This window comes from Ferrovibrio sp. GW821-FHT12E11 (assembly GCF_058806975.1).
In genome coordinates this window covers 2,888,303-3,003,645 of the sequence record NZ_JBXAQG010000001.1, presented here as the reverse complement: position 1 = coordinate 3,003,645, position 115,343 = coordinate 2,888,303, and the positions used below count along the sequence as shown (strand labels likewise).

The following is a 115,343-nucleotide window of genomic DNA, read 5'->3' as shown; positions in this document are numbered from 1 at the left end:
ACCAACATCACCGATCATGTGATGGCGGGCGGCCCGCTGCAGTTCGACGCCAAGGGCCAGAACGTCAACATCAAGTCGGTCACGCTGCAGAATCTGGATCAGCGCCCGAAGGTGGTGCTGCCGCTGGATATCGCGGAAGACAACCTGACCCTGCCGATGCCGAGCTGGACCAAGCGGTAATCATGACAACAACCACGCGTACCTGCCGGATATCCGATGCCTGCTGAACTGGTTTTCACTGTTGCCATTCAGGGCATTCTGACCGGACTGGTCTATGGGCTCATGGCTCTCGGCCTTTCCGTGATCTTCGGCGTGGTGCGCGTGGTCAATTTCGCCCATGGCGAAATGATGACGATCGCCTCCTACGCGGCCATCGTTGCCTTCGCCGCCTGGGGCATCGACCCGCTGGTGGCGATGGTGCCAATCGCCGTGGCGCTGTTCGCCATCGGCTACATGATGCAGGCCGTGCTGATCAACCCCTTCATCAACCGGCCTGAACACAGTCAGTTCATGCTGCTGGCCGCCGTGGCACTGATCATGGTGAACGGCCTGCTGATGATCTTCGGTCCGGATGCGCGCAACGTGATGGTGGATTACGCGCTCGACTCCATCGAAATCGGTCCGCTGCTGGTCGACAAGGTGCGCGTGATTACCGCTGCCTTTGCCATGGCCATCACCGCCGGGCTGTTCGCCTTCTTCAAACTCAGCCGAACCGGCAAGGCGATCCGCGCCTGTGCCGACAACCACATGGGCGCCCTGGTGGTCGGCCTGAACGTCAAGCGGCTCTATGCGCTGACCTTCGGCATCGGCTCGGCCTGCGTTGGTGCCGCCGGCGCCATGATGACGCTGCTGATCGACACCACGCCCAATATCGGGCCCGCCTTTACGCTGCAGGCCTTTGTCATCGTCATCATCGGCGGCCTGGGCTCGATGCCCGGTGCGCTGCTCGGCGGCGTGCTGATCGGCCTGTCCGAAGCGATGTCGGGCCTGCTGTTCGCGCCTTCGGCCAAAAGCATGTTCGCCATCGCCATCCTGATCCTGGTCCTGCTGTTCCGGCCCCAGGGCCTGCTGGGGCGCAAAGCATGATGTCCCGTCTCATCGACGGCGTGCCGCCGCGCGCGCTGATCCTGCTTGCCCTGCTGCTCGGCGTGCTGCTGCTGGCCCCGCTGTTCATCGGCAGCTACGGCCTGTCGATCCTGATCCTGGTGCTGTATTTCGCCTATACCGGCCAGGCCTGGAACGTGATGATGGGCTTTGCCGGACAGCTCAGCCTGGGCCACTCGCTCTATGTCGGCGTCTCGGCCTATACCGCCGCCGCGCTCTATGTGCATTTCGGCATCGGGCCCTGGGCTGGCGTCTGGGTCGCCATCCTGGTCAGCATGGCGTGTGGTTTGGTGATCGGTTTCCTGGCCTTCCGCTTCGGCATCGGCGGCGTCTATTTCGCGCTGCTGACCATCGCGTTTTCCGAATTCACCCGCGTCGGCTTCGACCACTTCACCTGGGTGAATGGATCAGGCGGTTTCTTCCTGCCGGTAGCGCAGTACAGCGCGAACGATCCCCTGAACCTGCGCGGTTCGCCGGTGATGTTCTATTACATCCTGCTGGCGATCACGACGCTGGCCTTCATCTTCTGCCGCTGGCTGCTGACCGGCCGCATCGGTTATTACTGGCTGGCGATCCGCGAGGAGCCTGAAGCCGCACAGACGCTGGGCATCAACATCTTCCGCTACAAGATGATCGCCGTCGCCATCTCGTCGGGCATGACCGCACTGAGCGGCGTATTCTTCGCCTTCTATTACAACAACCTGTTCCCTGAGCAGATCTTCAGCATGAACCGCTCGATCGAACTGATCCTGGGGCCCATCATCGGCGGCATCGGCTCGCTGTTCGGCCCCATCCTCGGCGCCTTCGTGCTGACCGCCCTGGCCGATGGCCTGAACGAGATCATGGCGCATTTCGGCTATGAAATGCCGGGCGTGAAGCTGCTGTTTTATGGTTTCTGCCTGCTGGCCGTCATCATGTGGCTGCCGAACGGCATCTGGCCCCCCCTGCGCAAGAAGCTGGGCCTGGGAGAACGGCTGTGACCGATCTTCTGGTTGTCGAGGGCATCTCGAAAAGCTTCCGCGGCCTGCGCGCCCTGCATCAGGCCTCGCTGACCGTGCCGCAAGGCGGCATCGTCAGCCTGATCGGGCCGAACGGTGCGGGCAAGACCACCTGCTTCAACATGATCGCCGGCGTCTTCCCGCCGGATCAAGGCCGTATCACCTTTGCCGGCCGCGAACTGGGCGGCCTGCGTCCCGACCAGATCTGCCACGCCGGCGTCGGCCGCACCTTCCAGATCGTCAAACCATTCAAGGAACTGACGGCGCTGGAAAACGTCATCGTCGGCGCACTGCTGCGCGAGACCAGCACCCGCGTCGCCCGCAGGAAGGCGGAAGCCGTGCTCGACCAGCTCGGCATGCTGGACAAGCGCGACCAGCCGGCCGCGCAACTGACCCTGCCCGAACGCAAGCGGCTGGAAGTGGCGCGCGCACTCGCCACCGACCCGAAGCTGCTGCTGCTGGATGAAGTGATGGCCGGCCTGCGCCCGACCGAGACCGACCAGATGGTTGCCGTCTTCCGCGACCTCAATGCCAGGCACGGCATGACCATTCTGCTGATCGAGCATGTGATGCGCGCGGTGATGGCGCTGTCGCAGCAGGTGGTGGTGCTGCACCATGGCGAAGTGATCGCCCGCGGCAAGCCCGAGGACGTGGTGCGCGACCCCGCCGTGCTGGAATGCTATCTGGGCGAGGAGGCTGCGGTATGAGCCTGGTCCTCGACAAGCTGGATGTTTTCTACGGCGATGCCCAGGCTCTGGACGCCGTATCGCTGTCGGTGCCGCAAGGCAGCATCGTCGCCATCATCGGCGCCAATGGCGCCGGCAAATCGACCCTGATCCGCACCATTGCCGGCATCGAGAAGCCGCGCGGCGGTTCGATCCGCTACAACGACACCGAAATCGGCGGCCTGCCCAGTTTCAAGGTCTGCAACATGGGGATTGGCCAGGTGGCCGAGGGCCGGCAGATTTTCCCGAGCCTGAGCGTGCTGGAAAACCTGGAGATGGGCGCGCTGCTGCCGCGTGCCCGTGGAAAAGAAAAATCCACCATGGAAGAGGTCTTCACCCTCTTCCCGCGCCTGGCCGAGCGCCGCGACCAGCTGGCCGGCACCATGTCGGGCGGCGAACAGCAGATGCTGGCCATCGGCCGCTGCCTGATGGGCCAACCCGAACTGATCATGTTCGACGAACCGTCGCTGGGCTTGGCGCCAGCCGTGGTGCAGGAAGTCTTCCGCATCATCAAGCTGCTGCATGAGCGCGACCTGACCGTGGTGCTGGTGGAGCAGAATGTCGCCGTGTCGCTGAAACTGGCAGATCATGCCTACGTGCTGGAGAACGGTCGTATCGCCATGCAAGGCAGCGGCGAGCAGTTGCTGCACGATGATCGCGTGCGGCAAGCCTATATGGGCCTCTGAGCAGAAAAGGCCGCCAGTTTCGCTGGCGGCCTTTTTCATGCCTGAAAACAGCTGGCGCTTACTTGATCGTGGCGAAGAAGTCGTTGCCCTTGTCGTCCACTATGATGAAGGCCGGGAAGTCTTCCACCTGGATGCGCCAGACGGCTTCCATGCCGAGCTCCGGGTATTCCAGGGTCTCGATATGCTTGATCGAGTTCTTGGCCAGGATCGCGGCCGGACCGCCGATCGAGCCGAGATAGAAGCCGCCATATTCCTTGCAGGCATCGGTCACCTGCTTGGAGCGGTTGCCCTTGGCCAGGCTGATGAAACCGCCGCCGTTTTTCATCAGCTCGCCCACGTATGAATCCATGCGGCCGGCCGTGGTCGGGCCGAACGAACCCGAGGCATAGCCTTCCGGTGTCTTGGCCGGACCGGCGTAATAGATCATGTGGTTCTTCACATACTCAGGCAGCCCCTCGCCGCGTTCGATGCGCTCGGCGAATTTGGCATGGGCGAGATCGCGGGCGACGATCAGCGTGCCGCTCAGCGACAGGCGGGTCTTCACCGGATACTGCGACAGCTGCTTGCGGATATCGGCCATCGGCTGATTGAGATCGACCTTCACGACCTCAGCCGAAATCTTGTCCTCATGATCGGGAAGATATTTGGCCGGGTCGGTTTCCAGCTGCTCTAGGAACACGCCGTCGCGGGTGATCTTGCCCAGAATCTGGCGGTCGGCCGAGCAGGATACGGCGATGCCGATCGGCACGCTGGCGCCGTGACGCGGCATGCGGATGACGCGCACGTCATGACAGAAGTACTTGCCGCCGAACTGGGCGCCGATACCGTTGACGCGAGTCAGCTCGAGAATCTTCTGCTCGAACTCCACGTCGCGATAGGCATGGCCGGTCGGACTGCCCTTGGTCGGCAGGGTGTCGAGATAGCGCGCCGAGGCGAGCTTGGCCGTCTTCAGGTTCAGCTCCGCCGACAGGCCGCCGATCACGATGGCCAGGTGATAGGGCGGGCAGGCCGCGGTACCGAGCGTCTTGATCTGGGTATCGAGGAACTTCAGCAGGTTGTCGCCACGCAATACGGCGGGCGTCTGCTGGTAAAGAAAGGTCTTGTTGGCCGAACCGCCGCCCTTGGCCATGAACAGGAATTTGTAGGCATCGCCCTGGGTGGCATAAAGCTCGATCTGGGCCGGCAGGTTGGTGCCGGTATTCACTTCCTTGAACATATCGAGCGGGGCAAGCTGCGAATAGCGCAGGCTGGTTTCCGTATAGGTGCGGTAGATGCCGCGGCTGAGCGCCTCTTCGTCACTGCCCGAGGTCCAGACATACTGGCCCTTCTTGCCGATCACGATGGCTGTGCCGGTATCCTGGCAGCTCGGCAACACCATGCCAGCCGAGATATTGGCGTTTTTCAAAAGCTCCAGCGCCACGAAATGATCGTTCGGCGAAGCATCCTTGTCGTCGAGGATGGCGCGCAACTGCGCCAGATGGCCGGGACGGAACAGATGCGCAATATCACGCATGGCATTGAAGGTCAGATCGCTGAGTGCCTTGTCGCTGACCTGCAGCACTTCGCGGTCACCGACCTTGACCACCTTCACCTCATCCGTATCGAGCTTGCGATACGGCGTGGTGGTGTCGGGGCCAAGCGGAAGCAGGTCCTCGTAGCGGAACTCGGGCATTGTGGTCTCCGGGGCTTATGCTGGCAGACCTGCGCGAGGCAGGCCCGATCGGAAATCAGGTCTTCTTTTTGCGGAAGGCGTCCAGGGCGACAACATCGCCAGTCTTGCGTTCGGCCGCGTCATCCGCGCCGCCCTCTTCGCCGGCCGGCGCATCGCCATCGAGGTTGCCGGCCGGCGCCTGGGTGATCATGCCGGTGCGGGCCTCGGCATTGGGCGTCACGCGGAACTGCAGGCCGAACTGGACGCTGGGATCGGCAAAGGCGGTGATCGCCGCATAGGCGATGACCAGACGCTCGGGCACCTTGTTGAAGCTGAGAGTCACCTGGAAGGCATCTTCGCCCGGCTCCAGACCCCAATACTGGTGCTGCAGCACGATCGTCATCTCTTCGGGATAGCGCTCATGCAGATAGTCGGGCAGCTCCACGCCGGGCTGGTCGGTGCGGAAGGTGATGTAGAAATGATGGTTGCCGGGCAAACCGAATTCCGAGGCGCGCTTGATCGCCTCGCGGACCGCGCCGCGCAGGGCGTTCTCCACCATCTGGTTATAATCGAGCAGCTTACCGGCCATGACTGATCTTCTCGGGGCTTAGGAAACCCATTTTACCCTTCCGCTGCGGACCATTCAATTCCAAGCCGGCCCGTCCGGACCGGCCGTCCACAGATAAAGCAGGCCATTCTGCAGATAGTGGGGGGCTTCTGTTGCCCGGCGCCCCCCGTGCCGCGCTTACCTATTAGGCAGCGAGTGCAACGCTATTGTCGTTGGCACTTAGAGATTGACCCGATAACGGCGGTATCATGCCGGGCAAAAACTGCACCTTTACCACGCACGTCAAGCCTGATTCGCCCCCATCATCAACCCAGCGGCCCCGTCGGACAAAGCACGCCCGGGGAGCCGAAAGGCCGTTTCCAGCCCTTTTCGGGGGCTGGGCTCATGGTGGAGGCGCCGGGTACTGCCCCCGGGTCCGTTACGTTTATTCCGAGCAGCGTTTATCACCATAGTCGGTTACCCGACGGACCTAATGTAGGGCGTCCGGGGGGCTTTTTGAAGCCCCACAGCCGGCCCGTCCGAGGCTTGGGAAGACTCGGCCTGCCGGTCTATAACCTCCTGCCTTTCGCCCGGTGGCCCGAGTCGCCGGAATTTGCCGGAGATTGCCCTTATGACCATGACGCCGGAGCAGGCCGCCGAAATCGCCGCCCTGCGCAGCCAGAACCAGCAGACCCGCCGCGCCACCGTGCCGGCGCTGGAAGAGATTCTCTACGACGCGATCCCGCTGCTCGACCACGGCTTCGTCCGCGTCATCGACTATATGGGCGACGATGCCGCCGTGGTGCAGGCCGCGCGCGTCTCCTATGGTCGCGGCACCAAGAAGGTCAGCGAAGACCGTGGCCTGATCAACTACCTGATGCGCCACCGGCACAGCACGCCGTTCGAGATGTGCGAGATCAAGTATCATGTGAAGCTGCCGATCTTCGTGGCGCGCCAATGGATCCGCCATCGCACCGCCAATGTGAACGAGTATTCGGCACGCTATTCGATCCTCGACAACGAATTCTATATTCCCGCCCCCGACCAGCTGGCCTCGCAATCGAGTTCGAACCGCCAGGGCCGCGGCGATGTGCTGACCGGCCCCGAGGCCGCCCGCGTGCTGGAGCTGCTGAAGCGCGACGCCAGCCAGAGCTACGCGTCCTACGAGGAAATGCTCAATGAGCGCCCCGATGGCAGCAAGCGCGACGAGGACCGCGAAGGCCTGGCGCGCGAGCTGGCACGGATGAACCTGACGGTGAACTTCTATACCCAGTGGTACTGGAAGACCGATCTGCTGAACCTGCTGCACTTCCTCAGCCTGCGTGCCGACAGCCATGCGCAATACGAAATCCGCGTCTATGCCGAGGCCATGCTGGACACGGTGAAACGCTGGGTGCCGGCCTGCTACGACGCCTTCATGGAATACCGCATCGGCGGCGCCAGCCTCTCGGCCACCGGCCTGAAGGTGGTTCGTCGCATGCTGGCCGGCGAAACCATCGAACAGGCCAATTCCGGCCTGAGTGCGCGCGAGTGGCGCGAACTGATGGCGGTGCTGAAGCCCGAAAGCTGAAGACCGAAAGACGGGAAATCGGACGGGGCTCAGCTGCCCATCGTTTTCGCCGCCACCGCGCGATTCATCCACCATACCGCCGCGCCGAAAGCGGCCGTCACGGCGAAAGCCGTGGCGAGCCAGAAGGCGTCGCCTGCCGGGAACAGCGTGTTGAGCGCCGAGCCCCCGCCGCCGCCCACGGTCTGCAGGAAGCCGGACAACGCCGCGCCGGCGCCGATGGTGGCCGGATTGACGCCGATGGCCGAAACCGCCGAATTGGGCAGGGCCAACCCCATCCCCACCGCCCACAGCACGCGCAGCGCGATGATCACGGCGATGTTCGGCCCGAACAGCTCGACCGAGACGGCCATCAGGCCCGCGCCGGCCAGCATGCAGATCACACCGGCATCCACCAGCGGCGCCATACCGATGCGGCCGCCGAGCCAGGAGGACAGCAGCGCGCCGATGAAAAAGCCCGCACTGCCCAGCGCAACCAGAATGCCGTAGGAGACCGGCGTCACCCCCATGCTGCCGATCAGCACCGCCGGCGCGCCGGCATTGAAGCCGTGCAGCCCGGCGAAGATCGAGAAATTGAGCAGGCCGAAGGTGACGAAGGCGCGGCTGCGGAGCAGGAAGGCATAGGCGCGGAGGATGCCCAGCAGAAGCGGACCGGTCTCGCCGGTGGGCGGATGGGTTTCCGGCAGCCGCCGCATCACCACCAGCAACACGGCCAGCGTGACGCCGCCGCTGAGCCAGAAATTTGCCCGCCAGCCCAGATAATGCTCGACCAGGCCGCCCAGCACGGGCGCGACCACCGGCGCCACCGCCAGCGAGGCGCTGACCACCGAGGTGGCGCGCGCGGCCTGCGGCCGGTCGTAGACGTCGTTGATCACGGTGCGGGCCGCCGCCATGGCGCTGGCCGCACCCAGGCCCTGCAGCGCGCGGGCCCAGAGCAGCCCCATGAGGGTGTCAGACAGAGCACAGGCCACCGATCCAGCCGCCATGACGGCCAGTCCGCCCAGCAGCAGCGGCCGGCGGCCATACCGGTCGCTCAAGGGGCCGAAGACCAGTTGCCCGCCCGCAAAAGTAGCGAAATAGACCGCCAGGGTTAAAGGCAGGGCATCGGCAGATGCGTTAAGCTGGACGCCGATGGCCGGCAGCGACGGCAGATACATGGTTGCCGCCAGAATCCCGTTCGAGAACAGGATGGTCAGGAGCAACAGCAGACCGGCAGGCGGCGGCGGTTTTGGCATCGGAATGGCGGAAGGGGCTGAGCCAATGGTAGAATGACAGGCTATCCAATCCTATTTAGAGTGTTGCGGATTGGTTGGCTTCGTTCCACCGTCAGTATATATATGATCCCCAAAGTATTTCTATGATTCTCGCGGTTGTGGCGCCGGAGGGCCGGCGGCGGGAATAGCGCAGAACGATCTGTGGAAAACTGCCGATAGCGGCAAGGGACAGCCGGAACAGGGATGTCGGAAAAAATCGATTTCAACCACGTCCGCTTCCTTGTCGTGGACAGCAACAAACTGATGTGCCAGCTCATCAAGGATATCCTGATGATGCTGGGCGCTACGCAGGTGGCGACCGCGCGCGACAGCGAAAAGGCGATCGTCAGCCTGCGCTCGGGCGGCATCGACGTGCTGATCAGCGAATGGAACCTGAAGCCGCGCTCCGGTCTGGAGCTGCTGGACTGGGTGCGCACCGATGGCACCTCGCCCGATCGCATGATGCCGGTGATCATGCTGACCGCGAATTCGGAAGTCGAATACGTGATGGAGTCGCGCGACAAGGGCGTGACCGAATTTCTGGCCAAGCCGTTTACGGCTGACGGCGTCTATCGCCGCCTGGTTTCGGTGATCGCCCGCCCCCGTGATTTTGTCAGTATCAAGGGCTATTTCGGACCGGACCGCCGGCGCCAGCAATTGCCCTTCGAAGGACCGGACCGCCGTCAGCAGAAGCCGGAATAGGCTGATCCATGCGCCGGACGACCATCCCAAATCGTGGCGAACTGAAGCGCAAAGCGGTCAATTACAAGACCGGCCTGAGCCTGAAGCTCGACGACGAGATGCTCAAGAAGATGGAGCAGCTGGTCGAGAATTCATCCGCGCAGTTCCTGGATGCCACGGTTGACAGCCTCAAGACACTGCGCGAACAGCTGGGCCGTGCCGCCGCCGATCCCTCGGCCCGCGCCGAAGTGCTGGAGCATATCCGCGAGGAAGCATTCCAGATCAAGGGCATGGGGGGTGTCTTCGGTTACCCCCTGCTCACCGAGTTCGCCAAGTCGCTGCATGACTTCCTGAAAGAGCTGACCGATCTGGACGAGTTGCAGCAGGAAATTGTCAGCATCCATGTCGATACGCTGTATGTGGTGGTTTCCCACCGCATCAAGGGCTCGGGCGGTCCCCTGGAGGCCCAGCTGCGCGGCTCGCTGAAAGCTGCCATCGACAAGGCCAAACCGGGCACCCCCAAATCCTGATCCGGGCCGGATTTCCGCCCCCGCTGCCAGCTCCACCGGCTTCTCTGGACACTCCCCGCCCCCCGCCCTATAACCCCCCGCATGCACCCGGCAACCGCGCTTCCCTTCGTTAAAATGCATGGCCTCGGCAACGATTTTGTCGTGCTGGATGCGCGCACGCACAGCCTACCGCTCGACCTGGCGGCGGTGAAGCTGCTGGCCGACCGCAAGCGCGGCGTGGGCTTCGATCAGATGATTACGCTGGAGCGTTCGCCCAAGGCTGATGTCCTGATGCGCATCCACAATGCCGATGGCGGCGAGGTGGAATCCTGCGGTAACGCCGCGCGCTGCGTCGCCACCCTGCTGATGCGCGAGAATGGCCGCGATGCCGTCACCATCGACACTGCCGGCGGCTGGCTCAATGCCAGGAGCGGCGCCAGCGGACTTATCACGGTGGATATGGGCGAGCCGCGGTTCGACTGGCAGGCGATCCCGCTGGCCCGCGAAATGAACACCATGAGCATGGCCTACAGCTTCGCCGGTTATGACAAGCCCGGCGCAGTCAATGTCGGCAATCCGCATGTGGTGTTCTTTGTAAACGATGCGGAAGCCGTGCCGCTGGCCGAGATCGGCCCCAAGATCGAACATGACCCGCTGTTTCCCCAGCGCATCAATGCCGAATTCGCCCAGGTGATCGACCGCCAGCAGATCCGCATGCGGGTCTGGGAGCGCGGCGCTGGCATCACCCGCGCCTGCGGCACTGGCGCCTGCGCCACCCTGGTGGCTGCCGCCCGCCGCGATCTGGCCGAGCGCAAGGCCGATATCGTGCTGGATGGCGGCGTGCTGACCATCGAGTGGGGCGCCGATAATCATATCTACATGACCGGCCCCGCCACCGAGGCCTTCCGGGGTGAAGTGCCGGCGAGTTTCTGGACCGCGCTGACCGACGCGGCGTGATCCGATGCCGGATACCGTTGCCGCCGCCCTGCCCGATGTCCTGAATTTCGGCTGCCGCCTCAATGCCTATGAAGGCGAGGCGATCCGCGCCACCCTGGCCAAGCATGGCCGCGATGATGTGGTGGTGGTCAACACCTGCGCCGTGACGGCGGAAGCCGAGAAACAGGCGCGCCAGGCGATCCGTCGTCTGCGCCGCGACCGGCCCGATGCCCGCATCGTCGTCACCGGTTGCGCTGCCCAGATCAATCCACAGGGCTTCGCCGCCATGGCAGAGGTCGATCATGTGATCGGCAATCGCGAAAAGCTGAACGAAAGCCTGTGGGCCGGCATTGCCGCCGCCTCGCCCCGCATCACTGTGGGCGACATCCTGACCGATACTCCGGCGGCGCTCCCCGCGGTGACCCACTTTCCCGGCCGGCCGCGCGCCTATCTGGAAATCCAGCAGGGCTGCGACCATCGCTGCACCTTCTGCATCATCCCCTATGGGCGCGGCCCCAGCCGCTCGCTGCCGCTGGGCGCGGTTGTCGAGCAGGCCCGTGCTCTCGCCGACCGTGGCTACCGCGAATTCGTCCTCACCGGCGTCGACATCACCTCCTACGGCCATGACCTGCCAGGCCGACCCACGCTGGGCCAGGCGACCCGACGGCTGCTCGACCTGGCACCACAGATCGAGCGCCTGCGGTTCTCCTCGCTGGATCCGGCCGAGATGGATGAAGACCTCTTCCGCCTGTATGCCGAGGAACCGCGCGTGATGCCGCATGCGCATCTGAGCCTGCAAGCTGGCGATGACCTGATCCTCAAACGCATGAAGCGCCGGCACAGCCGGGCTCAGGCCCTGGAGGTTGCCGCACGCCTGCACGACCTGCGCCCCGGTATCGCGCTGGGCGCCGATCTGATCGCCGGCTTCCCCACCGAAAGCGATGCAGCCTTTGAACAAAGCCGCAGCCTGATCGTCGAAGCCGGCCTGGCTTTCGTGCATGTCTTCCCCTACTCGCCGCGCCCAGGCACGCCAGCAGCGCGCATGCCGCAGCTACCGGTCGAACAGCGTCGCGCCCGCGCCGCTCTGTTGCGTACTGCAGCAGGCCTGGCGATGGATCGTTTCCTTGAGACCCGCATCGGCCGCGACGCCAGTATCCTGGTCGAGCAGGAAGGCGTGGGCCGTGACGAGACCTATGCCCCGGTGGCCTTGCCTGTCCATCTGGCGAAAGGCGACATCATCGCCGCCCGTATTGCTGCCGCGCGCGATGGCAAACTCTGGCTGGAGGCCGCATGAGCGATGGCGAGAAGAAGGCAGGCTGGTTCGGCCGCCTGAAAGCCGGGCTGTCGCGCTCTGCCGGCCAACTGGGCGAGCAGATCGGTGCCCTGTTCACCAAGCGCAAGCTGGATCAGGCAGCGCTGGACGAACTGGAAGAAACGCTGATCGGCGCCGATCTCGGCGTAACCACGGCCGCGAAGATCGTGAAGGCCATCGCGAAGGACCGGTTCGACAAGGACATCACCTCGGAAGAAATCCGTCTTGCGCTCGCCGATTCTGTCGCCGGCCTGCTGCAGCCGGTGGAAAAGCCGCTCGACCTGTCGGGTGAAACACCGCAGGTGATTCTGGTCGTCGGCGTCAACGGCGTGGGCAAGACCACGACGATCGGCAAGATCGCCACACGGCTGCGCGACGACGGCAGGAGCGTGATGCTGGTTGCCGGCGATACCTTCCGTGCCGCTGCCGTCGAGCAGCTGAAAATCTGGGGCCAGCGCGCCGGTGTGCCGGTGCTGGCCGGCGAACCCGGCGGCGATGCCGCCAGCCTGGCTTTCGACGCCCTCACTCAGGCCCGCGAGCAGCGCCGCGATGTTCTGATGATCGATACGGCCGGCCGTCTGCAGAATAAAGCCGACCTGATGGCCGAGCTGGCCAAGATCGCACGCGTGTTGAAGAAACAGGCGCCGGATGCCCCGCATCATGTGCTGCTGGTGCTGGACGCCACCACCGGCCAGAACGCCGTGAACCAGGTGGCGACATTCAAGGAGATCTGCGCCGTAAGCGGCCTGATCGTCACCAAGCTGGATGGCACGGCGCGTGGCGGCGTGCTGGTGGCCATCGCCGATAAATTCGGCCTGCCCGTGCACTTCATCGGCGTCGGCGAACAGGCCGCCGATCTGCAGCCCTTCTCGGCGACCGCCTTTGCCCGTGCGCTGGCTGGCCTGGACCAGTAAATTTACGGCTCAGTAATTACCCAGCTCGCCGGGCGGGTTGGTAAAGGTGGGAAAATGCTCTTTCCCCTCCACTTCGCGATGCTGCATCAGCGCCCAGTGCACCGAGGGAAACGCCAGGTCGGCCCAGGGAATCTCGTCCCAGCCGAACAGCTTCACTTCCAGGGACTCCGGACCGGCGGCGAAATCGGGCCCGGCCAGCGTCGCGCGATAGATCAACTGCACCTGGCTGATGCGCGGAATGTTGTAGACGGCAAGCAGACTGTCGATGGCGATATCCGCACAGGCTTCCTCTCGCGCTTCCCGCATCGCTCCGGCTTCGGAGGTTTCGCGCTCTTCCATGTAACCGGCCGGTATCGTCCAGAAGCCGTGCCGCGGTTCAATCGCCCGTCGACATAACAGGATACCGCCCTGATGGGCGATCACCGCACCGACGACAATCTTTGGATTGACGTAGTGAATCCAGCCGCAATCGCCGCAGACCAGTCGCTCACGATTATCGTCTTCAGGTATTTTCTTCGCGAAACGAAAGTCTTTCGGGTTCTGCTGCATGCCGGGACCGATGTTTGCAATGTCAAAGATCGATGGTATCGCGATTTATGCACAGCACGGAATTTATTGCCGCTTTCTCTGGACGAACAGCCATCGAATAGCGTTTTATCAGTGGACTGAGAAGCGGGGAAAATGCCCGCCCAGTTACAGGTAGGCTTGAACAAAAAACATAAGAAAGGGGAGGTTCCATGTCGGGGGACAAGACCGCCCAAAGCAACGCCGGGGATACTCTCGGTGTTTTCAGTCTGCATGATGCGCCGGGGCATCTGTTGCGACGCTGCCAGCAACTCGCCGTCGATCTCTATACGGCGGAAGTCGGCAGCAACGGGCTAACGCCGCGGCAATTCGCTCTTCTGCTTGCGATCTACCAGAAAGCCGGCATCAGCCAGGTCGATCTGGTGCGGCAGACCGGCATCGACCGCTCCACCGTTGCCGAAATGGTGGCGCGACTGATCAAGCGTGGCCTGCTGGTGCGACAACGCACCGAGACCGACCGGCGCACCAACGCGCTGGCGGTCACGCCGGAAGGCGAGCGGCAGTTACGAGCGGCGCAGCCGGGCGTGGCGCGGGCCCAGGATAAAATCCTGGATCCGATCCCGACCGCGAAACGCGCCGAATTCGTCGCCATGCTGCGCCAGCTGGTCGACAATCTGGAAGCGCGCGGCTGAAATCAGGGTTTCTCACTGCGCTGCAGGTTGTCGTGTAAACGCGCCTGCAGCGCAGCGATATCGATCTGACGCACTGAACCGGCGCCGGCGAGATCAAGCGCCTGGGCTGCGGCTGCTCCCATGGCCACGCAGGGCCCCATCACGCGCACCGAACTGAGCGCCGCCGGATCGCCGTCGATGCAGCGCCCGGCCGCCACCAGGTTGTCGGCACCGTCCGGCACCATGGCGCGGAACGGCACGTAATGCAGATGGTCGTCGCCGAACTCTTCCCAATGCACATCTTCAGGCCGGTCATGCAGCTCGACCGGCCAGGAGCAGCGCAGGATGGCATCGGCCGGCTTCACGCCCTGCCGCACCTCCTCCACCGTCAGGCTGTGCTGGCCGACGATCCAGCGGGTCTGACGAATGCCGAGGAAACCGTATTGCCGCACCCGCGCCGCCGAGAAAACAGCCAGGTATTCGCCACGCAGGAAATTCACCACACGATCGGCCTGGGCACGGCCTTCCGCCTGTGCCGCCGCATAGCCTTCGGCATCCAGCGGTGTTTCCACATGGGTCATGTTCACGGTCGCATGCCCCTTGCCAGGGAAGGCAAAGACAAAACCGTCACGCCGCACCAGACCGTATTGCTTCCCGGTTTCGGCCAGATGCTTCTGGACGGCCCAACGGTCGAGCTTCAATGCCGCCGCTTCATCGAAGCCTTCCAGCGTGAACATCAGCGTGCCCATGATCGGGCTCACCGGCTCGCGACAGGCGAAACCGGCGAGGTAACTCAAGGCCGCATCGCCCGAGGCATCGACAAAGCCCTGGCCGCGCAGCTCGACCTGGCCGAAACGGGTGGCGAGATCAAGCGCAGTAATGCGCCCATCATCGCGCCGGGCCTGGAGCAGCGTCGCGCCAAGCAGCACCCGAATGCCCGCCGCATGCACAGCCTGCTCGATCCAGCGCACCAGTGCCTGTTCCTGATAGAGCGGGATGTAGCTGTTGCGGCCACGGCGCAGGTGGAAAGCGTCGGCTTTCTGCAGATGCGCGAACATCGCGTCGACCATGCCGTAGACGACGCGATAGGGCTCCGGGCCGTTGGAATAGAATCCGCAGAAGGTGCCCAGCATCGAACCGGTCGACTGGCCGCCCAACTGCTGTCCCGCATCGACCAGCGCCACGCTGCGGCCGGTCTTTGCCGCTTCCAGTGCCGCCGATATGCCGCTAATGCCGGCGCCGACCACGACGATCTCGGCTTCGATCACGCGTGGACCGGTGGCCCTGTGGTGAACGGTACGGGTCGGCGGGATCGGATAATCGCTCACAAGCAGCTCCCTAGCGCCAGCGCAGCACAATCTTCTCGGTCAGGCTGAGCAGGGCGCTGACCGCCAGGCCAAGCAACGACAGCAGAACCACGCCGGCAATCAGCTGATCGATCTGCATTAGATTTCCCGCTGCCAGCACGAAGGCGCCAATGCCGATCTGGGCGCCAATCATCTCGGCCGCCACCACCAGCATCAGCGCGATCGATGAGGTGATGCGAAAACCGGCCAGGATGCCCGGCATGGCGCCTGGCAGGATCACCTTGAACACGATCATGCGGGTCGACAGGCCAAAACTCTGCGCCATGCGGATCAGGTTGCGCGGCACATTGTCGACGGCCGAAAAGGCGCTGACCACGGTGGGGAAAAACACACCCAGGCCGATGGTGGCGATCTTGGAGGGCTCGCCGATGCCAAACCACAGAATGAACAGCGGCAGCAATGCGATTTTCGGGATCGGGAACAGCGCGGAAACGATCGGCAGGCCGACCGAACGCGCCGATACAAAGATGCCCATCAGGAAGCCGACGGCGACGCCGCCAATGCTGCCCAGGATCCAGCCCGAAACGATGCGCTTCAGCGAGGCGCTGATATGGGCCAGCAGCTTGCCGTCGACCAGCAGGGTGTGCAGGGCATCCACCACTTCGCTGGGTGCTGGCATGAACAGCGACGGCAGCCAGCCCAGCCGCGAGGCGGCTTCCCAGCATCCGAGAATGAGAGCGAAAGCCAGCCAGGGCGCCCAGCGCCGGGTACCCGGCACAAAGCCGGCACCACGAAAGGCCACAATGCTGCCGCGGGTGGCCTCAGGCATCCTGCATCTCCCGCTCGGCCACCTGGGCCTCGGTTTTGATCAGGCTCCAGAGTTCGTCCTGCAGGTTCTGCAGCAACGCTACATGCTCCGGCTTCTGCCGGTCCGCCACCGGCACCGGCACAGAAACAATGCGCTTGATCCGGCCCGGACGGCGCGACAGCACCACCACCTTGTCGGCCAGCCGCACGGCTTCGTTGAGATTATGGGTGACGTAGAGCGTGGTGGTGCGTTCACGCGCCCAGATCGCGATCAGGTCTTCCATCAGTAGTTCGCGGGTCTGCGCATCCAGCGCCGAAAGCGGTTCATCCATCAGCATCACGGCCGGCTTGACGGCAATCGCACGGGCGATGCCGACACGCTGGCGCATGCCACCCGATAGCTGTTTGGGCAGTGCATTGGCAAAATCGGTAAGGCCGCAAAGCTTAAGAACGGTGGCGATCCGCGCCTCGCGCTCGGCTTTGCTCAAGGCATGATGCTCCAGCGCCAGCGCCACATTCCCGGCCACCGTGCGCCAGGGCAGCAATGCAAAATCCTGGAACACAAACGTGAGCGGATTGAGGCAGCCGGCTGGTGCATCACCTCCGGTGGCGATGCGACCTTTCTGTTGCGACAACAAGCCGCCGACCAGATTAAGCAGGGTGGATTTGCCGCAGCCGGACGGGCCGATCAGGGCCGCTGTCTCCCCTTCATTGACGGTGAAACTCACACCGTCGAGGACCGGCAGGTCGCCATAGGCGTAGCCGACATCCTCAAGGACTACCTGCATGACCGAATCCCGCTGACCTGCCGTTACTTCGGCAGGTCGAGATGGCCCTTGACAAAGCTCAGATCGATGAAGTCCACCGCCTTGACCGTCTTGTCGACCAGCCCCTGAGCCTGACCCCAGGCGACCTGGTCGTAGATGTTTTTCACCAGCAGACGGCCCTGCGGATCCATGTAATTGGCAGCCACCTTCACCGTATCGATGCTCGGCTTCGGCTCGACCCATTTCTCCAGGATCGGCATCACGGCCAGGGCTTTCTCGCCAATCATGCGGTTGCCCTGGGCATCCCTGGCCAGGAAGGCGGCCGCATAATCGGCCAGACCCTTCTGGTAGGCGCGCACGAAGCGTTCGACCAGCGGACGCTTCTCCCTGACGATTTTGGAGGAGGCAAAGAGAGCGCCAAGCTGCCAGAGCGTATGTTCATGCACCCAGCCGATGATCTGGCCGGCGCCATCGTCCTGCAGCTTGATCGCGTTATTGGCCGGCAGGATGGTGGCGTCGACCTGACCGCCAGCCAATGCTGCCATCATGTTGGGGATCGACTGCACCGGCTTCATCTGCACCGAATCGAGCTTGAAGCCGTATTTGTCGGCCAGCATGCCGAGATTGTAGTGGAAGCTGGAGCCGACTGTGGTGATCGCCACGCTCTTGCCGGCGAAATCCTTCGGCGAGCGGAAGCCGGCGTCATAGGCCTTCTTCGAGGCGACATAGGCAACGAAATTGTAGCCCGGTTCTTCGCGGCTCTGGGCGGCGATGACCTTCAGCACACCCTTGCCGGCCAGATTGAAAAAGCCACCGGTAAAGGCGGTGATGCCGAAATCAGCGTCATTCGAGGCCACCGCCACGGCCACGGCCTGGGCGGCATTGAAAATCTTGATATCGAGGTCGATGCCCTCGGCATCGAAATAGCCACGCTCTTTGGCAATGAAGATCGGCGCGGTGGAAATGAAAGGCAGGGCCGAGATCGAGACCTTGTCTTTTGCCTGCGCCAGGGCGGCGCCTGGCAACAGCAGGATAGCGGCCGCAGCAATAGCGGTACGACGCGTAAAGCGCTTCAGCATGACGTTTCCCCAGATCGTTCGTATGCGACGTTGGGCGCCAAGCTAGACGCCGGGTCAAACGGCGTCAATCAGACCGGTCGTGATAAGGAAAATCGTCCGGGATCAGACGAGGATATTGACGTGCTGGCCGAGGTAGCCGCCGCGGGTGGGGATCGGGCGCTGGTTCTGAACCGGTGTCGAGAAGGCCTGGGCCGATGCAGCCTGGGCCGGCGGCGCGGTACGGATCGCGTTATCGGTGCTGACCAGCTGGGCAGCAAAGCTGTTCTGGACCGGCGCGCTGGCGCCCGAGGGCTGCTGCTGGACCGGACGGGCCGGTGCGACCGGACGAGCGCCGCCCTGCAGCTGCGAAAGCGCCGACAGAAGATTACTGCTTGGTGCGATAGCCATGTCACCCAACCTGCGGACCGGAATTGGTCCCTCGAACCCGGCCCGATTACGCGCAGGACTCCCTTAAACAGGAGTTAACAGGGCAGGGCGTTATCGGGATTTAACGGGTCAGGCTGGCAATCCGCTCAGACAGCTCCCTGGCCTCGGCCGAGTCGGGCGGCAGCAGGGCAAGCAGCCGGTTCCAGCGGGTGCTGGCCGTTGCCTTGTCGCCGGCTTCGTAAGCGCCCCGACCGGTAAACCAAAGGGCCTGGGGGTGGTCGGGGACGCGTTCCAGCACAGCGCCGAATTCGGCCACGGCGGCTGCCGGCAGGGGATCGCGGCTGGTCACGGCGGCGCCGGCCAGGCTGAAGGCCAGTGCCAGCCGGGCATCCACCCGGTTCGGATCGGCCGTCACCGCACGCTGCAGCGCGGTCCGCACCGCCTCGCCTTCGCCCAACACCTCCCGCGCGCGGGCCAGACGCAGCCAGCCGTCCACATCTCCCGGATTCTGCTCCAGCCGCGCCGCCAGACCTTCGACCATGCCGCGGATCATGGCGGCGCGATCCTCGGCCGACATCTGCCCGGCAGCCTCGGCCTGTTCGCGGGTCGGGCCGGGGGCTGGGTCAACCTGCTTCGGCACCGGCACGGCCTGGGCCAGCGGTATGCCCAGACGCGGCGCGAGTTCGCGCAGGCGCGCCTGCACGGTTTCCAGCCAGGGGGCATCAACCGGCGCATCGGCCGCCAGCCCATACCAGTCGTCATAGGCCCCGCGCGCGTCACCCGCCTGCAGGCGGGCCAGACCCAGATAATAACGCGCGCCGGGATGTTGCGGATCGCGCTCGAGCACAGCACGGAAATCACGCTGGGCTTCCGCCGTGACCGAGCCGTCAGCGGCCAGTGTCAACGCTTCGGCGCGGAAGGCATAAGGTTCCGGATCGTCCGGGACCAGGGCGATGGCGCGGGAAAAGGCCTCGGCGGCTTCATCGGGCCGATCCGTCATCAGCAGGCTGCGCCCCAGCAGCAACCAGCCATCGACGCGCTGCGGTTCGGCCGCCAGACGCTCGCGCAACTGGCCGATCATGCGTTCGCTTTCCTGGCGCATCTGTTCGCTGCGCACCGCCTGGGCCTTCGCCTCTTCCTGGCTGACCAATGCCGCTTCCGGCCGGCCGAGGGCCAGATAGAGACCGCCACCCAGTATTGGCACCAGCAGCAGCACCGCCAGCAGGCCGGCCATGCTGCCGCCAGACTCTGCAATATCGCCATCGGCCGCCGCATCGGCCCGCAACAAACGGCGCTGTATTTCAAGGCGCGCGGCGCTGGCTTCTGACTCGCCGAGCGCCCCACGCGCCAGCTCCTCGGCCACCTCGGCCAGTTGCGCCTTGTAGACGGCAACATCATGAGCCTTACGCCCAGCCGTGCCCGCCTGGCGCCGTTTCAGCAGTGGCCAGAGCAGAATAGCGAGCGCGAAAAACGCCAGCGCTGAAAAACCGAGCCAGAGCAGCATCAGCGACGCTCCTCCGGTTCCAGCAGTGTCGCGAGCCGTTTCTGCTCGGCGGCATCCAGCGGTGCAAGAGCGGGGGCAGAGGCCCGACGCTGGCGGCGATACAACAGAACGAGGATGATCGCTCCGACGGCGAGGAACAGCGCCGGCCCCAGCCAGAGCAGAAGCGTCTGGCCATTGAAGCGCGGCTTCAGCAGAACCCATTCGCCATAGCGCGCCACAAGATAGTTGAGAATCGTGCGATCATCTTCTCCCAGCGCCACGCGCTCGCGCACGATGCGGCGCAGATCGCGCGCCAGCGGCGCATTGGAATCCTCGATCGACTGGTTCTGGCAGACCAGGCAGCGCAACTCGCGCGACAGATCGCGGGCCCGCAATTCCTGCATCGGATCGGACAAGCGGTCATCTAGATGCTGCGCGGCTGCGGGCAGGGCCGCGAACAGCATCAGAGCAAGCCCCAGGCGCTTCAGCATTTGACTTTACTCGTGCGGCCCGCCTTCAGATCGCGCAGGAGCGGCCGGATTTTATTATCCAGATCCCACTCCATCAGTGGACCAACATGCTTGCAGACGATCTGGCCGGCGCCATCGACGACAAAAGTTTCCGGCACGCCATAAACACCCCAGTCGATGCCGACACGGCCATTGCGATCGGCACCGGTGCGCGTGAAGGGGTCGCCCAGCTGATCCAGCCATTTCGCCACGTCGGCCGGATCGTCCTTGTAATTCAGGCCATGGATGGCCGCGAGCTCGTCACGCTTCAGCGCCATCAGCAGCGGGTGCTCGACCCGACAGGGTACGCACCAGGAGGCAAAGACATTCACCACCTGCGGCTGACCGGTTTTCAGATCTGCCGTCGCCAGGCCCTGGCTGCGGCCCTGCACCGGCGGCAGTGCGAAGTCCGGCACCGGCTTGCCAATCAGCGCCGAGGGAATATCGCGTGGATTCAAGGTCAGACCGACGGCGAGACCGAGGCCGATCAACGCAAACACGACCAGAGGAACGACATGGGACAGGCGCATGACGGTCTACTCCGCGGCAACGGCTGTGGAGGTCCGGCGGCGCACCGGCGCGCCAACCCGCAAACGGCGGTCGCTGAGCGAGAGGAAACCGCCCAACGCCATGACCAGCGCGCCGAGCCAGATCCAGGATACCAGTGGCTTCCAGTACAGCCGCACGGCCCAGCCGCGCTCGGCATCGCCCTCACCCACGACGGCATAGAGATCGGCCAGCGGCGAGGAGTGAATGGCAGCCTCGGTGGTTTCCATCGGCGGCTGCTGATAGCGGCGCTGCGCCGGCAGCATCTCGCGCATCACCACTCCACCCGAAAGCACGATGAAACGCCCCTGCATCGCCGTATAGTTAGGGCCCTTCACCGGCACGACGCCTTCGAAGCGGTACTGCACCGGGCCCACGGTGGCGATTTCGCCGGGCTTCATCACCTGCTGCACTTCGACCTGCCAGGCCTCGGATACCGTGATGCCGAGCACCAGAAGCGCAACACCCAGATGCGCCACCGTCATGCCCCAGGCAGCACGCGGCAGGCCCCGGGCGCGCCGCAGACTCTCAGCAAAGGGCGTGGAAAAAAGCTTGATGCGTAAAGCCATCTCGCAAAACACCCCGATACCGAGCCAGGCCACCAGGCTCAAACCCAGCAAAGCCATAAAGCTGCGGCCGTCTTTCAGGTAAAACCCGATACCCAGCGCAACCAGAACGGCTATGGCAGCCGGCAACAGACGGGACAGTGCTGCCGCCAGATCGCCGCGCTTCCAGGCTAGCAGCGGACCAATAGCAATGGCCGCCACCAGCGGCGCGGTGAGCGGTACAAAAACTGCGTTGAAATATTGCGGACCGACCGAAACCTTGGCGCCGCTGATGGCATCGAGCGCCAGCGGATAGAGCGTGCCGAGCAGCACGGCGGCGCACGCGACAGCGAGCAGCAGGTTGTTCAGCAGCAACGCGCCTTCGCGGCTCAAAGGGGCAAAGACCCCGGTTGCCTGCAGCGCCGGACCGCGCCACGCATACAGCACCAGGCTACCGCCAACCACGATGGCCAGAAAGATCAGGATGAAAACGCCGCGCGTAGGGTCAGTGGCGAAGGCGTGCACCGAGTTGATCACGCCGGACCGGACCAGAAAGGTGCCGAGCAGGCTGAGCGAGAACGTGAGGATGGCCAGCAGCACCGTCCAGCTTTTCAGGGTGTCGCGCTTTTCCACCACCACGGCGGAATGCAGCAAGGCCGTACCGGCGAGCCAGGGCATGAAGGAGGCGTTTTCCACCGGGTCCCAGAACCACCAGCCGCCCCAGCCCAGCTCGTAATAGGCCCACCATGATCCAAGCGCGATGCCGATGGTGAGGAAGCACCAGGCCGCCAGCGTCCAGGGCCGCACCCAGCGCGCCCAGGCTGGATCAACGCGACCCTCGATCAAGGCCGCAACGGCAAAAGAGAACGCCACCGAGAAACCGACATATCCGAGATAGAGAAACGGCGGATGAAACGCGAGACCCGGATCCTGCAGCAGCGGATTGAGGCCGCGGCCTTCCAGCGGCGCCGGCAGCAGACGCGCGAACGGATTGGAGGTGAAGAGAATGAAGCTCAGGAACCCAACACCGATCAGCCCCTGAATGCTGAGGACACGAGCCTTCAGTGTGGCCGGCAGATTGCGGCCGAACAGCGCAACGGCGGCGCCAAAGATCACCAAGATCAGAATCCAGAGCAGCAGTGAGCCTTCATGATTGCCCCAGACGCCGCTGACTTTGTAGAGCATCGGCTTCAGCGTGTGCGAATTCTCGGCAACGTTCAGGACCGAGAAATCGGAGGTGACGTAGGCATAGGTCAGGCAGCCGAAAGCAAAAGCGACCAGCGCCGCCTGCCCCATCGCCGCCTGCGACGCCATGGCAATCCAGCCCGGAATGGCGCGCGCAGCACCGATCAAGGGGAGCAGGCCCTGCACCAGCGCCAGACAGAGCGCCAGGATCAGCGCGATATGACCCAGTTCAGGAATCATGAGCCGGGCTTGCGCTCGGGCGCATGGCCTTGGCCGTCATTCCACTGGCCTGACTTCTTCAGCGCATCGGCCACTTCAGGCGGCATGTATTTTTCATCGTGCTTGGCCAGCACTTCGGAGGCGATAAAGCGGCCCTGCCCGTCGAGTCTGCCATTCGCCACCACACCCTGCCCCTCGCGGAACAAGTCGGGCAGGATGCCGGTGTAGCGGACGCTCACACTGTGACGGAGGTCGGTCACGACAAAATCGGTCACCAGGCCATCCTTCTTCACGCTGTCCTGCAGGACCAACCCGCCGATGCGGAACCGTTTGTCAGCCGGCAGCTGCTTTTCCACCACATCGGACGGCGAATGGAAAAACACCAGATTGTCGTTGAAGGCGGTCAGCACCAGGGCGGTGGCAACGCCGAGACCGCCGACCAGACCGAGCACCGCCATCAGGCGCTTCTGTTTACGGGTCACGGCCGGCTTCCTGACGGGCCTCGGCATGCTCGCGCTCGGCAGCCTTCATGGCGACAAAACTCTGCAGTGCCAGCGCGAGCAGCAGGAGCAGCGCCACGGCAAAGGCGGGCCAGATAAAGGCGGCATGACCACCCATGGCCAGAAAATCGCCCAGCGAAGCCCAATACACGATGTAACCCTTTGTTTCCCTTGGCCCCTGCGGCCAGACCAGCGGAAAATACCGCTTAACGCCCCCGGCTGCTAGCCGGCGCGGCGATCGGTCGCGGTCGCAAAGCGCAGGATACGCGCCTGACGGCTGAGGATTTCCGCCCTGACCCGCAGGCTGAGCAGCCAGACGTAATAGCCTTTCGCCCCCAACGCGGTCAGCACCAGCGGCCAGAGGATGTCGGGGTGGATTTTCGGCCCTGCCAGGGTAAGCACGCTGGCGGGCTGGTGCAGGGTGTTCCACCAGTCGACGGAAAACTTGATGATCGGCAGGTTTATGGCGCCCACCAGCGCCAGAATGGCGGCGGCGCGGCCGGCCCGCGCGGGGTCGTCGAAGGCTTCCCAGAGGGCGATGTAGCCCAGGTAGAGGAAGAACAGGATCAGCATGGAGGTGAGCCGCGCATCCCAGACCCACCAGGTGCCCCACATCGGCTTGCCCCAGAGCGAGCCGGTGATCAGACAAATAATCGTGAAGGCCGCGCCAACCGGCGCGGAAGCCTTGGCCACCAGTTCGGCGACCGGATGGCGCCAGATCAGCGTGACAGCCGAGGCCACGGCCATGGCGGCATAAATGAACATCGCCATCCAGGCGGCGGGGACATGGATATACATGATCCGCACCGTTTCGCCCTGCTGGTAATCCGGCGGCGAATAGAGCAGGCCCCAGCCCAGGCCACTGGCCAGCCCGGCGACAGCAATCGCTGCCACCCAGGGGCGGATCGCGGCCATCAGGCGCAGGAAGCGGGCGGGGTTGGCGAGCACGTGCAGCATGGGCTGAGTTTATAGGGCGAGGGTCATTCCAAGGCCAGCTTGATCGCGCCGGCGATGGCGAAGGGACTGAGCGCCAGCGCTCCAGCCAGGAAGGCGCCCAGCAGCAGCAGATGCGGCGTGGCCGACAGACCATAAGCGCTGGCCTCCACGGCGCCGACACCGAAGATCAGCACGGGTATCACCAACGGCAGGGTCAGCAGTGGCACCAGCACGGCCCCCCGCCGCGCGCCCAGGGTCAGGGCCGCGCCAATGGCGCCGATCAGGCTGAGGGATGGCGTGCCAAGCAACAGTCCCAGCAACAGGACCGGAATGGCTGCAGGCTCCATCTGCAGAAGCAGGGCCAGCACCGGCGCCATGAGGCTCAATGGCAGTCCGGTGGTGAGCCAATGCGCCAGTGTCTTGGCCAGGACCATCAGGCCGAGCGGCAATGGCACCTGCGCCAGCAGATCGAGGGTGCCGTCTTCCTGATCGGTCTGGAACAGGCGATCGAGCGACAGCATAGCCGCCAGCAGCGCCGCCACCCAGATCACGCCAGCTGCGATCCGCGCCAGAATCTGCGGTTCCGGACCGACACCGAGCGGAAACAGGCTCACGGCCAGGACGAAGAACAGCAGGGTGGTCAGCATCGCGCCCTGAGCACCGAAACCCAGTCGCAGGTCGCGCATCACGATGGCGAGGAAGGCGGTCATGCCAGGATGCCTTCCGGCAGATCGAGCTGCCTGGCATCGGGCAGTGGCACGGCAACATGACTGGCCAGCAGAACCAGACCGCCACGCTCGCGGTGCGCCGCCAGCACAGCGCCAAGCCAGCCGACGGCCTTGCTGTCGAGTGCATTGGTCGGCTCGTCGAGCAACCACAGAGGCGCCGGCGTGAGCAGCAGGCGCGCCAGCGCCAGGCGGCGCTTCTGTCCTGCCGAAAGATAACGGCCCGGCAGGCGACGCTGACGTCCCAGATCCGCAACCTCCAGAGCCTTATCCGCCTGCTCCACCGCCGCCTCGCCCCGCACACCCTGCAGGCGTGCGAAGAAGACAAGGTTCTCCAAGACCGTCAGCTGCGGTTTCACCGCATCCTGGTGGCCGAGATAAAACAGGCGCGCACGATGGGCCTCTCCATCCTCGGCAACGGACCGGCCATCCCACAGGATGCTGCCGGCGGCGGGCTCAAGGAAGCCGGAGAGCAGTCGGAGCAGACTCGATTTGCCGCTGCCATTCGGGCCATGCAACAGCAGCGCCTCGCCAGCCGCGAGGCGGAAATTCAGATTCTGAAAAAGCTGACGCTCGCCGCGGATGCAGGCGAGCCCTTCGACCGCCAACGCCATGATGGGCGGAGTTTAGCCGTTTCCCGCGCTTACTGGTAGGTACGCAGATCGGCAATCACCTTGCCGTCGTTGGGCAGACTGCCAATGGCAACCACTTCAACCTGGCCTCGCAGCTTGCAGATCGTCTGCAGCGTCTCTGCGACAGCACCCGCCAGGACCTCCTTGCCGCCGGTGACCTCCACCTTCAGCACCATGACATCCTGGTTATTCTGCGAACTGACTTCCAGCCGCAGCCTGGCGATGCCGGGATGCCGCACCATCACCTGGGCGATCTGCCCCGGCGTGACGAACATGCCCTTCACCTTGGTGGTCTGGTCGGCACGACCCATCCATCCCTTGATCCGCGTATTGGTACGGCCACACGGGCTGATGCCCGGCAGGACGGCAGAAAGGTCGCCAGTGGCAAAACGGATCAGCGGATAAACCATATTCCCGAGGACCGTGACCACCACCTCGCCTACCTCACCCGGTGCCACCGGATCACCGGTGCCGGGACGCACGATCTCGACGATCACATCCTCGTCCAGGATCATGCCTTCCATAGCGAACGACTCATAAGCAACAAGGCCAAGTTCAGCCGTGCCATAGGATTGCAGGACATCGACACCAAGCGCCTTCAGTTCAGCGCGCAGGCTCGGCGGCAGGGCTTCGCCACCGACCAGGCCTTTTTTCAAAGCGGTCGCCGGTTTGCCAAGCTCCCGGCTTTTTTCCAGCAGGATTTTCAGGAAAGACGGTGTGCCGGTATAGACGCGCGGCTGAAGCTGCGCGATGGCATCGAGTTGCAGTTCGGTATTGCCCACGCCGGCCGGGAAGACCGGACAGCCCATGGATGCCGCCGAACTTTCGGTCAGCCGGCCGGCCGGCGTCAGGTGATAGGAAAAGGTATTGTGCACCAGATTGCCAGGGCGGCAGCCTGCGGCCCAGAGCGCGCGCGCAAAGCGGAACGGGTCCTTCACCTTGGCCGTCGGATGCGGATAAGCCTCGTAGAGCGGGCCAGGCGACTGGAAGTAATTGGCGATCTCGCCCGGTTTACCCGCCTCAAGGCCACCCAGTGGCGGCCTGGACTTCTGGCGCGGCGCCAGATCGGATTTGCGGGTGACGGGCAGCTTGGCCAGCGCCTCAAGCGACGTCAGCTTGGCCGGCTTCGCGTCTTTCAGAATCTCACGGTAGTAGAGGCTGTTCTTTTTGGCATGGGCCACCAGAACCTGCAGAGCCGCCAGTTGCGCCTTCAGGCGCGCGGCCGGCTTACGGGTCTCGCGCTTGTCGAAATACTCATCGGCCCGGACCCTGGGTCTCGCGGCCTTTTTGACAGCCTTCTTCGCTATACGCGCCACACATGTCTCCTGCGTGTATGAGGATCAGGCCAGCCAGCGCTTGCGGCGGCGATAATGCTTGGTATCGCGGAAGCTCATGCGGCCACCGACGCCGAGACCAAGATAGAATTCCTTCACATCGGAATTTTCGCGCAGTTTCTCGGCCGGGCCATCCATGACGATGCGGCCATTTTCCAGAATATAGCCGTAATCGGCATAGCGCAGAGCCATATTGGTGTTCTGCTCGGCCACCAGGAAGCTGACCCCGGTTTCCTTGTTCAGCTTGTGGACGATCTCGAAAATCTCTTCCACCAACTGCGGCGCCAGACCCATCGAGGGTTCATCGAGCAGGATGGTATCGGGCTTGCTCATCAGCGCGCGGCCGATGGCCGTCATCTGCTGTTCGCCACCGGAGGTGTAACCGGCAACCGACTTGCGGCGCACCTTCAGGCGCGGGAAATACGAATAGACCATCTCCAGGTCACGATCGATCGCCTTGGTGCCGTCGCCACGGGTATAGGCGCCAGTCAGCAGGTTTTCCTCAATGGTCAGGTGGGCAAAGCAATGGCGGCCCTCCATCACCTGGATCAGGCCCTTCTTGACGAGCGTAGACGGATTGAGCTGGTCGATCCGCTCGCCGTGATAATCGATCTGGCCCTTGGTGATATCGCCGCGCTCGGCGCGCAACAGATTGGAAATCGCTTTCAGTGTGGTGGTCTTGCCGGCGCCATTGGCACCCAGCAAGGCAACAATGCCGCCCTTGGGCAGCTGCAGCGACACGCCCTTCAGCACCAGAATAACGTGATTGTAAATGACTTCTATGTTGCTGACGGTCAGCAACGGCGCAGCAGGGATCTGAACGGTCATCTGGCTGTCTCTTGCGAAAGGGATGAAGTAATCCCCGCCGGCAAAGCCGGCGGGGATCAGCGTCAGACGATCAGGACTTAGCGCAGGAGCGCGACGGGATGTTCTTCTCGCGCTGATACTGTTCGGCACCAGCGAGATAAAGCGGCATCAGCTTCTGGTTCTCAGGCGCGAGCCAGTCACTGACGGTCTTCCATTTGTCGCCCTCCCACTGGACGATCAGCATCTTGCCGTCACCCTGGTGATTGTCGCAGGAGATCTTGATCGGCTGGATCAGGCCTTTCAGGCCCAGTTTCGCCAGTTTGTCATCGGTGAGGTTGATATTCTCAAAACCCCAACGCGACTGTTCGCCATCCATCACCTTGTTGCCATACTGCGCCTGCGCTGCACGCAGGGCCTCAGTGGTGAACATGGCATTCAGGATGCCGCGCACATAGCCGATCTCGCCCAGATGCTTGCCGCCCTGGCTGGCAAGGCCTTTGTCAACCAGACGGGTCTTGATCTGCTTGAGCACTTCCAGATCGCGATCCGCACTGTGGAAAGTCAGACCGCGGAAGCCCTTGGCCGCCGGACCGGCCGCCTGCACGTCACTGTCCTGCGAGGTGTACCAGCCGCCGAGAATCTTCTCGCGCGGGAAGTTCACTGCCGCCGCTTCCTTCAGCGACACGGCATTCATCGCACCCCAGCCGGTCAGGAACACGAAATCCGGACGCATCTGGCGAACCTGCAGCCAGATCGACTTCTGCTCCAGACCTGGCGCCGGTACCGGCACCAGTTCAAGCTGGAAGCCCAGCTCCTGGGCATAATTCTGCAGAACCGGGTTCGGCTCCTTGCCATAGGGAATGTCGATAAAGACATGGGCAATCTTCTTGCCCTTCAGCTTGTCCTTGCCGCCGGCTTCCTTGGCGAAGAACTGAATGGCAGCCGACGCACCCGACCAGTAGGTGACCGGGGCGTTGAATACCCAGGGGAAGATATTGCCGACCATGGCCGAGGCGCGACCGTAGGCCATCGAGAAGATCACCGACTTGTCGGTCGGCGCGCGGTCGATCAGGGCGTAGGTGATGCCGGTCGAATACGGGCTGAAAATGGTGCCGCCCTGCGCCTTGAGACGCTCGTAGCATTCGACGCCGCGCTCGGTGTTATACTGGGTCTCACATTCCTCGACCTTCAACTTGACGCCGTTGAGGCCACCATCACGGTTGTTCAGCAACGCGATGTAATCAGCGAAGCCGTCTGCCGTGGGCGTACCGCTCGGCGCGAAGGGGCCGGTCCGGTACACCATCGAAGGGATCAATTGCTCCTGCGCCGAAGCCGCATAGCTGGCCCCGAGCAGAGTTGCGCCCGCCAGAATGGCGAGGCCCCAATGTTTCGCACGCATCGTTATTCCTCCCGTTTGTCCCATCCCATTCCGGGTGGGTTGGTTGAAGCCTAACACGCAGTAACGACCCGACAAAGCCGGGTTTTGACGCACACTCAATACGGAAACGGCCAAGCGCGCAGCTTTTCCTTGGCGATCTGCCACAGCCTGGCCAGGCCATGCGGCTCGACGATCAGGAAGAACACGATCATGGCGCCGAAGACCATGAACTCGGTATGCGCAATGGCCGCCGTCGACATGTCCAGGCCAATCAGCGGCAGGCCGCGCGTCAGGAAGATCGGCACCAGAAGAATGAAGAAAGCCCCAAGGAAACTGCCCAGGATAGACCCCAGGCCACCGATGATGATCATAAACAGCGCCTGGAAAGACAGATTGATATTGAAACCGTCCGGCTCGGCAGAACCGAGATAGACGAACAGGTACAGCGCCCCGGCAATGCCAATATAGAAGGACGACACGGCGAAGGCCGTGAGCTTGGCGACAATCGGACGAATGCCGATGATCTCAGCGGCAATATCCATGTCGCGGATCGCCATCCATTGTCGTCCCGGGTTGCTACGCACCAGATTCTTGGCGCCCAGGGCCAGTATCGACACAATGCTGAGGGCCAGCAGGTATTTCTCCACCGGCTTGTCGATCACCCAGCCAAACAGGGTCAGGGCTGGCACGGTGATGACGCCGGAGGCATTGTTATTGGTGAACCAGCCAATCTTCACGAACAGCCAGGGCAGGAAGAACTGCGCGGCGAGCGTCGCCACAGCCAGATAAAAGCCTTTGATGCGCAGGCTCGGCAGGCCGAAAATCACGCCAACCAAAGCTGCGATCAGCCCTGCGATCACGAAAACCACCAGCAGGTTCAACTCGGGAACCCGGAAGGCAAGATTCCAAGCCGCCACGGCGCCGACCCCCATGAAGGCGCCGGTGCCCAGCGACACCTGGCCGCAATAGCCGGTGAGAATATTGAGGCCGAGTGCTGCCAGCGCCATGCACAGGAAGGGAATGATCAGCGCCGTATAGAGATAATCGGTGGCGACCAGCGGCACACCCACAAAAGCCGCCAGCATCAGCAGAGCGAAGAAGACGCGATCCTGCGGAATGGTGAAGATCGCCTGATCGGCGGGGTAGCTGGTCTTGAACTGACCGGACTCGCGATACAGCATCTGCTTCCGCCCTTCCTACACGCGCTCGATGATTTTTTCGCCGAACAGGCCCTGCGGACGGATCAGCAGGAAACCCAGCGCGACTACATAGGCAAACCAGTTTTCGATACCGCCGCCGAAGAACGGTCCGATATAGACCTCGGCAAGCTTCTCACCTGCACCGACAATCAGGCCGCCGATAATGGCACCCGGCACCGAGGTGAAGCCGCCCAGGATCAGCACCGGCAGCGCCTTCAGGGCCAGGCCAACGATGGCGGGCTGCATGCCGAGCTTGGAGCCCCACATCACGCCGGCGACCAGGGCGACCATGCCGGCGATGGCCCAGACAATGATCCAGATCACGTTAAGCGGAATCCCGACCGACTGCGCCGCCTGATGATCGTCGGCGACGGCACGCAGGGCGCGACCAATCCGGGTCTTCTGGAACACCACCAGGCTGGCGAGCAGCGTGCCCGCCACCAGTGCGGCCCAGAGATCAAAGGACTGAATGAGGATATCGCCATCCATCAGCAGGATCGGATCGGTGGGAATTCCGATATCCAGCGCCTGCACCCCGGAACCCCAGATCGACTGCCCCAGGCCATCGATAAAGAAGGATACGCCGATGGTGGCCATGAACAGGATGATGCCTTCCTGGTTGACCAGGTGGCGTAACACGATGCGTTCGATCGCAATGGCCAGCAGCAGCATTACACCGAGCGTCAGAATGATGGACAGCCAGATCGGCACGCCCTTCTGCAGGAATCCGACAAAGAACAGACCTGCGAACAGCACCATGGCGCCCTGGGCAAAATTGAAGACCCCCGACGCCTTGAAGATCAGCACAAAGCCAAGAGCCACCAGGGAATACATCACCCCTGCCATCAAGCCGCCGATCAGCACTTCCAGGAAAAAAGCCATGACTCTGCCCGCCCCTAATGCTGCACGCCGAGATAGGCGTCGATGACTTCCTTGTTGTTCTTGATCTCTTCGGGCGTGCCATCGCCGATCTTGCGGCCGTAATCCAGCACCACCACGCGATCCGAGATATCCATCACCACGCCCATGTCGTGCTCGATCAGGCAGATCGTGGTGCCGAATTCATCGTTCACATCCAGAATGAATCGGCACATATCCTGCTTTTCTTCCAGATTCATACCGGCCATCGGCTCATCCAGCAGCAACAGGGTCGGCTCAGCCGCCAGCGCGCGGCCAAGCTCGACGCGCTTCTGCAGGCCATAAGGCAGACGCCCCACCGGCACCTTGCGGATTGCCTCGATTTCCAGGAAATCGATGATCTTCTCGCAGAAGGCGCGATGCTCCACCTGCTCGCGCTCGGCCGGACCCTTGTAGAAGGCCGATGCGAGCAGGCCGGACTTCATCTTCAGGATGCGGCCCGTCATGATGTTGTCCAGCGTCGACATGCCCTTGAACAGCGCGATATTCTGGAAGGTGCGGGCGATACCCTGGCTGGCCGCCTCATACGGACGCATCTGCTTGCGCGGCTGGCCCTTAAAGGTGATGAGACCCTGCTGAGGGTGATAAAAACCGTTGATGCAGTTCAGCATCGACGACTTGCCGGCACCGTTGGGGCCGATGATGGCCAGAACTTCGCGCTCGCGAATCTCGAAGCTGATATTGGTCAGCGCCTTAACACCACCGAAACTGAGAGAAATATTCTCCACCTTCAACATGATATCGCCGATGGTTTTTCCTGCTGCGGTCATGCCGGTCAACCTGCCTTCCGCATCGTGCTGTGGGTCTGCACGTCTTCGATTTTCAGCTTGGCCTTGAAGCTGCCGGTGCGGCCATCCTCGAAGGTGATTTTCGCATCCACCGCAACATCGGGCTGGTCGGAATACAACGCCTCGATCAACGCGCCATACCGTTCAGTGATGGTGCGCCGCCGCACCTTCCGGGTGCGCGTCAGCTCGCCATCATCGGCATCCAGCTCCTTATGCAGGATCAGAAAGCGATGTACCTGGCTGTCGGTCATCGAACTGTCGGAGGCCAGGTCGCGATTGACTTGTTCGATACAGCCCTTCACCAGCGCATAGACCTCCGGCCGGCCGGCCAGATCGGTATATGAAGTATACGGAATAGCCTTACGTTCGGCCCAGGAACCGACCGCCGCCAGATCGATGTTGATGAAGGCGGTGGCATGGTCGCGCTGGTTGCCGAACACCACCGCCTCCTTGATGGCGGGGAAGAATTTCAGCTTGTTCTCGATGAATTTTGGCGCGAACAGTGCGCCGCCGTTGAACCGGCCGACATCCTTGGCGCGATCGATGATGCGCAGATGACCGTTGTCGGTGAATACCCCGGCATCGCCGGTATGGACCCAGCCATCCGCGGTCTTGGTTTCTGCCGTCGCCTCCGGATTCTTGTAATAGCCAACAAAAACACCGGGGCTGCGATACATCACCTCGCCGGTCTTGTCGTCGATATACAGCTCAATGCCCGGCCCCGGCGGACCGACCGTGTCGGCCTTCACATCGGTATCGGTATGCAGGCAAAGGTAAACCGTGCTTTCGGTCTGGCCGTAGAGCTGCTTGAGATTGATGCCAAGCGCGCGGAAAAAATCGAAGATATCCGGCCCTATCGCCTCACCGGCCGTATAGGCCAGCCGTAGACGGCTCAACCCCAGTACGTTCTTGAGCGGGCCATAGACCAGCAGATCGCCAAGCCCGTAAAGAAGCCGGTCGACAAGGCCCGCCGGCCTTTTCTCCAGGATGCCCCGGCCGACCCGTTTGGCGACGGCAATAAAATACCTGAACATCGCCCGCTTGATGGCACCTGCATCCTCCATGCGGATCATCACGGTGGCCAGCAAACCCTCGAAGATGCGCGGCGGAGCGAAGAAATAGGTCGGTCCGATCTCGCGCAGGTCGGTCAACACCGTCTCACCCGATTCCGGACAGTTGACGCAGAATCCGGCGATGAACGCCTCGGCATAGGAAATGAAATTGTCGCCAACCCAGGCCAGCGGCAGGTAGGCCAGAATTTCGTCCGCCTCGTTGATCTTATCGAATCCGATCGCCAGGTTGGCCGAACGCACGACATTGTCGTGGCTCAGCATCACGCCCTTGGGCCGTCCGGTCGTGCCCGAGGTGTAGCAGATCAGCGACAGGTCCTCGCCTTTGCCCTGTTCGATTTCAGCATGCAGGAAGCCCGGATTCTGCTGGCTATAGGCCCGGCCGGACGCAATCACCTTCTCCAGATCATGCAGGAAGGGCTGGTGGTAATGCCGCAGGCCGCGCGGATCGGAAAACAGGATCAGTTCCAGGCGGGGCAGCCGCTCGCGGACAGACAACAGCTTGTCGACCTGCTCCTGGTTTTCGGCCAAGGCAAAACGAACTTCGGCATGCTCGACGACGTATTGCACCTCTTCGGCAACACTGTCCTGGTAAATCGGAACCGGCACGCCACCGAGCGCCTGGATCGCCGCCAGCGTCCAGTACAGCTGCGGGCGGTTATCGCCAATGATCGCCATCTTGTCGCCACGGCGAAAGCCCAAAGCCTTCAGACCGCCGGCAATGGCCTCCACCTGGACAGCCACCTGACCCCAGGTCCAGCTTTGCCAGATACCCAGGTCCTTTTCGCGCATGGCCGGGCGATCGCGGCGATGCTGCGCGTTGTAGGCGAGGAATTTCGGGACAGTGTCACGGCCCAACGGGTCGCGCCCGTCGGGGATTACCGACGTCTCGGACATGTTCGCCTCCTCATACGCGGCGCAGCCGTAGCCATTCACCGTCATTATTCTTCGTTGATAAGGGCACGGACCTTTGCCCGTCAAGGGGTCATGCAGGTTGCCCCCGTGCCACGCCGCCACCCCCTCGGCATTGCCTAAATTTCGACCCCCGTTGAACTTTCTTCCAGCCGAAAGAGCTTGGCAAAGCCATGGTTTTACGGCACCTATTTGCCCATCCAGGGTGGGACCAGCCCGCCCAGACCAGCCTTTCATTTTTGACGTTTCCGCTACGAAAGGATTGCCCCGTGAAAGCCGCGAAGAAGACCAAGCGCAAAGCCGCGAAGGCGAAAGCCCCGGCGAAAGCCAAGGGCAGCAAAAAGGCCGTAAAGGCCAAGAAGGTCGCCAAGTCCGTCAAGAAGCCGGCCAAAAAGGCAATCAAGACGGCCAAGAAGGCCGTTAAGGCCGCGAAAAAGGCGGTGAAGGTCAAGAAAGCGGTGAAGGCGGCCAAGAAGGCTGTTGTTCGCAAGGCTGTTAAGAAAGCCACCAGGAAGCAGGCGCTGCGCAGCGCACCCAAGAAGGTCGTCGCCAGGAAGGCTCCGGTCGCCAAGAAGTCCATCGGCGCCGCCCGTTCCGTGCCGATCGTGGTCGGCCATGACACCATGAAGACGCGCCGCACCCTGAAGGTCGGCAACAAGAGTTACGCCTATTACAGCATCAAGGCCGCTGAAAAGGCCGGCCTGGGCGATCTGACCCGGCTGCCCTATTCGCTGAAGGTGCTGCTGGAAAACCTGCTGCGCTATGAAGACGGCCGCAGCGTCACTGTGGACGACCTCAAGGCCGTGGCCCAGTGGCTGAAGGACAAGCGTTCAGACCGCGAGATCGCTTATCGCCCGGCCCGCGTGCTGATGCAGGACTTCACCGGCGTGCCGGCGGTGGTCGACCTGGCCGCCATGCGCGATGCCATGACCCATCTGGGCGGCGATACCAAGAAGATTAACCCGCTGTCGCCAGTTGATCTGGTGATCGATCACTCGGTGATGGTGGACCACTCCGCGGCCAAGAGCGCGTTCCAGAAGAACGTGGACCTGGAATACGAGCGTAACGGCGAACGCTACGCCTTCCTGCGCTGGGGCCAGACCGCCTTTGACAACTTCCGCGTCGTGCCGCCGGGCACCGGCATCTGCCATCAGGTGAATGTCGAATACCTGGCACAGACGGTGTGGACCGGCCTGGACGGCAAGAACGAGGTTGCCTACCCGGATACTCTGGTCGGCACCGACAGTCACACCACCATGGTGAACGGCCTGGCTGTGCTGGGCTGGGGCGTGGGCGGCATCGAAGCCGAAGCCGCCATGCTGGGCCAGCCGATCTCCATGCTGCTGCCGGAAGTCGTCGGCTTCCGCCTCTCGGGCAAGCCGAAGGAAGGCACCACGGCCACCGACCTGGTGCTGACCGTGACGCAGATGCTGCGCAAGAAGGGTGTCGTCAACAAGTTCGTCGAATTCTACGGCCCCGGCCTGGACGAGCTGTCGCTGGCCGACCGCTGCACCATCGCCAACATGGCGCCGGAATACGGCGCCACCTGCGGCTTCTTCCCGGTCGACGAAGAGACCATTGCCTATCTGAAGGCCAGTGGCCGCGACACCGATCGCGTCAAGCTGGTGGAAGCCTATGCCAAGGCACAGGGTCTGTGGCGTACCTCCAAGTCGCCGGATCCGGTCTTCACCGATACGCTGGAGCTGGATCTCTCCACGGTCGAGCCCTCGCTGGCCGGCCCGACCCGTCCCGAAGGCCGCGTGCCGCTGAGCCGGGCCGCGGTCGAGTTCAAGGACGCCATGGGGAATTTCTACGGCAAAAAGACCGCCGTCGACTTCCGCGCCAAGGTTGAAGGTTCAAACTTCGACCTCGGCCATGGCGACGTGGTGATCGCCGCCATCACCTCCTGCACCAACACCTCGAACCCGAGCGTGCTGCTGGGTGCCGGCCTGCTGGCGCGCAATGCCCTCAAAAAGGGCCTGACCACCAAACCGTGGGTCAAGACCTCGCTGGCACCGGGCAGCCAGGTGGTTACGGACTATCTGGCCAAGTCGGGTCTGCAGAAGGACCTTGATACCCTGGGCTTCCAGGTTATCGGCTATGGCTGCACCACCTGCATCGGCAACTCTGGTCCGCTGCCAGACAACATCTCGAAGGCCATCACCGATAACGACTTCGTCGTCGGCGCCGTGCTGTCGGGCAACCGCAACTTCGAAGGCCGCGTCCACCCGCTGACCAAGGCGAACTACCTCGCCTCGCCCATGCTGGTGGTGGCCTATGCGCTGGCCGGCAACCTCAATATGGACGTCGCCAACGAGCCGCTCGGCTATGACAAGAAGAACAAGCCGGTCTACCTGAAGGACATCTGGCCCTCGAACAAGGAAATCGCCGCCAACGTGCGCAAGTACGTGACCCCGGCGATGTTCAAGAAGCGCTATGCCGACGTGTTCAAGGGCGATCCGAACTGGCGCAAGATCAAGGTCGAGGGTGGCCAGACCTACGGCTGGGACAACAAGTCCACCTATGTGCAGCATCCCCCGTATTTCGAGGGTATGAGCGCGACACCGTCGGCGATCACCGACGTCAAGGGTGCCCGCCTGCTGGCGATCCTGGGCGACAAGATCACCACCGACCACATCTCGCCCGCCGGTTCGATCAAGAAGGATGGTCCGGCCGGCAAGTACCTGACCGACCATGCCGTGCCCTATGCCGACTTCAACTCCTACGGTGCCCGTCGCGGCAACCACGAGATCATGATGCGCGGTACCTTTGCCAATATCCGTCTCAAGAACGAGATGGTGCCCGGCACCGAAGGCGGCATCACCAAGCACATGCCGGCCGGCGAGGTCATGTCGATCTACGACGCCGCCATGAAGTACAAGGCCAGCGCCACGCCGCTGGTGATCGTGGCCGGTAAGGAATACGGCAACGGCTCGTCGCGCGACTGGGCGGCCAAGGGCACCATCCTGCTGGGGGTGAAGGCCGTGATTGCCGAAAGCTACGAACGTATCCATCGTTCGAACCTGGTGGGCATGGGCGTGCTGCCGCTGCAGTTCCTCAACAACACCACGCGCTTCGATCTCAAGCTCGACGGTTCGGAGAAGTTCGACATCTCCGGCATCGCCGTGGGCCTGAAGCCGCGCATGAAGACGCCGGTGACCATCACCCGCGCCGACGGCTCGACCCAGACCATTGAGGTGCTCTGCCGCATCGATACCCTGGATGAGATCGACTACTACAAGAACGGCGGCATCCTGCATTACGTGCTGCGCAACCTGGCCAAGGCCGCGTAAGCGCAATACTGCAAACTGCAGATACGAAAACGGCCGGGGAAACCCGGCCGTTTTTTATTGTCCTGTTCCCGACAAGATCATTTCAGGTCGATCAGCTCAACATCGAAGATCAGCGTGGCATTGGGCGGGATCACGCCGCCGCCGGCGCCCTGGGCACCATAGGCGAGGCCCGGCGGAATGATGAGCGTGCGTTGGCCGCCGGTCTTCATGCCGACGACGCCTTCGTCCCAGCCCTTGATCACGCGACCGCCACCGAGCGGGAAGGCAAAGGGCTGGCCGCGCGTGCGCGAGGAATCGAACTGGCGGCCCTTCTCGCCGGCGATGTAGAGCCAACCGGTATAATGCACGGAGGCCGTCTGGCCAGGCCGGGCCGTTTCGCCATTCCCGACTTTGACATCGACATAGCGCAGGCCGCTGGGCGTGGTCACTTCCTGCTGGGCCGCAGCCGGCAGGGCGGCCAGCAGACCGGAAACAACAGCAGCGACAGCAAAAACGCGACGAGACAGAGACATTACCGGTAGCTCCTCAGGGATTATGATGCGGAAAAATTGCCGTCGGAATGCGGCGACAGCGTGGCAGGTCACCCGCATCAGCGGACGCTGACCAGCTCGATCTCGAAAAACAGCGTGGCGTTCGGCGGGATGATGCGGCCGTTGCCGCGAGCGCCATAAGCGAGATAAGGCGGAATGATCAGGGCGCGTTTGCCGCCGATCTTCATATAGGTAACGCCCTCATCCCAACCCTTGATCACCTTGCCCTGGCCGAGGGCGAATTCGAACGGCTGGCCGCGCTTGTAGGAACTGTCGAACATCCGGGTCGGCTTATTATTTTCCCATATCCACCCGGCATAGTGCACGGACACCATCTTGCCCGGTTCGGCCTTGGTGCCGGTTCCGACCACGACATCGCCGATGCGCATTCCAGACGCAGTCTGGCGCAGGTTTACGGCCTCTTGCTTACCGCCAAGGCCGATCGCCCCCAGCAATGATGAAAGCACTCCCATATCTTGATGATACCAAGCAAATTTACCGCTGCCCAGAGTTGTCACAGCCTGTCGCCCCTAGCGACTCGCGGGAGCCGACGAGTCGACTACAGCGGCTCAATCCACCGTTGCGGGCAGGTCGCATTCATCGAGTCGTCAATTAATCCGTATCAAGATTAATATTTGCCGTGGCCGATATGGCCAGATCGATGCCCTCGGCCGCCAGGAAGCCGCCCATATGCTCGCGCAGCTCGGCCCAGCGCAGGATTTCCAGCCGGCCATCGGCATGCTCGACCAGGGCTGTACAGCTTTCAACCCAATCGCCATCGTTGCAATAGAGGATGCCGTCGATCTCGCGGATTTCGGCATGGTGGATGTGCCCGCAGACCACGCCGTCCACGCGACGGCGCCGCGCCTCTTCGGCAATGGCCTGCTCGTAGTCGGAAATGAACTCCACCGCATTCTTGACCTTGTGCTTCAGATAGGCCGACAGCGACCAGTAAGGCAGGCCCATGCGGCGGCGGATGTGGTTGAACCAGGTGTTGAGATCAAGCGCAAAGCCGTAGGCGGCATCGCCAAGCAGCGCCAGCCATTTGGCGCAGGTCACAATGCCGTCGAAATGATCGCCATGGGTAACCAGAAGCTGCCGCCCGTCCGCCGTCTGGTGAATCGCTTCCATCTGGACAGTAATGCCGCCGAACTGCAGCCCCACCCCCTCGATAAAATCGCGCAGGGCCTCATCATGATTGCCCGGCACATAAATGACCTCGGTGCCTTTGCGCGCCTTGCGCAGCAGCTTCTGCACCACGTCGTTATGGCTCTGATTCCAGTACCAGGAGCGTTTGAGCCGCCAGCCGTCGACGATGTCGCCGACCAGATACAGCGTGTCGGACTCGGTATGTTTCAGGAATTCCAGCAGCAGATCGGCCTTGCAGCCGCGCGTGCCCAGATGGATATCAGAAATCCATATGGTGCGGTAACGGGCGGGAAAGAGCGCCATGTTCATCGGTCACCTGCTGGTGAATCGCCATGTTCGGCAATGCGTTGGCGGGGAAGATGAATCCTGCCTCTTATGAAGTCCCGTGAATTTTCAATGACCGATGTGACGGTTTGGCGACACTCCCCGATCGGTCAAAAAAGCCAAAGAAAAAGGGCCTGCCACATGTGGCAGGCCCTGAATCCTCAATCCTGTCAGAACAGGATCAGACGGCTTCCTTCAGCACCTTCGAAGCGCGGAAGGCAACCTTCTTGGAGGCCTTAATCTTGATCGGCTCGCCGGTCTGCGGGTTGCGGCCGATACGGGCGGCGCGCTTGCGGACCTGCAGAATACCGATATCGCCCATGCGGACGCGCTCGCCCTTCTTCAGCGACTTGGTGATGGCGGCGAAGAAGTCCTCGAACAGGGCGAGGGTCAGCTTCTTCTGCAGCTCATGCTTCTCGGCCAGCGTGGAAGCGATCTGCTTCGCGGTGACGGTAACCGTCTTGGTGGCGGCGGCTGCCTTAGCCATGATTTCTCTCCTCAGAGTTGATGCGTCAGATGTTGTTTTTCAACGAATCGGGGGTTGATTCCCGAATCCTGCATAGCACCGCCCTCGGGTTTTGCCCATCGGGGAATGCATAAAAATCCGCTAGACATGCGGTTTTCTGACCACTCGGGCGAATCGGAACCGCCAAACACGCGGGTTTATGGCACCCGGCACCGGCCCGACATGCAATTCAGCCCCGGCTGGCGCGAAATTTTGACGCGACCAGAAAGCTCAAAACCGACAGGATACCGCAACCGACCATGGTCCAGATCATCGGATACTCGCTCGGGTCGTGATCCTGGCCATACCCGACCAGCAGGGCAGCAGCGGCTCCGACAAGCATCTGCAGGGCCCCGGAGAGGCCGGCCGCAGCCCCTGCGGCACGCGGGTTGACCGAGACCGCCCCGGCGGTGCCATTGGGCAGGGTGAGGCCATTGGACACCGCCACGACCATCATCGGCAAGAAGATGCCGGGAAGACTGAGGGCACCCAGCCAACTGGTCAGGGACAGGGCCGCAATGCCAAGCACCCCGGTCAGTGCGCCAGCCGCGAGCATGCGGTTGATACCCACCCGTGCCGCAAAGCGGCCGGTGAAGAAATTGCCGATCACATAACCAACCGAAACCACCACAAACCACAGACCGTAATCCGAGGCCGGATGGCCCATGACGGTCACCACCACGAAGGGAGCACCGGCAATGAAGGCGAAAAACACCCCGGAGGTGAAGCAGGTCTGTAACGCATAACTGCAGAACAGCGGCGAGCGCAGCAGCATGGCATAGCCACGCAAGAGCGAGGCAGCCCCCTCGCCTTCGCCCCGCTGCGCCAGGGTTTCAGGCAAGGTTAGGATCACCCAGACAAAGACGCCCAGGCCAACCAGGCTGCAAAACCCGAAACTGGTACGCCAACCCGCCATGGTGTCGAGATAGCCGCCAAGCGCCGGAGAGAGCATCGGCGCCAGACTCATCGCCATCGCCACATAGCCGATCATGGCAGCCGACCGATCACGATCATAGAGATCGCGGATGATCGCTCTTGCCAGCACCAGTCCGGCACAGCCGCCAATGGCCTGCAGGGCACGTCCGAGCATCAGAAGAGTAATCGATGGTGCCGCCACGCAGGCCAAGCTGCCGACACAATAGATGCCCAGCCCCCAGAGCAGTACCGGCCGCCGCCCGTACCGGTCGCTGAGCGGTCCATAGACCAACTGGGCAGCGCCCATCCCGACCAGATAGAAGGTGAGCGTCATCTGGACCAGGCCGTAATCAACGGCGAAATACTTCGCCAGGCCGGGCATGGATGGCATGAAAATGTTGAGCGCCATCGGCCCAAGCGCCGACATGGCGACAAGTATAGCAACAGAAGGCTGGTGGCGGGCCGGGGGAGCGGACATCGGGACGCGATACAGGAGCAACGGAATGAGACGCACCATATAACGCCGATCATGGCGCGAACCAAGCCGCGGGTCAGCGCGATATCCGATATAAGTCAGCTCATACAGCCTTGCGCCATCATCTGGCGGCGCAAGTCCGCCCGGAGTCCGCCATTAGAAGACGGGAGGCCGCAAACGAGGCGGCCTCCCGCGATCCGAACGATTACTGGCCAGACCAGCTATTTAGAACTTCCCGCTTGCCCTTGCGCTGATCTTCTGGCGACAGCTTGTAGTTATGCCCGAAGGGTGCAGATTCGAATGAGCCATAACTGGGATTGGCGATCATGATCCATTCACGGCCCCAGCGCTCCTTGTTGTCCGTGAATATCTTCAGCCTTTCCGCCTCGCTGCCGCGGAAGCCGTCGTGAAAATCCCCGAAATTATCGCCGATATTGAGCAGCACGCGATATTCAGCCGTAACAACCGCTCGCCGCGTGCCTTTGACCGAACCCCACTCGGGTTTCTTGCGCGCGGACAGGAAAGTGTCGACATTGCCACCCATGGGGAAGCCATATTTTTCCATGACCTTGCGGGTTGCCGGCTCTTCCTCGAAGGTGCGGTTGCTGATGTAGAAGACCTTCACGCCTTTGGAGTCAGCGTATTTCGCGAAATCGACAGCGCCATCAATCGGCGTCGAAGTCTGCGAATTCACGAAGGTCGTCCAGGTTTTCGGATCGAACGTCTTGTCGTTCAGCACCATCCAGGCCTGATAACCGGAATTGTCGAGGAGCGTCTCGTCGATGTCGAGGATGACCGCCGGCGGCAATGCCTGGAAATTGCCAGTCTGCTCGGCCGGGGCTGCCGTCCAGGATTTATCGGCCAGGGCCTGATCCAGTCGAATTCTGGCCAAGGTGAAAGCCGTCAGCGCGTTGGCTTTATATTCAACAGACCGCTGCATCCACAACGTGGCATTCAGGTTGTCATGCGGCGCCGGACCATCGGCCGCGAAAGCAGACGTCGCAGCAAGCACCAAAGCCGCTGCCGCCATCAGGGATCGTATGTGATGTGTTTTACCCATAACCTTGCCCTCCTGTTTTCCCAATGAATGTTACAATCTCTGCGCTTTCGATGCGCGGACTCGCTGTTTCAGGCCGTCCCGCAGATCGGCATTGGCGAATGCCGCGTCCAGGGCTGTTTCGGTAATCGCCGTCAGCGCGGCGGCATCGAGGCCGAAATCAATCAACGCCGCAGCATATTCCCGCCCGATCGAAGTCTTGAAGAAGGGCGGATCATCGGAATTGAGGGTAACCCGCACACCGGCATCGAGCAGGCGGCGCAGCGGATGCGTGGTGACATCCGGGTAAAGGCCCAGTGCCAAATTGCTGCCGGGACAAACCTCCAGCGTGATGCCACGACGTACCAGATCCCGGACCAGGGCCGGGTCTTCGCTGGCCCGCACGCCATGGCCGATGCGGGCAACCGGCAGGCAGCGGATCGCATCGCGCACGCTCTCCGGGCCGCCCACTTCCCCAGCATGCACTGTGCAGGGATAACCCGCGTCGGCCGCCATCCGGAAAGCCGGCGCAAAATCCTCACACCGGTATTGCAGTTCATCGCCGCCCATGCCGAAACCGACAACATAGGGATGCGGTTCTGCAATCATGCTCCGCACCACAGCGCCCGCACGATCCGGTCCCAGATGGCGCACGCAAGTCACGATGATTCGCCCGACGATATCGAATTCGGCACGGGCGGCATCGATTCCGGCAGCCAGACCCGCCAGATGATCGGCATAGCTCATGCCGACGGCCGCAGCATGATCGGGGGAAGAGAAAACCTCGACATAGACCGCGCCTTCGGCGGCGCAGTCGGCGAGATAGCGGTACATGATATCGCGGTAATCTTCCGGCCGGCGCAGGCAGGCGCTGACGCCGTCATAGGCCCGCAGGAAGCTACCGAAATCATGCCAAGCATAGCCTGTATCGCCATGAAAGAGGTCGTCAGCCAGAATGATGCCGTTCCGGGCCGCGATATGTCGCACCAGATCCGGCGCGATCGCCCCTTCGATATGGCAATGCAGCTCGGCTTTCGGCAAAGCTGCGATACTCATGCGAAACCCCGGGGCGGCAGATCCGGTCGCTGCAGCCAGTTTTCGGCCGGATAGGCCGCCACGCCATCGATCAGATGCAGGGCATAGGCATGACGCGGCAGCGTCGAGTGGTTGGCACCGCTCGCATGGGGCAGCAGGCCATGCAGAACGATCAGGCTGCCACGTGGCGCTTCCAGCAGCACCGGACCGGTCGACGGCCAGGGTGCAGGAGACTCATCGACCATGCGGGCCGTATTGCCCTCCCGGACGAACCGTTGCCGCAGCGGGCCGCGATGCCCGCCGGCCAACGCGACCATGCAGCCATTCTCGGCTGTGGCATCATCCAGAGCCAGCCAGAAACCGACGACACTGGAAGGTCGGGTGTAGAGGAAGCTCGCATCCTGGTGCCAGCCAACTTCTGCGCCGATCTGCGGCTGCTTGAAGATATACATCGACTGCAGCAATACCGGTGCCTGCAGGCCAAGATCGGCAGCCAGCGCCGCACAGTGCGGGGAACGGGAAAAAGCGTTGAAAACAGGATCAAGGTCATGCAGCGCATGGCCGACCTTGTTAATCGTCAGCGCCTTGTCGCGGGTCAGATTGCCGGATGCATCGAAAGCGTCGGGCTCGAAGAAGAACCGGACCTTGTCGCCAGAATGCAGAAAATAGCGATCATCGCCATGGGACTGGTCGGCAGCCGAAAACACGGTGCGGATGCCGGCCGGATCGAACTGCTCCACCAGAACCGCCATGCGCTGCTGCAGGGCATCGCAGTCCTGAGATGTCGCAAAGCCATCCAGGATCAGGAAACCGTCACGAGCGAAAGCCGCTTTCATATCAGCGTCGAGACGCCCATCCGGCCGGGCTGCGAAACGCTGCCGCGCAGGTGTGGCGATGGAGGCTGCAATCGTCATGGGAAACAGGGTTCGCCATATTTTAGCGGGGCGATCCCAAAATGGCCTGCCAGAGTCTGCCCCATATCGGCAAAACTACGACGCAAGCCCAGATCGCGGCTATGCAGGCCAGGACCAAACCACAGCATCGGCACATGTTCACGCGTATGATCACTGCCGGGCCAGGTCGGATCACAGCCATGATCGGCCGTGATCAGCGCAAGATCACCGGGCCGCATACGAGCCTGAAATTCTGGTAAACGCCGGTCGAAGGCTTCCAAGGCGGCGGCATAGCCGGCCACATCGCGGCGATGGCCGAACAGGCTGTCGAAATCGACAAAATTGACAAAGACCAGGCTGTTATCGGCGGCCGTATCAGCCTGTGCCAGCAATGTGTCGAACAGGGCCATATTGTCTTTGGCGGCAATCTTCTGCGCGATGCCGCGATGGGCAAAGATATCCGCAATCTTGCCGACCGAAATTACCTGACGGCCGGATGCCGTCAACCGATCCAGCAAGGTGTCGTCATGTGGCGGTGTCGTCAGGTCTTTTCGGTTGGCGGTGCGCTGGAAGGTATCGGGCGATTCACCGATAAACGGCCGGGCAATCACACGACCGATATTGAAGGGCTCCAGCAGCGCCTTGGCTGCCTTACAGACGTCATACAGACGTTGCAGACCGAAATACTGCTCATGCACCGCGATCTGGAACACCGAGTCCGCCGAGGTGTAACAGATCGGTTTGCCGGTACGGATATGTTCCAGCCCCAGCTCCTTGATGATCTCGGTGCCGGAAGCATGGCAATCGCCAAGAATCCCGGGCAGGTCGCACCGTTGCATCAGAGCAGCGATCATGTCCGGCGGGAAGCAGGGCGTGGTGCGCGGAAACAGGCCCCAATTAAACGGCACCGGCAAACCGGCCATTTCCCAGTGGCCGCTCGGCGTGTCCTTGCCGACACTGCATTCAGCCGCGCAGCCATAGGCGCCGGTAATTGCGCCGTCGAATTCCAGTCCGGGCGGCAGGCGTCCGGTGCTGGTCCTGGCGGCCAGGCCAAGACCAAGGCGCGCAAGATTGGGCAGACGCAGCGGGCCCTGGCGCAGGCCCGGCTTGTCGGCCCGGCCATTGCTGCACCAGTCCGCAATATGGCCAAGCGTATCAGTACCCAAATCGCCATAGGCTTCGGCATCGCCGGCAGCGCCTAGGCCAAAGGAGTCCATCACCAGAATAAATGCTCGCGTCATGGTACCGGCTCCTGTACCCCCTGCTGCGTCATTACTCCTGTATCGATGCGCGACCGGATCACCGGACTCGCCGCCAGGGCAGCATCCCCGATGCTGATTGCGGCCTGCAACTCGACAATGGCGGCAGCGGCAGCGGCTTCGGTGGCAGCATGAACCATGGCCAGCGGCGCCCCCGCCTGTACGGCTGAACCAACGGGCTGAATATGGGTCAGACCCACGCCCAGGTCGATAGTATCGCTGGCGCGTCGACGTCCGCCGCCCAGACCAATCACGGCCACCCCCACGGCGCGAGCATCCATGCGCTGGATATAACCCGCTTTTGGTGCCGGGCAGGGCCGCTGCACCGGTGCCGATGGCAGATAATCTGCAGCTTTGGTCAGGATATCTGTCGGACCACCGAGCGCCACGACCATGCGGGCAAAATGTTCCGCAGCCTGACCACCGGCCAGCACCGCCTCCGCCTGCTGCAGTCCCTGCTGAACCGATGCCGCAAGACCACCGAGCACCAGCATCTCGGCCGCCAGCGCCATGACCACCGCATGCAGACGCGGCTCCCGGCTCGCGGGGTCGACAAGATAGGCAATGGTTTCCGCGACCTCGACAGCATTTCCCGCAGTGTGACCCAGCACCTGATCCATATCGGTGGTCAGCGCGACGGTTGGCAGGCCGGCGCCATTAGCAACCGCGACAATGCTTTCAGCCAGTGCCTTTGCCATGGCCGGGTCTGCCGCGAACGCACCCGAACCGGTTTTCACATCCATCACCAATCCACCAAGGCCGGCGGCCAACTTTTTCGACAGGATAGAAGCAGTTATCAGTGGGATCGATTCCACCGTCGCCGTCACGTCGCGAATGGCATAGAAGCGCCGGTCGGCCGGCGCCAGGTCGTCAGTCTGGCCGATGATGGCGCAGCCAGCCTGCTCCACGACGCGACGAAAGGTCGGCAGATCCGGATTGGTAGCGTAGCCAGGAATGGAGCCTAACTTATCGAGCGTGCCACCGGTATGCCCCAGACCACGACCGGAGATCATCGGCACAAAACCACCGCAGGCCGCCACGATGGGCGCCAGCATCAGGCTAACCTTGTCGCCGACGCCGCCCGTCGAATGTTTATCCAGGATCGGCCCCGGCAGCCGGAGATCCTGCCAATCAATCACACGACCCGACTGCGTCATCTCGCGGGTCAGCGCTACACATTCAGCGCGGGTCATGCCGCGAAAGAATACCGCCATGGCAAAGGCAGCCACCTGTCCTTCGCTCAGGCTGTTGTCCGCAATGCCGCACACCATGAAGGCAATCTCTTCGGGTGAGAGCGCCATATTATCGCGTTTGCGACGGATGATTTCCTGCGGCAGCAGCATCACACGGCCTCCCGCGTTACGGCCGCCGCAAGGAAAGCCTTCAGGATCGCCTGCATGTCGGCGGCAGCCTGGCGCGCTACTGTCACCGTCTGCTCATGGCTCAGCCTGACGCTGCTCATTCCCGCCGCCGCATTGGTGATGATCGACAGCGCCGCCACCGGCAGGCCGAAATAGCGCGCGAGGATCACTTCCGGAACGGTCGACATGCCGACGGCATCGGCGCCCAGGACCTTGGCGGCGCGGATTTCCGCCGGTGTTTCAAAACTCGGCCCGCAGAACCAGATGTATGTGCCTTCATGCAGCTGCACGCCGGCCGCATGCGCGGCCTCCTGCAGGCGGCGACGCAGGGCCGGATCATAGGCATCGACCATGTCGACAAAGCGGCGGTCGCTGGTGCGATCGAACAGCGGTGAAACACCGGTGAAATTGATATGATCGGTGACCAGCATGATGCTGCCCGGCGACATATCCGACTTCAGGCTGCCCGAAGCATTGGTCAGCAACAACGCCTCGCAGCCGATCTGTTGCAGGACCTCGATCGGCAGGGCCATCGCATCGGCACGGCCATGCTCGTAGTAATGCGAACGGCCCTGCATCAGGGCAACCGCACAACCGCCGGCATGGCCCAGCACTAGCCGGCCGGCATGCCCGCCAACGCCGGGTTGCGGGAAGCCCGGCAGGTCGACATAGGCGACTTCGGCCAGTTTCTCGATGGTATCGGCAAAGCCGCCAAGCCCCGAACCCAGCACGATACCGTAACGCGGCCTGAAGCCGGCCGGCACGGCCGCACGAATCGCAGCCAGGGCAGCGGTCTGCACGCTCATGACCGCCTGCCTTTCGGACTGAGGTTTTTCGGCCCGAAAGAGACCGGCAGCAAGGCACCGAACGTGAAGCTCTTGCGCCAGCCACGTGGCCCGCAGATATGCACAGCAACACTGTCGGCCGAGAATTCACGGAGACGCTGGCGGCAGCCGCCGCAGGGTGTGACCAGGGCCGTGCCTTTGCCCATGACCAGGATTTCGGCAATACGGCGTTCGCCATCACCCACCATGGCGGCTATCGCCGAGGTTTCTGCGCACCAGCCCTGTGGATAGGCGGCGTTTTCGATGTTGCAGCCGGCATAAAGCTTGCCGTTGCCGCCACGCAGCACTGCGGCCACGGGAAAATTGGAATATGGCGCATAGGCACGGCCCAGCATCTGGCGCGCCATGGCAATCATTTCTGCAGAAGGACGGGGAAGCGCCGCCATCGTCAATGCTCTTTCTGATAAGGAATGCCGGCGGCTTTCGGCGCGGTGGCGCGCCCGACAAAACCAGCCAGCAGGATGACGGTCAGCAGATACGGCATGACCTGTATCGCCTGCACCGGAACCTCGCCGAACGAACCCAGCCGCACGCCCTGCAACCGGATCGCCACGGCGTCGATAAAACCGAACATCAGGCAGGCGCCGAGGGCCGGCACCGGCTTCCACTTGCCGAAGATCATCGCCGCCAGCGCAATGAATCCCTGTCCGGCGCTCATGTCGCGGCTGAAGGCGGCATTCTGGGCAATCGACAGATAGGCACCGGCGACACCGCTGAGCAGGCCACAGATCAGCACGGCCCGGAAGCGCAACCAGGCGACCGAGATGCCGGCAGTATCGACCGCCAGCGGCACTTCACCGACCGCGCGCAGGCGCAGACCGAAGCGCGTATGGTTCAGCGCCCACTGCGCCAGCGGTACGCTCAGGAAGGCGACATAGACCAGAAGGTTATGCCCGCCGATCAGATCGGCATAGATCGGCCCGAGCACGGGAATGTCTGCCATGGCCGAACTGCCGGGCAAGGTGTTCGGCATAAACCGGGCCTCAGGCGGCAGCGATGGCGTCTGCCCGCCGCGGCGGAACCAGGCCATGCCGAATACGATGGTGAGTCCGGAGACCAGGATGTTGATGGCCACGCCGCTGACCACCTGGTTACCGCGATAGGTGATGCAGGCCAGCCCATGCAGCAGCGCAAGGATCTCGGCAACAACGACTGCCGCCGCCAAGCCTGCCCAGGCAGAGCCGGTTACAGCCGCCATAGCCGCCGCCGCAAAGGCCGCGGCCAGCATTTTACCCTCCAGACCGATATCGATGATCCCGGCGCGCTCGGAAAACAGACCACCCATGGCACAGAGGATCAGTGGCGTCGCCACCCGCAGGGTGGCGGCCAGGATCGGGATCAGGCCGGTGACGAAATCGTCCATCACTCAGGCTCCCTGACGCATCGCCGGCCGCCAATCACGCTGCAGCAAGCCAAACAAGGCCTCGAACCATGGCCGTGTCATATGCGCCAGCGCCCCCGAGAACAGGATCACCAGCCCCTGGATCACCACCACCATTTCGCGGGTAATCGTCGGAAATTCGAAAGCCAGTTCCGCTCCGCCCTGCTGCAACGCACCGAACAGCACACTGGCGAGAACAACGCCGAGCGGATGGTTTCGCCCCATGAGGGCCACGGCAATACCGGTGAAGCCATAACCGGCGGTGAAACTGAGAATCAGCCGGTGCTGTACACCCAGCAGTTCATTGACCGCCATCATACCGGCCAGCGCCCCGGATACCGCCATCGCCAGCATAATCATGCGGCGTGCATTGACGCCGGCATAAATGGCGGCCTGCAGATTCTGCCCGATGGCGCGCAGCTCGAATCCCCAACGGGTATGCCAGAGGAAGATCCAAAGGCCGGCACAGCAGGTCAGAGCCAAAAGCAGCGACAGGTTCAGCGGTGATTCTCCCATGCCGATCCCCAGGCCAAGCAGCACTTTATGCAGCAGAGGCAGGCTGGCGGCCACGGCGAACGGACGGCTTTCCGGCGACATCGTGCCCGGCGCGATCAGGATGTTGACCGTCAGGTAAACCATCAGTGCGGCGGCAATGAAGTTGAACATGATGGTGGTGATGACAATATGGCTGCCGCGATAGGCCTGCAGATAGGCCGGCACCAGCGCCCAGGCCGCACCGCCCGCAGCGGCGCCCAGAATGGCCAGCGGTACCAGCAGCGTACCGGGCAGGATACGATCCAGCGCCAGCACGACCAGCGTGGTGCCCAGGCCGCCGATATAGGCCTGCCCCTCGCCGCCGATATTGAACAGCCCGGCATGGAAGGCCACCGCCACGGCCAGGCCGGTGAAGATGAAATTGGTGGCGTAATACAGCGTATAGCCAATGGCCTCGGGGTAACCGAAAGCGCCGAACAACATGATGCTGACCGCATCGAGCGGGTTGACCCCGACCGCCAGAACAATCAATCCGGCAACCAGCAGGGCAAGCATGACATTCGCCAGTGGGATCAAGCCGATATCGACCCAGACCGGCAGGGGCCTGCGCGGCTGGCTCATGATGCGGCCTGCATGGTGATGGCATCCTGCGGCGGCCAGGCATTGGCCATCATCAGGCCGAGCGTGCGCTCGTCTGCCGCCGCGCCATCGACTTCGCCGACGATGCGGCCACCGAACATCACCAGAATACGGTCGGCCAGCGACATGACCTCGTCAAGTTCGACCGATACGATCAGGATCGCGCAACCGGCCTTGCGCAGGCGCAACAGCTCGCGATGAATGAATTCGATGGCGCCGATATCGACGCCACGGGTCGGCTGGCCGATCACCAGGATATCCGGACGGCAGTCGATTTCGCGCGCCAGGATCAGCTTCTGCTGATTACCACCGGAAAAGCCCGCCGAATGCAGATCCGGGCGACGCGGCCGTACATCATAATGCTCCATCAGGCCGGCGCAGTGCTTCACCATGGCCTTGCGGTTCAAAAGCGCTCCGCGATTGAACCGGCCGTCGCGGTGGTAGCCCAGAATCGCCGTTTCGTCGGCCGAGAAACTGCCGACCATACCGTAGCGATGCCGGTCTTCCGGCACATGGGCCAGTTTCAGCGCCCGCATTTCCGCCGGATCGGCAGGATGTAGGATATCGATACGTCGGTCACCGATCTGCAGGCAGCCTGAATCCGGCGGGCGGATGCCGGACAGAATTTCGAGCAGCTCGCTTTGCCCATTGCCTGAGACGCCGGCGATGCCAAGGATCTCGCCAGCCCGTAATTCCAGACTGACCTGATCCAGCAAGGTAACGCCGCGGCGGTCTCGCAGACTGATCGATTGCGCTGCCAGCATGACCGCACCCGGCTTCGGAGCCTCGCGGTCGAGCTCCAGTCTCACCTTGCGCCCGACCATCAGTTCGGCCAGTTCCTCACGATCGGTCTGCGCCGTCTTGCGGCGGGCGACCACTTCACCCTGGCGCATAACATAAACCGTATCCGTAATCGCCATGATCTCACGCAGCTTGTGCGTGATCAGGATGACGGTAACGCCACGCTGCCGCAGCATATCGAGGATGCGGAACAACTGATCCGTCTCCTGTGGCGTCAGCACGCCCGTCGGCTCATCCAGAACCAGAACCTTGGCGCCGCGATACAGGACTTTCAGAATCTCGACACGCTGCTGCTCGCCGACCGGCAGATCATCGATCACGGCATCCGGATCTATCCTGAGGTCATATTCACGTCCCAGACGCTCAAGCTCACGACGGGCGGCGGCCTTGCCACGGCGCAGCAGCGGTCCAGCTTCAGATCCCAGGATAACATTCTCCAGAACCGTGAAAGGCCCGACCAGCATGAAATGCTGGTGCACCATGCCGATGCCTGCGGCAATTGCATCATGGGGCGCCCCCATGGCCAACGGCCGTCCTTCAACGAGAACCTCACCACTATCGGCTTTGTAAAGGCCGTACAAAATACTCATCAGCGTGGATTTTCCAGCGCCGTTCTCGCCGATGATACCGGTGATCGAGCCAGCCTCGACCGACAGCGTCACGCCGCGATTGGCATGCACCGTTCCGAACGACTTATGGATACTCCGCAATTCGATCGCCGGCGGAGCTTGTGACCCCGCCGGCGATATCGAAGCTGGCATTGCGCCGGACATATATGTCCGCCCGCTCTCGTTACGACGAACAGGCGTTGTTGCTCATATAATCATGCACCTTGATTTTGCCCGAGATGATGTCGGCCTTGGCGGCATCGATCTTCGCCTTCATATCGGCACTGATCAGCTTCTCATTATACTGGTCATAAGCCCAGTCAACGCCACCTTCCTGCAGGCCGAGCACGGTTACGCCAGCCTGCCAGCTGCCGGCCGCCGCCGTCTTGAAGCTGTTATACGCGGCCAGATCCACACGCTTAACCATCGAAGTCAGCATGGTGCCTGGATGCAGGTGGTTCTGGTTCGAGTCGACGCCGATGGCGAACTTGCCGCGATCCTTGGCCGCCTGATACACACCGATGCCGGTGGCACCGGCGGCAGCGAAGACAACATCGGCACCGCGGTCGAACTGGCCCTTGGCCAGTTCACCGCCACGGCCCGGATCGTTCCAGGCGCTGGGCGTCGTGCCGGTCATATTGGCCAGAACCTCGGCTTTGCTGTTGGCGTATTTCACGCCCTGCTCATAGCCGCACTGGAAGCGCCGGATCAGCGGAATGTCCATACCGCCAATGAATCCGACCTTGGCGGTCTTGCTGGCCAGAGCCGCCGCAACGCCCACAAGGAAGGAGCCTTCATGCTCCTTGAAGAGAACCGACTGTACATTCGGGAGTTTCACCACGCTGTCGATCAGGGTGAAACGAATCTTGGGGAATTCAGTCGCCACCTTCTCGACAGCCTTCGCCTGCGAGAAGCCGACACCGACGATAGGATCCTGCCCGCGCTGGGCAAAACGGCGATGCGCCTGCTCGAACTGGGTTTCGTTATTGACCTCGAATTCGGCATAGGCCGTGTTGGTCTCGGCCTTGAATTTGTCGACACCCATGGCGACGCCTTCATTGAAGGACTTGTCGAACTTGCCGCCCATGTCGAAGACGACGGCAGGCTTGATATCGGCGGCCTGCGCGGTGACGGCGAAAGCCAGGAATGCGGCTGTGCCGAGTGCGGTTTTTGCAAACATCTTGGTCATGATTCTATTCTCCTCTTTCCCTGTTATCGGCAGCCTTGTTATGGCGTGCATTTGTTGTTGCTGACGTAATCATGCACACTGATCCTGCCGGCGATGATGTTGGCTTTCGCGGCCTCCACCTTGTCTTTCATCGCCGCACTAATCAGCTTTTCGTTATGCTTGTCATAGGCCCAGTCGACCCCGCCCTCTTTCAGGCCCAGAACACTGACGCCGGGTTTCCAGCTATCCGTCCGCGCATCGTCGAAGCTGCGGTACACAGCCAGATCGACGCGCTTTACCATCGAGGTGAGAACCGTGCCAGGATGCAGGTGATTCTGGTTGGAATCGACGCCGATGGTCAGCTTGCCGTTATCCTTGGCTGCCTGCATGGCGCCGAGGCCGCTGGTGCCGGCGGCGGCGAAGACCACGTCTACGCCACGGTCGAACTGGGATTTTGCCAGTTCCGCCGCGCGCCCTGGATCGGTCCAGGCCGCCGGTGTGTTGCCGGTGGAATTGTAGATCACAGTTAGAGCCGGATTGACCGACTTCGCCCCTTGTTCATAACCACAGAAGAATCGACGCACGAGCGGAATATCCATGCCGCCGACCATGCCGATGGCGCCGCTTTTTGACGCCATGGCGGCTAACACCCCGACCAGGAACGATCCCTCATGCTCGCGGAACAGGACCGACTGCACATTGGGCAGATCAACCACTGTATCGATCACCGAGAAGCGAAGTTTCGGATATTCGCGGGCAACAGCCGTCAGCGCTGCATTCTGGAAAAAGCCGACTCCGACAATCGGATCGCTGCCGCGCTGGGCGAAACGCCGATGAGCCTGCTCGAACTGCGCTTCATTGGAGACGACGAATTCGAGATATCCAATACCGCGATCCGCCTTGAACTTCTCAGCCCCGCGATATGCGGCTTCATTGAACGACCCATCGAACTTATCCCCGATGGAATAGACAATTGCCGGTTTGATATCGGCCGCTGCCGCTGCCCCGATACAGCTCAGCGAAACTGCTGCTGCCAGTGCTATCCGCCGCATGCTTCCCTCATTCGCCATAAGGCACCCAGATATTTTTTACCTGGCTGGCCTGCTGCAGGAACAGCCGCCCCTCGCCATCGGCATCGTCAAGCCAATTGCGCTGACCCGCAGCTTCCGACCAAACCCGCTTGAGATTGCCGGCCGAAGCCTCCTCGACCCGGCGGCAACCTTCGGCCGTGCCGAAATACCAGAGGGCGTCGACATCCTGGTGATCGGCGAGCACACGAGATAGATCGTCACGGAGACCGGTAACGATATTGGCCACTCCAGCCGGCAGATCAGAGGTGTCCAGCACCTGGTAGAAATCCGTCGCCAGAAGCGGATGCCGCTCGGAAGCGAGCACCACGGTGCGGTTACCCATGGCAACAGCCGGAGCCCAAAGAGATACGAAGGATAGCAGCGGCGCCTCGTCCGGGCATGCGATCCCGATCACACCCATCGGTTCGTTCATGGCTAGCACGATACCGCGCAAGGGGGGATTGCGCACCGCCCCGTCATATTTGTCAGCCCAGGCGGCGGCCGAGAACAGGCGGCGGATGCTGGCATCAACTTCAGTCCGCGCAGCGGCGCGCGTGGTGCCCGCAGATTGCATCAGACGATCAGAAAATTCATTGCGCCTTACCGACAGATTCTCGGCGCAGTAATAGAGGACTTGCGCGCGGGCATGGCTGCTGGTCGCCGACCAGTTTTCCGCCTTGCGTGCCGCTTCGACGGCATTGCGGATATCCTTGCGATTACCATCGGCCACATGGCCCAGTAACCGTCCGGATGCATCATGAACCGCCCGGCTATATCCGCCATCTGGTCGCACCTGCTGACCGCCAATGTAGAGTTTGGCCGTACGATCGATACCAGATTCCACAGGAATGGCTGCAGCAACCGGTGCCGTGGCGGCAATACGGCGCTTCGCTTTCACTGGCGCCAGATATTCCAGCATGCCTTCGCGACCACCCTCGCGACCGAAACCGGACTCGCGATACCCGCCGAAACCGCTCGCCGCATCGAACTGGTTGGTGCAGTTGATCCAAACTACGCCTGCCTTGAGCTTGGGCGCGACCTCGAGCGCAAGATTGATATTCTCGCTCCAGATGCTCGCCGCAAGGCCGTAGCGCGTGTTGTTGGCCAGTGCAATGGCCTCTGCCGGCGTACGGAACGTCATGGCCACCAGAACCGGGCCGAAGATTTCCTCCTGCGCCACGGCCATCGCGGGCTCAACATCCGTCAGCAGCGTCGGTGGGTAGAAACACCCTCCTGCCATGTCCACCCCGCCCGCACAGAAAAGGGTCGCCCCTTCGGCAACGCCGCGCTGCACCAGAGTATCAATGCGATCACGCTGCACGGGTGAAACAATGGCGCCGATATCGGTCGATTTGTCGAGCGGATCGCCAACACGCAGGGTCTGCATCCGGGCACGAATCTTGGCGTAAACGGCGTCGGCAACGGTTTCCTGCACCAGCAGGCGCGAACCGGCGCAGCAGACCTGGCCCTGATTGAACCAGATGGCATCCACCAGGCCTTCGATTGCCCCATCCAGATCGGCATCGTCGAACAGGATGAATGGCGATTTGCCGCCAAGCTCCAGGCTCAGCTTCTTGCCGCTGCCCGCAGTCTGGACACGAATCTTGCGGCCAACCTCCGTCGAACCCGTGAACGCAATCTTGTTGATATCAGGATGCCGCACGACCAACTCGCCCACCGCGCCATCGCCGGTAACGATATTGACAACACCTTTGGGCAGGCCCACAGCCTGACAAAGCTCGGCAAACAGCAAAGCCGTGAGACTGGTGTCTTCCGCCGGCTTCAGAACGACGGTATTACCGGCCGCCAAAGCCGGTGCGATCTTCCAGGCCAACATCAAGAGTGGGAAATTCCACGGGATCACCTGCCCTACGACACCCAGCGGCTCGCAACCTGGAAATTCCGCGTTCACTAACTGCGCCCAACCCGCGTGATGATAGAAATGCCGAACCACCAGTGGAATATCGATGTCGCGGGTTTCACGGATCGGCTTACCGTTGTCGAGCGTTTCCAGCACCGCTAATAGACGTGCCTGCTTCTGCACCTGGCGCGCCAGGGCATACAGATGCTTCGCGCGGACATGACCGCCAAGCCGCGCCCAGCCCGGTTGCGCCTTGCGGGCTGCCGCAACAGCCGCATCCACATCCACCGCCGTGGCAGCCGTGATCTGTGCCAATTCACGGCCGGTGGCCGGGTTGTTGCTGGCGAAGGTACCCGCGACCGCGCCCCGGAACTCACCATCGATGAACAGACCGAAACGACGGCCATGCTTTTCCAGCCACGCTTCAGCCTCGGCCGTGCTTTCCGGTGCCGGGCCATATTCCATGGTCTTCATCAAGGCAGAAATCTTGCTCATGGTCAGGCCATCGGATGGCGATGCGCCGCGGAATAGCCACCGCTGGCATGGTGTTCAAGCTGGCGCTCGATGTCGTTCAGGAGGCTGGACGCGCCAATACGGAACAAGTCAGGCTGCAGCCAGGGCAGGCCAAGCTCTTCTTTCATGAGAATCTGGTACTGCATGATATCCTTGGCCGTACTGATGCCCCCGGCCGGCTTGAAACCGATCTTCTGGCCGGTCATTTCCTGATAACCGCGGATCATGCGCGCCATTATCAGCGCAAAAGGCAGCGTGGCATTCACGGCCTCCTTGCCGGTCGAAGTCTTGATGAAATCGGCGCCCGCCATCATGCAGACCATCGAGGCGCGCGCTACGTTTTTCAATGTTCCCAGATCGCCGCAGCCCAGGATGGCTTTGACATGGGCAGGGCCGCAGGCGCTGCGGAACGCTCTCATTTCTTCATACAAGCGCCGCCAGTTTCCGGTCAGCACCAGAGAGCGGTCGATAACGATATCGATCTCCTGCGCGCCGGCCGCGACAGAGGCTTCGATCTCCCGGACCCGCAGGTCGAACGGCGACAGGCCGGCCGGAAAACCGGTGGATACGGCAGCCACAGGAATGCCACTGCCCTGCAGCGCTTCGACCGCCGTGGGCACCATGGCGTGATAAACGCAGACGGCGCCCACAGCGATCCCCTGATCGGCGACACCCAATTGCTCCAGCAGGTCACGGCGTACAGGCTGACGCGCCTTGGCACAGAGCCGACGCACCCGGCCCGACGTATCGTCACCCGACAGTGTTGTCAGGTCCATGCAGGTGATGGCCTTGAGCAGCCAGGCGGCCTGCACATCTTTTTTCACGCTGCGGCGACCCGGCAGGCTGGCAATGCGGCGTTCGACCGCACTGCGGTTGACGCGGATACGGTCGACCGGGTCCATATCGAACGGCAGGCCCGGATTACGGTGATGCTCACCGCCGCCATGCATCGGTGCGCCATGACGGCGCTCGCGGTTAAGCGGCGCGACCTTTTGCGCTTCGGCCATTATCCGCTCCGGATTTCTGTTTCATCAGGGCAACGATCTCGGTTGCCGCTTCCTCATCCACCACCAAATCGCTGATCGCGCCAGTTCGAAGGGCCGCAAGGATGGCTTTGGCTTTCTCGGCCCCGCCGGCAAGGGCGACGACGCGCCGCCCCTTGAGGTCGTCAATACCAAGTCCGACAGACAGGCGATTGAGCCCCGAGGCCACCGGCCGGCCGTTGGCGTCGATAAAACTGCCCATCAGGTCGCCAACCGCGCCCTGGGCACGCAGCTCGGCCCATTCCCGCTCATTCAGCATGCCGATCTGGCGCAGATGCGCATCTGCTTCCAGGCTGCCGATCCCGATCAGGACCAGATCAGCATGCCGGGCCAGCTCCAGCATATCGCCGACACTTTTCTGCGCCAGCAGCACTTTTTTCTCGGCTTCGCTGGAGGCCAGATACGGCACCGGCAGGAAAAACCCCTGCGCCTTGGTTCGATCGGCAAGACGCAGCACGATATCGAGCGGATTGGCCGCCAGATTGCGGTTCAGACTGCCCGAGACAGCAACCACCCGCAGATCCGGGCGCTCCAACTCCGGCATATGCTGTACGACAGCCGCGAGTGAGCGGCCCTTGCCGACACCGACCACCGATATCTTGTCGCCGGACAGCATGTGATGGAGCAGTCGCGCGCCTGCCGCCCCGATGGCGGCAAAAGCCGTATCGCGATGCTCGCTCTTGCGGCCGAGCGACAGGGAGGGGGCGACAGCGCAGCTTTGCAGACCGAAACGGGCCGAGAGTTCGTCTTCAATGGCCGCGCATTCGGCGGGCACGCCCTGCACAAAGACCTTCACCAGGCCACGGCGCAGCGCTTCGGCAATCAGGCGATGGGCCTTGGCCTGGGAAACCCGCAGACGATCGGCAATCTGCTGCTGAGTATAGCCACCGATATAGGAGAGCCACGCAGCCCGCGCAGCCAGACCCAGCTCGTCATCGTCGAGAGCGGGCGGAGCAGAAGCAGGTGTGCGCCTGGTCATGATTAAAATTTTGCCTCGTAAAATTTTATTCAGCCTGCCCGGAGTCACGACCGGAGTCAATGAAATTGCGGGTTTTCGAGGCTTGGCTGTCGCCGGGGAAAGCAAAAAAGCGGCGACGCATTCCTGCGCCGCCGCCGCGATTATCAGGCGGGTTTTACCCCACCGAACAGACTACTTGACGTATTTCTTCGACGCCTCGAATACGGCATGGGTCCAGGCGCCGTCCGGCTTCTTGGTAATCACCGGATCCGACTTCACTGACAAGAGGATATCCACCGTCCGGTTGAAATCAGCCGGATCGAGATAGCCGGTGCCCATCTTCGAGCCTTCGACCAGCTTGGCGATCTCGCCCATCATGCGTTTCTGGTGCTTTTCCGTCTGCGCGCCGGTGGTGTCGTTATCCAGCACGACCTTGGCTGCCGCATCTGGATTCTTCACCGCCCAGTCCCAGCCTTTGTTCGAGGCCGCGACGAAACGCGCCAGACGATCAGCATAAGCCGCATCGCCGAGCTTCGCGCCGTTGGCATAAATGCCGTCTTCCATCGTGCCAACGCCCTGTTCGCTGTACTTGAACACGATGAGATCGTCGGTTTTGAAGCCGGCATCGATGACCTGCCAGTATTCATTGTAGGTCATGGTCGAGACGCAATCGGCCTGCTTCTGGATGATCGGATCGACGTTGAAGCCCTGTTTCAGCACCTTGACGCCCTTGGCGCTGCCATCGGTCGGCACGCCAAGCTTCGCCATCCAGGTCAGGAAGGGATACTCATTGCCATAGAACCAGACGCCCAGCGTACGGCCAGGGAAATCTGCCGGCGTCTTCACGCCGCTGGCCTTCGAGCAGGTCAGCATCATGCCCGACTTCTGGAAGGTCTGCGACACGTTGACCAGCGGCACGCCTTTCTCACGGCTGGCCAGCGCCGACGGCATCCAGTCGATGATCGCATCGGCACCGCCGGCTGCCATCACCTGCGGCGGCGCGATATCCGGGCCGCCCGGCTTCACGGTGACATCAAGGTCGACTTCCTTGTAGAAGCCCTTGTCCTTGGCGACGTAATAGCCGGCGAATTGCGACTGCGTCACCCATTTCAACTGAATGGTGAACTTGTCTGCGGCGAGCGCCGAACTCCCTGCCGCCATGACGGCTGCCCCCAGGGTCAGCCCGAGAATTGCACTGTGTTTCATTGGTATTCTCCTCTCCTGTCTGGAACTCGGTAAGACTGTTAAGACGCTTTACGGAATGAGGGATGCCAGAAGGTCAGCCACCGTTCGACCAGCGCGATTAGGCCGTAGCTGGCCGAACCGGCGAGGGCCGCCACCGCAATGGTGGCCCAGACGGTGGGAATGTTCATGCGGCCGACTTCGGTCGATATACGGAAGCCCATGCCAATGATCGGGGTGCCAAAGAATTCAGCCACGATGGCGCCAATCAGCGACAGCGTCGCGTTGATTTTCAGGGCATTGAAAACGAATGGCAGCGCGGCCGGCAGCCGCGCGCTCAGCAGCGTCTGCAGATAACTGGCGGCATAGGTCGTCATTAGATCACGCTCCATACGACCCAGCGCATTCAGCCCGGCAATGGTGTTCACCAGCATCGGGAAAAAGGTCATGATCACGACGACGGCAGCCTTCGACTGCCAGTCGAAGCCGAACCACATCACCATGATCGGCGCCACGCCGATGATCGGCAGCGCACTGACCAGATTGCCGACCGGTAGGAGCCCGCGCTGCAGGAATGGTACGCGGTCAACCAGAACGCCCAGCAGGAAGCCTGCGGTCGACCCCATAATAAAGCCTGGGATGACGGCACGAACGAAAGTCTGCATGAAATCGACGCCCAGGATCGGCAGGTTCGCCCAGATGGCGTGACCGATGGCGCTGGGCGGCGGCAGCAACACGGCCGGCACAGCGAAACCGACCACGATCATTTCCCACAGATAAAGCAGCCACAGTCCGAACAGCAGCGGCGCGAGGCTGGCGGCGATCAGCCCGCGCCTGGCCGCAACCAGAACGCTGACGCGCTCCAATGCGCGCCAGACCAGCAGGCCGAGAGCGAACAGGCCGCACCAAAGGCCCGCGGCATCAAAACTCTTTGCTCCGCGCAGCATCAGTCCGTAAAGCACGATAGCGCCGGCAATACTGGCCGTCACCGAAAGGCCGGAACCGACAGAGGTCGCAGGCGGCCGCAGGACGAAGACAGCCATAGCCATCAGCACGGCCAGCCAGATCGCCAACAATACCGGCTGTAATAGCCAGCCGGTATTGCCTAACGGCAAAAATAACGCGCCAACGCTGCAAAGCAGGGCCAGCGCCAGAACACCATCGCGACGGCGCGCCGTTGTCATGCCGCCTCCCCGAAGCGACGGGCGATGCCGCGCTGGATCGCACCGATGAGGCCGACACAGGTGCCGGCCAGGATCGCCGCCATAATCAGCGCAGACCAGATCTGCACGGTCTGGCCGTAATAGGATCCGGCCAGCAGACGCGCGCCGAGACCGGCCTGCGCACCGGTCGGCAATTCGCCGACGATGGCGCCAACCACAGCCAGGGAAATCGCCACCTTCAGGCTGGTAAACAGGAATGGCAGCGAGGCCGGCATGCGCAGATAACGCAGGGTCTGGCCGGTGGATGCGGAATAGGTGCGCATCAGATCCAGATGGATCGGTTCGGGCGAGGTGAGCCCCTTCACCATGCCGATGGTGACCGGGAAGAAGCACAGATAAGCGGAAATGATCGACTTCGGCAGCAGCCCGACCATGCCAAGCGAGCCGAGTACCACCACGATCATCGGCGCAATGGCCAGGATCGGCACGGTCTGCGAGGCGATGATCCAGGGCATCAGGGCGCGTTGCAGGCTGGCGACATGGACGATGGCAATGGCAAGGCCGATGCCCAGCAAGGTGCCAAGCGCGAAACCGACCAGGGCGGATTCCAGTGTGACCCAGGCATGGTAAACGAGGCTGCGGCGCGAGGTGACTGCAGTTTGCAGCACCGTACGATCCAGTTCCGCCACCACCTGATGCGGCGCCGGCAGCACCGGCCGCTCCATCTCCATGGTGTCACGGACCAGATCACTCCAGGTCCAGGCCGCACGACCGGCACGCTCGTAACGGTCCAGCACCTGCGGAGCATTCAGCTTGACCGTCCCGATATACCAGGCCCCCAGAATAAACAGCAGGACGGTCAGAATCGGCAGCGCCGCCCCGTGTCGCAGCCGGGTCGAAAATGCGGCAGCAGCCGGTATCTCAGACCTGATGGTCGTCATAGCTGTGTCCCGCCCGAAGGCCTTCGCGCACCCGATGGGCAATGGCAACGAATTCCGGCGTCTCGCGGATATCGAGCCGGCGGTCGCGCGGCAGGTTGCTGTCGATCACATCGATGATCCGGCCAGGTCTCGGACTCATCACCACGATCTTGGTGGAGAGGAAGACGGCCTCCGGGATCGAATGGGTGACAAACAGCAGCGTCTTGCCGGTGCGCCGCCACAGGCCAAGCAGCTGTTCGTTCAGATGATCGCGAATAATTTCATCCAGCGCGCCAAACGGTTCATCCATCAGCAGGAGTTCAGGATCGACCGACAAGGCGCGCGCAATGGAGACGCGCTGCTGCATGCCGCCCGAAAGCTGCCAGGGGAATTTCTTTTCGAATCCGGTGAGATTGACCAGGTCAAGCACCCGCTTCGCCCGCGCCAGCCGCTCCGCCTTGGGCAAACCGATGATTTCCAGCGGCAGCGTGATATTCCGCTCGACACTGCGCCAGGGATAGAGCGCCGGCGCCTGGAAGACATAGCCATAGGCCCGATCCAGTCGTGCGGTTTCCGGACTGACACCGTTCACCTGCACCGTACCGCCCGTCACCTGCTGCAGATCGGCGATCACGCGCAGCAATGTGGTCTTTCCACAACCGGACGGACCAATGAAGGACACGAACTCCCCCCGGCCGATGGTGAGATTCACGTCTGATAGTGCATAGACCGGTGTATCAGCAGTCTGGAACACCAGATTCACGCCTGCAATCTCGACCGCCGGCGTCACAGCCGCAGCCGCAGCCGCAGCCGCAGCCGCCACCGGCATAGCCTTCGCCGCGGATGTCATATCGGACTGTTCCATGGCTACAGCCATTGCCGCCTGTCTGTCCGTTCAGGCCGCATGGACCAGCATCGCCCGGAGCAGCACGTTGCAACCGGCGGCAAGGTCTGTCGGCGTGGCCGATTCCACTTCGTTATGACTGATGCCGTCGGCACAAGGCACGAAGACCATGCCGGTCGGGGCCACACGGCTGATATAGCCGGCATCGTGGCCAGCGCCCGAGACAATGTCGCGATGAGCATAGCCAGATTCTTCGGCTGCCTTCCGCACGGCAGCAATGCACTCCTTGTCATAATGGATCGCCGGCGAATTCCAGATTTCCTTGCACTCATAGGTCAGGCCAAGGTCGCCGCAGACCCCAGCGCAAGCCGTATGCAACGCCTTGGACATCCTGGCCAGGTCGTCCTCGAAAGGATGACGCAGGTCAACGGTGAAGAAGACCGTTCCCGGGATGGTGTTGCGCGAATTCGGACTGACTTTCACCAGGCCTACCGTGGAAACGCCCGGCTTGTTTGCAAGCGCAATGGCATTCACCCGTTCCACGATACGCGCACAGCCCAGCATCGCATCCTTGCGCCGCGGCATCGGCGTCGTGCCGGCATGGCTTTCCGCACCGGTCACCGTCACCTCGAACCAGCGTATGCCCTGAATACCCTGCACGACACCGATGGTTTTCTGGTCGGCTTCCAGGATCGGGCCCTGCTCGATATGGGCCTCGAAGAAGGCCTTGAACTTGCGCCCACCGACCGGCAGATCGCCGAAATAGCCGATGCGCTTCAGCTCGTCGCCGATGGTCTTGCCATCCAGATCGGCGCGGCTGTGTCCGTATTCTTCGGTGAAGACGCCGGCGAAAACACCTGATGCCACCATGGCCGGCGCGAAACGCGAGCCTTCTTCATTGGTCCAGACCGATACCTCCACGGGTGCTTCGGTTTCGAAATTATGGTCGTTGAGGGTACGAATCACTTCAAGTCCCGCCAGCACGCCGTAGACGCCATCGAATTTGCCACCGGTCGGCTGGGTGTCGAGATGACTGCCGGTCACCACCGGCGGTAGGTCATTGTTGCGGCCCGGACGGCGCGCAAAAATATTGCCCATGCGATCGACGCTGATGGTGCAGCCGGCGTCCTTGCACCAGCGCACGAAAAGGTCCCGCCCCTCGCGATCCAGGTCAGTAAGCGCCAGTCGCGCGCAACCACCCTTGGCCGTTGCGCCGATCTTGGCCATTTCCATCAGGCTGTCCCACAGGCGATCCTGATTGACCTGGATATTCTTTGCACTCGCCATTGCCATACTCCTTCAATCTCCGGCCGACGGCCTATTCGGCAGCCGCCCGCATCGGGTTATTCGGGTGCTGGGTCCAGTTCTGGTAAATGCTGCCGTCATCCACGCGCTTCATAGTGATGCAGCCTTCGACCGGGCAGACATGCAGGCACAGGTTACAGCCGACGCAGTCGGCATCGACAACGCTGTATACGCGCCCGCCATCGGCGCGGCCGGCCGTGATCGCCTGATGCGAGGTATCCTCACAGGCGATATGGCACAGACCGCATTTGATGCATTTGTTCTGATCGATCTCGGCAACGATCTGATAGGCCAGGTTGAGATTTTTCCACTCGGTGATATTGGGCACCGCCAGGCCGCGGAAGGCATCCAGCCCGCCATAGGCCTTGTCATCCATCCAACGTGCGAGGCCATCCGCCATATCGTCGACGATGCGGAAACCGTAATGCATGGCCGCGGTGCAGACCTGCACGTTCCCCGCACCCAGTGCCATGAACTCCGCTGCATCGCGCCAGCTCTCGATGCCACCAATCCCGGAAATCGGAATGCCGTGGCATTCCGGATCGCGGGCGATCTGCGCCACCATGTTCAACGCAATAGGCTTCACGGCCGGACCGCAATAGCCCCCGGAAGTGCCCTTGCCATCCACGGTCGGCGTGGGCGCCATCACGTCGAGATCGACGCTCACAATGGAGTTGATGGTATTGATCAGGCTGACGGCATCGGCGCCGCCGCGCACAGCTGCGCGCGCCGGCCCCAGAATATTGGTGATATTGGGTGTGAGCTTCACGATCACCGGCATGCGGCTGTACTGTTTGCACCAGCGGGTGACCATCTCGACATAGTCCGGCACCTGGCCGACGGCAGCGCCCATGCCGCGTTCCGGCATGCCATGGGGGCAGCCGAAATTCAGCTCGACGCCATCGGCGCCGGTATCCTCCACGCGCTTCAGGATTGCCTTCCAGGCATCCTCCTCGCAAGGCACCATCAGCGACACCACCAGGGCCCGGTCCGGCCAGTCGCGCTTGACCTGCTTGATTTCCTGCAGGTTGATCTCCAGCGGCCGATCGGTGATCAGTTCGATATTGTTCAGGCCGGCAACACGATTGCCCTTGTAGGAATAGGCGCCATACCGCGAGGAGACATTGACGATCGGCGGACCGTCTTCGCCCAGGGTCTTCCATACGACACCGCCCCAGCCGGCCTGAAAGGCGCGCACGACATTATAGGCCTTGTCGGTCGGCGGCGCCGAAGCGAGCCAGAAGGGATTGGGGGAGCGAATACCGGCAAAGCTGCTGCTGAGACTGGCCATGATGCACCTCCCTCAGGCTGCCGCGCGCTGGATCAGCGCACGATTGATCGATTCGGCAGCGAGTTTGCCGGCCTGCACGGCAGCAACCGTCAGGTCCTGCCCACCGGCAACGCAGTCGCCACCGGCCCAGACCTTCTCCAGAGAGGTGCGGCCCTCGGCATCGGCGATGATGCGGCCCTGTTTCAGCTGTAGCAACTCGCGGCCGCTCTCGCTAAGCGGATCCGCCACAAAGGTCTGACCGATGGCCTTGAAGACCATGTCGGCGTCCAGGGCGAAGGTCTCGCCAGTGCCCGTCAGCGTGCCGTCCTTCAATGCGGTGTATTCGAAAATGGCGCGGCGCACATGGCCGCCCTCGCCGTCCAGCCGCACCGGCTGCGCCCAGAGGCGGATTACAACGCCGTTTTCCTTGGCAAAAGCCTGTTCATGGTCAGTGGCGCTCATGCTCTCCGCACCGCGGCGGTAGACCAGAGTCACTTCCTCGGCGCCCAGCCGCTTGATCTGCACGGCAATATCGATGGCGGTATTGCCACCGCCGATCACGACGACACGTCGCCCCACCGGCAGCGCCGACAGGTCTTCCGCCTGGCGCAGATCGGCAATGTAATCGACAGCATTCATGACGCCCTGCAGGACCTCACCATCGCAGTCCAGCGCTTTCACGGCCCCAAGGCCAAGCCCGAGGAATACCGCGTCATAGTCACGACGCAGGGCGGAGAGCCGGATATCGCGACCCAGCATCTTGCCTGTTTCCACCGTGATGCCGCCGATGCCGAGCACAAAATCGATCTCACGGCCGGCATAGCCATGCGGCACCTTGTATTCCGCCACGCCTGTGCTGTTCAGGCCGCCCAGAAGCGGCCGAGCCTCGAACACCGTCACGTCATGGCCCAGCAGCGCCAGGCGATGGGCGCAGGCCAGTCCGGCCGGGCCGCCACCAACCACGGCAATGCGGTTTCCGGTGGAGGCGGCACGGGTGAACGGGTGCTGGTTTGCGGCCGTGCCATGATCGGTGGCGTAACGCTGTAACAGTCCGATCGGGATGGGCTTGCTTTCCTCGGTCATACGTACGCAGGAGCGTTCGCACAGGATTTCGGTCGGGCAGACACGCGCACAGGAGCCGCCGAAGATATTCTGTTCGTAGATGCGGAGCGCAGCGCCGGCGACGTTACCGCTGGCAATCTTGCGGATAAACCCCGGAATATCGATGCCGGTCGGGCAGGCCTCTATACAGGGCGCGTCATAGCAGAAATAGCAGCGGTTCGATTCGATCAGAGCCGCCTGCTGGTCCAGGGACGGCACTGCCGCATCGAAATGCGCCTCATAATCACTGGGTGTCAGCCTTCCCGGCCGGATGTCCGGGGCGGTGGATGCACCACTGACTTCATGCTCGTTCGCCATGACCTGCTCCCCCGTAGGTCTGCGTCGACATCTGCACGGATCGATCCCTCATCGAACCATGCTTCGCAAAAAGAATGCCGCCGCGCTCTCAACGCTGCCGCTCTTCCTGCATTGCATGGCGAGGCTAGGATTTTCTTGACCAAACGGTCAAGTCCGGATTTTGTTATGTCCGCGTGATTGCAGCAGGCGCTGATGCGCCGATGTAATCCGCATAAGGAATCTGCATCACCGCTGTGCATTTGCACGCCGCTTGGGCAAAACGGATACCGGAACGGAATGGCAGGCAAAGCGATCCAAAAGAAGACGACGCGCAATCGGGCGGCGAATGACGATGCCGGCAATGGCAACGGGCAGGCTGGTGCAATCCGTCGCCGCAACGTTGAGAAAATACTCAAGGCTGCTGAATCTGTCTTTGCCAAGAAAGGCTTCGCTGGCACCAGCACCGCGGAGATCGCCGTCAAGGCCGGAGTGCCCAAAGCCAACCTGCACTATTATTTCCGCACCAAGCAGGATCTGTATGCCAGCGTGCTCGATGCCATCCTGGGCGTCTGGCTCGATGCGCTGGATGAGGAAATCCAGCCCGATGCCGATCCCGCAACAGCACTCGGCAACTATATCGCGCGCAAAATGGCGGCCTCGCAGCGGTCTCCCGAACCGTCGCGCCTCTGGGCCATCGAAGTGATCGGCGGTGCCCGCCATGTGCAGCCCTTTCTGCGCAACCGCTTGCGCCGGCTGGTAAAAGAGAAAAGCACGGTGATCGATGGCTGGATCGCCGCCGGCAAGATCAGGCCGATTGACCCGGCGCATCTACTGTTCACGATCTGGGCGATGACCCAGCATTACGCCGACTTCGCGGCCCAGATCGGCGCGGTTCTGGACAAGAAAAGCCTTGATGATGCCGTGTTCAGCAACGCTACCGAAACCGTCCGTAGCCTGATTCTCAGCGGCCTCGGCGTGAAGATGAAAGTGCGGCGCTGAATGCCGATAATCTATGCAGGCCGCCGCGCGATTGCGCAGTTTGAAGCTGCAACGATTTTCTTGACCGTTTGGTCAGGCCATGAGTGAATGGGTTAAACGTCGCAAAGCTGTGGGAGGCTAAGATGGCGGTCTTGGTACGCGGGGGTACAGTCGTCAACGCGGATTTCAGTCAGCGGGCCGATGTGCTGATTGATGGCGGCACGATCAAAGCCGTCGGCGCCAATCTGGAAACGCCGGCCGGTGCCGAGGTCGTGGACGCCGGTGGCGCCTATGTCATGCCGGGCGGCATTGACCCGCATACCCATATGGAACTGCCTTTCATGGGCACGACAGCGTCGGAGGATTTCTTCTCCGGCACCACTGCCGGCCTGGTCGGCGGCACCACCATGATCATCGACTTCGTCATCCCCGACCCGCAGGAAAACATCCTCTCGGCCTACAAGAAATGGCGTGGCTGGTCGGAGAAATCCGCTGCCGATTACAGTTTCCATGTCGCCATCACCTGGTGGGATGAAAGCGTCCAGAAGGACATGGGCACACTGGTGCAGGAGCATGGCGTCAACAGCTTCAAGCATTTCATGGCCTACAAGAACGCCATCATGTGCGAGGACGAGGTGCTGGTGAACAGCTTCCTGCGCGCCCGTGAACTCGGCGCGCTCTGCACCGTGCACGCCGAGAATGGCGAACTGGTTTTCCACCTGCAGAAAGAGATCCTCAAGGCCGGCATCACCGGACCCGAAGGCCATCCGTTGTCGCGCCCCCCCGAGGTCGAGGGCGAGGCCGCCAACCGCGCCATCCGCATCGCCCAGGTGCTGAACGTGCCGCTCTATATCGTGCACAATTCCTGCCGCGAGTCGGTGGAAGCCATTATCCGGGCCCGCAACGAAGGCCAGCGCGTCTTCGGCGAGGCTTTGGCCGGCCATCTGCTGGTCGACGACAGCGTCTACCGCAACCCCGATTTCGCCACGGCCGCAGCTTACGTGATGAGCCCGCCCTTCCGCGCCAAGGAGCACCAGGCTGTTTTGTGGCGCGCCCTGCAGGCCGGCCATCTGCAGACAACGGCGACCGATCATTGCTGCTTCTGCGCCGACCAGAAGGCGATGGGCCGCAACGACTTCACCAAGATCCCGAACGGCACCGGCGGCGTCGAAGACCGCATGCATGTGCTGTGGCATCATGGCGTCAACAAGGGTCGTCTGACGCCGAATGAATTCGTCGCCGTCACTTCGGCCAATGCCGCCAAGATCTTCAACCTGTATCCACGCAAGGGCGTGATCCAGCCTGGCGCCGATGCCGATCTGGTAGTCTGGGACCCGAAGAAGACCCGCCGCATCTCAGCCAAAACCCACCACCAGAAGATCGACTTCAATATCTTCGAGGGGATGGAGGTCGAAGGCATCAACACGGTGACGATCTCGCAGGGCAAGATCGTCTACAAGGACGGGGACGTCCGCACCGTGAAGGGCAGCGGTCGCTATATCAACCGCCCGCCTTTCGCGCCCTATTACGATGCGCTGAATCGCAAGGCCGCCCTGGAACAGCCCAAGCCGGTGCTGCGCAGCGCCGCAGAATAGCATTGCAGCGATCGAACTGCGCCTTCACGGCGCAGTTCATCCGGCATCATCATAGAGTTGCAGGAACCGGCCAAGGAAAGCAGAAAAAATCGCCCATATTGCCCGGCGCCGCGGACTCAGGTTGTCAGCCCATTACCATTGCAGGCGCTCGACACCCTCGAAGGTCATTTCACTGCCATCGGCCATTGTAACCGTGCCGGAGACATCGGTGCCAAAGGTCAGGGTCCCATGGGCGGTGGCATTGGTAATCAGCGAGCCGTCCGCCAGCGTGACGGTCCAGCCGCCAAAGCCCGGGCCGGCCGAGACGCTGTTGACATAGATCGTATCGGTCCAGCCGCCGCCGACACCGCCGGAAAAATGATCCTGACCCCAGCCGGCCGCGAAATAGGCCGTATCGGCGCCATCGCCGCCATAGATGATGTCGTCGCCGAGGCCACCGGTCAGGGTATCGGTGCCGGCGGCACCGATCAGCGTGTCATTTCCTGCACCGCCGGTCAGCGCGTCGTTGCCGACCGCACCGTCAAGAATATTGTCGCCGGCATCGCCGGTCAGCGTGTCGTTGCCGCCGCCGCCGGTCAGATTCTCGATACCGGAGAAGGTATCGCCGGCCGCATTGCCGCCAGTGGCCACGCCGGTCGCAAGATTGATAGTGACCACCGTATTCGAGCCGGCATAGCTGGCCGTGTCGTTGCCAGCACCGCCAACCAGCACATCCGCGCCACCGCCGCCATTCAGAACATCGTCGCCCGCGCCGCCATCCAGACGGTTGGCCGCAGCATCGCCGGTCAGGGTGTCGCTGAAATCCGAGCCGGTCAGGTTTTCGATGGTCGCCAGCGTGTCGCCCTGGGCATCGCCACCGGTGCCTACGCCCGTCGTCAGATTGACGGTAACGCCGGCCGTTGAGCCGGCATAGCTGGCCGTATCCGTGCCGGTACCGCCGATCAACGCATCCGCCCCGGCGCCGCCCGTGAGAATATCATTGCCGGTGCCGCCATCGAGGCGATTGGCAGTCGCATCGCCGGTCAGCGTATCCGCGCTGCTGCTGCCGATCAGGTTCTCGATGCCACTGAGCGTATCGCCGGCCGCATCGCCACCGCTGCCGGTGCCAGCCGCAAGATCGACAGTGACGGCTGTGGACGATGCCGCATAGCTGGCCGTATCGATCCCGGCACCGCCGATCAGGATATCGGCGCCGGCGCCGCCAACCAGGGTATCGGCACCAGCGCCGCCATCGAGCGTATTCGCGTTGGCGTCACCGGTCAGGGTATCGGCCAGAGCGCTGCCGATCAGGATTTCGATACCGGACAAGCTATCGCCTTGCGCATCGCCGCCGCTACCAGTGCCTGCTGCAAGGCTGACCGTCACCGCCGCCGTCGAGGCCGCATAGCTGGCCGTATCGGTACCGGTGCCGCCAACCAGCACATCCGCGCCGCCACCGCCAACCAGCAGATCATCGCCCGCCCCGCCATCGAGGCGATTGACGGTCGTATTGCCCGTCAGGGTATCGGCATGATCGGAGCCGGTGACATTCTCGATAGTGGCGAGCGTATCGCCTTCGGCATCGCCGCCGGCTCCTGTGCCGGTGAGAAGATTCACGGTGACCGCCGCGGTCGAGCCGGCATAGCTGGCCGTATCGGTGCCGACGCCGCCGATCAGGGTATCGGCACCAACGCCGCCGATCAGGGTGTCGTTACCGCTGCCGCCATCTAGGCTGTTCACCGCATCGTCGCCGGTAAGGGTGTCGTTACCACTGCCGCCGACCAGATTCTCGATACCGGTCAGGATGTCGCCGGCAGCATCGCCGCTGCTGCCGGTTCCAGCAGCCAGGCTGACGGCAACCGTCGCAGTGGCGCTGGCATAACTGGCAGTATCGTTGCCCGCACCGCCGATCAGGATATCGGCACCGGCGCCGCCCGCCAGCGTATCGTTGCCCGCGCCACCGTCCAGCGTATTGGCGGTCGCGCTGCCGGTCAGGGTGTCGTTGAAATCGGACCCCGTAACATTTTCGATGGTGGCCAGCGTATCGCCGGCCGCATCTCCGCCGGTGCCGGTGCCGGTGGTCAGATTGACCGTCACGGCGGCTGACGAGGCTCTATAGCTGGCCGTATCCGTACCCACACCGCCGATCAGAATATCGGCACCAGCGCCACCCGTCAGGGTGTCGTCGCCGGCGCCACCATCCAACTGGTTCACACCGCTGTTGCCCGTCAGGGTATCCACGTAAGCGCTGCCCGTGACATTCTCGATCGTTGACAGCGTATCGCCTTCGGCATCGCCGCCCGTCCCGGTGCCTGCCGCCAGATCAACCGTCACGGCATCCGCAGAGGCCGCATAGCTGGCGGTATCGGTGCCAACACCGCCGATCAGGGTATCCGCGCCCAAACCGCCCGCTAGCGTGTCATTGCCGCTGCCGCCATCGATGACATTGTCGCTGGCATTACCGGTCAGGGTATCGGCACCGCTGCCGCCAATCAGATTCTCGATACCCGTCAGCGTGTCGCCAGCCGCATCGCCGGCCGTGCCGCTTCCGGTCGCCAGGCTGGCCGCAACAGTGGCCGTTGCACTGGCATAGCTGGCGGTATCGCTACCCGCGCCGCCAATCAAAATGTCGGCGCCGGCGCCGCCGGACAGCAGATCGTCACCCGCTCCGCCATCCAGCGTATTGGCGGTGGCGCCACCGGTCAGCGTGTCATTGAAATCGGAACCGGTCACATTCTCGATGGTGGCCAGGGTATCGCCCTGGGCATCGCCGCCCAGGCCGGTGCCGGTCGTCAGGTTGACCGTCACGGCGGCCGACGAGGCCACATAGCTGGCAGTATCAGTACCGGTACCGCCGATCAGAGTATCCGCCCCGCCGCCGCCAGCGAGCATGTCGTCGCCCGCGCCGCCATCCAGCTGGTTCGCACCACTGCTGCCAGTCAGCGTATCGGCGTAAGCACTGCCCATCAGATTTTCGACGGTGGCGAGCGTGTCGCCCTGCGCATCGCCGCCCAGGCCGGTGCCAGCTTCAAGGTCGACCGTGACAGCTGCCGCCGAAGCCGCATAACTGGCCGTATCAGTGCCGGCGCCGCCGATCAGGGTGTCGCTGCCGGCGCCGCCAGCCAATGTGTCGTTGCCGGCACCGCCATCGAGAATATTGGCGCCACTATCGCCGGTCAGAGCATCAGCACCGCCACCGCCGGTCAGATTCTCGATCCCGGAGAAGGTATCGCCGGCCGCATCGCCGCCGGTGGCTGCGCCGGTCGCCAGACTGACCGTCACCGCTGTATTCGAACCGGCATAACTGGCCGTGTCGCTGCCGGTACCGCCGACCAGCACATCGGAGCCCGCCGCGCCGATCAGGGTGTCATCGCCGGCACCGCCTTCCAGGCGGTTCGCCGCGGCATCGCCGGTCAGCGTGTCGTCGAAATCGGAGCCGGTCACATTCTCGATCGTGGCCAGCGTATCGCCCTGGGCATCGCCGCCGCTGCCCAGACCAGTGGTCAGATTCACCGTGACAGCCGCGGTAGAGCCCGTGTAGCTGGCCGTATCCGTGCCGGTGCCGCCGATCAGCATGTCGGCGCCGCCACCCCCGGTCAGAATGTCATTGCCGGTGCCGCCATCCAGACGGTTGGCGCCGGCATCGCCGATCAGCGTGTCGGCATTGATGCTGCCGGTGAGATTCTCGATCCCCGCCAGCGTATCACCGGCCGCATCGCCACCCGATCCGGTACCGGCTGCCAGGTCGACTGTGACTGCTGCTGCCGAACCCGCATAGCTGGCCGTATCCGTGCCGGTGCCGCCGATCAGCGTATCGGCACCGGCCCCGCCGGCCAGCGTATCGTTGCCCGCGCCGCCATCCAGGATATTGGCCGCCGCATCGCCGGTCAGGGTATCGGCCAGGGTACTGCCGATCAGATTCTCGATCCCCGACAGCGTGTCGCTGGCGGCATCGCCGCCTGTACCCGTGCCGGCAGCCAGGCTGACCGTAACGGCCGCCGTGGACGCAGTATAATCCGCTGTATCGCTGCCGGTCCCGCCGACCAGCGCATCCGCACCCGCGCCGCCGATCAGCGTGTCGTCACCTGCACCGCCATCGAGGCGGTTGGCAGCGGCATCGCCGGTCAGGGTATCGGCATGATCGGAACCGGTCAGATTCTCGATGGTGGCCAGCGTATCGCCTTCGGCATCGCCGCTAGCGCCAGTGCCGGTCGCGAGATTGACCGTGACGCCGGAAGACGAGCCGGCATAGCTGGCCGTATCCGTGCCGGCGCCGCCAATCAGAACGTCTGCGCCGCCCCGGCCGATCAGCGTGTCGTTACCGCTACCGCCATCCAGGCGATTGACATCCGTATCGCCGCTCAGCGTATCCGCGTTGATGCTGCCGGTCAGATTCTCGATGCTGGTCAATATATCACCGGCGGCATCGCCGCCCGATCCGGTGCCTGCCGCCAGATCCACCGTGACGGCTGTTGCTGAAGCCGCATAACTGGCGGTATCGCTGCCGGCGCCGCCGATCAAGGTATCCGCACCGGCAGCGCCCGTCAGCGTATCGTCGCCGGCGCCACCATCCAGGACATTCGCCGCTGTGCTGCCGGTCAGGCTGTCAGCATGGTCGGAGCCCGTCACATTCTCGATGGTTGTCAGCGTATCACCGGTGGCATCGCCGCCACTGACGGCGCCGGTTGCCAGATTGACCGTCACCGCCGCTGCCGAACCGGCATAGCTGGCCGTATCCGTGCCGGTGCCGCCGATCAGCTGGTCGGCGCCGGTGCCGCCAACAAGAATATCGTCGCCCAGGCCGCCATCGAGCCGGTCATTGCCGGCGCCGCCGGTCAGGGTATTGGCACCGGCATCGCCGGTCAGGGTATCGGCCAGCGCACTGCCGGACAGGTTCTCGATACCGCTCAGGGTGTCACCGGCGGCATCGCCGCTGCTGGCCGCTCCGGTGGAGAGGTTCACTGTGACAGCCGCTGAGGAACCGGCATAGTCGGCCGTGTCGCTACCGCTGCCGCCGATCAGGGTATCGGCGCCGGCACCGCCGCTGAGTTTGTCGTCACCCGCACCGCCATCCAGACGGTTGGCGCCGGCATCGCCGGTCAGGGCGTCGTCATGATCCGAGCCGGTCAGATTTTCGATGCCGGTCAGCGTATCGCCCTGGGCGTCGCCGCCGCTGGCGGTGCCGGCCGAAAGATTGACACTGACACCTGCCGACGAACCCACATAACTGGCCGTATCCACGCCGCTGCCACCGGTCAGGGTATCGCCACCGGTGCCGCCGGTCAGACTGTCGTCGCCGGCGCCACCATCCAGGATATTCGCGCCCGCATCGCCGGTCAGGGTATCGGCCAGGGCGCTGCCGGTCAGATTCTCGATACCGCTCAACGTGTCGCCCGCTGCGTCACCGCCGCTGGCCGCGCCTGTTGAAAGATTCACGCTGATACCAGCCGACGAACCGGCATAGCTGGCCGTATCCGAACCGTCACCACCGATCAGGACGTCAGCGCCTGCACCGCCACTCAGACTGTCGTCGCCGGCGCCGCCATCAAGGATATTCGCAGCCGTATCGCCGGTCAGGGCATCGGCATGACCGGAGCCCGTCAGATTCTCGATGCCGCTCAGCGTATCGCCGGTGGCATCACCGCCGCTGGCCGCACCCGTTGCAAGATTGACCGCAACACCAGAAACAGAACCCGCATAGCTGACTGTGTCTGTGCCGCTGCCACCGGCCAGTGTATCCGCACCGGCACCGCCGGTCAGGACATCATTGCCTGAACCGCCAGCCAGCGTGTTCGCACCGGCATCGCCCGTCAGCGTGTCATCGAAGGCGGAACCGGTCAGATTCTCGATATTGCTCAGCGTATCGCTCGCTGCGTCGCCACCATCAGCCGTACCGGCAGCCAGATTGATCAAAACACCCGCAGCAGAACCGGCATAGCTGGCCGTATCGGCCCCAATACCACCGATCAGTGTATCCGCACCGGCACCGCCGGTCAGAACATCGTCCCCTGCACCGCCATCAAGGCGGTTGGCGCCGGAATCGCCGGTCAGGGTATCGGCCAGTGCACTGCCGGACAGGTTCTCAATACCGGTCAGGGTGTCGCCAGCGGCATCGCCGCCGCTGGCGGTGCCGGTGGAAAGGTTGACCGCGACAGCCGCCGAGGATGCGGCGTAGTCGGCCGTATCGCTGCCGCTGCCACCGATCAGGGTATCCGCACCGGCTCCACCGCTGAGCCTGTCGTCACCTACTCCGCCATCCAGACGGTTGGCACCGGCATCGCCTGCCAGAAGATCGTCATGGTCCGTGCCGGTCAGGTTTTCAATGCCGGTCAGCGTGTCGCCCTGGGCGTCGCCGCCGCTGGCTGCCCCTGTGGCGAGGTTGACCGAAATGCCCGCAGCAGAACCGGCATAACTGGCCGTATCCACGCCGCTGCCACCGGTCAGGGTATCGCCACCGGTGCCGCCGGTCAGACTGTCGTCGCCAGCGCCGCCATCCAGGGTGTTCGCGCCCGAATCGCCAGTCAGCGTATCGGCAAGACCGCTGCCAGTCAGATTCTCGATGCCGCTCAAGGTGTCGCCAGCCGCATCGCCGCCGCTGGCCGCACCGGTCGAAAGATTGACCGAAACGCCAGACGCCGAACCGGCATAGCTCGCAGCATCTGTGCCGGCGCCACCGATCAGCGCGTCAGCACCTGCGCCGCCAACCAGCGTATCGTCGCCAGCGCCGCCGTCCAGGATATTCGCCGCACTGTCGCCGGTCAGCGTATCGGCGAAACCCGAGCCGACAACAGTTTCGATGCCGGACAAGACATCGCCCTGCGCATCACCGCCGCTGCCGGTTCCGGTTGCCAGATTGACAGCCACCGCCGCAGCAGAGCCTGCATAATCAGCCGTGTCCGAGCCTGTGCCACCGGCCAGCGTATCCGCACCGGCGCCGCCGACCAGCGTATCGTTGCCGGCACCGCCATCCAGGATATTCGCCGCACTGTCGCCCTTCAGGCTGTCGGCATAGGCTGAGCCCGTCAGGTTCTCGATACTGATATAGGTATCGCCGGCGGCATCACCGGCGCTGCCGCCCTGAGCAAGATCGGCTGTCACGGCTGCCATGGCAGCGGCATAACTGACCGTGTCGCTGCCGGCGTCGCCCGAGAACACTTCCGCCGCCGGCGTCGCCGCAAACAGGTCATTGCCCGAGGCGCCCAGGTGCAGCGGCTGCGATGGCTCCACCGCGCTCACACTGTCCTCAGGCAACGGCTCCGGCGGCGTCAATGCCCCTTCGCTCTCTTCAAGAGCCGGTGCCTCCGCCGTGGTATTCAGAATCCCGGCCTGTTCGGCACGCGCTTCGGCTTCCACCGGTGGCGACCGGCCCATATTCGACTGCTCGGCCGCGCGATCCGCAGCAATGGCGGCAGCCGTCTCGGCCGCAGCCTGCTCGACGGCCGTGAGCGAAGCCGTTTCGGTCGGGTTGACATCCCGCGCGGCAACATCGGGGGTCGCAGCCTGCTGCTGTTCGGCGCCAGCAGCGACAGCCGTTGCCGGTGCGGGTGCAGATGCCGGCGCGCGGGCACCGCCGACCTGCCGGCCGGAATCCAGCAAAGCCGATTGCACCCCGCCATTGGCAAGCTCGCTCGGACGGAGATCGTCCGATGCCCGATCGGTCTGGAAAATATCCTGGACGTTCGCGCCCAATGCGGCGACGCGAATCTCGCCGCCGGCGATCGTCGTCTGATCCGGCTGGAAGCTGCGCTCGTCACCGATCACCGTGCCATAATGCACAGCACCGAGTGTCGGGCCGCTGTCGCTGCCATTGCCGGTATCCCCGGGCGCCGAGAGCGTGCCGGCCTCGCCTGCCAGCCCTCGTGGCGCTTTGGCGTCTTTGGGCAGGGCATTGAGCTCGTCGCTAAGGATGTCTGATTTAACGGTCATTCTGCATCCTAGCTGCGCGAAGGTAACCAATAGTTAATTCTTCGCCGGGCTCTTAGACTGTCATTATACGTCACGCATTCGGCGTATGATTGATGCCAAGCAGATCGTGTACAAAAAATAATATCGATCCTTGCTACTGCATCACTAAGGTCGTCCACTGACGAAAGATGACGGGGGAATCTGCAAAAGTGCGCAGCCGCATAGACACTAGTCTGCTTTACAATCCCACACTGGTCATCTGCTCGATCGTTCTCAACCTCCTGACGGTGGCGCTGCCGATTTTTACACTTCAGGTGTACGACCGGGTGATCCCGAATGCCGCCACCGATACGCTCCTGCTACTGACGATTTTGCTGTTTACCATCCTGTTCGGCGAAGCGGTTTTGCGTGGCATGCGCAGCGCACTGGCCGGCTGGGCCGGCGCCCGCTTTGAACATAACGCCGGCTGTTCCGGCATTGCGCAGCTGCTTGGCGCCGATCTGCAGGCCGCCGAGGCCGATACCCTCGGCACCCACCTTGAACGCCTGGGCGCTATAGACCGCCTGCGCGAATTCTATGCCAACCAGGGCGCCATCATCGTCATCGACCTGCCCTTCGCCCTGCTGTTCGCAGCCATCATCTGGATGGTTGGCGGGCCGCTGGCCTGGGTGACGGTGGCTGTCTTCCTCGCCTTTGCCGTGTCAGCTGCTGTCATCGGCCATGCCTTGCGCAATGCGGTCGACGCCCGCACCGATTCCGACAAACGCCGCATCAGCTTCATGATCGAGGTTCTGTCCGGCATCACCACCATCAAGGCCATGACGATGGAGCGGCTGATGATGCGCCGCTACGAACGCCTGATGGACAATGCCTCCGGTGCGGCACATCACGTCACCTACCTCTCGGCGTTGTCGCAGGCACTCGGCACGTTCTTTTCCAACCTGGCCACCGTTGCCGTTCTGACTTATGGCGCACTGCTGGTGCTCGATCATCAGATGACTATCGGTCAGCTCGCCTGCTGCTCCCTGCTGGCGGGACGCGTCATGCAGCCGCTGCTGCGTGCCATGGGCATCTGGAGCAACTTTCAGACCATCCGTCTGGCCGAGAAGCAGCTTGACCGCCTCTACCGGCTGCCGCAGGAACCCGGCGGTTTGCGCGGCGCGGCGGAGCCAATCGTCCATGCCGGCAGTATCGAATTCCGTGCGGTAAATTTCGAGGATAGCAGCGGCCGGCCCGTGCTGGATAACGCGAACCTGTCAATCCGCGCCGGCGAAACCGTGGCCATCGTTGCGGCCGATGGTGGCGCGCGCTCTGCCGTGCTGTCCCTGATGGGGGGACTGTTGCGGCCGACCGGAGGACAGATTCTGTTTGACGATACGCCGCTGCTGCCGACAGCGCCGCGGCCGGGCCCGAAAGAGATCGGCCTGCTGCCGCGTCATGCCACGGTGTTCCAGGGCAGCCTGATTGACAACTTGACCATGTTCCGCCGCGGCCAGACCGTCGATATCGCCCTGCAGCTCGCCGAGCGACTGGGGCTGGACCGCTATATCGCCTCACTGGCCAATGGCTATGACACCACGATCAGCGGCGGCCAGACCGAAACCCTGCCTGGCGGTGTGCGGCAACGCATTGCCATTATCCGCGGCCTGGTCGACCAGCCCCGCATCGTATTATTCGATGAAAGCAATAATGGCCTCGACCGCAATTCCAACGAGCGCCTGCTGCAACTGCTGGCCGATATGAAGGGCAAGGTCACCATCGTTCTGATCAGTTACCAGCCTTCCGTACTGCGCCTGGCCGACCGCATGTTCGAACTGCGCGAGGGCGCTTTCATGGAACGCCCCACTCTCGGGCCCGCGATCGTGCCAACGGGGGTACCATCGTGAACGACGTCAGCAATCCGCCGCCGTCGGATCCGGCATCGCACCGCCTGCAGGTGGTGCGATCCGAACCCCTGGCGGAAGCTCTGCGTCAGGGCCGTATCGGCGCCTTCCAGGCGGTATCGCCCTTTGCAGCCTGTCTCATGCCATTGCTGACGGCACTGGGTTGGCAGGGCGATCCGCGCCATATCGTCGAAGCGCTGCCGCATTTTGCTGCCGATCTGGACCTGGACGGCCTGCGCAATGTCCTGATCGAACTTTCCTACGTGACCAAGCCGCAGGAAAAACGCATCGACCAGCTCGACCCCCGCCTGCTGCCCTGCCTGCATGTCGACAACACCGGCATCCCGCGTGTGGTGATCGAACGGCATGGCGATGACCTGCGCGTGTTCGATGGCCAGCGCCGCGAGGAAATAACCGCATCCCGCCTGTCGATTGCGGGCACCGCCTATTTCATCGAACTGGCGGAAACGACGCAGGATGACAAAAATTCACGCCCGCTGTTCCTGGGCATGATCGCCCGGCGCTTCCAGGGCATTGCCGTGCAGCTCGGCCTGATCACGCTGTTCGGCAACATCCTGGCGCTCGGCTTCCCGCTTTTCGCCCTCATGATCTATGACACGGTCATCGCCGCCGATGCGCGCGAACTCGTGGTGTATCTGCTCGCTGGCATCGGAATGACCTTCCTGTTCGATTTCGTGCTGCGCATGCTGCGCGGGCGGCTGCTGGCCTATATGGGTGCCCGTATCGAACGGCTGGTTGCCATCTCGGTGCTGAAGCACCTTTTGCGCCTGCCCGTCGGATTCATGGAAGCCGCGCCGATCGGCACGCAGCTCGCACGCCTGAAGGAATTTGAATCGGTGCGCGAGTTCTTCACCGGCCCCTTGGCCGGCGTGGCACTGGACCTGCCTTTCCTGTTCGTTTTCCTGATCGTCATCGCCTGGCTCGGCGGCCCGCTCGTGTTGGTGCCGCTGCTGCTGGGCCTGGTCGTCGTGGCCATCGGCCTGGCCTCCCAGGCCATGCATCGCAGCACGGTGAAGCGTGCAGCGGGCAGCATCGCGACCCGCCACGACCTGACCGTCGAGATCGTGTCGAATCTGCGCGCCATCAAACAGTCCGGCAGCGGCGATATCTGGCTTGAACGCTACCGCGCCGCATCGGCCGCCGCCGTTCTCGATGGCCGCAAGATGCAGGTGGCATCCGGTTTTCTGAACACCCTGTCGCAGATGCTGATGATGCTGGCCGGCGCCATCGTTCTGACCTGGGGCGCCATGCGCATTATCGGCGGCGCCATGACCGTCGGCGAACTGGTCGCCACCATGGCCCTGTCCTGGCGGGTGCTGTCGCCGCTGCAGCTTGGCTTGGTGGCCCTGACACGGCTGGAGCAGATCCGCCATGGCATCCGGCAGATCGATACCCTGCTGCAGCTGCGTCCCGAACTGACGGACCGCACCGCACCGGCCGTCGTGCAGCGCGTCTTTCGTGGCGCCATCACGCTCAACCGGGTCTCGCTGCGCTATCGCCCTGATGCCGAGCCTGCCCTGCTTGGTGTCGATCTGGCGCTCCGGCCCGGCGAACTGATCGGCATCACCGGCCATTCCGGCTCCGGGAAGTCGACGATCCTCAAGGTGATGGCCGGCCTCTACCAGGCGCAGGCCGGCGCTGTATTGCTGGACGGCCTGGACATCCGGCAGATGACGCCGCATGAACTGCGCAGCGCCGTTACCTATGCCCCGCAGAACCGCCATCTGTTTCATGGCACGATAGCGCAGAACCTGCGGCTGGCCGCACCCACGGCCAATGATGACGATCTGAAATCGGCTCTGGCCGAGGCCGGCGCGCTGGACGAAGTTCTCGCATTGCCGGACGGACTGCATTCCGGCCTCGGCGATCATGCCGACGCCTGTCTGCTGTCTGTCGGCCTGCTGCAGCGGATCGCGCTGGCGCGCATTTACCTGCGCCCTGCCGCCGTGCTGCTGCTGGATGAACCCGGGCAGTGGCTGGATGAACCCGGCGATGCCGGCCTGATCCAGTCGCTGCGCGCCCGCCGCGGCCAGCAGACCATTGCCATCGTCACCCACAGGCCAAGCCACCTGGCGATCTGCGACCGCGTCGTCCTGATGGAAAATGGTCGCATCGTCGAAACCCGTATCGCCGGACAGGGACAAACAATGCGTAGTCACGGAGTCGCACCATGAGCGAGACTGCAACCGGCCCGCAGGGCTTTGGCGGCAAGCTGCCGGCCTTGCGCGCCGATCCCGCCCGCATTCGCTACCTGACTCTGGCAATACAGCTTGAAGAAGGCCGGCCGCCGCGCCTGATGCAGGCTTCGGTCTGGATTGCCGCGGCCATCGTGGCCACGACCATCGGCTGGGCCGCCGTGACCAAGGTCGCGCAGGTGGCCCGGGCACCGGGCGAAATTGTCCCCAATGGCAACCTGCAGGCCATGCAGCATCTGGAAGGCGGCATCGTCCGCGAGGTGCTGGTCAGCGAGGGCGATCTGGTCGAGGAAGGCCAGGTTCTGATCCGCCTGGACCATACCGGCGTTCTGGCCGAGCTGGAGCAGCTGCGCACGCGGGAACGCGCCCTGCGCCTGCAGGCCGAGCGCCTGCGCGCCTTTGCCGATGGCCGCATCGCTGTTCTCGACGACTCTCTCGAACAGGGCCTGTCCTCCGATCAGGCCGCTATCCTGCGCAGCCAGGAGAAATCCCGTGCCAGCCAGCGCATCGTGCTGGAGCGCCAGCTGGCCGGGCGCCGCGCCGATCTTGATGCCCTGGTCGGCCAGCAGAGAACCCTGCAGCGCCAGACCGCGATCACGGGCGAGGCGCTGGAAATGCGCAAGACCCTGAACAGCCAGGGTTTGAATTCGCGTCTGACTTACCTCGATGTGCAGCGCGAGATGAACCGGGTGCAGGGCGAACTGACCACCGTAACGGTGAATATCGGACGGGCGCGCGAGGCGGTTGCCGAGGCCGAACAGCGGCTGGTCGAGCTGGAGTCACGTCTGGCCGTCGATGCCATGCGCGAGCTGGGCACCGTGACCGGCGAGTTGCGGCAGGTGGAAGAGGCGCGCGTCAAGCTGGAAGACCGTGTCGCCCGCACCACCGTCACCGCGGCCGTGCGGGGCGTGATCAAGGACCTGAAGGCGCGCACCGCCGGTGGCGTGATCGCGCCGGGCGGCAGCATTGCCGAAATCGTGCCGCTCGGCCGCGAACTGATCGTGGAAGCGCGAGCGCAGCCGGCCGATATCGGTCAGCTACGGCTGAACCAGCCCGCGGCCGTGAAAGTCTCCACCTATGATTTTGCGCAATTCGGCAGCGTGCCGGGGCATGTGACCCATATCTCGCCCTCCACCTTCCGCGATCCGCTGGGCGTGCCCTATTACAAACTGCTGGTGCAGCTCGACAAGGATCATGTAGGCGACGACCCCAAACGCAATCCGGTGCTGCCGGGCATGATCGTTCTGGTCGACATCAAGACCGACGAACGCAGCGTGCTGCGCTTCCTGCTCAATCCGGTCTATCGCGCGCTCGACGCGGCGTTCCAGGAGCGCTGACGCGCAACCGGAATCGCGCCGCCCGGTGTTGCGGGCGATTGAGAAAGCGGGGAATTGGCAGCGGATTCCGGGAAGGAATGGCTGGGGGACTAGGATTCGAACCTAGACAACCAGAGTCAGAGTCTGGGGTCCTACCGTTAGACGATCCCCCAGCAGGGATCGGGGCCGGGATATAGCCCGTCTAAGGGGGCTTTGCAACCCCCCTGTCAGCGCAGGCTAGCGTTTGAAAAGACTGACGATTTCCAGATGCGGCGACCACCGGAACTGGTCGATCGGCACCGCCCGCTCCAGGACATAGCCGGCATCGGCCAGAACCCGGGCGTCGCGGGCAAAGCTGGAGGGGTCGCAAGAGGCCATCACGATCAGGCCCGGCGCCTCGCCGACCTTCGCGGCCTCGGCGATCTGCTGCACCTGCGCCTTGGCGCCGGCGCGCGGCGGATCGATCACCAGGGCATCGAGCTTCTTCAGCTCCGCCCGACCGAGCGGCTGGCGCTCCAGATCGCGCGCCGTGGCGGTCAGCTTGCCGGCAAAACCCTTGGCGCCGGCCGTGAGCGCGGCAATCGCCGGCTTGTCGGCATCCACCGCCCAGACGGTCCTGCCGCTGGCCACCAGACGCAGGGCAAAAGCGCCGCAGCCCGAGAAAAGATCGGCGACGCGTTTGGCATCCTTCACGGCATCGACGGCGAAATCCGCCATAACCTGTTCGGCTTCGGCGGTGGCCTGCAAGAAGCCGCCCGGCGCCAGCGTCACGACATGGGCACCGAAGGACACGCGCGGCGTCTGTTCGCCCTGATACAGCATCTCGGGCTCGGCGCGCATGTCGAAGCGGAAACTGAGGCGCGCGAGGCCAAGCTGCTTGGCCGTCTTGCTCAGTTCGATCCGCTCCTGCACCCGCATCTTCAGTTTGCCGGTGATCAGCACATCGAGGCCGGTTTCGGTCTCGGTGACCTTCAGGTCGACGGCCCAGCCATCGCCCAGCACCGGCAACATCATGGCGCGCAGGCCGGGCAAGGCGGCAACCAGACCGGGCCGCAGCACCAGGCAGGTCTGCAGGTCGACAATCTTGCGCGTCTGCGCCTCGTGGAACCCGGCCAGCACCTTGTCCTTCACGCGGCGGACAATGAACTCGGCGCGCCGGCGCGAACCATCCGGCACGGCGACCAGATCCTCCACCGGCGGGGCCTCGAAGTCGCGCCGCTTCAGCGCCGCCACCAGCTTGTCGCGCTTCCAGGCCCGGTAAGGAGCATCGGCCCAGTGCTGCAGCGCGCAGCCGCCGCAGGCGCCAAAATGCGGACAGGGTGGCTCGACGCGATCGGGTCCTGCTTCCTCCAGCACGCTGATTGCGGCGGCGAAACCGTCGCCGCGCTCTTCGCCGGATTTGGCGGCCACGCGGTCGCCCGGCACGGTGAAGGGGATGTAATACCGCGCATCATCCTTGCTCAGCACGCCATGGCCCTGCCCGCCCATGCGTTCGATCACACCCTCGACATCACGCATGGATTGCACCTTTTCTGGCGGCGATCAGGAATTCACGATTGCCTTCCGGCCCCAGGATCGGACTGGGCTCGATACCGGCCACGGTCCAGCCGGGCAAACCGCTCCACCATTCACGGATCGTGTTGCAGACTTCCTCATGCAGAGCGGGATCGCGCACCACACCGCCCTTGCCGACGCGTTCGCGGCCGACCTCGAACTGCGGCTTGATCAAAGCCACGGCCCAGGCATCTGCGGCAGCCAAAGCCAGCGCCGCCGGCAGCACGGTCTGCAGGCCGATGAAGCTGGCATCGCAGACCACACAGGAAATTGGATCCGGGATCAGCTCGGCCGTCAGATGGCGCGCATTGGTCTTTTCCATCACCACGACGCGGCTATCATTGCGCAAGCGCCAGTCGAGCTGGCCCTCGCCCACATCGACAGCGAAGACTTTCGCGGCATTATGATGCAGCAGCACATCCGTGAAGCCACCGGTGGACGAACCGACATCGATAGCAGTGCGGCCTGCAGCATCCAACGAAAAATGATCGATGGCATGCGCGAGCTTGACGCCGCCGCGGCTCACCCAGGGATGCGGCTTGCCGCGCACCTCCAGCGGCACATCGGCCGCCAGCGTCACGCCCGGCTTGTCGAGCCGCTTTTCCCCCGAGAACACCAGACCGGCCATGATGGCGGCCTGCGCCCTGGTCCGGCTTTCCGCCAGGCCGCGCTCCACCAGCAGCTGATCGAGGCGCTGTTTCGGGGCTTTCATCGCTGCAGACTATGGCTGCGGGCGGCGAAACGCCAGACCAGCAGTACGGCCACCACGGTCAGGCCAACCACCAGCCCAATCCAGACGCCGGTGCCGCGCAGGGGCGTGAAAAAACCGAACCAGACGGCGACCGGGAAACCGACCAGCCAGTAGCCGACGATGGTAATCACCATCGGTGTCGCGGTGTCCTTCAGGCCGCGCAGGGCACCATTGGCCACCGCCTGCGCCCCATCGACCAGCTGGAACAGCGCCGCAATGCCGAGATAGATCACCGCAAGATCGAAGACCGCCGAGCTGCGGTCGGGGAAATACAAACCGACCAGCGGCGCGGCAGCAAAGCCGAAAACCAGTGCCGTCAGGCCCATGAAACCAATGCCCATCGCGATGGCAATCCAGCCGGCCCGGCGCAAACCGCCGGCATCGCCGGCGCCGGCCGCCAAGCCGACACGCACGGTGGCAGCCTGGCCCAGGCCCATCGGCACCATGAAGGCAAACGAGGCCCATTGCAGCGCGATCTGATGCGCCGCGACTTCCGCCGCGCCCAGACGACCCATCAGCAGGGCGGCGGCCGAAAACAGCCCGACCTCGGCGCCCAGCGCCATGGCGATCGGCAGGCCGACGCGCAGATAGGCGCGCATGCGGTCGGGCGTGGTACGCCACCAGCCGCGCGACAGCTGATAGAGGCTGAACTGCGGATCGCGGGCGATATACCAGCCCAGCCCGATGAAGGTGGCGATATTTACCAGGCTGGAGCCGAGGCCGGCGCCGATCACGCCCAGCGACGGCACGATCCAGAAGCCGAAGATCAGCACGTAATTGACGATGGCATTCAGCACCAGGGCCAGCACCATGAACACCATGGCCGGCCGCGGCCGTTCCAGCGCGGCCACAAAGCCGCGCAGCACCATGAACCAGACCGAGGCGATGAACACGCCGCTCAGTGCCTGCAGGAAGGGCACGGCCAGGGCGATCAATTCGGCCGGCTGGCCGATCAGCACCAGGAAGGGCTCGCTGAGCCACAGCAGCGCCGTGCAGACCACGCCATAGACGCCGGTGGCAATCAGGCCGTCATGCACGGCATGGCGCACGCCCGCACGATCGTTGGGATCATGACCCAGCGCCTGTGCGGCCACTGCCGGCGTGGCCATGGCGAGACCCAGTCCGATAATCCAGAAGAAGGTGAAGATGGCGACGCCCAAAGCCGCCGCACCCAGCGCCAGTTCGCTGAAATGCGACAGCAGCCACACATCGGTGGCATGGATGGACATCTGGGCGAGCTGGGTGCCGACAATCGGCAACGCCAGCGTGAGCGTGGCCCGCGCTTCCTTGAGGATCATGATGAATTGTCCTGTTAGGCGCGGGCCGGAATCTCGCTGGCGCGACCGAGCGCCATGAGAGCGGTGGCGACGATCTGCGGCGCATTCAGCCCCGCCTCGTCATACTGCTTCATCGGGTTGTCGTGATCGATGAAGCGGTCGGGCAGCACCAGCGGCCGGATCTTCAGGCCATGATCCAGCAGTCCGTCATGGCTGAGGAACTGCAGCACATGGCTGCCGAAGCCGCCAACCGAGCCTTCTTCCAGGGTGATCAGCACTTCGTGGTTGCGCGCCAGCTGGCGCACCAGATCAGTATCCAGCGGTTTACAGAAGCGCGCATCGGCCACCGTGGTCGACAGGCCGCGGGCGCCGAGATCGTCGGCGGCCTTCAGCGCTTCGGCCAGGCGCGTGCCGAACGAAAGAATGGCGATCTTGCTGCCTTCGCGGATGACGCGGCCCTTGCCGATCGGCAGCACCGAACCATGCTCGGGTAGCAGCAGGCCGGTGCCTTCGCCGCGCGGATAACGGAAGGCCGACGGCCGATCATCGATGGCGGCCGCGGTGGCGACCATATGAATCAGTTCAGCCTCATCGGCCGCCGCCATCACCACCATATCGGGCAGGCAGGCGAGATAGGCGATATCGAAACTGCCGGCATGCGTCGCGCCGTCGGCGCCGACCAGGCCGGCACGGTCGATGGCGAAACGCACCGGCAGCCGCTGGATCGCCACATCATGCACCACCTGGTCATAGGCGCGCTGCAGGAAGGTGGAGTAGATCGCGACAAAGGGTTTGAAGCCTTCGGTGGCCAGGCCGGCAGCAAAGGTCACCGCATGCTGCTCGGCGATGCCGACATCGAAGCAGCGGTTCGGAAAGCGCTTGGCAAACACATCGAGGCCAGTGCCTGACGGCATGGCGGCGGTGACGGCCACGATCTTGTCGTCGCGCGCGGCTTCCGCGACCAGGCTGTCGGCAAAGACGCGGGTATAGCTCGGCGGACCGGCCTTGGGCTTGGCCTGGGTGCCGGTGACGACATCGAATTTCGACACGCCGTGATACTTGTCGTCGGCGGCCTCGGCCGGGCCATAGCCCTTGCCCTTCTGCGTCACCACATGAATCAGCACCGGACCGGTCTTGTCGGTGTCGCGGATATTCTTGAGCACCGGCACCAGATGATCGAGGTTATGGCCGTCGATCGGGCCGACGTAATAAAAGCCCAGCTCCTCGAACAGCGTGCCGCCGGCCATCATGCCGCGGGCGTATTCCTCGGCCTTCTCGGCCATCGAGGTCAGGCCCTTGGGCAGAATCTTTTCGCCGATCTGCTTGGCCACCTGGCGCAGGCCGAGATAGGAGCGCGACGACATCAGGCGCGACAGATAGGCGCTCATGGCGCCGACCGGTGGCGCAATCGACATGTCGTTGTCGTTGAGGATGACGATCAGGCGGCTGTCCATCGAGCCGGCGTTGTTCATCGCCTCATAGGCCATGCCGGCCGACATGGCGCCGTCGCCGATCACGCAGATGACATTGCTGCGCTCGCCCTTGAAGTCGCGCGCCACCGCCATGCCGAGACCGGCCGAGATCGAGGTGGAGGAATGCGCGGCGCCGAAGGGATCGTATTCGCTTTCCGAACGGCGCGTGAAACCCGACAGGCCGCCGGGCTGGCGGAGAGTCCGGATGCGGTCGCGGCGGCCGGTGAGAATCTTGTGCGGATAGGCCTGGTGGCCGACATCCCAGATCAGGCGGTCGGCCGGCGTATCGAAGACATGATGCACGGCAACGGTGAGTTCCACCACGCCAAGGCCGGCGCCCAGATGGCCGCCGGTGACCGAGACAGCATCGATCATCTCGCGACGGACTTCGTCCGCGAGCTGCTTGAGCTGGTCGAGATCGAACTGCCGGGTATCGGCCGGGCTATGGACCGTATCCAGCAGGGGCGTGCGGTTGCTGATCATCTTGGCCTGATCGTGTCACGAGCGGCGGGTTATAACAAACTCCGCCAGCTCCTGCAAAACCACGGAACCAGGGCCGAATTGGGCCGAAACCCGGGATTTGGCCGAATTGGTTAACGCCCGCGCCTTGGCCCGGGCCTGATCCAGGCCCAGCAGGCCGACAAAGGTGGCCTTGCCGGCCGCGGCATCCTTGCCCACCGCCTTGCCGACCTCGGCGGCCGAGCCTTCATGGTCGAGGAGGTCGTCGGCAATCTGGAAGGCGAGTCCCAGATCGGCGGCATAATCGCGCAGGACTGCCTGTTCTGCCGCCCCGGCACCGGCCAGGATCGCGCCCGCCTCAGCCGAAAAGGCGATCAGCGCGCCGGTCTTCAGCGCCTGCAGCCGGGCGATCTCGTCATAGCTCAGCGGCTGTCCCGCCGCCGTCCGGTCTTCGGCCGCCAGGTCGATGGCCTGGCCGCCAACCATGCCGCGCGCACCGGCTGCCAATGCCAAGCCGGCGACCAGTGCGGCTCGGATGGCGGCATCGGCATGGGTGGCCGGATCGGCCAGCACCAGGAAAGCCTGCGTCTGCAGTCCGTCGCCGGCCAGCACGGCGGTGGCCTCGTCGAAGGCCTTGTGCACGGTGGGCTTGCCACGTCGCAGGTCGTCATCGTCCATGCAGGGCAGGTCGTCATGCACCAGCGAATAGGCATGCAGCATCTCGATGGCGGCCGCGACCCGCAGCGACTGTGCACGCGGCACAGCAAACAGGTCGGCCCCGGCGACGACCAGCAGCGCGCGCAGGCGCTTGCCACCACCGAGGCAGGCATAGCGCATGGCTTCATCAAGCTTTTCGGTCGGGCCTTCCACGGCTGGCAGCAGGCGGTCGAGCGCGGCCTCTACGGCTGTGCCAACATCCTGCATGGCCGCCGCGAATGCGGGCGACGGCTGGTCGGCCATCTCAGTCGGCCTTGAAGGGCTGGGTGCCGGCCTGGCCATCGGCGCCGACGACGATCTTTTCGATCTTCTCTTCCGCGGCCTTCAGCTTGGCCTCGCAATGGCGTTTCAGCAGCGCGCCGCGGCCATAGAGCGCAATCGACTCTTCCAGATCGACGCGGCCGCTTTCCAGCTTGGCGACGATCTCGTCCAGCGCCTTCAGTGCGGCCTCGAAGCTCAGCGCCGCGATGTCCGCCGGGATGGTCTCCTGAGCGGTATTTTCCTGGGCCTTGGACATGCCGCCTCCGTTCCACAAAGCTGCCACAGTTTAGGGACTAGCTTACGCTGCAACAACCCGCGCCCACCCGTCCCTCGGGGTGATTCGGCGCGGCCGAAGCAATATATTCAGATTCGCCTTTTGCCAACCCGGAAAGGGACCCGATCATGCCGACTCCCATACTCGCCCCCATCGTTACCCGCCGCACGCTCTTCACCACCGTTATTGCCGGCGCCGCCGGCGCCATGCTGCTCGGCGCGCTGCCAGCCCATGCCGCCAGCGACGACCAGACGCTGATCGACAGCGCCCGCATCACGGTGGAGCATTTCACCACCGACGGCCAGATGAGTGACCTGCGCCGCAAGCTGGCCCAAGCCAAGGGCGTCTTTGTCGTACCGCAGCTGCTGAAAGCCAGCTTCATCATCGGCGGCGAAGGCGGCAGCGGCGTGCTGCTGGCCAAGACCGGCACCGGCTGGAGCGAACCCACGATCTACACCATGGGCGCCGGTTCCATCGGCCTGCAGATCGGCGGCGAGGCCTCCGAAGTGATTCTGGTGCTGATGAACGACAAGGCCGTGGAGGCCATCCTGCGCAACGAGTTCAAGCTCGGCGCCGACGCCACCGTGGCCGCTGGCCCGGTCGGCATGGGCGTGGAAGCCGCTACCACCACCAATCTGGGCGCCGACATATATTCCTTCTCCAAGAGCAAGGGCCTGGCCGCCGGCGTATCGGTGGAGGGCGCGGTGATCACCGCGCGCCATAGCCGCAACACCGCCTACTACGGCAAGGAAGCGCATCCGCGCAACATCCTCTACGACCATGTGGTCAGCAATCCCGGCACGCAGGGCCTGCGTCAGGCGCTGGCCGCGGCGGAGATGCCGTGATCTCTGATCGCACCCTGCAGGGTTATGTCGCCACCACCTATGCGGTGACAACGCCCGATGGCACGCTGATCGGCCTGCGGCTGGGTAAGACCAGCCCGCAGGCCGACGCCTTTCTGCGTGAGGTCAAAGCTGACACGCTGATCTGCCTGAATGCCTGGAACCCGCGCAGCCAGCGTCTGGCCGTCAGCCGCAACATGGCCGCGCATCAGCGCCTGCGCCGCGATCTGGCGACACGCAGGCTGGCGGTTCTGCCGCATCTGGGCGTACCCGACCGTGCCGGCTGGTATCCGGAACCGGGTTTCGCCGTGCTGGACCTGGAAACAGAAACGGCCATAGGCCTTGCACAGACCTATGGCCAGTTCGGGATCGTGCGCTACGAACGCGGCGGCGCGGCGGAACTGATCCTGACCCGCTTCGCGACGCCGAGGCTTTAAGCGACTTCGAACAGTCCGGCGCCGCCCTGACCGCCGCCGATGCACATGGTCACCACAACATATTTGGCGCCGCGACGCTTGCCTTCGATCAGGGCATGACCGGTCATGCGCGCACCCGACATGCCATAGGGATGGCCGATCGAGATCGCGCCACCATTCACGTTGAGCAGCTCGTTGGGGATGCCGAGCTTGTCGCGGCAGTAGAGCACCTGCACGGCAAACGCTTCGTTCAGTTCCCACAGGCCGATATCGTCCATCTTGAGGCCGAAGCGCTGCAGCAACTTGGGCACGGCAAAGACCGGGCCGATGCCCATCTCGTCCGGCTCGCAGCCGGCAATCGCCATACCGCGATAGATGCCGAGCGGCTGCAGGCCCTTCTTCTCGGCCAGCTTCGATTCCATCACCACGCAAGCGGAGGCGCCATCGGAAAGCTGGCTGGCATTGCCGGCCGTGATCACCTTGCCCGGACCGCGCACCGGCTGCAGGCCGGCGAGGCCTTCCAGCTTGGTATCGGCACGATTGCCTTCGTCCTTGGCCAGCGTGACATCCTTGTAGGAGACTTCCTTGGTCTCCTTGTCGACCACCGCCATCTTGGACGACATCGGCACGATCTCGTCGTCGAACTTGCCGGCGGCCTGACCGGCGGCCGTGCGCTTCTGGCTTTCCAGCGCATAGGCATCCTGCACCTCGCGGCTGATGCCGTAGCGCTTGGCGACGGTTTCGGCCGTATCGATCATCGCCATATAGATGTCAGGCTTGTTTTTCATCAGCCATTCGTCGCGGGCGCGATAGGTGTTCATATGCTCGTTCTGCACCAGCGAGATCGATTCCAGACCACCGCCCACCACGATGGGGGCGTTGTCATGGATCACCTGCTTGGCCGCCGTGGCAATCGCCATCAGGCCGGAGCCGCACTGGCGGTCGACGCTCATGCCGGCCACACTGACCGGCAGACCGGCGGCAATGGCGGCGTGGCGGGCGATATTGCCGCCGGTGGAACCCTGCTGCAGGGCTGCCCCCATGATCACGTCATCGACTTCGCCGCCCTCGATGCCGGCACGCTTTACGGCTTCGCGGATCGCATGGGCACCGAGCGTGGCGGCATCGGTGTTGTTGAAGGCGCCGCGATAGGCCTTGCCGATCGGCGTGCGGGCGGTAGAGACGATGACGGCTTCACGCATTTTTTGTTTCCTCCAAAGACTTGCCAGAAACTCTTCTCGGGCGCGAACGCTAGACCCAAATTTTTCGCCGCGCCACCCTGCCCTTACGGCAGGTTATTTCAGTTGCGGCACCAGGCGCTCCAGCGCCTGCGACAGCTTGGGCAACGACGCCGCGTAGCAGAGCCGGATGCGACCCTCACCGGCGGGACCGAAGGCGATGCCGGGCGCCATACCGACCGCGGTCTTGCGCGCCAGGTCGATGCAGGTCTGCAGGCTGTCGGTCATGCCGTCCAGCCCGAAGAAGGCATAGAAGGCACCTTCCGGCTTGGCCAGCCGCACGCGCGGCAGCGGCGCCAGCGCCTGATAGACCATGTCGGCGGCGCGGTTGTAGCGCTCGACCAGCCCCTCAATATACGCGTCACCTTCGTTCATCGCGGCGACGCCGCCCCATTGCACGAAGGTGGTGGGATGCGAAATGTTGAACTCGGTCATCTTTTCGACCGCCGTGCACAGGCGCGGCGGCGCCACGATCCAGCCCAGGCGCCAGCCGGTCATCGACCAGCTCTTGGAGAACGAATTGACGATCACCACAGGATCTTCCGGCTGCGCCAGCGTGTAGTAGCTGGGTGCATGTTTGGCGCCGCCATAGATGATGCGGCCATAGACTTCGTCGGACAGGATCCAGATGCCGCGCTGGCGGCAGAATTCGAGGATCGCCGCCAGCTCAGCTTCCGAGGCGACCCAGCCGGTGGGATTGCCCGGACTGTTGATCATGATCATCCGCGTGGTGTCGTCGCAGGCATCGAACAGCTCGTCGAGATCGAGCTTCCAGCGGCCGTCTTCCTGCATCTTCAGGAACACGTCGCGCGGCTCGCCACCCATGGCCCGGATCGCCGAGCGGCCATTGGGCCAGATCGGCCCGATCACCACGGCGCTGTCGCCCGGCTCGATCAGGCACTGGATGGTGATCATGATGGCGTTCATGCCCGACGCCGTCACCACCATGCGGTCGGCCCCGATATCGGCGCCGTAGCCGCGCAGCAGGTAATCATGGATCGCCTGCATCAGCGGCGGGATGCCGCGATTGGCGGCGTAGAAGGTCTCGCCGGCATCCAGCGCCGCCTTGGCGCCCTCGCGGATGAACTGCGGCGTCGGCTCGTCGCCCTCGCCGAACCACAGCTTGATCATGTCGGGGATATCGGCCGAGGCGCGGGTGACCACGCGGATGCGCGAGCCGGGCAGGTCGAGGATGCTGGAGCAGATACGGGCTTCGGAGATCGTTTCAGACATGGAGGATTTATTTACCTGAGAGACGGGTGGCGAGGAGGGAAATCATGGTCTGGATCGCGTCGTCGATGCCGGTCTCGCCGGACAGCACGGCATCGGAGAGACGATCGGCCTCGGCGGCCGGCAGATCGGCCAGACCCTTGCGCAGACGATCGAGCACCAGGTTCTGCAACAAACGCTTGGTGCGGGCGCGCGGATCGGGACGCTTGCGCTTGCCGATGGCAGTGATGGCATCGGCCAGTTCGGGAACGCCCTTTGCCGTGCTGGCGCTGGTCTGCAGCACCGGCACGCTGCCCTGCCCGCGCTGCGCACTCATCGCGGCAAGCTGGCGCGCCGAACGTTCGGCAAAGGGCAGGTCGGACTTGTTGACCACCAGGATATCCGCGATCTCCAGAATGCCGGCCTTGATCGCCTGGATGTCATCGCCCAGACCGGGCGCATTGACCACCACGCGCACATCGGCGATCTCGGCGACCTCGACCTCGGACTGGCCGGTGCCGACGGTCTCGACGATCACCACATCGCGGCCCGAGGCATCGAAGACATCGATCACGCGGGCAGCGGTACGCGACAGCCCGCCGAGATGGCCGCGACTGGCGAGACTGCGGATGAACACGCCGGCATCGGCGGCATGCTGGCTCATGCGGATACGATCGCCAAGAATGGCGCCGCCGGTGAGCGGGCTGGAGGGATCGACGGCAACCACGCCGACATTGAGGTCGCGGCGGCGCAGCTCGGCCACATAGGCGGAGACCAGCGTGGACTTGCCCGCACCCGGCGCGCCGGTGAAGCCAACCACCAGCGCCTGTCCGAGCTTGCCGCGGATCGCCTGCAGCACCAGCCTGGCCTCGTCGGTATCGTTCTCCACCGCGGTAATGGCGCGGGCCAGCGCCGCGCGCTCGCCCGCCAGCAGGGCCGGCAGCCAGTCCGGCGCCGCCTGGGCTCCGTCCGTGCCCGTTTCCGGGGAATCCGCCGCCTGCTTTTGCATTGCCGCAGATTACGCGCTATGTAGCCGGACGAACAAGTTTCCGTCCCGCGCCAAAAACCCAAAGATCAGTCAAAAGCATGTCAGACCTGCCGCCGCATGCGACACTCCGCCACTATGGCCCGGTCAACTGGCTGGGCCTGTGGACGCTGTATGTCAAGGAAGTGCAGCGCTTCCTCAAGGTCATCACCCAGACCGTGCTGGCCCCGGTGGTGACCACCCTGCTGTTCTTTGCCGTTTTCGCCCTGGCGCTGGGCGGCGCGGTGCGGCAGGTCGCCGGCATGCCCTTCATCGAATTCCTCGGGCCGGGCCTGATCATGATGGCGACCACCCAGAATGCCTTTGCCAACACCTCCTCCTCGATCATGATCTCCAAGGTGCAGGGCAACATCATCGACGTGCTGATGCCGCCGATCAGCCCCGGCGAACTGCTGGTCGCCTATGCCGGCGCCGGCGTTACCCGCGGTCTGGCGGTGGCGCTTGCCGTGGCGCTGGCGATTGCGCCCTTCTCGCCCATCCATGTGCATCACTGGGGCGCGACGCTGTATTTCGCCTTCGCCGGCGCGCTGATCCTCAGCCTGATCGGAATTCTGGCCGGCCTGTGGAGCCAGAAATTCGACCATATGGCGGCGGTGACCAACTTCGTCGTCACCCCGCTGGCGTTTCTCTCCGGTACGTTTTACTCGGTACAGGCATTGCCGCCCTTCTGGTATGCCGCCGCCCATGCCAACCCGTTCTTTTTCATGATCGACGGCTTCCGTTACGGGCTGACCGGGCATACCGACGGCGATGTCGGCCTGGGCGCCGGCGCGCTGGCCATGGTGGCGCTGGCGCTGGTGGCGCTGTGCTACACGCTGCTGAAGCGGGGTTACCGCCTAAAACCATGATAATTCAATAGCTTAATCGGTAATCCCATCCGGCAATCCTGCCAACTGATGCCAAATCGAGCCAAAGGGAGCCAACTTGGGCCAGCTGGAGACCATTCAGCGCCATTTGCGACCATCCTGAACCATCTAGAGCCAACAAAAGCCCACCTTTTTTTGCGATCCGGCACCTATTTCCATTCACGATGGCCAACAACGACAGACCGCCGGAAAACCGGCAGCCCGAATAAGAACATATAGAGTACATTAAAATGAAAGGACGTCAAGCCGAGGGCTGGGCAGCCGCAGCGATCGGACCGCCGGTTACCGGCGCTGCTGCGCCCGCTGCGGCCAGACCAGCCAGAGGCCGGTGCTGAACAGCGCCGCTCCGGCCCAAGCCGCCGACTCACGGTCGTTGTTGGCAATCGCCACGCCGGCAACAACCACCGCGACGAGGCCCATCAGGATCACGAATTTCGCGCCCGGCGTCGCCGGGAGTTTCATGTCAAACATCGGTCTTCCCACCAACTCATGCGCGCCGCTGTTGCGGCTGCGCTGTCTGCCTGTTCGCACTATGGCAGAGGCGGAAATTTTTCGCTGCTAAATCTGTGGTTACCTTTCGCCGCAGCCTTATACCCAAGCTGCGTTGCGCTGAAGAGCGTCAGCGCTGCAGCGCCAGCAGATGGCGCACCACCGGCTCTTCCGGGCCGATATGAAAGCGGCGCAATTCGCCCTGGATATCGGCATCGGCCTGCGAGACGCGACGATGCTGGCGTAGATGCTCGGCCCAGGATTCCACCATGAACCATTCGATCACGCTGTCGGGCACGGCAACATCCTCGGAGACGCCCCAGGCATAGGCGCCGTCACGGCGACGCTCCTCGGCGAGACGTTTCAGCGCCACGAGAAAGGCCGGGCGGTCGGCCGCGCGGATGCGGTATTCGACGGTGATCATCACCGGCCCGCGATCATGCGCCACCGGTTCGGCCAGCAGCGGCTCGGGCCAGTGATTGGACGGCGTCAGATCGGCCTCGCCCGTCGGCAGGCGGATCAGGCGGGCCAGCACGGAGATCAGCGCCAGGCTGCCGGCACCGATCAGCAGCGTGGCGGGAATGCCAATCCATTCGGCGACACCGCCCCAGATCAGGCTGCCACCGGTGAGGGCGCCGTTGAAGACGGTGAGATAGATGGCGAGACCGCGGCCGCGCACCCAGTTGGGCAGCACCGCCTGCATGGTGCCGTTCAGCGTGGTGAGCGCGGTGATCCAGCCGGCGCCGAGCAGCAGCAGCACGGCGACGGCCACCCATTGCGGGGGACTAAACGACAGCACTGCCATGACGCCGCCCGTAATCAGCGCCGCCAGCAGCATCAGGCCGTCGGCGCTGAGATATTGCCGCAGGCGCGGCAGCGCCAACGCGCCGAGGATGGCGCCGGCGCCCACCGATCCGAGCAGGATGCCGTAGAAACCGGCGCCACCATGGAGCAGCGTGCGCGCCACCAGCGGCAGCAGGGCCCAGGCGGCGCTGGCGAACAGGAAGAAGACGGCGGCGCGCAGCAGCACGACATGAAGCGCGCGGCTGGCCCGGGCATAGCGCAGCCCGGCGCGGAAGGCACCGGCGAACTGTTCCTGCAGCGCGTCGTCGGCATCGGCCTTGCGGCGCCACCACAGCAGCGCGCCAATCACCACCACATAGCTCAGCACATCGGCGCCATAAGTGATCGCTGCACCGAAGGCGGCCAGCAGCGCGCCGCCCACGGCCGGGCCGATGGCACGGGCGATGTTGAAGCCGAGCGAGTTGAGCGCGACGGCATTCTTCAGATCGGGTTTGGCGACCAGCTCGGGCACGATGGCCTGCCAGGTCGGACTGGCCAGCGCCGCGCCGACACCGCCGAGGAAGGTCAGCGCCACCAGGCTGGCAACGCTCAGAGTCCCGCTATAGGCCAGCAGCATCAGCGTGACGCTGACGCCGCCCAGCATGACCTGGATGGCGATCAGCAGCCGACGGCGGTCGAGGATATCCGACAGCACGCCGGCCGGAATCGCCAGCAGAAAGATCGGCAGGGTGCCAGCCGCCTGCACCATCGCCACGGCCGTGGGCGAGGTGGAGAGATCGGTTACCAGCCAGGCGCTGGCGACATCGCGCATGAAGGTGCCGGTATTGCCCAGCACGGTGGCGACCCAGAGCAGCGCGAAGACCGGCTGGCGCAGCGGCGCGAAACTGCCGCCGGCAGACGGCTTCAGCGGCCTCGGCTCCGGTCCATGGTCGTGGCCGTGATCGTTGCTCATCGCGAAGCAGTGTCGCGCAGGTCGTACCACGCCACCAGCAGGAATCCGCCGACCAGGCCCAGATGCTCGTAGAAGCCGTTGGCCATCATGAAGCGGTCATGACCGGGCGGCAGCGCCCAGTAGCGGTTGGCGATGAAAGTGGAGACCAGCGTGAAACCGGCCAGCCACAGCGCGCCGAACCAGCGCCAGCGACCGCTCAAGACAAGCGCCGCGCCCAACAACTCGGTGACGATCACGGCGATGGCGAATGGCAGGGCCGGTTCGAGACCGAAATGCTGCATCTCGGCCACCGCGCCGCCGAAATCTGTCAGCTTGTTTAAGCCGCCCTGCAGATAGGCGGCGCAGAGCAGCAGCAGGGCGAGCCAGCGCACCGCCGCCGGGGCAAGGAGAGTCTGCGCGAGACGGGTCAGCATCAGAAGGCCCAGCAGGAGCAGCCGAGCGCACCCCAGAAGGTTTTCTCATCCGACACCGGCATGGCCGAGGCCAGCGCACCGGCATGGGCATGGCCATGGACGCCGCAGCCGGTGGCGCAGCCGCAGGCGGCGGCAAGGGCGGCATCCTTCTCGACCAGCTCGGCGCGACGCTGTAGTGACCGGCCCTGATAGCCGCCGAAACGGCGCACCGGCGACCAGTCGGGCATCGCGGCGGGGAGCGCCGGCGCCAGGCTGCCGAAATCGCCGCTGCCATGCACGGGCTTGCCGCCCAGCAGCGTCAGCACCGCGGTGATATGCGGGATGGCATCTTCCGAGACCGAGAAATAATCCTCCGACAGCACGGCGAGATCGGCGAGCTGTCCCGCCTTGATCTGGCCCTTCTTGCCCACTTCGGTGGAGAACCAGGCGTTGCTCTCGGTCCACAGCCGCAGCGCATCCTCGCGGGTCAGGCGGTTCGACGGCGGATACATGGTCAGGCCGCCGACGGTGCGCCCGGTGACCAGCCAGGACAGCGAGACCCAGGGATTATAGGACGCGACACGGGTGGCGTCGGTGCCGGCGCCGACCTTGACGCCGCGGTCCAGCATGCGGCGGATCGGCGGCGTGGCCTCGGCCGCCTTGTGGCCATAACGCTCGGCGAAATATTCGCCCTGATAGGCCATGCGATGCTGCACGGCGATGCCGCCACCCAGCGCCGCGATGCGGTCGATATTGCGGTCGTCGATGGTTTCGCAATGGTCGAAGATGAAATGCAGGCCGTCGAAGGGAACGTCCTTGTTCACTTTCTCGAAGACGTTCAGCGCCCGCGTGATGGTTTCGTTATAGGTGGCATGCAGGCGCCAGGGCCAGCGGTTCTGCGCCAGCAACCGCACCACCGGCTCCAGGTCGGTTTCCATATTCGCCGGCATGTCGGGCCGCTCGACGCGGAAATCCTCGAAATCGGCTGCCGAATAGACCAGCATCTCGCCGGCGCCGTTATGACGATAGAGATCGTCGCCCTGCCCCGACTTCACCTGCTTCGCCCAGCCGGCGAAATCGGCCAACTCTTCCTTCGGCTTCTGGGTGAAAAGATTGTAGGCGATGCGCACGGTGAGATCGCCGTCTTTGTGCAGCTCCTCGATGATCCGATAGTCGTCCGGGTAATTCTGGAAGCCGCCGCCGGCATCTATCACGCCGGTGACGCCCAGACGATTCACCTCGCGCATGAAATGCCGTGTGGAATTCTTCTGATATTCCGCCGGCAGCTTCGGGCCTTTCGCCAGCGTCGCATAGAGGATCGTCGCATTGGGCCTGGCCAGCAGCAACCCGGTGGGATTGCCTGCCGCATCGCGCTGGATCTCGCCGCCGGGCGGATTGGGCGTGTCTTTCGTATAGCCCACCGCCCGCAAAGCGGCGCGGTTGAGCAGCGCGCGATCATAGAGATGCAGGATGAAGACCGGCGTATCGGGGGCGACGGCGTTCAGTTCGTCGATGGTGGGCAGGCGCTTTTCGGCGAACTGGTGTTCGGTGAAACCACCGACCACGCGCACCCATTGCGGCGCCGGCGTATTGTCGACCTGCTGTTTCAGCATGCGCATGGCATCGGCCAGCGAGGCGACGCCGTCCCAGCGCAGCTCCATGTTGTAGTTGAGGCCGCCACGGATGATATGCATGTGGCTGTCGATCAGGCCGGGGATGGCGCGGCGACCCTTGAGGTCGATCACCTGGGTTTTCGCATCGGCCAGGGCGCGGATGTCGCGTTCGTCGCCGACAGCGAGGAATTTGCCATCACGGATGGCCACCGCTTCCGGATTGGGATTGCTGCGATCCAGCGTGGCAAAGCGGCCGTTGACCAGAATCATGTCGGCAGTCATGCGGGTCTGTCCCTGGGCGGCGGGGCCCATCAAAGTGGTGAGTGTCAGGCCGGCAGCACCGGCCATAGTGTCGCGACGGGTGGGTTTCATGATCGCCTCCTTACGACGGGCAGTCTGGCGATTTGGCCTCGGGCTTGCCGGGCAGGGTGCCGAAGATATGCGGGCCGCAATCGGATTTCAGCCAGGACATGGTGATCGGCTGGCCCGCGATCAGGCGCTTGGCCACCGGCACGGCCTGTTCGCCGATCAGGATGCCGAGCAGGCCGATCAGCGCCACCACCGGCGGCGCCGGCGAGCGCACATCGAGCATGGCGTAAATGACGCCGACCAGCAGGCCGACCGCGAGGGAGACGAGATAGAGTTTCATGGCGACCTTCCGGGGCGGACAGGGAGCGGGCGGAAACCGCGATGGCGGCCGGCATGGCCGCCATCGCGCATTGTCGGTTACTCGCCGGCTTCGGAAGCGTGTTCGCCCAGCATGCTCTTGGCGTAGATGATCCCCAGGCCATAGGCGCCGCCGAACTTCTTGGCGATGCCGGTGGTGAGATCGTAGGTGGCGGCCCGGGCCCAGTCGCGCTGCAACTCCAGCATATACTGCAGCGCCGTCATCGGCCGCACACCGGCCTGGACCATACGCTGCATGGCGCGTTCATGGGCCTCGTCGGAGACATCGCCGCAGGCATCGGCGATCACATAGACCTCGAAGCCCTGGTCGAGTGCCGACAGCGTCGGGCCGACGATGCAGACCGAGGTCCACAGGCCGGAGAAGACCAGGCGCGGCTTGCCGATGGCATTGACCTGCTTGATCACGGCCTCGTCTTCCCAGGTGTTCATCGAGGTGCGGTCGAGCATTTTCTGGCCCGGGAAGGCGGCTGTGATTTCCTCGAACATCGGGCCGGAGAAGCTTTTCTCGGCCACGGTGGTGAGGATGGTCGAAACCTTGAAGCCGGCGGCGGCATGGGCCACGAGGGCCGCATTGTTGCGCAGGCTGATGGCATCGATCGACTTGGTGGCAAAGGCCATCTGCGACTGGAAGTCGATCATGATCAGGGTGTGATCCTGCGGGGTCAGCAACATTTTGCCGGGGACTGCTTTTGCGGTGGCCATGGGAAACTCCAAGAGGATGAGTGAATGCGTGCCGATTCAATCGATTTGCAGGGCGGCCGTCAGCCATACATAGGTTTAGCAGGAGCATACCATCGGGCGCGCGGTCCCTATATGTTGGAACGCGGATATTGCGGCAATAAGTAACTTTCGGGATACCGTGCGATGGCTCGGACAAAGGCATCCGGTGCGACGGCGCTCACACGATTCGTGTCGCATTGCGGGTTGAACCAGGCCCTGCAGTTTCTCGCCAGGGAATGGACCGTCCATATCATCTGGACGCTGGGCCGCAATGGCGAATTGCGCTTCGGCCAGCTGCGCACCACCCTGCCCGGCCGCGTTTCGGCCCGGGTGCTGTCGACACGGCTGCACGAGTTGGAAGCACAGGGCCTGATCGCGCGGCGCGACATGGCGACCAAACGGCCGGAAGTCTGGTATCGCCTCACCGCCAGCGGCCGCAAGGTCGACCGCCTGCTCGGGCGGGTCGAGCAGGCGCTGCTGCCGCCGGACCAGCCGCGCTAGCCGGCCAGGATCTTTTCCAGCGCCGCGCGGATCTTGGCCGGGATCGGCACCGGCTTCTGCACGCCGCGTTCGACGAAGACATGCACGAAATGGCCTGTCGCTGCGGGATGCGGCTCGCCGGCGCGGAACAGCGCGATCTCGTGGCGGGCCGAGGAATTACCCAGCTTCACCGTGCGCAGGCAGCCTTCCACAGTTTCAGGATAGTTCAGCGACTTGTGGAAGCGGCAGCCGCTTTCCACCAGCAGGCCGATGATCTTGTCATTCACCATGTCGAGCCCGCCGAAGCGGATCATGTAGTCATTCACCAGCGTGTCGAAATAGGCGTAATACTGCACGTTGTTGACATGCTGGTAGACGTCGATATCCGACAGCCGGGTGGGAATCAGCAGGCTGTGGCGATAGTCGGCACGGGTTTCCTGGCGCGGGTCTTTCACATCGCTCATCAGATTACAGGGCCTGCTCGTAGATCTTCAGCGCGTCGTCGTAGAGCACGTCACGCGGATTGTTGACCAAAAGGCGCTGCTGGTTCATTGCATCCTTGGCCAGCATCGGCAGGTGGTTATGGCTGATGCCGACCTGACGGAGCTGCTTTTCCAGCTTCACGTCATCGATGATCGATTCCAGTTCGCCGAGCAAAGCACCGGCACCGGCCGATGCCGTTGAAAAACTCTTACCAGGAAGCAGGATCGGCGCCAGTTCGGCATACTGGCCGGCGGCCAGCGGCACCTCGAGATTGAAGCGCATCACATGCGGCAGCATGAGCGCATTCGACAGACCATGCGGCACATGGAAATGCCCACCGACCGGATAGGCCAGCGCATGCACGGCGGCCACCGGCGCATTGGCAAAGGCCATACCGGCCAGCATGGCGCCCAGCAGCATCTCCGAGCGCGCGGCGCGATCCTTCATGCCCTCGGGCGAGCAGACCGTGCGTATATTTTTCGACAGCAGCCGCAGCGCCTCGCGGCCCAGCGCATCCGACATGGCGTTCTTCTTGTGCTTCGAGGTATAGGCCTCGATGGCATGCACCATGGCGTCCACACCGGTGGCCGCCGTCACATGGCGCGGCAGGCCCAGCGTGAGATCGGCATCCAGCAAGGCGATATCGGGCAGCAGCAGCGGCGAGACCACGCCCTTCTTCTCGGACTCGCCGGTGGTGATGATGGCGATGCCGGTGACTTCCGAACCGGTGCCGGCGGTGGTCGGCACCTGAATCAGCGGCAGGCGTTTGCCGCGCGCGTTGCCGACGCCGTAGATCTCGGTGAGCGGCTGGGTCGCCACGGGCAGGAAGGCGACCAGCTTGGCGATATCCATCGACGAACCGCCGCCGAAGCCGACCACGCCATCCGCCTTGAAGTCCTTCGCCACCTGCACCGCCTCATGCACCAGCTTTTCCGGCGGGTCGGCCTCGGTCTTGTCATAGATGGTGACGGCGATGCCGGCGGCCTTCAGGCTGGCGAGCGCCGCCTCGGGCAGGCCCAGCTTCATCACGCCCGGATCGGTGACCAGCACCACCCGGCTGCAGCCCAGTTCGGCCATCAGGGCGCCCAGCTTCGCGCTGGCGCCCGGCTCGCAATAGACCCGGCGCGTGGTCTCGAAGCTGAGCGTGGTCATGGCGTTCTCCCGGTATTTCCCTTGTCGGCCAGAGACTAACACCGGGGCGAAAGGCCCTTCCAGCCCCGGACGTTAGGGCAGGTTTAAGGACTTATCAGCCATTGCGCCCATACATTCGCCGAATTGACACCAGCCCGTAAGCCCCCGTAGAGTCTGGCCTTACCGCCAGCCCGGCCGTGTAAAACCCGGGGCTGGCGTCATTATTTTCAGGCCCCGCCAACCTTCATTGTGAAGAATTGGCTCCGGGCCATGGCGAGAGGAGCGTGTCGTGACCGAAGCATTGATGTCGACTTACGCGAGGCAGGACCTTGCGTTCGAGCGGGGCGAGGGTTCCTACCTCCACACCGCCGACGGTCGACGTTATCTGGACTTCGGCTCTGGCATCGCGGTGACCGCACTCGGTCACAGCCATCCCCACCTGGTGAAGGCGATCCAGGAGCAGGCGGCCAAGCTGTGGCACACCTCCAACCTGTTCCGGATTCCGGCGCAGGAGCGGCTGGCCGAACGGCTGGTGGCCCATTCCTTTGCCGACAAGGCCTTCTTCTGCAACTCGGGCGCCGAGGCGAACGAGGGCGCGGTGAAATGCGCGCGCAAATACTTTGCCGTCAGCGGCAAGCCGGAGAAGTTCCGCATCATCACCTTCGAGGGCGCCTTCCATGGCCGTACGCTGGCCATGCTGGCAGCGACCAACAATGCCAAGTATCTGGAGGGCTTCGGCCCCAAGGTTGAAGGCTTCGACCAGGTCGAATTCAGCCTGAAGGCGGCCAAGGATGCGATCACGCCGGAGACGGCGGCGATCATGATCGAGCCGATCCAGGGCGAGAGCGGCATCCGCAGCGTGCCGACCGAGATGCTGCGCGGCCTGCGCCAGCTCTGCGACGAGCATGACCTGCTGCTGATCCTGGACGAAGTGCAGACCGGCATGGGCCGCACCGGCAAGCTGTTCGCCTATGAATGGTCGGGCATCGCGCCGGACATCATGTCGCTGGCCAAGGGCCTGGGCGGCGGCTTCCCGGTCGGCGCCGTGCTGGCCACGGCGGAAGCCGCGAAAGGCCTGACGCCCGGCACCCATGGCACCACCTTCGGCGGCAACATCCTGGCGATGACGGCGGGCAATGCCGTGCTGGACGTGATGCTGGAAGAGGGGTTCTTCGACGGCGTGCAGAAGCGCTCGTCGTATTTCATGCAGCAGCTGGTCATGCTGAAGGACCGCTATCCCGACGTGGTCGAGGATGTGCGCGGCCAGGGCTTCCTGCTCGCCATCAAGACCAAGGTGCCGAACACCGAGTTCCAGGCGACGCTGCGCGACGAGCATGTGCTGGGCGTCACCGCCGGCGACAACACGCTGCGGCTGATTCCGCCGCTGACGGTGCCGGAAAAGGATATTGCCGAAGGCATCCGCCGGCTGGAAGCTGCCTGCCAGAAGCTGCAGGACAAAGCCAAGGCCGCAGCATGAGCGGGATTCGCCATTTCCTCGATCTCGACCGCCTGCCGGCCGAGACGCTGCGCGGCATTCTGAGCCACGCATCGCAGATGAAGGCCGGCCGCAAGGGGTTGCCGAAAGGCCATGTCGAGCCGACGCGGCCGGGCCGCGACCGGATTCTGGCGATGATCTTCGAGAAGCCGTCGACCCGCACGCGGCTGAGCTTCGACAGCGCCATGCGCCAGCTCGGCGGCGAGACCATCGTGGTGCGCGCCGACGAGTTGCAGATGGGCCGCGGCGAAAGCATCGCCGATACAGCCAAGATCCTGTCAGGCAATGTCGACGCCATCATGATGCGCACCAGCAAGGCGCAGAACCTGGCCGAGCTGGCCGCCAATGCCAGCGTGCCGGTGATCAACGGCCTGACCGACGACAGCCATCCCTGCCAGGTGATGGCCGATGTGATGACCTTCGAGGAGCATCGCGGTCCGATCAAGGGCCGCAAGATCGCCTGGGTCGGCGACGGCAACAACATGGCCACCTCGCTGATCCATGCCGCCGTGCTGTTCGGCTTCCGCCTCGACCTCGCCTGCCCGGAAGAACTGCAGCCCGATCCGAAAGTGCTGCAATGGGCGGCCGAACGACAGGGCCAGATCCGCGTGACCATCGATCCGGCCGCGGCCGTGGCCGATGCCGACTGCGTCATCACCGACACCTGGGTGTCGATGGGCCAGAAGGATGCCGAGAAGCGCCACAAGATCCTGGCGCCCTATCAGGTCAATGCCGCCCTCATGGCCAAGGCTGGCAAGGGCGCCATCTTCATGCACTGCCTGCCGGCCCATCGCGGCGAGGAAGTCACTGCCGAAGTGATCGACGGGCCGCAATCGGTGGTGTTCGACGAGGCGGAAAACCGCCTGCATGCGCAGAAGGCGATCCTGGCCTGGTGTTTCGGCGCCTAGGATTGGCGCTTCAGCCGCTTTATATTGGACGCCGTGCGTAGCATGCCTCTTCTCGACGACCTGTCGCTGCCCTTCCAGATCGAGCAGTGCGATACGCGCGGCCGCCTGGTGCGGCTGGGCCCCGCGATCGACCGCATCCTGGCGCGCCATGCCTATCCCGAGCCGGTCGCCTATCTGCTGGCCGAAGCGCTGGTGCTGGTCGCCACCATGGCCACCGCGCTGAAATTCGACGGTGTGTTTTCGCTGCAGGCCAAGGGCGACGGCCCGGTCTCGACCCTGGTGGCCGACTGCCGCACGCCGGGCCAGCTGCGCGGCTATGCCAGTTTCGATGCCGAGCGGCTGGAAGGCCTGGAGATCGGCCCCGGCGGCACGGCGGGGCTGGTGCCGCTGCTGCTGGGCAAAGGCTATCTCGCCTTCACCATCGATCCCAAGAGCGAGGACCTGGAGCGCTACCAGGGCATCGTCGACCTGTCGGGTTCGACACTGGCCGATGCCGCCCATGCCTATTTCGCCCAGTCCGACCAGCTCAACGCCCGCGTGGTGCTGGGCGCCAGCCATCGCAAGACCGGCGAGCATCGCCGCATCTGGCGCGCCGGCGGCATCCTGCTGCAGCAGCTGCCGCTACAGCCCGGCGGGCTGTCGACGGAGGAACGCGGCTTTGCCTGGGAAAAAGTGACCGCCCTGCTGGGCACCACCAAACCCGACGAGCTGACCGATCCGGGCTTAAGCCCGAATGACCTGCTGTTCCGCCTGTTCCACGAGGATGGCGTGCGGGTCTTCGAGGCCGGGGCACTGGCCGACCGCTGCACCTGCTCGCCCGACAAGGTGCGTGGCATCCTGACCACCTTCGCGGCCGAGGAGATCGCCGACATGGCCAATGCCGACGGCCAGATCACGGTGACCTGCCAGTTCTGCAGCGAAACCTATGCCTTCCCCGCCGAGGCCGTAAAAGGCTGATGCCGCAAAAAGGCTGAAATCCGCAGCAAACGAAATCGCGTCTGCGCCGTTTCTCTCCCACACAGTCCTGCGTTCATTCCTTAACCGATACGGCCCGCAGCCCGGATATATGCCCCGGGCGGGCCTTGAATTTGCCCTATTTCGCCGCCTATTTAGGGGCGGAAAACCAAGGAGAAACGATATGAATCCCTGTATTGCCGCCGCCATCCCGGCCCGCCTCGCCGTCCTTGCCGGCCTGGTCTTCGCTGTCGCCGCCTGCTCGGGCCCGCTGGAGAAGTCGATCCTGCCGGAGATCACCTTCCAGGATCAGCCCAAGATCACCTTCGCCGCCTCCACCGTGGAAACCGTGCTGGAATACCAGCCGACCGCGCAGCCGCCGCATATCGAACTGGCCATCCCGCAGCCGCCGGCCAGTGTGGCCACCCGCTGGACCCGCGACCGTATCGCGCTGGACATGAGCCAGCAGAACCGCGTCACCGTGGTGATCCGCAAGGCCAGCGTGACCGAGGTCGACCTGAAGAAAACCCCGGGCCTGCGCGGCAGCTTCACCGAAGACCAGGTCGCCCGCTTCGATACCGAAGTGGAAATGGCGGTCGAGGTGCGCGATGCCCGCGGCTTCCGCGTCGGCGAGGCCTCGGCCTCGGCACGCCGCTCGAACTCGATCAGCGAGAAGGCCACGCTGAACGACCGCGACCGCGCGATCCACAGCCTGGTGCGCGAAACCATGATGGACGTGAACCGTGAGCTGGAGCGCAACATCCGCCAGTATATGCCGCTCTATGCCCGCTAATTAGGCGGTTCATCCGGCGCTGGCCGGCCGTTCGTACGCCAACAGACGATCTGACGTAGCGTTGGCCGAATGTCTAACCGGTCCCTGCCCTTAGGGTAGCTGTTTTCGACCCGGTCGAGGTTTGTCTCGGCCGGGTCGATCTGCTAGAGAGGGCTTGAGAAACCTCCCCTTTTCGCGGAGTGGAAACGCCCTATGCCGACGCCGAAAAAGCGCCCCCTGGTTATCGTGACCCGGAAGCTGCCGGACCCGATCGAAACCCGGATGATGGAGCTGTTCGACACGCGGCTGAACGTGGCGGACAAGCCGCTGACCAATCTGGAACTGATCGAAGCCGTGAAGACCTGCGACGTGCTGGTGCCGACCATCACCGACCGCATCGACGGCGCCATCTTGGCCCATGCCGGGCCCAACTTTCGCCTGATCGCCAATTTCGGCACCGGTGTCGACCATATCGACCTGGCCGCCGCCCGCCAGCGCGGCATCACCGTCACCAACACGCCCGGCGTGCTGACCGAAGACACCGCCGACATGACCATGGCGTTGATCCTGGCCGTGCCGCGCCGTCTGGTGAAGGGCGCCCGCGCTCTGCAGGACGGCAAGTTCGAGGGCTGGTCGCCGACCTGGATGCTGGGCCAGCGTATCTGGGGCAAGCGGCTCGGCATCATCGGCATGGGCCGCATCGGCCAGGCCGTCGCCCGCCGCGCCAAAGCCTTCGGCCTGTCGATCCACTATCACAACCGCAAGCGCGTGCACGAAAGCATCGAGCAGGAGCTGGAGGCGACCTACTGGGAGAGCCTCGACCAGATGCTGGCCCGCATGGACATCATCTCGGTGAACTGCCCGCATACGCCGGCCACCTTCCACCTACTGTCGGCACGCCGGCTCGACCTGCTGCCGCCGCATGCCTATGTGGTCAATACCGCGCGCGGCGAGATCATCGACGAGAACGCCCTGGTGCGGAAGCTGCGCAAGGGCGAGATCGCCGGCGCCGGCCTCGACGTGTTCGAACACGAGCCGGCGGTGAACCCCAAGCTGCTGGAACTGGATAACGTCATCCTGCTGCCGCATATGGGCTCGGCCACCCTGGAAGGCCGCATCGACATGGGCGAGAAGGTGCTGATAAACATCAAAACCTTCGCCGATGGCCATGCTCCGCCCGACCGGGTGATCCAGGGCCTGCTCTGATGCCCTTGAACGGCGTCCTGCCCCGGCCGGACGCCGTTTTGCTATGTACAAGGATGATCCGGCTGCCTAGTCTCAGCCCGTTCCTGCCGAATCCGCGATGACCCAGACGCCCTCCTACAGCCGCGCACCCGCCGACTTCCTCGACATGATCGCTGCCCATGGCCGCTATCTGCAGTCGCAGAACACGGCTGTCCGCGTGGGCAAGCAGCTGCGGCTCGATCATGTGGATTTCGGCGCCATCAAGCTGCAGAAGAAGCAGCTGCGCCAGGCGCATCTCACTTTCTGCGGCTTTTCCTGCGCCGACCTGCGCGAAAGCGATTTCACTGGCGGCGACCTGACCGGCGCCGATCTCTCGGCGGCCGACCTGACCAAGGCGATCTTTCACAAGGCCAATCTGAGCGGCGCCGACCTGAGCCGCGCGGTGCTGACCCAGACCGATTTCTCGGAAGCCCGCCTCGCGCCCCATGCCGGCCAGGACGGCAACCAGAATACCCGCCTCGGCGGCGCGGTGATGCATGGCACCAGCTTCGCCCGCGCCCAGCTTGTCGATGCCAATTTTGACAAGGCCAAGCTGGACAGCGCCGACTTCTCGTTTGCGCGGCTGGAGAATGTCAGCTTCAGGGGCGCCGATCTGCGCGGCGTGCAATTCGCGCTCGCCGATCTCGGCGACGGCATGGCCGAGGCGATTGCCGCCGCCGGCGGCCAGCTCGCCCCGCGGCTGCCGCCCGGCGGCCTGGAAGAGATCATCGCCCAACATGCGCTGTGGATCACCACCGATGGCAACAAGGGCATCCGTGCCGGCCTGCGCGGCGCCTATCTGGTCAATGCCAGCATGGTGGATGTGGATCTGAGCGGCGCCGATCTGAGCCTCGCCAACCTAGCCGGCGCCGACCTGACCGGCGCGCGGCTGATCTGCACCGATCTGCGCGGCACCAATCTCTCGCGCTGCCGCCTGACCGGTGCCGATTTCCGCGGCGCCCTGCTGGATGGCGCCCACGGCTTCATGCCAGCGGGGAGTCTGTAGGACTGCCTAGTCGCCAGCAACCAGCGACGTCATTTTCCATTGACCACCACGCAGCTCGAAGCTGGCTCTGTAATCGAGGGCATGCCGGATATTGCTGGCTGACACATAGCCAATCTTGCCGCTGGCCGACTGGACGTGGACATAGCTGCCCTCTGGCACCGACATATAGCCGGCAGGATCGAGAATGCGCACTATATCGTAATCAAGCTTTTCGATGATTGCAGCATCATTGCGGGTGGCGGCACGCAGCGTACTGCCCCGACGCACCACCACCGCATGCTCAAACTGATCGACCTGAGATGATGGAAATTCCGAGAACGTGTACGGTGCCGAAAAGGAACCATCGGCTTGGAATGACCCACCAAGTTTGAGCAGTCTCTCGAGTTCTCTCCAAATCGGGCTGTTCCGATTCTGTGGATTCCAATTCTCCCTGAACGCATCGACACCTTTGTCGCCTTCAAAAGCGTTGGCAAAATCAGAGGTCAGCACTCCGATCAATGCAGAAGCATCCCGACGCTTCACTATTGATTGCAACTGCCTCCTAAATTGAAGGAAGGAAGTATTTTTGTTTGCCTCATCTATGGGAGGCAAGCGTCTGCCGGTATTGTCCGCCGCATGGGCAGAATGAAACAGGCAGACAACGAGAAGTGTTACCCAGATCAGGCCACGAGCCGATGCTATTCGCGGCAGCGGCCCGGCCATTGCCCTACGCGATCGCTTTCAGTTCCTCGACGCCGGCGAGGTCGACCGAGACCAGGGTGGAGACGCCACGTTCGGCCATGGTGACGCCGAACAGGCGGTCCATGCGCGCCATGGTGATCGGATGGTGGGTGACCACCACGAAGCGCGTGCCCTCGCCCATATTCTGGGTCTGGCGCGCCATCGCTTCCATCAGGTTGCACAGCCGCTCAACATTGGCGTCGTCCAGCGGCGCGTCCACTTCGTCCAGCACGCAGATCGGTGCGGGGTTGGTGAGGAAGACGGCAAACAGCAGCGACAGCGCCGTCAGCGCCTGCTCGCCGCCCGAGAGCAGCGACATCACCTGCAGACGCTTGCCCGGCGGCGAGGCGTAGATTTCCAGGCCGGCCTGCAGCGGGTCATCACTCTCGACCAGCTGCAGATGCGCCTTGCCGCCGCCGAAGACCTCAACGAACAGCTTCTGGAAATGGCCATCCACCTTCTGGAAGGCTTCGAGCAGGCGCTCGCGGCCTTCCTTGTTGAGCGTGGTGATGCCCTGGCGCAGCTTCTCGATGGCGGTGACCAGATCGGTCTGCTCGGTGGACAACGCCGTGAGCTTCTCTTCCACCTCGTTGGCTTCCAACTCGGCGCGCAGGTTGACCGGGCCCATATTGTCGCGCTCCTTGCGGAGGCGTTCGAGCTGGTTTTCCACGCGCGGCAGTTCGGGGAAGTCTTCGCCCTCGTCCACATCGCCGGCCTTCAGCACCTGGTCGAGCGTGCAGTCGAGCACCTCGCGCACGCGGATCGCCAACTCGTCCAGGCTGACGCGCTGATGCTCCAGGTCGCTTTCCGCCTTCACGCGGGCCTCGCGGCCGTAGCCGAGCAGCTGCTCGATCTCGCGGGCGGTCTTGGTTGCCAGCTGCTGCGCGGCTTCGGCATTGGCCAGATGGTCGGCGGCCTCGCGGCGCTCCACCTCGGCCAGGTCGATCTGCTCCTGCAGCGCGGCCTTGCGGCTGTCGAGTTCCAGCGGGATCAGTTCCAGGCGGGTCAGTTCGACTTCCGCCTCGCTGCGGCGTGCCGTGAGCTGGGCGATCTGCTGGCTGGCGCTGTCGTTGCGGGCAGCCGCATTGCGCAGCTCGACCACGATGGCCTCCAGACGGCGGGCGCGGGCCTCGGCATCACGGCGCAGCTGGTCCAGCGCGGCGCGTGCTTCGGCCAGGGCCTGACGCAGCGCATTCACCTCGTCGCGCGCGACGCTGATGAGCTGACGCACCTCGTCTTCCGGTGGCAGCGCATCGAGCGCCACGCCATCGGCGGCGCGGGTCTCTTCGGCTTCGAGGATTTCCAGCTCGGTTTGCTGCTTCTGCTCGGCGATGGCGGCGAGCTGCGCCTGGCGCTCGGCTTCCTTGCGCACGCCCTCGGCCTGGCGGTCGCGCGCCTGACCCAGTTCGCGGTCGGCGCGGGCGATATCCTGGCTGGCCTGCTCGCGCGCCGTCTGGCGCTCGCGCTCGGCAGCGGTGATGCCCTGGGTGGCATGTTCGCGCGCGGTGTTGCGGTCGCGCTCGGCGGTCGCCACGCCATGATTGGCACGGTCGCGGGCGCCCTGACGCTCGCGCTCGGCCGCGGCCACGGCCTGGCTGGCGCGGTCACGCGCCTCGGCGGCGGCGCGTTCGGCCGCCTGCACAATGCCTGAGGCCTGCTGGCGCGCTTCGTTGCGGCTCTGCTCGGCACCCTGCACGATGCCGGCCGCCTGCTGGCGCGCGGTGTTGCGCTCGGCTTCGGCCGCGGCAATCGCCTGGCGCGCGGCGCGCTCAGCAGCGGCCGCGGCTTCGGTGGCATGGCGTGCCGCTTCATAGGCGCGCTGGGCATCGCCGAGCTTGCCTTCCATCTCGCGCAGTTCCTCGCGCAGGTCGGCCAGGCGGTTGCGCTGTTCGAGCTTCACCGAGGCCGAGGTCGGCGCGCCAGCCTTGACCGTGAAGCCGTCCCAGCGCCACAGCGCGCCCGAGCGGGTAACCAGACGCTGACCCAGCCGCAGGTCGGCGCGCAGGCGGGCGCCATCGGCATCATCAGCGACCAGGCCGATCTGGCTGAGACGGCGCTGCAGCGCCGCCGGCCCGGTGACATGGCGCGACAGCGGCTCGGCGCCCGCGGGCAGCCCCGGTGCATCGGTCAGCGGCGGCAGCGCATCCCAGTGCATCGGCGCATTGGGATCGGTGGCCGCGTTCAGTTCGTCGGCCAACGCGGCGCCCAGCGCCTTTTCATAACCCGGCGCCACCTGAATCTGGTCGATCAGCGGCGCGAAGAGATTGCCTTCATCGACCTTCAGCAGCTTGGCCAGGCCGGCCTCTTCCGCCTTCAGGCGGGTGAGTTCGCCCTGCACGCCCTGCCAGGCATCGCGGGCGGTCTGCTCGCTCTGCGCGACGGTGTTGCGCTCGGCTTCGGCGGCTTCCTGATGTCTGCGGGCGGCCGCGATCGTCTCGGCATGCTCGGCCTCGACGGCGTTCAGGCCGCTGCGCGCGGCTTCTATCTTCTGCGCATGCTCGCCTTCGACGGCGTTGAGGCCCGCGCGGGCGGCCTCGATCTTCTGCTCATGCTCGGCGCCGGCCTGGGCCAGCAAGCTGCGGGCGGCTTCGATCTTCTGCGCATGCTCGGCTTCGACGGCTTCGAGGGCTGCACGCGCCGCCTCGATCAGGCGGCCCTGCTCGGCCTCGACGGCCTCGTAGGCCTGACGCGCGGCCTCGATCTTCTGCGCATGATCGGCTTCAACGGCATCCAGCGCCGTGCGGGCGGTTTCGACCGCCACCTGCCGGGCCTCGACTTCGGCATTGACCGCCTCGGCCTCGGCCAGCGATTCCGTCTGCGCCTGCAGGCGGGCTTCCTCGTTACCGAGTTCTTCCAGACGGCCCTTCAGGCGGGCCAGACGACGCTCGCCGTCCTCGATAGCCTGACGCAGGCGGGCGCGGCTGGCCTGTTCCTGGGCAGCGCGGTCGGACAATGTGTCCAGCTCGCTCTGATGCGCGGCGACCTTCGCCTCAGAGTCTGCAACAGCCGCTTCAGCCGCAGCCTGCGCATCCGTCTCGCCGGCGCGCTGGGCCTGCAAGTCGGCATCCTCGGCCGAGAGGCGGGCGACAGTCGCCTGGGCGTCTTCGGCCAACGCGGTTTCGCGCGCGGCGTCGGCATTGATCTGGTCCAGACGCTGGCGCACCTGGTCGGCGGCCTCGCGGGCGCGATCGGATTCCGCCTCCAGGCCTTCGCGCGCCACGGTCAGGCGATGCAGCTTGGCGCCGGCTTCGGCCTCATGATGGCGCAGCGGCGGCAGCGCCTCGGCGGCGATGCGTTCGGCGCCATGGGCTTCGGAGACCTGCAGCGTGCGATCGGCCACCTCGCGCTCGGCGGCCTGCAGGGCCTGCTCGGCCTCGGCCAGCGCGTTCTTCAACGCCGCATGCTTGAGATGGAACAGGATCGCCTCGGTGCGGCGGATCTGGCCGGCGATGTTGCGATAGCGGCTGGCCTGTCGGGCCTGGCGCTTCAGCGACTGCAGCTGGTTGTCGAGTTGGCCGATGACATCGACCACGCGTTCCAGATTCTGCTCGGCGGCCTTCAGCCGCAGCTCGGCCTCATGACGGCGCGAATGCAGGCCCGAAATGCCAGCCGCCTCTTCCAGCAGCATGCGGCGGTCGGTCGGCTTGGCGTTGATGATGGCGCCGACACGGCCCTGGCTGACCATGGCCGGCGAATTGGCGCCCGACGCCAGATCGGCGAACAGCAACTGCACGTCGCGCATGCGCACGTCGTTGCCGTTGATCTCGTAGTCGGAGCCCTTCTCGCGTTCGATCTTGCGCGTGATCTCCACCGTCTCCATCTCGTTGAAGGCGGCGGGCGCGGTACGCGTCTTGTTGTCCAGCGTGAGCGTGACTTCGGCGATATTGCGGGCCGGCCGGGTGGCCGTGCCCGCAAAGATCATGTCATCCATGCCCGTGCCGCGCATGCGCTTGGCCGAGTTTTCGCCCATCACCCAGCGCAGGGCTTCCACCAGATTGGACTTGCCACAGCCGTTCGGACCGACAATGCCGGTCAGACCCGGATGGATCACGAAATCCGTCGGTTCGACGAAGGATTTGAAACCGGACAAGCGCAACTTGGTAAACTGCACGGGAACTCCCTTTCGATACTGTCGCGACTGGCGAAGCTTACTTCGCCAGCGCGTCGAGCTTCTTGCGCAACTCTTCGATCGTCGGCGCACCGGCTTCGGTCTTGCCATTGATGATGAGAGTCGGCGTCGAGTTGACGTTGAACTTCTGATTGCCTTCGAGGCGCGAATTCAGGATGTAGTCGCCCAGCGGCTTGTCTGCGAGGCAGGCTTCGAACTGCTCGGACGAGACGCCGCCCAGACGGCCGATCTGCACCAGCGCCGCTTTCGGATCGGTGGCGCCGGCCCACTGGCGCTGCTGCGCGAACAGCACGTTGAGGAAGGTGTAATACTTCTCTGGCCCGCCGCAGCGCGCCAGCACCGCGCCGGCATAAGCCATCTGGTCGAGCGGGAAGTCGCGGAAGATCAGCTTCGCCTTGCCGGTGTCGATATACTCGGTCTTCAGCGCCGGCAGCACCTCGGCATGGAAGCGCGCGCAATGCGGACAGGTGAGCGAGGCATATTCGATGATGGTGATCGGCGCCTCGGCCTTGCCGAGCACCATGTCTTGCAGACGCGGATTACCCGCCGGCGCTGCCGTCTGGGCCAGAGCCGTGGAACCAAAGAAACCCGCAATCACAAAAGACAGGGTCAGAACCAAACGCTGTATATATTTCATGGAGATACTCCGACCCCCTACATCTAGGGGGCATTCTATGTTGCACGATCCGGCCTGCAACCGGACTCTGCCTTTATCCACAAGAATCTGGCCGGCTCAAGGCAGCTCAGCGACTCGCACCAAGAAGTGATCGTCCAAGGTTCTCAAGGGCTTGGCGAAGCTCCTTGTCCTCGACTCCAACCAGCATTTTCTCCAGCCGGGCGCGCTCGTCAGCGGTGAGCGGCCGAGTCGTGCGCGCGGGCTTCAGATGCGACTCGGGCTGGCGGATCGGCATCTGCTTCAGCTTCAGGCGCTCGACGGCGCGATACCCGAAGTAGCCGTTGATCTTTTCGATGATCAACGGGCTCAGATGCTGCAACTCCAGTGCAAAGGCCGGGCTGACACCGATCTCCAGCGTGGCGGCGTGGCCGGCGCCGGAGGCGTAGCTCATGCGCTCAGGCTGGGTTTCGCTTTTCAGCAGCGGGCCGGCGATCTCGCCCCAGCGATGGATGATCTCGCCCAGCGCCGCGCCGCGGTTTTTCATAAGCGGCCGGGTCAGGCGGCCGAGCGACAGGCCAAGCGCCTTGGGCGCATTGGTGCGCTGCGCGGGATTGCGCGCGGCAGGATCGGCTTTCTTCGACTCATCGGCCATGGCGGCAGTCTACGCCGCCGTCGCCGCGATTAGTAGCCGAGCGCCTCCGACAGCCGCTCGTAGCGCGGTCCGCGCAGCTGATAGACATAGGCCTGCCGCGTGCCCTGGCGGCCGCCATCGGCGAAATCCTGCACGGTGCCGCCGAACAGGTCGCGCCAGCCGCGGATGCCGGCCACGGCGCGGGTCAGGCGTGGCATGGCGGTGTCGCCCTCGGCGCGGTCCAGCGCCAGGATGGCCAGATCGGCAATGGTGGCGCCATAGATCGCACCGGCATTGGGTTCCTGGCCGAAGCGCGCCTTGTAAGCATCCATCCAGGCCACAACCTCGGTACTGGCGCCGCTGCGCTCGGGCAGCGCAATCGAAGACACGCTGTACAGGCCCTGGGTGCCGCCGCCGGGCGCCTGGGCCAGCAGATAATCATGCGTGGTGGAGGGCCCGAGGAAAGTGACGCTCCAGCCCATGGTCCGGGCCGTGGTCATCGGCAGGATGGTGTCGCGCAGCAGCGTCGCCAGCACGACGAGGTCGCAGCCAGC

Annotated in this window: 103 protein-coding genes, 1 tRNA gene and 1 other RNA gene (2 of these 105 running past the window's edge); 28 read left to right on the top strand and 77 right to left on the bottom strand. The window is 63.7% G+C overall.

What is annotated here, in order from left to right:
* The 5 genes in view from AC1ROT_RS14940 to AC1ROT_RS14920 are tightly spaced (at most 36 nt apart) and all read left to right on the top strand, a layout consistent with a single transcriptional unit that may run on beyond the window.
* Positions 1–180 carry the final stretch of an ABC transporter substrate-binding protein gene (locus tag AC1ROT_RS14940; RefSeq protein WP_492999940.1) on the top strand. Its footprint begins 1,053 nt before the window's first position, so 180 of the gene's 1,233 nt are visible here — the last part of the coding sequence; the start codon falls outside the window, past its left edge; it ends in the stop codon at positions 178–180.
* Between the two features lie 36 nt (positions 181–216).
* Positions 217–1,086, top strand: a complete 870-nt coding sequence (locus AC1ROT_RS14935; RefSeq protein ID WP_492999938.1) for a branched-chain amino acid ABC transporter permease — start codon at positions 217–219, stop codon at positions 1,084–1,086.
* A complete protein-coding gene (locus tag AC1ROT_RS14930) occupies positions 1,083–2,084 on the top strand; it encodes a branched-chain amino acid ABC transporter permease (protein ID WP_492971785.1) in 1,002 nt (333 codons plus the stop codon). The genes AC1ROT_RS14935 and AC1ROT_RS14930 overlap by 4 nt, the downstream gene beginning before the upstream one ends.
* Positions 2,081–2,809 carry an ABC transporter ATP-binding protein gene (locus tag AC1ROT_RS14925; RefSeq protein ID WP_492999936.1) on the top strand — a complete coding sequence of 243 codons (729 nt, stop codon included), beginning with the start codon at positions 2,081–2,083 and terminating at the stop codon, positions 2,807–2,809. Before AC1ROT_RS14930 ends, AC1ROT_RS14925 begins: the two co-directional genes overlap by 4 nt.
* Positions 2,806–3,513 carry an ABC transporter ATP-binding protein gene (locus AC1ROT_RS14920; RefSeq protein ID WP_492999934.1) on the top strand — a complete coding sequence of 236 codons (708 nt, stop codon included), beginning with the start codon at positions 2,806–2,808 and terminating at the stop codon, positions 3,511–3,513. Before AC1ROT_RS14925 ends, AC1ROT_RS14920 begins: the two co-directional genes overlap by 4 nt.
* Positions 3,514–3,571: 58 nt before the next feature.
* Here the strand turns inward: AC1ROT_RS14920 and AC1ROT_RS14915 are convergent, their stop codons facing one another.
* From AC1ROT_RS14915 to ssrA, 3 genes are all read right to left on the bottom strand, one after another.
* Positions 3,572–5,185 carry a fumarate hydratase gene (locus tag AC1ROT_RS14915; RefSeq protein WP_492999933.1) on the bottom strand — a complete coding sequence of 538 codons (1,614 nt, stop codon included), beginning with the start codon at positions 5,183–5,185 and terminating at the stop codon, positions 3,572–3,574.
* 55 nt (positions 5,186–5,240) lie between these two features.
* Positions 5,241–5,753: an SspB family protein gene (locus AC1ROT_RS14910; RefSeq protein WP_492971789.1), complete on the bottom strand. Its 513-nt coding sequence runs from the start codon at positions 5,751–5,753 to the stop codon at positions 5,241–5,243.
* A 116-nt stretch (positions 5,754–5,869) separates the two neighbouring features.
* Positions 5,870–6,236, bottom strand: a transfer-messenger RNA (tmRNA) gene (gene ssrA, locus AC1ROT_RS14905).
* 106 nt (positions 6,237–6,342) lie between these two features.
* Between ssrA and thyX the strand changes: the two genes are divergently transcribed.
* Complete coding sequence (thyX, locus tag AC1ROT_RS14900; RefSeq protein ID WP_492999931.1) at positions 6,343–7,281, top strand: FAD-dependent thymidylate synthase; 939 nt, start codon at positions 6,343–6,345, stop codon at positions 7,279–7,281.
* Between the two features lie 29 nt (positions 7,282–7,310).
* Here the strand turns inward: thyX and AC1ROT_RS14895 are convergent, their stop codons facing one another.
* The gene (locus AC1ROT_RS14895) at positions 7,311–8,513 is read right to left on the bottom strand and encodes a multidrug effflux MFS transporter (RefSeq protein ID WP_492999928.1); all 1,203 of its coding nucleotides are present in this window, start codon (positions 8,511–8,513) and stop codon (positions 7,311–7,313) included.
* A 222-nt stretch (positions 8,514–8,735) separates the two neighbouring features.
* Here AC1ROT_RS14895 and AC1ROT_RS14890 point away from each other — a divergent pair, with 222 nt between their 5' ends.
* From AC1ROT_RS14890 to ftsY, 5 genes are all read left to right on the top strand, one after another.
* Complete coding sequence (locus AC1ROT_RS14890; protein WP_492971792.1) at positions 8,736–9,233, top strand: response regulator; 498 nt, start codon at positions 8,736–8,738, stop codon at positions 9,231–9,233.
* A gap of 8 nt (positions 9,234–9,241) precedes the next feature.
* Positions 9,242–9,742 carry an Hpt domain-containing protein gene (locus tag AC1ROT_RS14885; protein ID WP_492971793.1) on the top strand — a complete coding sequence of 167 codons (501 nt, stop codon included), beginning with the start codon at positions 9,242–9,244 and terminating at the stop codon, positions 9,740–9,742.
* Positions 9,743–9,823: 81 nt separating this feature from the next.
* The gene (gene dapF / locus AC1ROT_RS14880; protein WP_492971794.1) at positions 9,824–10,678 is read left to right on the top strand and encodes a diaminopimelate epimerase; all 855 of its coding nucleotides are present in this window, start codon (positions 9,824–9,826) and stop codon (positions 10,676–10,678) included.
* A gap of 4 nt (positions 10,679–10,682) precedes the next feature.
* On the top strand, positions 10,683–11,951 hold the full coding sequence (mtaB, locus tag AC1ROT_RS14875; protein ID WP_492999926.1) for a tRNA (N(6)-L-threonylcarbamoyladenosine(37)-C(2))-methylthiotransferase MtaB: 1,269 nt from the start codon (positions 10,683–10,685) through the stop codon (positions 11,949–11,951).
* The gene (gene ftsY, locus AC1ROT_RS14870) at positions 11,948–12,883 is read left to right on the top strand and encodes a signal recognition particle-docking protein FtsY (protein ID WP_492999924.1); all 936 of its coding nucleotides are present in this window, start codon (positions 11,948–11,950) and stop codon (positions 12,881–12,883) included. The genes mtaB and ftsY overlap by 4 nt, the downstream gene beginning before the upstream one ends.
* A gap of 9 nt (positions 12,884–12,892) precedes the next feature.
* Here the strand turns inward: ftsY and AC1ROT_RS14865 are convergent, their stop codons facing one another.
* Positions 12,893–13,432: an NUDIX hydrolase gene (locus AC1ROT_RS14865; protein WP_492999923.1), complete on the bottom strand. Its 540-nt coding sequence runs from the start codon at positions 13,430–13,432 to the stop codon at positions 12,893–12,895.
* 188 nt (positions 13,433–13,620) lie between these two features.
* Here AC1ROT_RS14865 and AC1ROT_RS14860 point away from each other — a divergent pair, with 188 nt between their 5' ends.
* Positions 13,621–14,100, top strand: coding sequence for a MarR family winged helix-turn-helix transcriptional regulator (locus AC1ROT_RS14860; RefSeq protein ID WP_492971798.1), 480 nt, complete (start codon positions 13,621–13,623; stop codon positions 14,098–14,100).
* Between the two features lie 2 nt (positions 14,101–14,102).
* Here AC1ROT_RS14860 and AC1ROT_RS14855 read toward each other — a convergent pair whose 3' ends face one another.
* From AC1ROT_RS14855 to AC1ROT_RS14755, 21 genes are all read right to left on the bottom strand, one after another.
* A complete protein-coding gene (locus tag AC1ROT_RS14855; RefSeq protein ID WP_492999921.1) occupies positions 14,103–15,407 on the bottom strand; it encodes an FAD-dependent oxidoreductase in 1,305 nt (434 codons plus the stop codon).
* Between the two features lie 10 nt (positions 15,408–15,417).
* Positions 15,418–16,215: an ABC transporter permease gene (locus AC1ROT_RS14850; RefSeq protein ID WP_492999920.1), complete on the bottom strand. Its 798-nt coding sequence runs from the start codon at positions 16,213–16,215 to the stop codon at positions 15,418–15,420.
* Complete coding sequence (locus tag AC1ROT_RS14845) at positions 16,208–16,981, bottom strand: ABC transporter ATP-binding protein (RefSeq protein ID WP_492999919.1); 774 nt, start codon at positions 16,979–16,981, stop codon at positions 16,208–16,210. The genes AC1ROT_RS14850 and AC1ROT_RS14845 overlap by 8 nt, the downstream gene beginning before the upstream one ends.
* Positions 16,982–17,004: 23 nt before the next feature.
* The gene (locus AC1ROT_RS14840; protein ID WP_492999918.1) at positions 17,005–18,039 is read right to left on the bottom strand and encodes an ABC transporter substrate-binding protein; all 1,035 of its coding nucleotides are present in this window, start codon (positions 18,037–18,039) and stop codon (positions 17,005–17,007) included.
* Between the two features lie 102 nt (positions 18,040–18,141).
* Positions 18,142–18,426 (bottom strand): hypothetical protein, encoded by a 285-nt coding sequence (locus tag AC1ROT_RS14835; protein ID WP_492999917.1) that lies wholly within the window; start codon positions 18,424–18,426, stop codon positions 18,142–18,144.
* 100 nt (positions 18,427–18,526) lie between these two features.
* Complete coding sequence (ccmI, locus tag AC1ROT_RS14830; RefSeq protein ID WP_492971804.1) at positions 18,527–19,909, bottom strand: c-type cytochrome biogenesis protein CcmI; 1,383 nt, start codon at positions 19,907–19,909, stop codon at positions 18,527–18,529.
* Positions 19,909–20,379, bottom strand: a complete 471-nt coding sequence (locus AC1ROT_RS14825) for a cytochrome c-type biogenesis protein (RefSeq protein ID WP_492971805.1) — start codon at positions 20,377–20,379, stop codon at positions 19,909–19,911. Before AC1ROT_RS14825 ends, ccmI begins: the two co-directional genes overlap by 1 nt.
* Positions 20,373–20,927 carry a DsbE family thiol:disulfide interchange protein gene (locus AC1ROT_RS14820; protein ID WP_492999915.1) on the bottom strand — a complete coding sequence of 185 codons (555 nt, stop codon included), beginning with the start codon at positions 20,925–20,927 and terminating at the stop codon, positions 20,373–20,375. Before AC1ROT_RS14820 ends, AC1ROT_RS14825 begins: the two co-directional genes overlap by 7 nt.
* Before the next feature lie 6 nt (positions 20,928–20,933).
* Positions 20,934–22,913: a heme lyase CcmF/NrfE family subunit gene (locus tag AC1ROT_RS14815; protein ID WP_492999914.1), complete on the bottom strand. Its 1,980-nt coding sequence runs from the start codon at positions 22,911–22,913 to the stop codon at positions 20,934–20,936.
* A complete protein-coding gene (gene ccmE, locus AC1ROT_RS14810) occupies positions 22,910–23,374 on the bottom strand; it encodes a cytochrome c maturation protein CcmE (protein ID WP_492971808.1) in 465 nt (154 codons plus the stop codon). The genes AC1ROT_RS14815 and ccmE overlap by 4 nt, the downstream gene beginning before the upstream one ends.
* Complete coding sequence (gene ccmD / locus AC1ROT_RS14805; RefSeq protein WP_492971809.1) at positions 23,364–23,543, bottom strand: heme exporter protein CcmD; 180 nt, start codon at positions 23,541–23,543, stop codon at positions 23,364–23,366. Before ccmD ends, ccmE begins: the two co-directional genes overlap by 11 nt.
* Before the next feature lie 71 nt (positions 23,544–23,614).
* Positions 23,615–24,346 (bottom strand): heme ABC transporter permease, encoded by a 732-nt coding sequence (locus tag AC1ROT_RS14800; RefSeq protein WP_493001165.1) that lies wholly within the window; start codon positions 24,344–24,346, stop codon positions 23,615–23,617.
* A gap of 26 nt (positions 24,347–24,372) precedes the next feature.
* Positions 24,373–25,038 carry a heme exporter protein CcmB gene (gene ccmB, locus AC1ROT_RS14795; RefSeq protein ID WP_492971810.1) on the bottom strand — a complete coding sequence of 222 codons (666 nt, stop codon included), beginning with the start codon at positions 25,036–25,038 and terminating at the stop codon, positions 24,373–24,375.
* Positions 25,035–25,667: a heme ABC exporter ATP-binding protein CcmA gene (gene ccmA, locus AC1ROT_RS14790; RefSeq protein WP_492971811.1), complete on the bottom strand. Its 633-nt coding sequence runs from the start codon at positions 25,665–25,667 to the stop codon at positions 25,035–25,037. The genes ccmB and ccmA overlap by 4 nt, the downstream gene beginning before the upstream one ends.
* A gap of 29 nt (positions 25,668–25,696) precedes the next feature.
* Positions 25,697–27,001 (bottom strand): phenylacetate--CoA ligase family protein, encoded by a 1,305-nt coding sequence (locus AC1ROT_RS14785; RefSeq protein WP_492999913.1) that lies wholly within the window; start codon positions 26,999–27,001, stop codon positions 25,697–25,699.
* 24 nt (positions 27,002–27,025) lie between these two features.
* On the bottom strand, positions 27,026–27,847 hold the full coding sequence (locus tag AC1ROT_RS14780) for an ABC transporter ATP-binding protein (RefSeq protein WP_492971813.1): 822 nt from the start codon (positions 27,845–27,847) through the stop codon (positions 27,026–27,028).
* 70 nt (positions 27,848–27,917) lie between these two features.
* Complete coding sequence (locus tag AC1ROT_RS14775; RefSeq protein ID WP_492971814.1) at positions 27,918–29,225, bottom strand: ABC transporter substrate-binding protein; 1,308 nt, start codon at positions 29,223–29,225, stop codon at positions 27,918–27,920.
* Positions 29,226–29,320: 95 nt separating this feature from the next.
* Complete coding sequence (locus AC1ROT_RS14770; RefSeq protein WP_492999912.1) at positions 29,321–30,385, bottom strand: branched-chain amino acid ABC transporter permease; 1,065 nt, start codon at positions 30,383–30,385, stop codon at positions 29,321–29,323.
* Between the two features lie 15 nt (positions 30,386–30,400).
* A complete protein-coding gene (locus AC1ROT_RS14765; RefSeq protein ID WP_492971816.1) occupies positions 30,401–31,285 on the bottom strand; it encodes a branched-chain amino acid ABC transporter permease in 885 nt (294 codons plus the stop codon).
* Between the two features lie 14 nt (positions 31,286–31,299).
* Positions 31,300–32,091: an ABC transporter ATP-binding protein gene (locus AC1ROT_RS14760; RefSeq protein WP_492971817.1), complete on the bottom strand. Its 792-nt coding sequence runs from the start codon at positions 32,089–32,091 to the stop codon at positions 31,300–31,302.
* 5 nt (positions 32,092–32,096) lie between these two features.
* Positions 32,097–34,076 carry an AMP-binding protein gene (locus tag AC1ROT_RS14755; RefSeq protein WP_492999910.1) on the bottom strand — a complete coding sequence of 660 codons (1,980 nt, stop codon included), beginning with the start codon at positions 34,074–34,076 and terminating at the stop codon, positions 32,097–32,099.
* A 638-nt stretch (positions 34,077–34,714) separates the two neighbouring features.
* On the opposite strand from AC1ROT_RS14755, the gene acnA reads away from it, so the two are divergent.
* Positions 34,715–37,384: an aconitate hydratase AcnA gene (gene acnA / locus AC1ROT_RS14750; protein ID WP_492972210.1), complete on the top strand. Its 2,670-nt coding sequence runs from the start codon at positions 34,715–34,717 to the stop codon at positions 37,382–37,384.
* Positions 37,385–37,461: 77 nt separating this feature from the next.
* Here the strand turns inward: acnA and AC1ROT_RS14745 are convergent, their stop codons facing one another.
* The 27 genes from AC1ROT_RS14745 to AC1ROT_RS14615 all read right to left on the bottom strand — a co-directional run bounded on the left by AC1ROT_RS14745 (position 37,462) and on the right by AC1ROT_RS14615 (position 66,351).
* The gene (locus AC1ROT_RS14745; protein WP_492999908.1) at positions 37,462–37,896 is read right to left on the bottom strand and encodes an FKBP-type peptidyl-prolyl cis-trans isomerase; all 435 of its coding nucleotides are present in this window, start codon (positions 37,894–37,896) and stop codon (positions 37,462–37,464) included.
* 77 nt (positions 37,897–37,973) lie between these two features.
* Entirely contained in the window at positions 37,974–38,432 is a 459-nt protein-coding gene (locus tag AC1ROT_RS14740; RefSeq protein ID WP_492971820.1) for an FKBP-type peptidyl-prolyl cis-trans isomerase, read from the bottom strand.
* 94 nt (positions 38,433–38,526) lie between these two features.
* Positions 38,527–39,372 carry a UDP-2,3-diacylglucosamine diphosphatase gene (locus AC1ROT_RS14735; protein ID WP_492999906.1) on the bottom strand — a complete coding sequence of 282 codons (846 nt, stop codon included), beginning with the start codon at positions 39,370–39,372 and terminating at the stop codon, positions 38,527–38,529.
* A 196-nt stretch (positions 39,373–39,568) separates the two neighbouring features.
* On the bottom strand, positions 39,569–39,874 hold the full coding sequence (locus AC1ROT_RS14730; RefSeq protein WP_492971822.1) for an HU family DNA-binding protein: 306 nt from the start codon (positions 39,872–39,874) through the stop codon (positions 39,569–39,571).
* 208 nt (positions 39,875–40,082) lie between these two features.
* The gene (locus AC1ROT_RS14725) at positions 40,083–41,285 is read right to left on the bottom strand and encodes a multidrug effflux MFS transporter (RefSeq protein WP_492999904.1); all 1,203 of its coding nucleotides are present in this window, start codon (positions 41,283–41,285) and stop codon (positions 40,083–40,085) included.
* Positions 41,286–41,487: 202 nt separating this feature from the next.
* Positions 41,488–42,312 carry a 5'-nucleotidase, lipoprotein e(P4) family gene (locus AC1ROT_RS14720; RefSeq protein WP_492999903.1) on the bottom strand — a complete coding sequence of 275 codons (825 nt, stop codon included), beginning with the start codon at positions 42,310–42,312 and terminating at the stop codon, positions 41,488–41,490.
* A gap of 60 nt (positions 42,313–42,372) precedes the next feature.
* The gene (add, locus tag AC1ROT_RS14715; RefSeq protein ID WP_492999901.1) at positions 42,373–43,374 is read right to left on the bottom strand and encodes an adenosine deaminase; all 1,002 of its coding nucleotides are present in this window, start codon (positions 43,372–43,374) and stop codon (positions 42,373–42,375) included.
* Positions 43,371–44,267 (bottom strand): phytanoyl-CoA dioxygenase family protein, encoded by an 897-nt coding sequence (locus AC1ROT_RS14710; RefSeq protein ID WP_492999899.1) that lies wholly within the window; start codon positions 44,265–44,267, stop codon positions 43,371–43,373. The genes add and AC1ROT_RS14710 overlap by 4 nt, the downstream gene beginning before the upstream one ends.
* Complete coding sequence (locus AC1ROT_RS14705) at positions 44,264–45,487, bottom strand: phosphopentomutase (protein WP_492999898.1); 1,224 nt, start codon at positions 45,485–45,487, stop codon at positions 44,264–44,266. The genes AC1ROT_RS14710 and AC1ROT_RS14705 overlap by 4 nt, the downstream gene beginning before the upstream one ends.
* Positions 45,484–46,848, bottom strand: a complete 1,365-nt coding sequence (gene deoA / locus AC1ROT_RS14700; protein WP_492999896.1) for a thymidine phosphorylase — start codon at positions 46,846–46,848, stop codon at positions 45,484–45,486. Before deoA ends, AC1ROT_RS14705 begins: the two co-directional genes overlap by 4 nt.
* Entirely contained in the window at positions 46,848–47,672 is an 825-nt protein-coding gene (locus tag AC1ROT_RS14695) for a purine-nucleoside phosphorylase (protein WP_492999894.1), read from the bottom strand. The genes deoA and AC1ROT_RS14695 overlap by 1 nt, the downstream gene beginning before the upstream one ends.
* Positions 47,669–48,097, bottom strand: a complete 429-nt coding sequence (gene cdd / locus AC1ROT_RS14690; RefSeq protein WP_492971830.1) for a cytidine deaminase — start codon at positions 48,095–48,097, stop codon at positions 47,669–47,671. Before cdd ends, AC1ROT_RS14695 begins: the two co-directional genes overlap by 4 nt.
* 2 nt (positions 48,098–48,099) lie before the next feature.
* Positions 48,100–49,074, bottom strand: coding sequence for an ABC transporter permease (locus AC1ROT_RS14685; protein WP_492999893.1), 975 nt, complete (start codon positions 49,072–49,074; stop codon positions 48,100–48,102).
* A gap of 3 nt (positions 49,075–49,077) precedes the next feature.
* Complete coding sequence (locus tag AC1ROT_RS14680; RefSeq protein WP_492999891.1) at positions 49,078–50,208, bottom strand: ABC transporter permease; 1,131 nt, start codon at positions 50,206–50,208, stop codon at positions 49,078–49,080.
* The gene (locus AC1ROT_RS14675; RefSeq protein ID WP_492999889.1) at positions 50,205–51,737 is read right to left on the bottom strand and encodes an ABC transporter ATP-binding protein; all 1,533 of its coding nucleotides are present in this window, start codon (positions 51,735–51,737) and stop codon (positions 50,205–50,207) included. The genes AC1ROT_RS14680 and AC1ROT_RS14675 overlap by 4 nt, the downstream gene beginning before the upstream one ends.
* An 82-nt stretch (positions 51,738–51,819) precedes the next feature.
* The gene (locus AC1ROT_RS14670; protein WP_492971834.1) at positions 51,820–52,824 is read right to left on the bottom strand and encodes a BMP family lipoprotein; all 1,005 of its coding nucleotides are present in this window, start codon (positions 52,822–52,824) and stop codon (positions 51,820–51,822) included.
* A gap of 38 nt (positions 52,825–52,862) precedes the next feature.
* On the bottom strand, positions 52,863–53,855 hold the full coding sequence (locus tag AC1ROT_RS14665; protein ID WP_492999887.1) for a BMP family lipoprotein: 993 nt from the start codon (positions 53,853–53,855) through the stop codon (positions 52,863–52,865).
* 7 nt (positions 53,856–53,862) lie between these two features.
* Positions 53,863–56,229 carry an aldehyde dehydrogenase family protein gene (locus AC1ROT_RS14660; RefSeq protein ID WP_492999885.1) on the bottom strand — a complete coding sequence of 789 codons (2,367 nt, stop codon included), beginning with the start codon at positions 56,227–56,229 and terminating at the stop codon, positions 53,863–53,865.
* Positions 56,230–56,231: 2 nt separating this feature from the next.
* Entirely contained in the window at positions 56,232–57,254 is a 1,023-nt protein-coding gene (gene deoC / locus AC1ROT_RS14655) for a deoxyribose-phosphate aldolase (protein WP_492999883.1), read from the bottom strand.
* Positions 57,223–58,374 (bottom strand): sugar-binding transcriptional regulator, encoded by a 1,152-nt coding sequence (locus tag AC1ROT_RS14650; RefSeq protein WP_492999882.1) that lies wholly within the window; start codon positions 58,372–58,374, stop codon positions 57,223–57,225. The genes deoC and AC1ROT_RS14650 overlap by 32 nt, the downstream gene beginning before the upstream one ends.
* Before the next feature lie 66 nt (positions 58,375–58,440).
* A complete protein-coding gene (locus AC1ROT_RS14645) occupies positions 58,441–59,454 on the bottom strand; it encodes an ABC transporter substrate-binding protein (protein ID WP_492999880.1) in 1,014 nt (337 codons plus the stop codon).
* 38 nt (positions 59,455–59,492) lie between these two features.
* Positions 59,493–60,614, bottom strand: a complete 1,122-nt coding sequence (locus AC1ROT_RS14640; RefSeq protein WP_492999878.1) for an ABC transporter permease — start codon at positions 60,612–60,614, stop codon at positions 59,493–59,495.
* Positions 60,611–61,534 (bottom strand): ABC transporter permease, encoded by a 924-nt coding sequence (locus AC1ROT_RS14635; RefSeq protein ID WP_492971841.1) that lies wholly within the window; start codon positions 61,532–61,534, stop codon positions 60,611–60,613. Before AC1ROT_RS14635 ends, AC1ROT_RS14640 begins: the two co-directional genes overlap by 4 nt.
* The gene (locus AC1ROT_RS14630; protein ID WP_492999876.1) at positions 61,515–62,378 is read right to left on the bottom strand and encodes an ABC transporter ATP-binding protein; all 864 of its coding nucleotides are present in this window, start codon (positions 62,376–62,378) and stop codon (positions 61,515–61,517) included. Before AC1ROT_RS14630 ends, AC1ROT_RS14635 begins: the two co-directional genes overlap by 20 nt.
* A gap of 30 nt (positions 62,379–62,408) precedes the next feature.
* Positions 62,409–63,644: a Zn-dependent hydrolase gene (locus tag AC1ROT_RS14625; protein WP_492999875.1), complete on the bottom strand. Its 1,236-nt coding sequence runs from the start codon at positions 63,642–63,644 to the stop codon at positions 62,409–62,411.
* Between the two features lie 31 nt (positions 63,645–63,675).
* Positions 63,676–64,953: an NAD-dependent dihydropyrimidine dehydrogenase subunit PreA gene (gene preA, locus AC1ROT_RS14620; RefSeq protein ID WP_492971843.1), complete on the bottom strand. Its 1,278-nt coding sequence runs from the start codon at positions 64,951–64,953 to the stop codon at positions 63,676–63,678.
* 12 nt (positions 64,954–64,965) lie between these two features.
* Positions 64,966–66,351: an NAD(P)-dependent oxidoreductase gene (locus AC1ROT_RS14615; RefSeq protein ID WP_492999874.1), complete on the bottom strand. Its 1,386-nt coding sequence runs from the start codon at positions 66,349–66,351 to the stop codon at positions 64,966–64,968.
* Between the two features lie 177 nt (positions 66,352–66,528).
* On the opposite strand from AC1ROT_RS14615, the gene AC1ROT_RS14610 reads away from it, so the two are divergent.
* On the top strand, positions 66,529–67,329 hold the full coding sequence (locus AC1ROT_RS14610) for a TetR family transcriptional regulator C-terminal domain-containing protein (RefSeq protein ID WP_492999873.1): 801 nt from the start codon (positions 66,529–66,531) through the stop codon (positions 67,327–67,329).
* 122 nt (positions 67,330–67,451) lie between these two features.
* Positions 67,452–68,903 carry a dihydropyrimidinase gene (hydA, locus tag AC1ROT_RS14605; protein WP_492971846.1) on the top strand — a complete coding sequence of 484 codons (1,452 nt, stop codon included), beginning with the start codon at positions 67,452–67,454 and terminating at the stop codon, positions 68,901–68,903.
* A gap of 132 nt (positions 68,904–69,035) precedes the next feature.
* Here hydA and AC1ROT_RS14600 read toward each other — a convergent pair whose 3' ends face one another.
* Entirely contained in the window at positions 69,036–76,808 is a 7,773-nt protein-coding gene (locus AC1ROT_RS14600; RefSeq protein ID WP_492999871.1) for a hypothetical protein, read from the bottom strand.
* A 188-nt stretch (positions 76,809–76,996) separates the two neighbouring features.
* On the opposite strand from AC1ROT_RS14600, the gene AC1ROT_RS14595 reads away from it, so the two are divergent.
* From AC1ROT_RS14595 to AC1ROT_RS14585, 3 genes are read left to right on the top strand one after another with little or no spacing between them, the layout of a single operon-like run.
* A complete protein-coding gene (locus tag AC1ROT_RS14595; protein ID WP_492999870.1) occupies positions 76,997–78,673 on the top strand; it encodes a peptidase domain-containing ABC transporter in 1,677 nt (558 codons plus the stop codon).
* Entirely contained in the window at positions 78,670–80,865 is a 2,196-nt protein-coding gene (locus tag AC1ROT_RS14590) for a peptidase domain-containing ABC transporter (protein WP_492999869.1), read from the top strand. Before AC1ROT_RS14595 ends, AC1ROT_RS14590 begins: the two co-directional genes overlap by 4 nt.
* A complete protein-coding gene (locus AC1ROT_RS14585) occupies positions 80,862–82,223 on the top strand; it encodes an HlyD family type I secretion periplasmic adaptor subunit (RefSeq protein WP_492999867.1) in 1,362 nt (453 codons plus the stop codon). Before AC1ROT_RS14590 ends, AC1ROT_RS14585 begins: the two co-directional genes overlap by 4 nt.
* Before the next feature lie 78 nt (positions 82,224–82,301).
* On the opposite strand, the gene AC1ROT_RS14580 is transcribed toward AC1ROT_RS14585, so the two are convergent.
* From AC1ROT_RS14580 to AC1ROT_RS14550, 7 genes are all read right to left on the bottom strand, one after another.
* Positions 82,302–82,375, bottom strand: a tRNA-Gln gene (locus AC1ROT_RS14580).
* A 64-nt stretch (positions 82,376–82,439) separates the two neighbouring features.
* Entirely contained in the window at positions 82,440–83,720 is a 1,281-nt protein-coding gene (locus AC1ROT_RS14575; RefSeq protein ID WP_492999865.1) for a class I SAM-dependent RNA methyltransferase, read from the bottom strand.
* The gene (locus tag AC1ROT_RS14570) at positions 83,713–84,468 is read right to left on the bottom strand and encodes a TlyA family RNA methyltransferase (RefSeq protein WP_492999864.1); all 756 of its coding nucleotides are present in this window, start codon (positions 84,466–84,468) and stop codon (positions 83,713–83,715) included. The genes AC1ROT_RS14575 and AC1ROT_RS14570 overlap by 8 nt, the downstream gene beginning before the upstream one ends.
* Positions 84,465–85,805, bottom strand: coding sequence for an MATE family efflux transporter (locus AC1ROT_RS14565; protein WP_492999862.1), 1,341 nt, complete (start codon positions 85,803–85,805; stop codon positions 84,465–84,467). Before AC1ROT_RS14565 ends, AC1ROT_RS14570 begins: the two co-directional genes overlap by 4 nt.
* A 14-nt stretch (positions 85,806–85,819) precedes the next feature.
* Positions 85,820–87,739 carry a 1-deoxy-D-xylulose-5-phosphate synthase gene (gene dxs, locus AC1ROT_RS14560; RefSeq protein ID WP_492999860.1) on the bottom strand — a complete coding sequence of 640 codons (1,920 nt, stop codon included), beginning with the start codon at positions 87,737–87,739 and terminating at the stop codon, positions 85,820–85,822.
* A gap of 15 nt (positions 87,740–87,754) precedes the next feature.
* A complete protein-coding gene (locus tag AC1ROT_RS14555) occupies positions 87,755–88,675 on the bottom strand; it encodes a polyprenyl synthetase family protein (protein WP_492999858.1) in 921 nt (306 codons plus the stop codon).
* Between the two features lies 1 nt (position 88,676).
* On the bottom strand, positions 88,677–88,949 hold the full coding sequence (locus AC1ROT_RS14550; RefSeq protein ID WP_492971856.1) for an exodeoxyribonuclease VII small subunit: 273 nt from the start codon (positions 88,947–88,949) through the stop codon (positions 88,677–88,679).
* Positions 88,950–89,095: 146 nt separating this feature from the next.
* Between AC1ROT_RS14550 and AC1ROT_RS14545 the strand changes: the two genes are divergently transcribed.
* Complete coding sequence (locus tag AC1ROT_RS14545; protein WP_492971857.1) at positions 89,096–89,812, top strand: lipid-binding SYLF domain-containing protein; 717 nt, start codon at positions 89,096–89,098, stop codon at positions 89,810–89,812.
* Complete coding sequence (locus AC1ROT_RS14540) at positions 89,809–90,246, top strand: DUF3293 domain-containing protein (protein ID WP_492999856.1); 438 nt, start codon at positions 89,809–89,811, stop codon at positions 90,244–90,246. The genes AC1ROT_RS14545 and AC1ROT_RS14540 overlap by 4 nt, the downstream gene beginning before the upstream one ends.
* Here AC1ROT_RS14540 and AC1ROT_RS14535 read toward each other — a convergent pair.
* From AC1ROT_RS14535 to meaB, 3 genes are all read right to left on the bottom strand, one after another.
* A complete protein-coding gene (locus AC1ROT_RS14535) occupies positions 90,243–91,427 on the bottom strand; it encodes an acetyl-CoA C-acyltransferase (RefSeq protein WP_492999854.1) in 1,185 nt (394 codons plus the stop codon). The two genes, AC1ROT_RS14540 and AC1ROT_RS14535, sit on opposite strands and share 4 nt — an antisense overlap.
* A 93-nt stretch (positions 91,428–91,520) precedes the next feature.
* A complete protein-coding gene (locus tag AC1ROT_RS14530) occupies positions 91,521–92,696 on the bottom strand; it encodes a pyridoxal phosphate-dependent aminotransferase (protein WP_492999852.1) in 1,176 nt (391 codons plus the stop codon).
* Positions 92,697–92,703: 7 nt separating this feature from the next.
* Positions 92,704–93,681 carry a methylmalonyl Co-A mutase-associated GTPase MeaB gene (gene meaB, locus AC1ROT_RS14525; protein ID WP_492999851.1) on the bottom strand — a complete coding sequence of 326 codons (978 nt, stop codon included), beginning with the start codon at positions 93,679–93,681 and terminating at the stop codon, positions 92,704–92,706.
* A gap of 77 nt (positions 93,682–93,758) precedes the next feature.
* Here meaB and AC1ROT_RS14520 point away from each other — a divergent pair, with 77 nt between their 5' ends.
* Positions 93,759–94,565: an ABC transporter permease gene (locus tag AC1ROT_RS14520; protein WP_492971862.1), complete on the top strand. Its 807-nt coding sequence runs from the start codon at positions 93,759–93,761 to the stop codon at positions 94,563–94,565.
* A gap of 300 nt (positions 94,566–94,865) precedes the next feature.
* Here the strand turns inward: AC1ROT_RS14520 and AC1ROT_RS14515 are convergent, their stop codons facing one another.
* The 6 genes from AC1ROT_RS14515 to AC1ROT_RS14490 all read right to left on the bottom strand — a co-directional run bounded on the left by AC1ROT_RS14515 (position 94,866) and on the right by AC1ROT_RS14490 (position 100,222).
* Complete coding sequence (locus AC1ROT_RS14515; RefSeq protein WP_492999850.1) at positions 94,866–95,045, bottom strand: hypothetical protein; 180 nt, start codon at positions 95,043–95,045, stop codon at positions 94,866–94,868.
* Positions 95,046–95,202: 157 nt separating this feature from the next.
* On the bottom strand, positions 95,203–96,828 hold the full coding sequence (locus AC1ROT_RS14510; RefSeq protein WP_492999847.1) for an MFS transporter: 1,626 nt from the start codon (positions 96,826–96,828) through the stop codon (positions 95,203–95,205).
* Positions 96,825–97,241, bottom strand: a complete 417-nt coding sequence (locus AC1ROT_RS14505) for a DoxX family protein (protein ID WP_492999845.1) — start codon at positions 97,239–97,241, stop codon at positions 96,825–96,827. Before AC1ROT_RS14505 ends, AC1ROT_RS14510 begins: the two co-directional genes overlap by 4 nt.
* The gene (locus tag AC1ROT_RS14500) at positions 97,241–99,205 is read right to left on the bottom strand and encodes an amidohydrolase (RefSeq protein ID WP_492999844.1); all 1,965 of its coding nucleotides are present in this window, start codon (positions 99,203–99,205) and stop codon (positions 97,241–97,243) included. Before AC1ROT_RS14500 ends, AC1ROT_RS14505 begins: the two co-directional genes overlap by 1 nt.
* A 10-nt stretch (positions 99,206–99,215) precedes the next feature.
* The gene (locus AC1ROT_RS14495) at positions 99,216–99,482 is read right to left on the bottom strand and encodes a XapX domain-containing protein (protein WP_492999843.1); all 267 of its coding nucleotides are present in this window, start codon (positions 99,480–99,482) and stop codon (positions 99,216–99,218) included.
* Positions 99,483–99,559: 77 nt separating this feature from the next.
* The gene (locus AC1ROT_RS14490) at positions 99,560–100,222 is read right to left on the bottom strand and encodes a hydrolase (RefSeq protein WP_492999840.1); all 663 of its coding nucleotides are present in this window, start codon (positions 100,220–100,222) and stop codon (positions 99,560–99,562) included.
* A gap of 162 nt (positions 100,223–100,384) precedes the next feature.
* Between AC1ROT_RS14490 and AC1ROT_RS14485 the strand changes: the two genes are divergently transcribed.
* Positions 100,385–100,741, top strand: a complete 357-nt coding sequence (locus AC1ROT_RS14485) for a winged helix-turn-helix transcriptional regulator (protein ID WP_492999837.1) — start codon at positions 100,385–100,387, stop codon at positions 100,739–100,741.
* Here the strand turns inward: AC1ROT_RS14485 and AC1ROT_RS14480 are convergent.
* A complete protein-coding gene (locus AC1ROT_RS14480) occupies positions 100,738–101,184 on the bottom strand; it encodes an acyl-CoA thioesterase (RefSeq protein ID WP_492971870.1) in 447 nt (148 codons plus the stop codon). The two genes, AC1ROT_RS14485 and AC1ROT_RS14480, sit on opposite strands and share 4 nt — an antisense overlap.
* A gap of 4 nt (positions 101,185–101,188) precedes the next feature.
* Positions 101,189–102,355: an iron-containing alcohol dehydrogenase gene (locus AC1ROT_RS14475; protein WP_492999836.1), complete on the bottom strand. Its 1,167-nt coding sequence runs from the start codon at positions 102,353–102,355 to the stop codon at positions 101,189–101,191.
* A 268-nt stretch (positions 102,356–102,623) separates the two neighbouring features.
* Here AC1ROT_RS14475 and AC1ROT_RS14470 point away from each other — a divergent pair, with 268 nt between their 5' ends.
* The 6 genes from AC1ROT_RS14470 (at position 102,624) to AC1ROT_RS14445 (ending at position 108,693) form a co-directional block, all read left to right on the top strand.
* Complete coding sequence (locus AC1ROT_RS14470) at positions 102,624–103,811, top strand: aspartate aminotransferase family protein (protein ID WP_492971872.1); 1,188 nt, start codon at positions 102,624–102,626, stop codon at positions 103,809–103,811.
* On the top strand, positions 103,808–104,737 hold the full coding sequence (gene argF / locus AC1ROT_RS14465; RefSeq protein WP_492999835.1) for an ornithine carbamoyltransferase: 930 nt from the start codon (positions 103,808–103,810) through the stop codon (positions 104,735–104,737). The genes AC1ROT_RS14470 and argF overlap by 4 nt, the downstream gene beginning before the upstream one ends.
* Positions 104,738–104,779: 42 nt before the next feature.
* Positions 104,780–105,694, top strand: a complete 915-nt coding sequence (locus AC1ROT_RS14460; protein ID WP_492999833.1) for an Hsp33 family molecular chaperone HslO — start codon at positions 104,780–104,782, stop codon at positions 105,692–105,694.
* Positions 105,695–105,875: 181 nt separating this feature from the next.
* Entirely contained in the window at positions 105,876–106,484 is a 609-nt protein-coding gene (locus AC1ROT_RS14455) for a hypothetical protein (RefSeq protein ID WP_492999831.1), read from the top strand.
* A 192-nt stretch (positions 106,485–106,676) separates the two neighbouring features.
* Positions 106,677–107,669: a 2-hydroxyacid dehydrogenase gene (locus AC1ROT_RS14450; protein ID WP_492971876.1), complete on the top strand. Its 993-nt coding sequence runs from the start codon at positions 106,677–106,679 to the stop codon at positions 107,667–107,669.
* A 97-nt stretch (positions 107,670–107,766) separates the two neighbouring features.
* The gene (locus AC1ROT_RS14445) at positions 107,767–108,693 is read left to right on the top strand and encodes a pentapeptide repeat-containing protein (RefSeq protein ID WP_492971877.1); all 927 of its coding nucleotides are present in this window, start codon (positions 107,767–107,769) and stop codon (positions 108,691–108,693) included.
* A 6-nt stretch (positions 108,694–108,699) separates the two neighbouring features.
* On the opposite strand, the gene AC1ROT_RS14440 is transcribed toward AC1ROT_RS14445, so the two are convergent.
* The 5 genes from AC1ROT_RS14440 to AC1ROT_RS14420 all read right to left on the bottom strand — a co-directional run.
* Positions 108,700–109,395: a hypothetical protein gene (locus tag AC1ROT_RS14440; protein WP_492971878.1), complete on the bottom strand. Its 696-nt coding sequence runs from the start codon at positions 109,393–109,395 to the stop codon at positions 108,700–108,702.
* 4 nt (positions 109,396–109,399) lie between these two features.
* Positions 109,400–113,524: an AAA family ATPase gene (locus AC1ROT_RS14435; RefSeq protein WP_492999830.1), complete on the bottom strand. Its 4,125-nt coding sequence runs from the start codon at positions 113,522–113,524 to the stop codon at positions 109,400–109,402.
* A gap of 37 nt (positions 113,525–113,561) precedes the next feature.
* Positions 113,562–114,179 carry a DsbA family protein gene (locus tag AC1ROT_RS14430; protein WP_492999828.1) on the bottom strand — a complete coding sequence of 206 codons (618 nt, stop codon included), beginning with the start codon at positions 114,177–114,179 and terminating at the stop codon, positions 113,562–113,564.
* 106 nt (positions 114,180–114,285) lie between these two features.
* Positions 114,286–114,810: a DUF721 domain-containing protein gene (locus AC1ROT_RS14425; protein ID WP_492999827.1), complete on the bottom strand. Its 525-nt coding sequence runs from the start codon at positions 114,808–114,810 to the stop codon at positions 114,286–114,288.
* Between the two features lie 29 nt (positions 114,811–114,839).
* Positions 114,840–115,343 carry the final stretch of an ABC transporter substrate-binding protein gene (locus AC1ROT_RS14420; protein ID WP_492999826.1) on the bottom strand. The gene runs 651 nt beyond the window's last position, so only the last 504 of its 1,155 coding nucleotides appear in the window; its start codon lies off the right edge, out of view — the gene reads right to left on this strand; it ends in the stop codon at positions 114,840–114,842.

Excerpts from the sequence above, each read along its gene's own strand:
- AC1ROT_RS14725 (WP_492999904.1), bottom strand. The coding sequence starts at position 41,285 with ATGTCCGCTCCCCCGGCCCGCCACCAGCCTTCTGTTGCTATACTTGTC.
- AC1ROT_RS14495 (WP_492999843.1), bottom strand. The coding sequence starts at position 99,482 with ATGAAACTCTATCTCGTCTCCCTCGCGGTCGGCCTGCTGGTCGGCGTC.
- AC1ROT_RS14820 (WP_492999915.1), bottom strand. The coding sequence starts at position 20,927 with ATGCGCCTGTCCCATGTCGTTCCTCTGGTCGTGTTTGCGTTGATCGGC.
- AC1ROT_RS14660 (WP_492999885.1), bottom strand. The coding sequence starts at position 56,229 with ATGAGCAAGATTTCTGCCTTGATGAAGACCATGGAATATGGCCCGGCA.
- ccmA (WP_492971811.1), bottom strand. The coding sequence starts at position 25,667 with ATGGCGTTGGCGGTCGAAGGGCTCGCCTGCATCCGCGGCGAGCGTCAG.
- AC1ROT_RS14635 (WP_492971841.1), bottom strand. The coding sequence starts at position 61,534 with ATGACGACCATCAGGTCTGAGATACCGGCTGCTGCCGCATTTTCGACC.
- AC1ROT_RS14845 (WP_492999919.1), bottom strand. The coding sequence starts at position 16,981 with ATGCAGGTAGTCCTTGAGGATGTCGGCTACGCCTATGGCGACCTGCCG.
- AC1ROT_RS14565 (WP_492999862.1), bottom strand. The coding sequence starts at position 85,805 with ATGATCCTCAAGGAAGCGCGGGCCACGCTCACGCTGGCGTTGCCGATT.
- AC1ROT_RS14670 (WP_492971834.1), bottom strand. The coding sequence starts at position 52,824 with ATGACCAAGATGTTTGCAAAAACCGCACTCGGCACAGCCGCATTCCTG.
- AC1ROT_RS14860 (WP_492971798.1), top strand. The coding sequence starts at position 13,621 with ATGTCGGGGGACAAGACCGCCCAAAGCAACGCCGGGGATACTCTCGGT.
- AC1ROT_RS14695 (WP_492999894.1), bottom strand. The coding sequence starts at position 47,672 with ATGAGCGTGCAGACCGCTGCCCTGGCTGCGATTCGTGCGGCCGTGCCG.
- dapF (WP_492971794.1), top strand. The coding sequence starts at position 9,824 with ATGCACCCGGCAACCGCGCTTCCCTTCGTTAAAATGCATGGCCTCGGC.
- AC1ROT_RS14915 (WP_492999933.1), bottom strand. The coding sequence starts at position 5,185 with ATGCCCGAGTTCCGCTACGAGGACCTGCTTCCGCTTGGCCCCGACACC.
- thyX (WP_492999931.1), top strand. The coding sequence starts at position 6,343 with ATGACCATGACGCCGGAGCAGGCCGCCGAAATCGCCGCCCTGCGCAGC.
- AC1ROT_RS14575 (WP_492999865.1), bottom strand. The coding sequence starts at position 83,720 with ATGCGTGATGTCGAGGGTGTGATCGAACGCATGGGCGGGCAGGGCCAT.
- AC1ROT_RS14705 (WP_492999898.1), bottom strand. The coding sequence starts at position 45,487 with ATGACGCGAGCATTTATTCTGGTGATGGACTCCTTTGGCCTAGGCGCT.
- ccmB (WP_492971810.1), bottom strand. The coding sequence starts at position 25,038 with ATGACCGCCTTCCTCGCCATCGTGATGCGCGACCTGCGACTGGGTTTC.
- AC1ROT_RS14480 (WP_492971870.1), bottom strand. The coding sequence starts at position 101,184 with ATGAGCGATGTGAAAGACCCGCGCCAGGAAACCCGTGCCGACTATCGC.
- acnA (WP_492972210.1), top strand. The coding sequence starts at position 34,715 with ATGAAGACGCGCCGCACCCTGAAGGTCGGCAACAAGAGTTACGCCTAT.
- AC1ROT_RS14920 (WP_492999934.1), top strand. The coding sequence starts at position 2,806 with ATGAGCCTGGTCCTCGACAAGCTGGATGTTTTCTACGGCGATGCCCAG.
- AC1ROT_RS14865 (WP_492999923.1), bottom strand. The coding sequence starts at position 13,432 with ATGCAGCAGAACCCGAAAGACTTTCGTTTCGCGAAGAAAATACCTGAA.
- AC1ROT_RS14850 (WP_492999920.1), bottom strand. The coding sequence starts at position 16,215 with ATGCCTGAGGCCACCCGCGGCAGCATTGTGGCCTTTCGTGGTGCCGGC.
- AC1ROT_RS14815 (WP_492999914.1), bottom strand. The coding sequence starts at position 22,913 with ATGATTCCTGAACTGGGTCATATCGCGCTGATCCTGGCGCTCTGTCTG.
- AC1ROT_RS14935 (WP_492999938.1), top strand. The coding sequence starts at position 217 with ATGCCTGCTGAACTGGTTTTCACTGTTGCCATTCAGGGCATTCTGACC.
- AC1ROT_RS14765 (WP_492971816.1), bottom strand. The coding sequence starts at position 31,285 with ATGGCTTTTTTCCTGGAAGTGCTGATCGGCGGCTTGATGGCAGGGGTG.
- AC1ROT_RS14680 (WP_492999891.1), bottom strand. The coding sequence starts at position 50,208 with ATGAGCCAGCCGCGCAGGCCCCTGCCGGTCTGGGTCGATATCGGCTTG.
- AC1ROT_RS14625 (WP_492999875.1), bottom strand. The coding sequence starts at position 63,644 with ATGGCGAGTGCAAAGAATATCCAGGTCAATCAGGATCGCCTGTGGGAC.
- cdd (WP_492971830.1), bottom strand. The coding sequence starts at position 48,097 with ATGGCGGCGCTTCCCCGTCCTTCTGCAGAAATGATTGCCATGGCGCGC.
- deoA (WP_492999896.1), bottom strand. The coding sequence starts at position 46,848 with ATGCTGCTGCCGCAGGAAATCATCCGTCGCAAACGCGATAATATGGCG.
- AC1ROT_RS14455 (WP_492999831.1), top strand. The coding sequence starts at position 105,876 with ATGAATCCCTGTATTGCCGCCGCCATCCCGGCCCGCCTCGCCGTCCTT.
- AC1ROT_RS14770 (WP_492999912.1), bottom strand. The coding sequence starts at position 30,385 with ATGCTGTATCGCGAGTCCGGTCAGTTCAAGACCAGCTACCCCGCCGAT.
- mtaB (WP_492999926.1), top strand. The coding sequence starts at position 10,683 with ATGCCGGATACCGTTGCCGCCGCCCTGCCCGATGTCCTGAATTTCGGC.
- AC1ROT_RS14445 (WP_492971877.1), top strand. The coding sequence starts at position 107,767 with ATGACCCAGACGCCCTCCTACAGCCGCGCACCCGCCGACTTCCTCGAC.
- AC1ROT_RS14835 (WP_492999917.1), bottom strand. The coding sequence starts at position 18,426 with ATGGCTATCGCACCAAGCAGTAATCTTCTGTCGGCGCTTTCGCAGCTG.
- AC1ROT_RS14885 (WP_492971793.1), top strand. The coding sequence starts at position 9,242 with ATGCGCCGGACGACCATCCCAAATCGTGGCGAACTGAAGCGCAAAGCG.
- AC1ROT_RS14780 (WP_492971813.1), bottom strand. The coding sequence starts at position 27,847 with ATGACCGTTCAGATCCCTGCTGCGCCGTTGCTGACCGTCAGCAACATA.
- AC1ROT_RS14890 (WP_492971792.1), top strand. The coding sequence starts at position 8,736 with ATGTCGGAAAAAATCGATTTCAACCACGTCCGCTTCCTTGTCGTGGAC.
- hydA (WP_492971846.1), top strand. The coding sequence starts at position 67,452 with ATGGCGGTCTTGGTACGCGGGGGTACAGTCGTCAACGCGGATTTCAGT.
- AC1ROT_RS14510 (WP_492999847.1), bottom strand. The coding sequence starts at position 96,828 with ATGAGCAACGATCACGGCCACGACCATGGACCGGAGCCGAGGCCGCTG.
- AC1ROT_RS14535 (WP_492999854.1), bottom strand. The coding sequence starts at position 91,427 with ATGCGTGAAGCCGTCATCGTCTCTACCGCCCGCACGCCGATCGGCAAG.
- AC1ROT_RS14555 (WP_492999858.1), bottom strand. The coding sequence starts at position 88,675 with ATGGCCGACCAGCCGTCGCCCGCATTCGCGGCGGCCATGCAGGATGTT.
- AC1ROT_RS14630 (WP_492999876.1), bottom strand. The coding sequence starts at position 62,378 with ATGGAACAGTCCGATATGACATCCGCGGCGAAGGCTATGCCGGTGGCG.
- add (WP_492999901.1), bottom strand. The coding sequence starts at position 43,374 with ATGAGTATCGCAGCTTTGCCGAAAGCCGAGCTGCATTGCCATATCGAA.
- AC1ROT_RS14615 (WP_492999874.1), bottom strand. The coding sequence starts at position 66,351 with ATGGCGAACGAGCATGAAGTCAGTGGTGCATCCACCGCCCCGGACATC.
- AC1ROT_RS14585 (WP_492999867.1), top strand. The coding sequence starts at position 80,862 with ATGAGCGAGACTGCAACCGGCCCGCAGGGCTTTGGCGGCAAGCTGCCG.
- AC1ROT_RS14645 (WP_492999880.1), bottom strand. The coding sequence starts at position 59,454 with ATGAAACACAGTGCAATTCTCGGGCTGACCCTGGGGGCAGCCGTCATG.
- AC1ROT_RS14665 (WP_492999887.1), bottom strand. The coding sequence starts at position 53,855 with ATGCGGCGGATAGCACTGGCAGCAGCAGTTTCGCTGAGCTGTATCGGG.
- ccmI (WP_492971804.1), bottom strand. The coding sequence starts at position 19,909 with ATGCTGCTCTGGCTCGGTTTTTCAGCGCTGGCGTTTTTCGCGCTCGCT.
- AC1ROT_RS14440 (WP_492971878.1), bottom strand. The coding sequence starts at position 109,395 with ATGGCCGGGCCGCTGCCGCGAATAGCATCGGCTCGTGGCCTGATCTGG.
- AC1ROT_RS14930 (WP_492971785.1), top strand. The coding sequence starts at position 1,083 with ATGATGTCCCGTCTCATCGACGGCGTGCCGCCGCGCGCGCTGATCCTG.
- AC1ROT_RS14760 (WP_492971817.1), bottom strand. The coding sequence starts at position 32,091 with ATGACCGCAGCAGGAAAAACCATCGGCGATATCATGTTGAAGGTGGAG.
- AC1ROT_RS14825 (WP_492971805.1), bottom strand. The coding sequence starts at position 20,379 with ATGCTGAAGCGCCTGGGGCTTGCTCTGATGCTGTTCGCGGCCCTGCCC.
- AC1ROT_RS14735 (WP_492999906.1), bottom strand. The coding sequence starts at position 39,372 with ATGAACATGGCGCTCTTTCCCGCCCGTTACCGCACCATATGGATTTCT.
- AC1ROT_RS14720 (WP_492999903.1), bottom strand. The coding sequence starts at position 42,312 with ATGGCGGCAGCGGCTTTGGTGCTTGCTGCGACGTCTGCTTTCGCGGCC.
- AC1ROT_RS14755 (WP_492999910.1), bottom strand. The coding sequence starts at position 34,076 with ATGTCCGAGACGTCGGTAATCCCCGACGGGCGCGACCCGTTGGGCCGT.
- AC1ROT_RS14505 (WP_492999845.1), bottom strand. The coding sequence starts at position 97,241 with ATGCTGACCCGTCTCGCGCAGACTCTCCTTGCCCCGGCGGCGGTGCGC.
- AC1ROT_RS14475 (WP_492999836.1), bottom strand. The coding sequence starts at position 102,355 with ATGACCACGCTCAGCTTCGAGACCACGCGCCGGGTCTATTGCGAGCCG.
- AC1ROT_RS14515 (WP_492999850.1), bottom strand. The coding sequence starts at position 95,045 with ATGAAACTCCCGGCGACGCCGGGCGCGAAATTCGTGATCCTGATGGGC.
- AC1ROT_RS14450 (WP_492971876.1), top strand. The coding sequence starts at position 106,677 with ATGCCGACGCCGAAAAAGCGCCCCCTGGTTATCGTGACCCGGAAGCTG.
- AC1ROT_RS14640 (WP_492999878.1), bottom strand. The coding sequence starts at position 60,614 with ATGACAACGGCGCGCCGTCGCGATGGTGTTCTGGCGCTGGCCCTGCTT.
- meaB (WP_492999851.1), bottom strand. The coding sequence starts at position 93,681 with ATGCAAAAGCAGGCGGCGGATTCCCCGGAAACGGGCACGGACGGAGCC.
- AC1ROT_RS14745 (WP_492999908.1), bottom strand. The coding sequence starts at position 37,896 with ATGTCTCTGTCTCGTCGCGTTTTTGCTGTCGCTGCTGTTGTTTCCGGT.
- AC1ROT_RS14600 (WP_492999871.1), bottom strand. The coding sequence starts at position 76,808 with ATGACCGTTAAATCAGACATCCTTAGCGACGAGCTCAATGCCCTGCCC.
- AC1ROT_RS14775 (WP_492971814.1), bottom strand. The coding sequence starts at position 29,225 with ATGCGTGCGAAACATTGGGGCCTCGCCATTCTGGCGGGCGCAACTCTG.
- AC1ROT_RS14460 (WP_492999833.1), top strand. The coding sequence starts at position 104,780 with ATGCCTCTTCTCGACGACCTGTCGCTGCCCTTCCAGATCGAGCAGTGC.
- ftsY (WP_492999924.1), top strand. The coding sequence starts at position 11,948 with ATGAGCGATGGCGAGAAGAAGGCAGGCTGGTTCGGCCGCCTGAAAGCC.
- preA (WP_492971843.1), bottom strand. The coding sequence starts at position 64,953 with ATGGCCAGTCTCAGCAGCAGCTTTGCCGGTATTCGCTCCCCCAATCCC.
- AC1ROT_RS14730 (WP_492971822.1), bottom strand. The coding sequence starts at position 39,874 with ATGGCTAAGGCAGCCGCCGCCACCAAGACGGTTACCGTCACCGCGAAG.
- dxs (WP_492999860.1), bottom strand. The coding sequence starts at position 87,739 with ATGATCAGCAACCGCACGCCCCTGCTGGATACGGTCCATAGCCCGGCC.
- AC1ROT_RS14710 (WP_492999899.1), bottom strand. The coding sequence starts at position 44,267 with ATGACGATTGCAGCCTCCATCGCCACACCTGCGCGGCAGCGTTTCGCA.
- AC1ROT_RS14550 (WP_492971856.1), bottom strand. The coding sequence starts at position 88,949 with ATGTCCAAGGCCCAGGAAAATACCGCTCAGGAGACCATCCCGGCGGAC.
- AC1ROT_RS14570 (WP_492999864.1), bottom strand. The coding sequence starts at position 84,468 with ATGAAAGCCCCGAAACAGCGCCTCGATCAGCTGCTGGTGGAGCGCGGC.
- argF (WP_492999835.1), top strand. The coding sequence starts at position 103,808 with ATGAGCGGGATTCGCCATTTCCTCGATCTCGACCGCCTGCCGGCCGAG.
- AC1ROT_RS14485 (WP_492999837.1), top strand. The coding sequence starts at position 100,385 with ATGGCTCGGACAAAGGCATCCGGTGCGACGGCGCTCACACGATTCGTG.
- deoC (WP_492999883.1), bottom strand. The coding sequence starts at position 57,254 with ATGGCCGAAGCGCAAAAGGTCGCGCCGCTTAACCGCGAGCGCCGTCAT.
- AC1ROT_RS14685 (WP_492999893.1), bottom strand. The coding sequence starts at position 49,074 with ATGGACGATTTCGTCACCGGCCTGATCCCGATCCTGGCCGCCACCCTG.
- AC1ROT_RS14490 (WP_492999840.1), bottom strand. The coding sequence starts at position 100,222 with ATGGCCACCGCAAAAGCAGTCCCCGGCAAAATGTTGCTGACCCCGCAG.
- AC1ROT_RS14520 (WP_492971862.1), top strand. The coding sequence starts at position 93,759 with ATGTCAGACCTGCCGCCGCATGCGACACTCCGCCACTATGGCCCGGTC.
- AC1ROT_RS14425 (WP_492999827.1), bottom strand. The coding sequence starts at position 114,810 with ATGGCCGATGAGTCGAAGAAAGCCGATCCTGCCGCGCGCAATCCCGCG.
- AC1ROT_RS14545 (WP_492971857.1), top strand. The coding sequence starts at position 89,096 with ATGCCGACTCCCATACTCGCCCCCATCGTTACCCGCCGCACGCTCTTC.
- AC1ROT_RS14910 (WP_492971789.1), bottom strand. The coding sequence starts at position 5,753 with ATGGCCGGTAAGCTGCTCGATTATAACCAGATGGTGGAGAACGCCCTG.
- AC1ROT_RS14530 (WP_492999852.1), bottom strand. The coding sequence starts at position 92,696 with ATGTCTGAAACGATCTCCGAAGCCCGTATCTGCTCCAGCATCCTCGAC.
- AC1ROT_RS14895 (WP_492999928.1), bottom strand. The coding sequence starts at position 8,513 with ATGCCAAAACCGCCGCCGCCTGCCGGTCTGCTGTTGCTCCTGACCATC.
- AC1ROT_RS14500 (WP_492999844.1), bottom strand. The coding sequence starts at position 99,205 with ATGAAACCCACCCGTCGCGACACTATGGCCGGTGCTGCCGGCCTGACA.
- AC1ROT_RS14840 (WP_492999918.1), bottom strand. The coding sequence starts at position 18,039 with ATGCTGAAGCGCTTTACGCGTCGTACCGCTATTGCTGCGGCCGCTATC.
- AC1ROT_RS14430 (WP_492999828.1), bottom strand. The coding sequence starts at position 114,179 with ATGAAATATATACAGCGTTTGGTTCTGACCCTGTCTTTTGTGATTGCG.